Source organism: Streptomyces sp. NPDC057280, from assembly GCF_042668605.1.
Lineage (GTDB): Bacteria > Actinomycetota > Actinomycetes > Streptomycetales > Streptomycetaceae > Streptomyces.
In genome coordinates this window covers 170,991-256,870 of record NZ_JBHUYR010000008.1, presented here as the reverse complement: position 1 = coordinate 256,870, position 85,880 = coordinate 170,991, and the positions used below count along the sequence as shown (strand labels likewise).

Annotated in this window: 73 protein-coding genes, 5 tRNA genes and 1 pseudogene (1 of these 79 only partly in view); 48 read left to right on the top strand and 31 right to left on the bottom strand. The window is 70.9% G+C overall.

All coding sequences use genetic code 11. From position 1 onward, the window contains the following. Nucleotides 1–137: 137 nt before the first annotated feature. Complete coding sequence (locus ACFUO4_RS35795) at nt 138–1,658, bottom strand: MFS transporter (protein WP_383492727.1); 1,521 nt, start codon at nt 1,656–1,658, stop codon at nt 138–140. A gap of 76 nt (nt 1,659–1,734) precedes the next feature. Here ACFUO4_RS35795 and ACFUO4_RS35790 point away from each other — a divergent pair, with 76 nt between their 5' ends. Further along, entirely contained in the window at nt 1,735–2,316 is a 582-nt protein-coding gene (locus tag ACFUO4_RS35790; protein WP_383492724.1) for a TetR/AcrR family transcriptional regulator, read from the top strand. On the opposite strand, the gene ACFUO4_RS35785 is transcribed toward ACFUO4_RS35790, so the two are convergent. The 5 genes from ACFUO4_RS35785 to ACFUO4_RS35765 form a co-directional block, all read right to left on the bottom strand. Next, entirely contained in the window at nt 2,303–2,977 is a 675-nt protein-coding gene (locus tag ACFUO4_RS35785) for an ATP-binding cassette domain-containing protein (RefSeq protein WP_383492720.1), read from the bottom strand. The two genes, ACFUO4_RS35790 and ACFUO4_RS35785, sit on opposite strands and share 14 nt — an antisense overlap. Next, nucleotides 2,974–3,912, bottom strand: a complete 939-nt coding sequence (locus tag ACFUO4_RS35780; RefSeq protein WP_383492717.1) for an ABC transporter ATP-binding protein — start codon at nt 3,910–3,912, stop codon at nt 2,974–2,976. The genes ACFUO4_RS35785 and ACFUO4_RS35780 overlap by 4 nt, the downstream gene beginning before the upstream one ends. Further along, nucleotides 3,884–5,674 carry an ABC transporter permease subunit gene (locus tag ACFUO4_RS35775; protein ID WP_383492714.1) on the bottom strand — a complete coding sequence of 597 codons (1,791 nt, stop codon included), beginning with the start codon at nt 5,672–5,674 and terminating at the stop codon, nt 3,884–3,886. Before ACFUO4_RS35775 ends, ACFUO4_RS35780 begins: the two co-directional genes overlap by 29 nt. A 26-nt stretch (nt 5,675–5,700) precedes the next feature. Next, on the bottom strand, nt 5,701–7,191 hold the full coding sequence (locus ACFUO4_RS35770; protein ID WP_383492712.1) for an ABC transporter substrate-binding protein: 1,491 nt from the start codon (nt 7,189–7,191) through the stop codon (nt 5,701–5,703). Between the two features lie 99 nt (nt 7,192–7,290). Further along, on the bottom strand, nt 7,291–8,505 hold the full coding sequence (locus tag ACFUO4_RS35765) for a PucR family transcriptional regulator (protein WP_383492709.1): 1,215 nt from the start codon (nt 8,503–8,505) through the stop codon (nt 7,291–7,293). A gap of 142 nt (nt 8,506–8,647) precedes the next feature. Between ACFUO4_RS35765 and ACFUO4_RS35760 the strand changes: the two genes are divergently transcribed. Next, nucleotides 8,648–9,574, top strand: coding sequence for a proline dehydrogenase family protein (locus tag ACFUO4_RS35760; RefSeq protein ID WP_079310832.1), 927 nt, complete (start codon nt 8,648–8,650; stop codon nt 9,572–9,574). Nucleotides 9,575–9,613: 39 nt separating this feature from the next. Further along, nucleotides 9,614–11,245 (top strand): L-glutamate gamma-semialdehyde dehydrogenase, encoded by a 1,632-nt coding sequence (gene pruA, locus ACFUO4_RS35755; RefSeq protein ID WP_079310831.1) that lies wholly within the window; start codon nt 9,614–9,616, stop codon nt 11,243–11,245. A 49-nt stretch (nt 11,246–11,294) separates the two neighbouring features. Here the strand turns inward: pruA and ACFUO4_RS35750 are convergent, their stop codons facing one another. Continuing rightward, nucleotides 11,295–12,173, bottom strand: coding sequence for an alpha/beta fold hydrolase (locus ACFUO4_RS35750; protein WP_383492705.1), 879 nt, complete (start codon nt 12,171–12,173; stop codon nt 11,295–11,297). Between the two features lie 81 nt (nt 12,174–12,254). Then, the gene (locus tag ACFUO4_RS35745; RefSeq protein ID WP_383492702.1) at nt 12,255–13,247 is read right to left on the bottom strand and encodes an NADP-dependent oxidoreductase; all 993 of its coding nucleotides are present in this window, start codon (nt 13,245–13,247) and stop codon (nt 12,255–12,257) included. A gap of 109 nt (nt 13,248–13,356) precedes the next feature. Between ACFUO4_RS35745 and ACFUO4_RS35740 the strand changes: the two are divergent. Beyond that, nucleotides 13,357–14,243, top strand: a pseudogene (locus ACFUO4_RS35740) (LysR family transcriptional regulator). A gap of 228 nt (nt 14,244–14,471) precedes the next feature. After that, the gene (locus ACFUO4_RS35735; protein ID WP_077799388.1) at nt 14,472–14,603 is read left to right on the top strand and encodes a hypothetical protein; all 132 of its coding nucleotides are present in this window, start codon (nt 14,472–14,474) and stop codon (nt 14,601–14,603) included. Between the two features lie 92 nt (nt 14,604–14,695). Here the strand turns inward: ACFUO4_RS35735 and ACFUO4_RS35730 are convergent, their stop codons facing one another. After that, entirely contained in the window at nt 14,696–16,261 is a 1,566-nt protein-coding gene (locus tag ACFUO4_RS35730; protein ID WP_383492699.1) for a purple acid phosphatase family protein, read from the bottom strand. Between the two features lie 153 nt (nt 16,262–16,414). Here ACFUO4_RS35730 and ACFUO4_RS35725 point away from each other — a divergent pair, with 153 nt between their 5' ends. Both ACFUO4_RS35725 and ACFUO4_RS35720 read left to right on the top strand, forming a co-directional pair. After that, a complete protein-coding gene (locus ACFUO4_RS35725; RefSeq protein WP_079310828.1) occupies nt 16,415–17,458 on the top strand; it encodes a 3-isopropylmalate dehydrogenase in 1,044 nt (347 codons plus the stop codon). A gap of 259 nt (nt 17,459–17,717) precedes the next feature. Then, the gene (locus tag ACFUO4_RS35720; protein ID WP_383492695.1) at nt 17,718–18,806 is read left to right on the top strand and encodes a branched-chain amino acid aminotransferase; all 1,089 of its coding nucleotides are present in this window, start codon (nt 17,718–17,720) and stop codon (nt 18,804–18,806) included. 10 nt (nt 18,807–18,816) lie between these two features. Here ACFUO4_RS35720 and ACFUO4_RS35715 read toward each other — a convergent pair whose 3' ends face one another. Next, entirely contained in the window at nt 18,817–20,256 is a 1,440-nt protein-coding gene (locus ACFUO4_RS35715) for a cytosine permease (protein WP_383492692.1), read from the bottom strand. 125 nt (nt 20,257–20,381) lie between these two features. Here ACFUO4_RS35715 and ureA point away from each other — a divergent pair, with 125 nt between their 5' ends. From ureA to cimA, 8 genes are all read left to right on the top strand, one after another. Further along, a complete protein-coding gene (gene ureA / locus ACFUO4_RS35710) occupies nt 20,382–21,080 on the top strand; it encodes an urease subunit gamma (protein WP_383492689.1) in 699 nt (232 codons plus the stop codon). After that, nucleotides 21,077–22,789, top strand: a complete 1,713-nt coding sequence (locus ACFUO4_RS35705; RefSeq protein ID WP_383492686.1) for an urease subunit alpha — start codon at nt 21,077–21,079, stop codon at nt 22,787–22,789. Before ureA ends, ACFUO4_RS35705 begins: the two co-directional genes overlap by 4 nt. Nucleotides 22,790–22,797: 8 nt before the next feature. Beyond that, nucleotides 22,798–23,826, top strand: a complete 1,029-nt coding sequence (locus ACFUO4_RS35700; RefSeq protein ID WP_383492683.1) for an agmatine/peptidylarginine deiminase — start codon at nt 22,798–22,800, stop codon at nt 23,824–23,826. Nucleotides 23,827–23,835: 9 nt separating this feature from the next. Beyond that, nucleotides 23,836–24,333 carry a hypothetical protein gene (locus tag ACFUO4_RS35695; RefSeq protein WP_079310823.1) on the top strand — a complete coding sequence of 166 codons (498 nt, stop codon included), beginning with the start codon at nt 23,836–23,838 and terminating at the stop codon, nt 24,331–24,333. Next, nucleotides 24,330–24,932 (top strand): TetR/AcrR family transcriptional regulator, encoded by a 603-nt coding sequence (locus tag ACFUO4_RS35690; RefSeq protein WP_079310822.1) that lies wholly within the window; start codon nt 24,330–24,332, stop codon nt 24,930–24,932. The genes ACFUO4_RS35695 and ACFUO4_RS35690 overlap by 4 nt, the downstream gene beginning before the upstream one ends. A 134-nt stretch (nt 24,933–25,066) precedes the next feature. Further along, nucleotides 25,067–26,350, top strand: coding sequence for a TolB family protein (locus ACFUO4_RS35685; protein ID WP_383492680.1), 1,284 nt, complete (start codon nt 25,067–25,069; stop codon nt 26,348–26,350). A 49-nt stretch (nt 26,351–26,399) separates the two neighbouring features. Next, nucleotides 26,400–27,689 (top strand): TolB family protein, encoded by a 1,290-nt coding sequence (locus tag ACFUO4_RS35680; protein WP_383492677.1) that lies wholly within the window; start codon nt 26,400–26,402, stop codon nt 27,687–27,689. A 308-nt stretch (nt 27,690–27,997) separates the two neighbouring features. Beyond that, nucleotides 27,998–29,602, top strand: a complete 1,605-nt coding sequence (cimA, locus tag ACFUO4_RS35675) for a citramalate synthase (RefSeq protein ID WP_383492674.1) — start codon at nt 27,998–28,000, stop codon at nt 29,600–29,602. 34 nt (nt 29,603–29,636) lie between these two features. On the opposite strand, the gene ACFUO4_RS35670 is transcribed toward cimA, so the two are convergent. Beyond that, nucleotides 29,637–31,535: a ricin-type beta-trefoil lectin domain protein gene (locus tag ACFUO4_RS35670; protein ID WP_383492671.1), complete on the bottom strand. Its 1,899-nt coding sequence runs from the start codon at nt 31,533–31,535 to the stop codon at nt 29,637–29,639. 116 nt (nt 31,536–31,651) lie between these two features. Here ACFUO4_RS35670 and ACFUO4_RS35665 point away from each other — a divergent pair, with 116 nt between their 5' ends. After that, the gene (locus ACFUO4_RS35665; RefSeq protein ID WP_383492668.1) at nt 31,652–34,645 is read left to right on the top strand and encodes a glycoside hydrolase family 3 N-terminal domain-containing protein; all 2,994 of its coding nucleotides are present in this window, start codon (nt 31,652–31,654) and stop codon (nt 34,643–34,645) included. Nucleotides 34,646–34,691: 46 nt separating this feature from the next. Beyond that, a complete protein-coding gene (locus tag ACFUO4_RS35660; protein WP_383492666.1) occupies nt 34,692–36,074 on the top strand; it encodes a hypothetical protein in 1,383 nt (460 codons plus the stop codon). Between the two features lie 94 nt (nt 36,075–36,168). On the opposite strand, the gene ACFUO4_RS35655 is transcribed toward ACFUO4_RS35660, so the two are convergent. The 3 genes from ACFUO4_RS35655 to ACFUO4_RS35645 all read right to left on the bottom strand — a co-directional run bounded on the left by ACFUO4_RS35655 (nt 36,169) and on the right by ACFUO4_RS35645 (nt 39,233). Beyond that, complete coding sequence (locus ACFUO4_RS35655) at nt 36,169–36,954, bottom strand: S1 family peptidase (RefSeq protein ID WP_383492663.1); 786 nt, start codon at nt 36,952–36,954, stop codon at nt 36,169–36,171. A gap of 228 nt (nt 36,955–37,182) precedes the next feature. Then, nucleotides 37,183–38,358: a Cmx/CmrA family chloramphenicol efflux MFS transporter gene (locus ACFUO4_RS35650; protein ID WP_383492660.1), complete on the bottom strand. Its 1,176-nt coding sequence runs from the start codon at nt 38,356–38,358 to the stop codon at nt 37,183–37,185. 320 nt (nt 38,359–38,678) lie between these two features. Then, on the bottom strand, nt 38,679–39,233 hold the full coding sequence (locus tag ACFUO4_RS35645; RefSeq protein WP_383492657.1) for a YceI family protein: 555 nt from the start codon (nt 39,231–39,233) through the stop codon (nt 38,679–38,681). A gap of 159 nt (nt 39,234–39,392) precedes the next feature. On the opposite strand from ACFUO4_RS35645, the gene ACFUO4_RS35640 reads away from it, so the two are divergent. From ACFUO4_RS35640 to ACFUO4_RS35625, 4 genes are all read left to right on the top strand, one after another. Beyond that, a complete protein-coding gene (locus ACFUO4_RS35640; protein WP_383492654.1) occupies nt 39,393–41,708 on the top strand; it encodes a polysaccharide lyase 8 family protein in 2,316 nt (771 codons plus the stop codon). Nucleotides 41,709–41,862: 154 nt separating this feature from the next. Continuing rightward, nucleotides 41,863–43,446, top strand: a complete 1,584-nt coding sequence (locus ACFUO4_RS35635) for an acyl-CoA carboxylase subunit beta (protein WP_079310815.1) — start codon at nt 41,863–41,865, stop codon at nt 43,444–43,446. Between the two features lie 46 nt (nt 43,447–43,492). Next, on the top strand, nt 43,493–43,681 hold the full coding sequence (locus ACFUO4_RS35630) for an acyl-CoA carboxylase epsilon subunit (protein ID WP_079310814.1): 189 nt from the start codon (nt 43,493–43,495) through the stop codon (nt 43,679–43,681). Nucleotides 43,682–43,761: 80 nt separating this feature from the next. Then, nucleotides 43,762–44,286: a hypothetical protein gene (locus ACFUO4_RS35625; protein WP_383492649.1), complete on the top strand. Its 525-nt coding sequence runs from the start codon at nt 43,762–43,764 to the stop codon at nt 44,284–44,286. A gap of 68 nt (nt 44,287–44,354) precedes the next feature. Here ACFUO4_RS35625 and ACFUO4_RS35620 read toward each other — a convergent pair whose 3' ends face one another. The 8 genes from ACFUO4_RS35620 to ACFUO4_RS35585 all read right to left on the bottom strand — a co-directional run bounded on the left by ACFUO4_RS35620 (nt 44,355) and on the right by ACFUO4_RS35585 (nt 55,044). Then, entirely contained in the window at nt 44,355–44,936 is a 582-nt protein-coding gene (locus tag ACFUO4_RS35620) for an ATP/GTP-binding protein (RefSeq protein WP_026248371.1), read from the bottom strand. Continuing rightward, the gene (locus ACFUO4_RS35615; RefSeq protein WP_079310812.1) at nt 44,917–45,504 is read right to left on the bottom strand and encodes a DUF742 domain-containing protein; all 588 of its coding nucleotides are present in this window, start codon (nt 45,502–45,504) and stop codon (nt 44,917–44,919) included. The genes ACFUO4_RS35620 and ACFUO4_RS35615 overlap by 20 nt, the downstream gene beginning before the upstream one ends. Nucleotides 45,505–45,601: 97 nt before the next feature. Further along, nucleotides 45,602–46,015, bottom strand: coding sequence for a roadblock/LC7 domain-containing protein (locus ACFUO4_RS35610; protein ID WP_004983065.1), 414 nt, complete (start codon nt 46,013–46,015; stop codon nt 45,602–45,604). Between the two features lie 10 nt (nt 46,016–46,025). Continuing rightward, on the bottom strand, nt 46,026–49,340 hold the full coding sequence (locus ACFUO4_RS35605) for a nitrate- and nitrite sensing domain-containing protein (protein ID WP_383492645.1): 3,315 nt from the start codon (nt 49,338–49,340) through the stop codon (nt 46,026–46,028). A gap of 379 nt (nt 49,341–49,719) precedes the next feature. Next, on the bottom strand, nt 49,720–50,295 hold the full coding sequence (locus ACFUO4_RS35600; RefSeq protein ID WP_015657619.1) for an ATP/GTP-binding protein: 576 nt from the start codon (nt 50,293–50,295) through the stop codon (nt 49,720–49,722). Next, nucleotides 50,276–50,671, bottom strand: a complete 396-nt coding sequence (locus tag ACFUO4_RS35595; RefSeq protein WP_030611532.1) for a DUF742 domain-containing protein — start codon at nt 50,669–50,671, stop codon at nt 50,276–50,278. The genes ACFUO4_RS35600 and ACFUO4_RS35595 overlap by 20 nt, the downstream gene beginning before the upstream one ends. A gap of 113 nt (nt 50,672–50,784) precedes the next feature. Next, nucleotides 50,785–51,198: a roadblock/LC7 domain-containing protein gene (locus ACFUO4_RS35590; RefSeq protein ID WP_003973453.1), complete on the bottom strand. Its 414-nt coding sequence runs from the start codon at nt 51,196–51,198 to the stop codon at nt 50,785–50,787. A gap of 9 nt (nt 51,199–51,207) precedes the next feature. Beyond that, a complete protein-coding gene (locus ACFUO4_RS35585) occupies nt 51,208–55,044 on the bottom strand; it encodes a nitrate- and nitrite sensing domain-containing protein (protein ID WP_383492640.1) in 3,837 nt (1,278 codons plus the stop codon). A gap of 601 nt (nt 55,045–55,645) precedes the next feature. On the opposite strand from ACFUO4_RS35585, the gene ACFUO4_RS35580 reads away from it, so the two are divergent. The 9 genes from ACFUO4_RS35580 (at nt 55,646) to ACFUO4_RS35540 (ending at nt 59,590) form a co-directional block, all read left to right on the top strand. Then, nucleotides 55,646–55,831, top strand: coding sequence for a hypothetical protein (locus ACFUO4_RS35580; protein ID WP_079310421.1), 186 nt, complete (start codon nt 55,646–55,648; stop codon nt 55,829–55,831). Nucleotides 55,832–55,968: 137 nt separating this feature from the next. Continuing rightward, complete coding sequence (locus ACFUO4_RS35575) at nt 55,969–56,745, top strand: fumarylacetoacetate hydrolase family protein (RefSeq protein WP_383492637.1); 777 nt, start codon at nt 55,969–55,971, stop codon at nt 56,743–56,745. Continuing rightward, nucleotides 56,729–58,213 (top strand): glutamate--tRNA ligase, encoded by a 1,485-nt coding sequence (gene gltX / locus ACFUO4_RS35570; protein WP_383492634.1) that lies wholly within the window; start codon nt 56,729–56,731, stop codon nt 58,211–58,213. Before ACFUO4_RS35575 ends, gltX begins: the two co-directional genes overlap by 17 nt. A 60-nt stretch (nt 58,214–58,273) precedes the next feature. Next, nucleotides 58,274–59,005, top strand: coding sequence for an HAD family hydrolase (locus tag ACFUO4_RS35565; RefSeq protein ID WP_383492630.1), 732 nt, complete (start codon nt 58,274–58,276; stop codon nt 59,003–59,005). 91 nt (nt 59,006–59,096) lie between these two features. Continuing rightward, a tRNA-Gln gene (locus ACFUO4_RS35560) sits at nt 59,097–59,168 on the top strand. A 21-nt stretch (nt 59,169–59,189) separates the two neighbouring features. Next, a tRNA-Glu gene (locus tag ACFUO4_RS35555) sits at nt 59,190–59,262 on the top strand. A gap of 62 nt (nt 59,263–59,324) precedes the next feature. After that, a tRNA-Glu gene (locus tag ACFUO4_RS35550) sits at nt 59,325–59,397 on the top strand. 20 nt (nt 59,398–59,417) lie between these two features. Beyond that, a tRNA-Gln gene (locus ACFUO4_RS35545) sits at nt 59,418–59,489 on the top strand. A gap of 28 nt (nt 59,490–59,517) precedes the next feature. Beyond that, a tRNA-Glu gene (locus ACFUO4_RS35540) sits at nt 59,518–59,590 on the top strand. 66 nt (nt 59,591–59,656) lie between these two features. Here ACFUO4_RS35540 and ACFUO4_RS35535 read toward each other — a convergent pair. Then, complete coding sequence (locus tag ACFUO4_RS35535) at nt 59,657–60,301, bottom strand: MerR family transcriptional regulator (protein ID WP_383492627.1); 645 nt, start codon at nt 60,299–60,301, stop codon at nt 59,657–59,659. Between the two features lie 89 nt (nt 60,302–60,390). Between ACFUO4_RS35535 and ACFUO4_RS35530 the strand changes: the two genes are divergently transcribed. Continuing rightward, nucleotides 60,391–60,909, top strand: coding sequence for a DUF4188 domain-containing protein (locus ACFUO4_RS35530; protein ID WP_383492624.1), 519 nt, complete (start codon nt 60,391–60,393; stop codon nt 60,907–60,909). 76 nt (nt 60,910–60,985) lie between these two features. Here the strand turns inward: ACFUO4_RS35530 and ndgR are convergent, their stop codons facing one another. Then, nucleotides 60,986–61,702, bottom strand: coding sequence for an IclR family transcriptional regulator NdgR (ndgR, locus tag ACFUO4_RS35525; RefSeq protein WP_015036427.1), 717 nt, complete (start codon nt 61,700–61,702; stop codon nt 60,986–60,988). Between the two features lie 192 nt (nt 61,703–61,894). Here ndgR and leuC point away from each other — a divergent pair, with 192 nt between their 5' ends. From leuC to ACFUO4_RS35505, 4 genes are all read left to right on the top strand, one after another. Beyond that, complete coding sequence (gene leuC, locus ACFUO4_RS35520) at nt 61,895–63,319, top strand: 3-isopropylmalate dehydratase large subunit (RefSeq protein ID WP_383492621.1); 1,425 nt, start codon at nt 61,895–61,897, stop codon at nt 63,317–63,319. A gap of 6 nt (nt 63,320–63,325) precedes the next feature. Next, nucleotides 63,326–63,919, top strand: coding sequence for a 3-isopropylmalate dehydratase small subunit (gene leuD, locus ACFUO4_RS35515; RefSeq protein ID WP_383492619.1), 594 nt, complete (start codon nt 63,326–63,328; stop codon nt 63,917–63,919). A gap of 277 nt (nt 63,920–64,196) precedes the next feature. Continuing rightward, nucleotides 64,197–64,427 carry a hypothetical protein gene (locus ACFUO4_RS35510; protein ID WP_079310414.1) on the top strand — a complete coding sequence of 77 codons (231 nt, stop codon included), beginning with the start codon at nt 64,197–64,199 and terminating at the stop codon, nt 64,425–64,427. Nucleotides 64,428–64,564: 137 nt separating this feature from the next. After that, entirely contained in the window at nt 64,565–65,218 is a 654-nt protein-coding gene (locus ACFUO4_RS35505) for an HU family DNA-binding protein (protein WP_079310413.1), read from the top strand. Between the two features lie 61 nt (nt 65,219–65,279). Here ACFUO4_RS35505 and ACFUO4_RS35500 read toward each other — a convergent pair whose 3' ends face one another. Continuing rightward, nucleotides 65,280–65,471, bottom strand: coding sequence for a hypothetical protein (locus tag ACFUO4_RS35500; protein WP_383492615.1), 192 nt, complete (start codon nt 65,469–65,471; stop codon nt 65,280–65,282). A 69-nt stretch (nt 65,472–65,540) separates the two neighbouring features. After that, nucleotides 65,541–66,179 carry a 2-phospho-L-lactate guanylyltransferase gene (cofC, locus tag ACFUO4_RS35495; RefSeq protein ID WP_383492612.1) on the bottom strand — a complete coding sequence of 213 codons (639 nt, stop codon included), beginning with the start codon at nt 66,177–66,179 and terminating at the stop codon, nt 65,541–65,543. A 156-nt stretch (nt 66,180–66,335) separates the two neighbouring features. Between cofC and ACFUO4_RS35490 the strand changes: the two genes are divergently transcribed. The 3 genes from ACFUO4_RS35490 to ACFUO4_RS35480 all read left to right on the top strand — a co-directional run bounded on the left by ACFUO4_RS35490 (nt 66,336) and on the right by ACFUO4_RS35480 (nt 69,335). Then, nucleotides 66,336–67,100, top strand: a complete 765-nt coding sequence (locus tag ACFUO4_RS35490) for a 1-acyl-sn-glycerol-3-phosphate acyltransferase (RefSeq protein ID WP_079310412.1) — start codon at nt 66,336–66,338, stop codon at nt 67,098–67,100. Beyond that, nucleotides 67,097–68,107 (top strand): NAD(P)H-dependent glycerol-3-phosphate dehydrogenase, encoded by a 1,011-nt coding sequence (locus ACFUO4_RS35485; protein WP_079310411.1) that lies wholly within the window; start codon nt 67,097–67,099, stop codon nt 68,105–68,107. Before ACFUO4_RS35490 ends, ACFUO4_RS35485 begins: the two co-directional genes overlap by 4 nt. Before the next feature lie 70 nt (nt 68,108–68,177). Beyond that, nucleotides 68,178–69,335, top strand: a complete 1,158-nt coding sequence (locus tag ACFUO4_RS35480) for a D-alanine--D-alanine ligase family protein (RefSeq protein ID WP_383492608.1) — start codon at nt 68,178–68,180, stop codon at nt 69,333–69,335. 3 nt (nt 69,336–69,338) lie between these two features. Here the strand turns inward: ACFUO4_RS35480 and ACFUO4_RS35475 are convergent, their stop codons facing one another. Further along, nucleotides 69,339–69,833 carry a DUF3515 domain-containing protein gene (locus ACFUO4_RS35475; protein WP_079310410.1) on the bottom strand — a complete coding sequence of 165 codons (495 nt, stop codon included), beginning with the start codon at nt 69,831–69,833 and terminating at the stop codon, nt 69,339–69,341. A gap of 20 nt (nt 69,834–69,853) precedes the next feature. Next, complete coding sequence (locus tag ACFUO4_RS35470; protein ID WP_020121007.1) at nt 69,854–70,087, bottom strand: Lrp/AsnC family transcriptional regulator; 234 nt, start codon at nt 70,085–70,087, stop codon at nt 69,854–69,856. Between the two features lie 206 nt (nt 70,088–70,293). Here ACFUO4_RS35470 and ACFUO4_RS35465 point away from each other — a divergent pair, with 206 nt between their 5' ends. Both ACFUO4_RS35465 and thiD read left to right on the top strand, forming a co-directional pair. Next, entirely contained in the window at nt 70,294–71,259 is a 966-nt protein-coding gene (locus ACFUO4_RS35465; RefSeq protein WP_079310409.1) for a thiamine-phosphate kinase, read from the top strand. Next, a complete protein-coding gene (thiD, locus tag ACFUO4_RS35460) occupies nt 71,256–72,044 on the top strand; it encodes a bifunctional hydroxymethylpyrimidine kinase/phosphomethylpyrimidine kinase (protein WP_128112243.1) in 789 nt (262 codons plus the stop codon). The genes ACFUO4_RS35465 and thiD overlap by 4 nt, the downstream gene beginning before the upstream one ends. A gap of 80 nt (nt 72,045–72,124) precedes the next feature. On the opposite strand, the gene rpmB is transcribed toward thiD, so the two are convergent. Further along, the gene (gene rpmB, locus ACFUO4_RS35455; RefSeq protein ID WP_003993230.1) at nt 72,125–72,310 is read right to left on the bottom strand and encodes a 50S ribosomal protein L28; all 186 of its coding nucleotides are present in this window, start codon (nt 72,308–72,310) and stop codon (nt 72,125–72,127) included. A 256-nt stretch (nt 72,311–72,566) separates the two neighbouring features. Here rpmB and ACFUO4_RS35450 point away from each other — a divergent pair, with 256 nt between their 5' ends. Next, the gene (locus tag ACFUO4_RS35450) at nt 72,567–74,261 is read left to right on the top strand and encodes a DAK2 domain-containing protein (RefSeq protein ID WP_383492603.1); all 1,695 of its coding nucleotides are present in this window, start codon (nt 72,567–72,569) and stop codon (nt 74,259–74,261) included. A 22-nt stretch (nt 74,262–74,283) separates the two neighbouring features. On the opposite strand, the gene ACFUO4_RS35445 is transcribed toward ACFUO4_RS35450, so the two are convergent. Both ACFUO4_RS35445 and ACFUO4_RS35440 read right to left on the bottom strand, forming a co-directional pair. After that, nucleotides 74,284–77,232: a tetratricopeptide repeat protein gene (locus ACFUO4_RS35445; RefSeq protein ID WP_383492600.1), complete on the bottom strand. Its 2,949-nt coding sequence runs from the start codon at nt 77,230–77,232 to the stop codon at nt 74,284–74,286. Beyond that, a complete protein-coding gene (locus ACFUO4_RS35440) occupies nt 77,232–79,055 on the bottom strand; it encodes an HSP90 family protein (RefSeq protein ID WP_383492597.1) in 1,824 nt (607 codons plus the stop codon). Before ACFUO4_RS35440 ends, ACFUO4_RS35445 begins: the two co-directional genes overlap by 1 nt. Before the next feature lie 170 nt (nt 79,056–79,225). Between ACFUO4_RS35440 and ACFUO4_RS35435 the strand changes: the two genes are divergently transcribed. The 7 genes from ACFUO4_RS35435 to rnc all read left to right on the top strand — a co-directional run. Further along, complete coding sequence (locus ACFUO4_RS35435; RefSeq protein ID WP_383492594.1) at nt 79,226–82,441, top strand: helicase-related protein; 3,216 nt, start codon at nt 79,226–79,228, stop codon at nt 82,439–82,441. Between the two features lie 78 nt (nt 82,442–82,519). Continuing rightward, a complete protein-coding gene (gene rsmD, locus ACFUO4_RS35430) occupies nt 82,520–83,137 on the top strand; it encodes a 16S rRNA (guanine(966)-N(2))-methyltransferase RsmD (protein ID WP_383492894.1) in 618 nt (205 codons plus the stop codon). Nucleotides 83,138–83,163: 26 nt separating this feature from the next. After that, nucleotides 83,164–83,643 (top strand): pantetheine-phosphate adenylyltransferase, encoded by a 480-nt coding sequence (gene coaD, locus ACFUO4_RS35425; RefSeq protein ID WP_383492591.1) that lies wholly within the window; start codon nt 83,164–83,166, stop codon nt 83,641–83,643. Nucleotides 83,644–83,700: 57 nt separating this feature from the next. Continuing rightward, nucleotides 83,701–84,750 carry a DivIVA domain-containing protein gene (locus ACFUO4_RS35420; RefSeq protein WP_383492588.1) on the top strand — a complete coding sequence of 350 codons (1,050 nt, stop codon included), beginning with the start codon at nt 83,701–83,703 and terminating at the stop codon, nt 84,748–84,750. A 143-nt stretch (nt 84,751–84,893) separates the two neighbouring features. Beyond that, the gene (locus tag ACFUO4_RS35415; protein WP_059198056.1) at nt 84,894–85,544 is read left to right on the top strand and encodes a DUF177 domain-containing protein; all 651 of its coding nucleotides are present in this window, start codon (nt 84,894–84,896) and stop codon (nt 85,542–85,544) included. Between the two features lie 2 nt (nt 85,545–85,546). Further along, a complete protein-coding gene (gene rpmF / locus ACFUO4_RS35410; RefSeq protein WP_003951102.1) occupies nt 85,547–85,720 on the top strand; it encodes a 50S ribosomal protein L32 in 174 nt (57 codons plus the stop codon). Nucleotides 85,721–85,727: 7 nt separating this feature from the next. Further along, nucleotides 85,728–85,880, top strand: partial view of a ribonuclease III gene (rnc, locus tag ACFUO4_RS35405; protein ID WP_373559695.1) — the start only. 663 nt of this gene lie beyond the right edge of the window; the window shows 153 of its 816 coding nt (coding positions 1–153); its start codon is at nt 85,728–85,730; its stop codon lies off the right edge, out of view.

Genomic DNA, 85,880 nt, shown 5'->3' with positions numbered 1-85,880 from the left:
CCGGCGCGTGGCCACCCCGCGGGGCCCGCGGCCCCGCGCCCCCGGGCGCCGCGCGCGCGCCCCCCCGGCCGACGCACCCCGCCCCCGCCGGGGCGCGCTGAGGACCGGTCCTCAGCGCGCCCCGCCTTTTCGTTGCGTCAGGCGGACACCTTCTCCCGCTCAGCCTCCGCCGGCTCCGGCGTCCCCACGCCCCGCAGCGTCACCGCCGCCACCACCGCCGCCAGCGTCAGGAACACCGCCCCTCCGATCGCCGCTCCCTGCATCCCGCTGGTGAACGCCTCCCGGGCCACCCTCGCGAGGCCGGGGACCCGGTCGGCCACCGCCAGCGCCCCGCCCAGGGTCTCGCGGGCCGTGTCCGGCGCTGAAGCCGGCATCTCGTGGCGGTAGACGGCCGTACCGATGGAGCCGAGCAGCGCCATGCCCAGCGCGCCGCCGAACTCCGAGCCGGTCTCCATCAGCGAGGACGCGGTGCCCGCCCGCTCGGCCGGGGCCGTGCCCATGGCCAGGTCCATGATCTGGGACATCACCACGACACCGCCGACCGCCAGCACCGCGCACGCGGTCAGCACCAGCCACAGCGAGTCCGTACCGGCGAAGGCCAGGACCACGAACCCGGCCGCGGCGATCACGAAGCCGGCGGTGACGACGCGGGCGCGGGCCACGCCCTTCTGGACCAGGCTCGTCGCCACCGGCGCCGCCGCACCGATCGGCACCGACGGCAGCAGCGCCCACAGCGCCGCCTCCAGGGCGCTCTTGCCGAGCACCGACTGCAGGTACTGCGTGGTGAAGTACGCCGACCCCATGATCCCGAACGCCGAGACGAGGTTCAGGGCGACGGAGGGGGCGAAGCCGCGGTTGCGGAACAGGGCCGGGTCGATCATCGGGGAGGCCGTGGTGCGCTGGCGGTGCACGAACAGGGCCCCGAAGAGCAGACCGACGGTGATCGAGACGACGTAGCGGACGTTCCAGCCCTCGGAGGGGATCTCCTTCAGGCCGTAGATCACGGGGAGCACGGCCGCCATGGACAGGGGGACGCTCAGCCAGTCGAAGCGGCCGGCCCGCGGGTTGCGGGACTCCGGGAGCAGGAGCGGGCCGAGCACCAGCAGCAGCGCCATGGCGGGCAGGTTGACCAGGAAGACCGAGCCCCACCAGAAGTACTCGACCAGCACCCCGCTCATCACCGAGCCCAGCGCGATGCCGGCCGTCATCACGCCGGACCACAGGCCGATCGCCTTCGCGCGCTGGCCGGGGTCGGTGAACATCGTGCGCAGCAGCGCCATCGTCGACGGCATCAGGGTCGCGCCGCCGATGCCGAGGACCGCGCGGGCCGCGATCAGGGTCTCGGCGCTGTTCGCGTACGCCGCGAGCAGGGAGGCGGCGCCGAAGGCGGTGGCGCCGATCAGCAGCAGCCGGCGGTGGCCGATGCGGTCGCCCAGCGCGCCCATCGTCATCAGCAGACCGGCCAGCACGAACGCGTAGATGTCGAAGATCCACAGCTGCTGGGTGCCGGAGGGCTCCAGGTCCGCGCTGATCGACGGGATCGCGAAGTAGAGGACGGAGACGTCCATCGAGACCAGCAGCAGCGGGAGCATCAGCACGCCGAGTGCGGTCCATTCCCGGCGTCCGGCCAGGGAGTTGGTGCGCGTCGAGTTCGTCATGCCAGGGACTATACGCACGTCTTAAACGCTTGTCTATGACACTTGTATAAGTCGCTTGTCTAGATAGAGTGGGCGCATGGGACACCGTGAGGATCTGCTCGAAGGCGCCAAGCGCTGCCTGCTGGCCAAGGGCTTCGCGCGCACCACCGCGCGCGACATCGTCAAGGAGTCGGGGACCAACCTGGCCTCGATCGGCTACCACTACGGCTCGAAGGACGCGTTGCTCGCGGAGGCGTACCTGGCGCTGGTCGGGGACCTCTCCGAGGCCTTCGACGGCGACGCGGCGGGGATCGTGGCGTCGCCCGGTTCGATCGAGCGGTTCCGGGAGGTGTGGTCGAACATCATCGGCACCATGCGGGGGCCCGGTTCGATGTGGCGCCTCAGTGTGGAGATCGTGGCGATGGGGGATCAACTGCCCGCCGTGCGCGATCACTTGGCGCAGCAGCAGCGGGACGCCGAACGGGCTCTCGTCTCGCTGTTCATGGGTGTGCCGGAGGAGGACGTGCCGGACGGGACGCGCGACACCCTCGGCAGGTTCTACACGACCCTGATGACGGGGCTCATCACCCAGTGGATCTTCGATCCCGAGAACGCGCCCGACGCCGACGCGCTCACCGAGGGGCTCCGCCAGGTGATGGAGGGCATCACCGGGAAGTGATCCGTCCGTCCCGCATCCCGATCACCCGGTCCGCGAAGTGCCGTACGACCGCCCGGTCGTGGCAGATGAACAGGTAGGCCAGGCCCAGCTCGTCCCGGAGGTCGGCCAGCAGGTTCAGGATGCCGGCGCGGACCGAGGGGTCCAGTGCCGACACCGGCTCGTCCAGGACCAGCAGCCGTGGGTTCGAGGCCAACGCGCGGGCGATTCCGGCACGTTGGCACTGGCCGCCGGAGAGCTCGTGCGGACGCCGGTCGCCGTAGGACGGGTCCAGGCCGACGCGGTCGAGGAGTCCGGCGACCTGGGCGGCGGTGGGGCGCAGGCCCTGGAGACGCAGGGGTTCGGCCACCGCGTCCCGGATGCGATGGCGGGGGCTCAGCGAGCCGTACGGGTCCTGGAAGACGGGCTGCATACGGGGGCGGAGCGGGCGGAGTTCGCGTTCGTTGAGGCCGGTCAACTCCCGTCCCTCGAAGCGGACTTCGCCGCTGTCCGGGCGGCGCAGTTGCAGTACGGCCATGGCCGTCGACGACTTGCCGCAACCGGACGGGCCTTCGAGAGCGAGCGTCTCGCCCGTGTCGAGGGTGAAGGAGACGTGGTCGACGGCCGTCATCGTGCCGTAGCGGACGACGAGTTCACGGACGTCGAGCAGCGGGACGCTCGTCATACCTTCTCCCAGTGGTGACAGGCGACCAGTCGGCCGTCCACCCGCTCCGGCCGCGGCTCCTCGCGTCCGCACCGCTCCGAGGCGTGCGGGCACCGGGGCGCGAAGGCGCAGCCCGGCGGCAGTGCCTCCGGGCTCGGGGGCAGGCCGGGAAGGGTGGGGAGGCGGCGACCTCGCGAGCTGTGCGGGAGGCAGGCCAGCAGCCCCGCCGTGTAGGGGGCGAGAGGGCGCTCCAACACGTCCCGCACCGGGCCGAGTTCGGTCATCCGGCCGGCGTACATGACCAGCGCGCGGTCCGCGTGCCGTCGTACCGCCTCCAGGTCGTGCGTGACCAGCACGAGTGCCGCGCCGACGGCCTCGCGCTGCTCGGTGAGCAGCCGCAGCACCTGGTCGCGGCGCTCCTCGTCCAGCGCGGTGGTGGGTTCGTCGGCGACCAGGATGTCGGGTTCGTTGATCGTGGCCATCGCGACGACCGCGCGCTGCCGCATGCCGCCGGAGAACTCGTGCGGATACGACCGTGCCCGGCGCGCGGCGTCCGGGATGCCCACCCGGTCGAGCGCCGCCACCGCCCTGACGCGGGCCTCCGCACGGGAGACGCGGGCCACCGACCGTACGGCGGTGGCGAGTTGGTCGCCCACCGGGTGCACGGGGGAGAGGGCGGACAGGGCGTCCTGGGGGACGAGGGCGATACGGCGGCCGCGGGCGGCCGACAAGTCCGGCCGCACGGTGCCTGTTTGTACGGCATCGGACGGCAGCATCCCGAGCAGCGCCCTCGCCGTCAGGGACTTGCCCGCGCCCGACTCGCCGACCAGGGCGAGGACTTCACCGGCGTGGACGTCGAAGGAGAGTCCGCGGACCACCTCGACGCCGTCGAAGGCGATCCGCAGATCGCGGACGCAGAGCACGGGTTCAGACGCCGACGGGGTCAACGGGGTCAACGGGGGTCACCTTCCCTCTTGGGCTGGTACGCGGTGCGTGGCGCCCCTGTGCGGAGGCCGCCCCTGACACCGCGAGCCCCGCCAGCAGGGCCAGCGCCACCGCGGGGGCGAGGGCGGCCCAGGGGGCGCGTTCGACGTAGGCGCGGGACTCGTCGAGGAGCAGGCCCCACTCCGGGGCGGGCGGCTGGGCGCCCAGGCCCAGGAAGCCGAGCGAGGCCAGGGCGAGGGCGATGCCGGGCAGCCGGAGGAGGGCGTGCCGGGCGACGGGGGCGGCGACGGAGGGCAGGACGTGCCGGGTGAGGATCCACCACGGGGGTGCGCCGAGGGCCCGTTGGGCCAGCAGGAACGAGGACGCGCGTACCTCCTGGACCAGCGCCGCCGCGTGGGCGGCCAGCGGGGGCCAGGAGATCAGGGCGACCGCGAGGGCCGCGCCGCCGGTGCCGGGGCCCGCCGCCGCGGCCACCAGGATGCCGACGATGACCGGCGGGAGGGCGTTGGCGATGTCGGCCGCGCCGGCGGCGACGCCGGGGAGGAAGCCGAGCGCGAGGGCGGCCAGCAGGCTCAGCAGACAGACGGCGGCGGCCGTGCCCACGGTGGGGGCGGCGCCGTGACCGAGCCGGGCGAGGACGTCACGGCCGAGGCCGTCGGTGCCGAGGGGATGGGACCAGGAGGGCGCGGTGAGCCGGTCGGCGGTGTGGACGGCGTACGGGTCGCGCAGCAGCCCCCAGCCGATGACCACGACGAGGAGTGTGAACAGGGTCAACGGGATCGCGGGGTGTGTACGGACCGGGCGGGCGGGAGGCAGGGCGAGGGAGGCGTCACGCAGGGCGGGGCCGAGCAGGCCACGCCGTGTGAAGGCCGCCAGCGCGCCCACGGCCAAACCGAGCGTCAACAGCGCCAGCACCGCCCCCTGGAGCAGCGGCAGATCCTGCGACTTGGCCGCGCCGAGCGCCGTACGCCCGATACCGGGCACGGCGAACACGGTCTCCACGGCGACCGCGCCACCCGTCAGCCCCACGGCGACCATCCCGAACTGCGGTACCAGAGGCGGCAGGACGCGCTTCAGCGCGGCCCCCGCGATCAGCCTCCGACTCACCCCGGCGCCCCGCCACAGCTCCACCCACCGTTCGTCCAGCACCCCCGGCAGCGCATCCGCGACCAGCCGCCCCAGCAGCCCGCCCGCCGGCACCCCGAGCGCGAGCGCCGGCAGCACCATGTACCGAGGCCCCTGCCACCCCGACGTCGGCAGCCACCCCAGCCACACCCCGCACACCAGCAGCGCGACGGTGGCCAGCAGGAACTCCGGCACGGCCGCGAGCATCGCCGCGAACGCACCCGCCGACCGCCGTCCCCGCACCAGCACCGACGCGACCAGCGCACCGGCCAGCACCAGGGCCACCCCGAAGGCCGCCCCCATCAGCGCCAGCGACACCTGCAACCCGGACACGACCGACGGCAGCACCTCGGTCCCCGACACCCAGGACGTACCGAGGTCCCCGCGCACCAGCCCGGACGCCCACCTCCCCAGCAGCGACAGCGGACCGGCGTCCAGCCCGAGATCCCGCCGTACGGCGTCCAGCGCCTCCTTCGTCGGCTCCTGCTCGGCGGAGCGGGCGCGCAGGACGGTGAGGGCGGGGTCCTTGCCGGAGAGCCAGGGCAGGAGCCCCACGGCGGCGACCACCGCGAGCAGCCCGAGGGCGCGGGTCGCCCCGGCGGCGCTGGGCAACGCCCGCGTCCAGGCGCGCACTTGCCGCGGTCTCATGGGCCCGGGCCCGGCTTTCCCGGCTCTCACTTGACGTAGGTCTCCGTGGTGACCAGCTCCCGCTCGCGCGGGTCGTGCGCGGCGCCGACGACCCCGGCGGCGTCGCCCTGGATCACCCGCTCGTGGAGCATCGGGATCGCGGCGTCGGTGGCCAGTACGGCGGCCTCGGCGGCGATGACCGCCCTGCGCCGGGCCTCGCCGGTGCCGGTCCCGGCGGCCTTCCGCAGCGCCGCGTCCACCCGGGCGTCGGCGAGCTGGGAGATGTTGAAGGAGCCGTCGGAGGCGAAGTCGCTGTAGAGGTAGGCGGCCGGGTCGCCGGAGTCGAGGACGGTGGCGCGGGACAGGATGAACGCGTCGAACTCCCCGGCGAGCGCGTCGGTTTCGATGGTGGCGTACTCGCGGATCTCCAGCTTGACCTTGAACCCGGCCTTCTGGAGCTGCTGTTGCAGGGTGGCCGCGACCTCGGGCAGTTCGGCGCGGTCGGTGAAGGTGCCGATGGTGATGGACTGCCCGTCCGCCTTCGGGGCGACGGCCCGCTTCTCCTTCGACCGCAGCTGGGCCGCCCAGGGCAGCGCGGGCCCCAGCAGCCCCTCGGCGACATCGGCGCGCCCCTCGTACACGCCCCGCACGATCGAGCCGGCGTCCATCGCCTCCCGGGCGGCGGCGCGCAGGCCGGCGTCCCGGAAGGGGCCGTCGGAGGTGTTGAGGTAGAGGGTGTTGGTGCGCGGCATCGGCACCTCGGTGACGAGATCCTCGTCCAGCAGTGCCGCCTGCGAGACCGGGACGGCCTCGACGATGTCGGCCTCGCCGCTTCTGAGGGCGGCGGCGCGTGCGGTGCCGTCCGGGACGAACTTCACGTCGATCCCCGGGGACTTGGCCCGCTCGCCCCAGTAGCCGTCGTAGCGGTCGAGGGTGGCGGAGGAGGTGCCGTCGACCTGGGTGAGTTCGAAGGCGCCGGTGCCGGCGCCGACGGGGTTCACGGTCTTCCCGCGGTACGCCTTCGCCGCGAGGATCGACAGCTGCGGCGAGCTGAGCCGCTGCGGGACGAGGGGGTCGTCGTCGGCCGTGGTGACGCTGACCGTGTCGGAGTCCTGGGCCCGCACGGTCAGGTCGACGCCGTCGAGGATGCGGGGCTTGGGAGAGGCGGTGGCGGCGGCGGTGAGCGACCGTACGACCGCCTTCGCGTCGAGCGCGCTGCCGTCGTGGAAGGTGACGCCGTCGCGTATCTCGAAGGTCCAAGTGCGGCCGTTCTGCCGCCACTTGGTGGCGAGCGCGGGTTCGGCGTCTCCGTCGGCGTCCAGCTTCACCAGCGTCTCGGCCGTCGACCAGCGGGACAGCTTGAACGCGTCGTCCGACAACGGGGAGAGCCCCGAGCGCGGCGGCTGCATCATCGCGACGCGCACCCGCTTTCCGTCGCCGTCGGCGGCGGAGCCCGCCCCGGAGAAGCAGCCGGTGAGCAGTGCGGACGTCGCCGCGAGGGCGGTGACGGGGAGCAGACGGCGAGCGGGCAGGCGCACGGAACCCTCCGGGTAAAGGGGTGGTCAAGAGGCAGTGTGCGCCGACCGTAGCATGATGACAATCGTTTTCAATAATCCCCCTCGCCCCTCGCCCCCTGCCTACAGGCGCGCTCCCTTCAACGCCATGTGCAGCAGCAGCCGGTCCTCCCCGTCGTCCAGGTCGAGGCCGGTCAGCTGCTCGACCCGGGAGAGGCGGTAGTAGAGGGTCTGCCGGTGGATGCCCAGGGCCGCCGCCGTGCGGCCCGCCTGGCCCGCGCAGTCGAGGTACGTCTCGGCGGTGCGGGCGAGGTCGCGGTGGGCGGGGGAGAGGAGGGGGCGTACGGCGGGGTCGTGGGCCGTGTCCGCGGGGAGCGCGGTCAGCAGCCGGTAGGGGCCGATGGCGGACCAGTGCGCGATCGGGCCCAGCGCCGGTTCCGCCAGGGCCGCGCGGGCCGAGGCCGAGGCCTCCTGCCAGGCCGCCGGCAGGTCGGCCAGGTTCGTGCGGGGTTCGCCGACCCCGGCGGCACGCGCGACCCCGGCCTCGGTTTCTCCAAGGAGCCGCTGAGCCGCCGTCAGCGCGGGGGTCCGTGCCTCCGGCGACCGCAGTCTGACCAGGAGCGCGAGGCTGTGGGCCGTCGTGCCCCACGGCACCGTGCACAGTGCCGTCGTGTGCGGGACCGTACGGGCCGACGGGGCGTCGTCGGGGTCGGCGGACGGCCACGGGGCGACGCACACCACCGCGTGCGGGCCGTCGCCGCGCGGGCCGAGGGCCGTGCGCAGCGCCGCCACCGCCATGTCGCCCTGCCAGCCGCGTTCGGCGGTCAGCGCCGCCCGTAGCTCCCGGCTGAGATCCGCCCCGTGCTGCGCCTCGTCCGCGAGCAGCGCGCCGATGCGGACGGTCACCTCCATGGCGGCGGTGAGTTGGGTGTCGGTGGGCCCGGGGTCGGACTCCAGCAGCCAGACGTATCCGAGGACGACACCCCGATGGCGTACGGGCAGACAGATCCGTCCGCGGTAGACGCCCGCCTCCGGGGTCGGCGGGATGCGGACCGGGCCGGTCGCGCGGGTGATGCCGAAGCCCTCGAACCAGGTCCGGACGGCCGTCGTCGACCGCCGGGTCAGGATCGAGCGGGTGCGGACCGGGTCCAGGGCCGAGGGGTCGAGGTCGCCCTCACTGTCGTAGGCCCCGAAGGCGATCAGCTCGAAGTCGCGGTTCTCCAGGGTCGCCGGGACGCCGAGGAGCTCCGAGATCTCGTCGACCAGCTCCTGATAGTCACCTTTGTAATCCGCGGTCACTCCCGCATTCTCCCGCACGATCGCAGCCCCTTCATACATCTGTCTGAGATCTGCGGCACGGATGCGTGACAGCTGTCGATGGTCGACGATCGGAGGGATCCTTAGGTTTCACGGTGGTTCTCCGTGCCGTACCCGAGTTGCGGGACTGCGGCGTGTTCCTGCTGGTTTGTGGAGGTGCCCCGTGCTGGGTCCCGTGATTCTCGCCGCGTCGCGCAGCGACAGGATGCGACGTCTGATTTCGGCGATGCCGGTGACCAAGCAGGTCGTCGACCGCTTCATCCCCGGCGAGACCGTCGACGACGTCGTACCGATCATCGAGAGCCTCACCGACCAGGGCCTCGAGCTGACGATGGACGTCGTCGGCGAGGACATCACCACCCCCGAGCAGGCCTACGCGGCCCGCGACGCCTACCTCGCGCTGGTCGACCGGCTGCGCGACCTCGGGCTCGGCGAGCGGGTCGAGATGTCCGTGAAGCTGTCGATGTTCGGGCAGGCGCTGGACGGCGGGCACGAGCTGGCGCTCGCCAACGTCCGTCCCGTCGTCGAGGCCGCCGCCGCCATCGGGACGACCGTGACCCTCGACGCCGAGGACCACACCACCCTCGACTCGATGTTCGCCATCCACGAGGAGCTGCGGAAGGACTTCCCGCAGACCGGCTGCGTCATCCAGGCCTACCTCTTCCGCACCGAGGCCGACGCCCGCCGCCTCGCCGAGGCCGGCAGCCGCGTCCGGCTCGTGAAGGGCGCCTACAAGGAGCCCGCCGAGGTCGCTTACCAGCAGAAGCACGAGATCGACAAGGCGTACGTCCGCATCCTCAAGACCCTGATGGAGGGCGAGGGATACCCGATGATCGGCTCCCACGACCCGCGCCTGATCTCCATCGCCCAGGAACTCGCCCGCAAGGCCGGCCGCAAGCTCGACGAGTACGAGTTCCAGATGCTGTACGGCATCCGCGGCGACGAGCACCTGCGCCTCGCCGCCGAGGGCCACCGCATGCGCGTCTACACCGCGTACGGCACCGACTGGTACGGCTACTTCATGCGGAGGCTGGCGGAGAAGCCGGCGAACCTGCGCTTCTTCCTCCGTTCGATGGTCAGCAAGGGCTGAGCCCCACCACCCGCTCAAGTTCAAGGAGTTACGGATCTCATGGACGCTGTGACCCAGGTCCCCACCCCCGTCAACGAGCCGGTGCACGGCTACGCCCCCGGCTCGCCCGAGCGTGCCCGCCTGGAGGCCAAGCTCAAGGAGCTGGCCGAGAACCCCATCGACCTGCCGATGACCATCGGCGGCGAGAAGCGGATGGGCGGCGGTGAGCGCTTCGACGTCGTGCAGCCGCACAACCACAAGGCCCGCCTCGGCACCTACGCCAACGCCACCCAGCAGGACGCCCAGGACGCCATCGACGCGGCCCTCGCCGCCGCGCCCGCCTGGCGCGCGATGTCCTTCGACGACCGCGCCGCGATCATCCTGCGCGCGGCCGAGCTGCTGGCGGGCCCCTGGCGCGAGACGCTGGCCGCTTCGACGATGCTCGGTCAGTCCAAGACCGCCCAGCAGGCCGAGATCGACACCCCCTGTGAGCTGGTCGACTTCTGGCGCTTCAACGTCAAGTACGCCCGCGACCTGCTGGCCGAGCAGCCGCCGGCGAACTCCCCGGGCGTCTGGAACCGCCTCGACCACCGCCCGCTCGAAGGCTTCGTCTACGCGATCACGCCGTTCAACTTCACGGCCATCGCGGGCAACCTGCCCACCGCGCCCGCGCTGATGGGCAACGTGGTGGTCTGGAAGCCGTCCCCGACCCAGACCCACGCCGCCGTGCTGCTCATGCAGCTCCTGGAGGAGGCGGGCCTGCCCAAGGGCGTCATCAACCTGGTCACCGGCGACGGCATCGAGGTCTCCAAGGTCGCCCTGGAGCACCGGGACCTCGCCGGCATCCACTTCACCGGCTCCACCAAGACCTTCCAGTACCTGTGGAAGACGGTCGGCAACAACATCGAGAAGTACCGCTCCTACCCGCGGCTGGTCGGCGAGACCGGCGGCAAGGACTTCGTCGTCGCCCACCCGAGCGCCGACAAGGCGATCCTCAAGACCGCCCTGACCCGCGGTGCCTTCGAGTACCAAGGCCAGAAGTGCAGCGCCACCTCCCGCGCCTACATCCCGGCGTCGATCTGGAACTCCGGCTTCAAGGAGGAGTTCGCGGCCGAGGTCGACTACCTGACCATGGGTGACGTCACCGACCTGTCGAACTTCATCGGCGCGGTCATCGACGAGCGCGCGTTCGCCAAGAACAAGGCGGCCATCGACCGCGCCAAGTCCGACCCCACCTGCACGATCGTCGCGGGCGGTTCGTACGACGACTCCGTCGGCTACTTCGTCCGCCCGACCGTCGTCGAGTGCACCGACCCGGAGAACGAGGTCTTCACGACCGAGTACTTCGGCCCGTTCCTCGCCGTGTACGTCTACGAGGACGACCAGTACGACGAGATGCTGACCCAGATGGAGTCGGCGTCCGACTACGCCCTCACCGGCTCGGTGATCTCGTCCGACCGCGCGGCGGCGGCGTACACGATGGAGAAGCTGCGCTACGCGGCCGGCAACTTCTACATCAACGACAAGTCCACCGGCGCCGTCGTCGGCCAGCAGCCCTTCGGCGGCGGCCGCGCCTCCGGCACCAACGACAAGGCGGGCGCCCCGCAGAACCTGATGCGCTGGACCCTGACCCGCGCCATCAAGGAGACGCTGGTCCCGCCGACCGACTACACGTACCCGCACATGGGCTGACGTCAGGTCACATGACCGAAGGGGCCGGACCGTTGTCCGGCCCCTTCGGTCATCCTCCGGCCGGCAGGTGCCGGTCCAGGAAACCCCGCACGAGGTCCGCGATCTGGGCCGCGTGGGTCTCCAGGGCGAAGTGGCCCGTGGGGAGCAGGTGGATCTCGGCCTTCGGGAGATCGCGCTGGAAGGCCAGCGCCCCGGCCGGGACGAAGATCTCGTCGTGGGCGCCCCAGGTGGCGAGGAGCGGGACCTGGCTGGTGCGGAAGTACGCGTGGAAGGCCGGGTAGAGGGCGAAGTTGGAGCCGTAGTCGGCGATGAGGTCCAGCTGGATCTCCGGCTGGCCGGGGCGCGCCATCAACGCCGCGTCGTGCTCGTACGCCTCCGGTGCGACGAGTGCCCGGTACTCCTCCGGTACCCCGTGCAGGTACTGCCACTTGATGCCCTCCGGTGAGCTGATCTCGCGCACCGGCGCCTCCGTCTGCGGCGTCCGCTCCGCGATCAGCGCGAGCACCGGCGCCCAGGCCTCCTTCCCGAGCCCCTCCTCGTAGGCGTTGCCGTTCTGGGTGACGATCGCCGTGACGCGCTCGGGGTGGGCGAGGGCGAGCCGCAGGCCGATCGGGGCGCCGTAGTCCTGGATGTAGAGGGCGTACCGCTCGATGCCGAGCTGCTCGGTGAACTCGCCCGTGATGGCGGCGAGTTCGGCGAAGGTGTACGGGAATTCGCCGGCGTCCGGTGCCGCCGAGCGGCCGAAGCCGATGTGGTCGGGGGCGATGAGGCGGTACCGGTCGGCGAGGCGGGGGATCAGCTCGCGGAACATGTGCGAACTGGTGGGGAAGCCGTGGAGCAGCAGGAGGACCGGGGCGTCGGCGGGCCCGGCCTCGCGGTAGTGGATGTCGAGGCCGCGGACGGTGGTGGTGCGGTGGGCGGTGACCATGGCGTCTAACCTCTTAATTCATATTTGGTGGTTAGATCAGTCCATCATGGGTCGCCGTACCGGTCAAGCATCTTTGAGTGGTTAGGTCGCCCGCACCAGGATCTTCCCCGTGTTCCCGCCCCGCAGCATCAGCAGGAACGCCTCCACGATCCGTTCGAAGCCGTCGACCACCGTCTCGTCGAGGGCGAGCGTGCCGCGCTGGAGGTGCGGGACGGCGAACTCTTCCAACTCCTGTTGTACGTGACGGTAGTTGCTCACCAGGAAGCCCTCGATGCGCAGGCTCTTCTCGACCACGTCCGCGTGGTTGAAGTGGGCCTCGGTGCGGCCCGGGGTGTTGTACTGGCCGACCGTGCCGATCCGGACCACGCGGCCGTGTTCCCGGAGGGCGCCGATTCCCGCGGCCAGGTGATCGCCGCCCACGTTGTCCACGAAGACGTCGACGCCGTCCGGGGCTGCCTTCGCCAGCAGGTCCCGCACCGGGGCCGCGTGATAGTCGAACGCCGTGTCGTAGCCGACCTGTTCCGTCAGATGCCGGACCTTGGCGGGCGAGCCCGCGCTGCCGATCAGCCGGCCCGCGCCCAGGAGACGTGCGAAGCGGCCCGTCGCCGTGCCGACGCCGCCCGCTGCCGCCGAGACGAACACGTCGTCGCCCTCGCGGAGCCGGGCGACACGGGTCAGGCCGACGTACGCGGTGAGGCCGGTGCCGCCGAGGACACTCAAGTACGCGGAGAGAGGGACGCCTTCGTGGTGGGGCAGGCGTCTGACCTCCTCCGGGGTCACCAGCGCGTGCGTGCGCCAGCCCCGGCGGTGGAAGACGACCGCGCCCTCCGGCAGCTCGGGCGTGCGGGACGCGATCACACGGCCCAGCGTGCGGCCCTCCAACGGGGCGTTCAACTCGAAGTCCCCGTCCATCATTTCGCGGTGGTAGGGGTCGACCGACCAGTAGAGGTTCTCCACCAGTGCCGTGCCGGGGGTGGGCTCGGGCACCGGTGACTCCGCGAAGCGGAAGTGGTCCGGGGTCGGGAATCCCGTCGGGCGGGCGGTCTGGTGCACGGTGATCGTGGTGTCGGTCATGGGAGCCGACCGTAGGGAGGAATGCCGGCCGGGAGCAGAGGGTTGCGTTCATGGAACAGGCACTTCCATGAGCCGTGGCTCATAGCAGCAGGTGGGGGACCCCGTATCCATGAACGACACCGTCGATCTCGTGCCGCACGAACTCCGTACCCTGGTCGCCGTCGCCGAGGAGGGCGGGTTCTCGGCCGCCGCCCGCCGCCTCGGCACGACCAGTCCGCCGTCTCGCACGCCGTACGCGGAATCGAGCGCAAGCTGGGCGTGGTGCTGTTCGAGCGAGGGCGGTACGGGGCCCGGCCGACGGCCGCCGGGGCACGGGCCGTTGCCCACGCGCGCCGGATGCTGACCATGCTCGTCGGCGAGACCCGACGCGCCGAGAGCGACAGCGTCGGCGGCCCCCTCCGCATCGCCGCCTTCCGCAGCGCGGCCCTCCACCTCCTCCCGCCCGTCCTCGAACGCCTCACCGCCCGCCACCCCGAGATCGAGCCGACCGTCACCGTCGTACGCGAGGTCGGTGCGGGTACGGCCGGGGAGGTGGTCGAAGGGCGGGCCGACCTCGGGATCGCCACCTTCGGGACCAGTTCCCCCATCCCGCCGCAGCTCGTCGGCGACGTACTCCTCGAAGAGCCGTACTCCCTCGTGCACCCGGCCGGGCATCCCGACCCGCGTTCGCTCCCGCTCGTCGACTGGCTGGAGAACTGCTCCTCCTACACGCGCGCCTGGTGGGCGGCCCAGGACTGGATCCCCACCGCGACGGTCCACGCCGAGGACGACGGGGCGGTGCTGTCGATGGTGGGCAGCGGGTTCGGGATGGGGATCATGCCCGCGCTCTCCCTCGCCGATGTGCCGTCCGCCGTCGAGATCACCGATCTCGGTCCCGGCCGCCCCACCCGTCAGGTCGGGTATGTCACCACGCCCGAACTGGCCGTCTCCGCCGCCGTTCGGGCGCTGGTGCGGGAGTTGCGCGGTCAGGTGAAACCGCAGTTCAGCGGCGTGTGACCCAATCCACCGTCTCAGATAGTAGGAAGTCCGAGTAATTGTGGAGACAGACACGGCCGCCTCCCTTAGCTTTGTAGAAGCCGAACGTCTCGCTCGATCAAGCGAATGGCGGTCGTGAGCCGGGCCCGTGCAGGCAACCCCTGCGGCCCACCGCTCCCCGCCCCTTCCGGCGTCTCGCAACCCCCCGTTGCCTCCATGCATTCATGCATTCGAAGGAGTCGATTTCCCATGGCCGAGACGACCGTCCGCCGTCGAGTCCGTCACACGTCCCGCACGAGCGATTCCGACCGCAAGAACGCCGCGGCCGCCCTCCAGCGTGCCCTCGACCGCCGTGACAACGGCGGCTCGACCGGCCACTGAGCAGCCACGACGCACCTGTGGCAGCCCACTGGGCAGCCACAGCGCACCTGAAGAAGCCGGGAGCCGCACCCGCACCGGGGTGCGGCGCGGTCTCACCCGCCGCGCCGCACCTCGAAATGGTCGATCCGCTCCCCGTTCTGCGCGAGCGCCGACACCCTGAGCCGCGGCGTGCTGCCGCTCTCCGCCTCCACCTTGAGCAGCGAGAACCCCCGGTAGCGCACCCGCGACCACTCCACCGTCTCCGCCTTCGTGGCCCGTGACTTCGTCCACTGGAAGGTGTCCACGGAGTCGACGTCGCGCACATGGCCCTCGTAGCTCTCCTTCGCGCCCGCCGGGAAGCCGTACAGGTCCTTGCCGCCTCCGCCGGCGGTGACGTACACGATCCCGTCCCGCGTCGGATCGGTCGACGCGCCGATCGGTACCCGCCGGCCCACCTCGCCGCCCTTGATCGCGTCGGTCCGCTCGTAGACGTGGTTGTGCCCGTTGATCACCAGGTCCACCTGGTGCTTCGCGAACAGCGGCAGCCACTGCGCCCGCACCCCGCCGTCCGAGGCGTGCGACGAGGTCGAGTACGCGCAGTGGTGGAAGAAGACGACGACGAAGTCCACCGCCTTGCGCAGCTCCCCGAGCCGGTCGTCGAGCCAGGCCGTCTGCTTCCCGCCCGTGTGGCCGAGGTTGGCGGGGATCTCGTACGACACGTCGTTGGCGTCCAGCGCCACGAAGCCGACGTTGCCGTACACGAAGGAGTACGCGCCCGGGGCCGTGCGCGCGTCGAAGCCGCTGTCCGGGAGGGACCAGCGGGCGAGCTGGCCGCCGTAGCCCTCGGGGGAGTACCAGGCCTCCATGTCGTGGTTCCCGGTCGTCACCATCCACGGCACGGACCGCGCGACCTGCTCGTTCTGCTTCAGGAACAGGTCCCAGTACGCCGGGTCGTAGCCGTCCGCCCTGTCGCCGCGGCCGTTGACGTCGGCGTAGCAGATGTCGCCCGCGTGCAGATGGAAGGCCGGGTTCTGCTTCAGCAGGATGTCGTCGTTGGCGGCGGCGGCCTTGCTCACGCCCTGGTCGCCGAAGGCCGTGAACACGAACTTCTCCGGGCGGGTGGGCGCGGTGCGGAAGGAGGCGATCGTCGAGCGGTGTTCGGGGGCGGCCGGGTCGAGGCCGTCGTGGCCGACGCCGTAGTAGTACGTCGTGCCCGGGAGCAGGTCGTCCAGGGCCGCGTGCACGTAGTACTGGTCGAGGGTGGGGCGGACGCCGGTGACGCCGGGGGTGTGGAGGTCGCGGATCTCGGCCTCGATCCGCCGGCCGAGGTCGTCGGGGCGGGCGCCGATCCGGACGTACGGCTTGCGGACGGCGGCCGGGACCTGCCAGGAGATCCGCATCTGCGTCCTCGGGTCGGCGCCGAAGGCGAGATGGCGGCCGAAGGGGACGACGGCCGAGCCGGGCGCCCTGCCGGTCGCGGACGCGGGGGCGGAGGCTGCCGTACGGGCCGGTGAACCGTTTCCGTCCGTGGAGCAACCGGTCAGCAGGCCGCCCGCCACCGCGCCCGCCGTCACCAGCGTGCGCCGCCGGGTCAGCTTCGTGCGCAGGTACTCGTGCTGCTCCGCCATGCTCATCCGGCGGGCGAGCTGCGGCGGGATGCCTACGTCGGGAAGGTCCATGACGGTGAAGTTCCCAGCGCGGGCCAACGGCCGCCCTACGTACGGGTGAACGCCCGTCGAAGGGCTGACGCCCAGCAGAGCCCGGGGTGATCCGGGGTGTCCGCATCGCGGACATGTCGTGTCATCCCATGGGACGAGGAGTAAGGTGCCGACATGTCTCGCAGCATCAATCTCGCAGTGATTCCCGGTGACGGCATCGGCCAGGAGGTCGTGGCCGAAGGTCTGAAGGTCCTCTCCGCCGTCCTTCCGCAGGATGTGAAGCTGGAGACGAAGGAGTACGACTTCGGCGCCCGGCGCTACCACGCCACCGGTGAGACCCTCACCGACGCCGACGCGGAGGCGCTCAAGCAGCACGACGCGATCCTCCTCGGCGCCATCGGCGACCCGTCGGTCCCCTCCGGCGTCCTGGAGCGCGGCTTCCTGCTGAAGCTCCGCTTCCTGTTCGACCACCACGTCAACCTGCGTCCGTCGAAGCTCCTGCCGGGCGTCGAGACGCCCCTCAAGGGTGAGCCCGCGATCGACTTCGTGGTCGTCCGCGAGGGCACCGAGGGCCCGTACACCGGCAACGGCGGCACCATCCGCAAGGGCACCCCGCACGAGGTCGCCACCGAGGTCTCCGTGAACACGGCCTTCGGTGTCGAGCGCGTGGTCCGCGACGCCTTCGCCCGCGCCCAGGCCCGTCCGCGCAAGAAGCTCACGCTGGTCCACAAGAACAACGTGCTGTCCTTCGCGGGCCACCTGTGGACGAACATCTTCAACCAGGTGGCCGAGGAGTTCCCCGAGGTCACCACCGACTACATCCACGTCGACGCGGCCACCATCTACCTGGTCACCGACCCGGGCCGGTTCGACGTGATCGTCACCGACAACCTCTTCGGCGACATCATCACCGACCTCGCCGCGGCCGTCTCCGGCGGCATCGGCGTCGCGGCGAGCGGCAACATCAACCCCTCCCGCGAGTTCCCGTCGATGTTCGAGCCGGTCCACGGTTCCGCGCCCGACATCGCCGGCCAGGGCAAGGCCGACCCCACCGCCACGGTCCTGTCCGTCGCGCTGCTCCTGCGCCACCTCGGCTACGAGACTGAGGCCGCCCGCATCGAGGACGCCGTCTCGGCCGACCTCGGCGAGCGCGCCGGCAAGCCCGCCCGCTCCACCTCGGAGATCGGCGACGCGCTGGCCGTACGAGTAGCCGGCTGACCCGCGGCTGCCCAGCACCACCTCGAAGCCGCCGGGTCGCATCCGCACCCGGCGGCTTCCGTATGTCCCCCGCCGGGTGACACCATCAACCCCTGGGTCGCATTCACGCCGTTTTCGTCCACGGACCCCCGCGCGCGATAATCGAACGCGGAGCCGCGGAATGAGGGAATGCTCGGACGTCCTAGCACTGGTCACTGACAGTAAAAGGGCGTGAGCGGCGGCCCGTGTCACTACACACACCGGTGAAGGACAACCACTCATGACGACGCCCACGATCGAGCTCAAGCCCTCGGCCTCGCCACTTTCCGACGCGGAACGCGCCGCGATCCTGGCCAGCCCCGGGTTCGGCCGCCACTTCACCGACCACATGGTCGTCATCAAGTGGACCGAGGGCCGCGGCTGGCACGACGGCCAGCTCGTGCCGTACGCGCCGCTCTCCCTCGACCCCGCGACGATGGTCCTGCACTACGCGCAGGAGATCTTCGAGGGCCTGAAGGCCTACCGCCAGCCCGACGGCACCGTCGCGACCTTCCGCCCGGAGAAGAACGCCCTGCGCTTCCAGGCCTCCGCCCGCCGGCTCGGCATGCCGGAGCTGCCGGTCGAGACGTTCATCGAGGCGTGCGACGCGCTGGTGAAGCAGGACGAGGCGTGGGTCCCGGCGCACGGCGGCGAGGAGTCCCTCTACCTCCGCCCGTTCATGATCGCGACCGAGGTCGGCCTGGGCGTCAAGCCGGCCAACGAGTACCTGTTCCTCGTCATCGCCTCCCCGGCCGGCGCGTACTTCCCCGGCGGCGTCAAGCCGGTCTCGATCTGGGTCTCCGAGGACCACGTCCGCGCCGTCCCCGGCGGCATGGGCGACGCCAAGACCGGCGGCAACTACGCCGCCTCGCTCCTCGCCCAGGCCGAGGCCGCCGAGCAGGGCTGCGCCCAGGTCTGCTACCTCGACGCGGTCGAGCGCAAGTGGGTCGAGGAACTCGGCGGCATGAACCTGTACTTCGTGTACGGCAACAAGATCGTCACGCCGACCCTCACCGGCTCCATCCTGGAGGGCGTCACCCGCGACTCGCTCCTCGCCGTCGCCCGCGACCTCGGCTACGAGGCCGAGGAGGGCCGCGTCTCCGTCGACCAGTGGCAGACCGACTCCGCCAACGGCACCCTGACCGAGGTCTTCGCCTGCGGCACGGCCGCCGTGATCACCCCGGTCGGCACGGTCAAGCGCACCGGCGCCGAGTGGGCCCAGGGCGCGGGCGAGCCGGGCGAGGTCACGCTGAGGCTCCGCCAGGCACTGCTGGACATCCAGCGCGGCACGGCGGAGGACAAGCACGGCTGGATGCACAGGCTGGGCTAGGACGAAGCGCCTAGAGATCGCTGTTGGCCAGGGCCGTCGCGGAGGTCACCTCCGTGGCGGCCCTGCCGCTGTCCCGCCGGGGCGCCAGCAGCAGGTACGCGGCTCCGCCCACGAGCCCCGACAGCAGGAAGCTGCAGTCCACCCCGCCCGTCAGCGACAGCAGCGGCCCCTCGTACGACGGCAGCGACACTGCCAGCAGGCCGACCGCCGCGCCCAGGGCCCAGGACACCGTGGCCGGGATGTTCCAGCCGCCCCGGAACCAGTAGATGCCGCCGCGCGCACGGCGGTTGAAGACCTGGAGGGCGTCCGCGTCGTACACGCCGCGGGCGCGTACGAAGCCGATGAGGGTGATGACCGCCCACGGCGTGCCGATCGCCGTCAGCAGGAGGACGAAGGACGTCATCGCGTCCTGGGCGGACGAGGCGTAGTGGCCGACGAAGACGCAGACCGTCGCCACCACCGCGACCGTGTACGTGGCCCGGGCGCGGGAGGCGCGCGGCAGGATCGCGTCCAGGTCGAGGCCCATGGAGTACAGCATCAGCCCCGCGTTGCCCACCGAGCCCGCGGAGGCGGCCAGCAGGAGGGGGAGCAGGTACCAGGACGGGGAGGCGTCGACCAGGGGCCCGGCGTAGTCCAGCGCGGCGCGGGCGGCGTACGCCGTGAACGTGCCGAACAGCTGCGGCACCAGCAGGCCGAGCAGCAGCCCCAGCCATGTGGCGTGCAGGACCCGGCGGTCGGAGTGGCGGGCCGGGGAGATGTAGCGGGTGTAGTCGCCGAGGAGGGTGATGAAGGCGATCGGGCCGGACAGGCCCGCGGCCACGGCCGCGAGGAGCCAGGTCGGCCAGTAGCCGCCCAGCAGGTAGCCGCCCGCGTCGGGCAGCGCTTCCGTGGTGAAGTCGGGGGCGTAGGCCGCGATCCCGAGGGCCAGCAGGGCCGTCATGCCGATCGCCAGCACCCGCGACATGGTGAGCAGCACCCGGTAGCCGTACACCGCGCCCGCCACGGTCGCCGCGGCGAGCAGCGCGTAGATCACCCCGTACGACCATCCGCTCGCCGGCAGCCCGACCAGCCGGCCCAGCACGCCGACCATCACATCGCCGCCGATCCACACGGTCAGCGCGGTGTAGCCGAGGGCGAGGAGCAGGCCCACCACCGAGCCGACCAGCCGGCCGCGGACGCCGAACTGGGCGCCGGAGGAGGTGGAGAGGTTGGTCGCGGTGCGCAGCGAGATCAGCGCGAGCGGGGCCGTCAGCAGGGTGCCGACCACCGTGCCGGCCACGATCGAGCTCACCGAGCCCCACCAGTCGAGACCGAAGGACGGCGGCAGCCAGCCGAAGACGATCACGCCCAGACACAGGTTCGAGCCGAGCAGGATCGAGATGAGGTCGCGTGGCCCGCTGGTGCGTTCCTCGTCGGGGATGGTGTCGACCCCGCGCTGTTCCATCGGCATGCTGCGTCTCCCTCGGTCCCTCGGTTTGAGTGACGTTCAATGTGGGCCGCTCCTTGCTCCGCCGTCAAGCCTTGGTTTGTCGGAGTTCTGTGTTTAGAGTGATGCTCTAAAGCGAAGGGAACGACATGCGGCTCACCCCCACCGAACGCGACCGCCTGCTGCTCTTCGGCGCCGCCGAGCTGGCCCGGGCCCGCAGGGCCCGCGGGCTCCGGCTCAACGTGCCGGAGGCCACCGCGCTCATCGCGGACACCGTGTGCGAGGCCGCCCGGGACGGCGCCCGGCTCACCGAGGCCATCGAGCGCGCCCGGGCAGTCCTCGGCCCGGACGACGTGCTGCCCGGCGTCGCGGACGTCGTCACCGAGGTGCATGTCGAGGCCGTCTTCGACGACGGCTCACGGCTCGCGGTCGTCTCCGACCCCATCGGGGGCGGCGGCCTCGCCGAGCAGGCACCGGGCGCGCTGCTGCCGGGACCGGAGCACGCCGAGCCGGAAGCGGTCGTCCGGCTGACGGTCACCAACACCGCGACCGTCCCCGTCTCGGTCACCTCGCACTTCCACTTCTTCGAGGCCAACCCGCGGCTCGACTTCGACCGGGGCGCCGCCTACGGGCTGCGGCTCGCGGTGCCCGCCGGGTCCTCGGTGCGGTTCGGGCCGGGGGAGTCGCTGGAGGTCGGGCTGGTGCCGATCGGCGGGGCGCGGGTCGCGATCGGGTTCGCCGGGCTGGTGGACGGGGCGCTGGACGCGCCGGGCGCGAAGGAAGAGGCCCTGCGCCGGGCCGCCGCCTGCGGCTACCTCGGCGTACGTGATGAGGAGGTCGTTCGATGAGCCGCCCCGGAGGACACCCCGCCGAGGCCCGACGCCTCACCCCCCACGAGTACGCCGCCACCCACGGCCCCCGCGCCGGCGACCGTGTCCGCCTCGGTGACTCCGGGCTGACGATCCGGGTCGAGGCCGACTCCCAGCAGTACGGCGACGAATTCCTCGCCGGCTTCGGCAAGACCGCCCGCGACGGACTGCACCTCAAGGCCGCCGCCGTCCGCGAGACCTGTGACGTGGTCATCAGCAACGTCGTCGTGATCGACGCGATGCTCGGGATCCGCAAGGTGTCCATCGGCATCCGCGAGGGACGGATCTGCGCCATCGGACGGGCCGGCAACCCCGACACCCTCGACGGCGTCGACGTCGTGGTCGGCACCGGCACGTCCATCGTCTCCGGCGAGGGCCTCATCGCCACCGCCGGGGCCGTCGACACCCACGTCCACCTGCTGTCGCCGCGGATCATGGAGGCCTCGCTGGCCTCCGGCGTCACCACGATCATCGGGCAGGAGTTCGGCCCGGTGTGGGGCGTCGGCGTCAACTCGCCCTGGGCGCTGCGGCACGCGTTCAACGCCTTCGACGCCTGGCCGGTCAACATCGGCTTCCTGGGCCGGGGTTCGTCGTCCGACGAGGCACCTCTGATCGAGGCCCTCGCCGAGGGTGGCGCCAGCGGCTTCAAGGTGCACGAGGACATGGGCGCCCACACGCGGGCGCTGGACACGGCACTGCGCGTCGCCGAGGAGCACGACGTCCAAGTCGCCCTGCACAGCGACGGCTTGAACGAGTGCCTGTCGGTGGAGGACACCCTGCGGGTGCTGGAGGGCCGCACCATTCACGCCTTCCACATCGAGGGCTGCGGCGGCGGACATGTCCCGAACGTGCTGAAGATGGCCGGCGTGCCGAACGTCATCGGCTCCTCCACCAACCCCACCCTGCCCTTCGGCCGGGACGCGGTCGCCGAGCACTACGGCATGATCGTCTCCGTCCACGACCTCAAGACCGACCTGCCCGGCGACGCCGCCATGGCCCGCGACCGCATCCGCGCCGGGACCATGGGCGCCGAGGACGTGCTGCACGACCTGGGCGCGATCGGCATCACCTCCTCCGACGCGCAGGGCATGGGGCGCGCCGGTGAGACCGTCCGCCGCACCTTCGCGATGGCCGGCAAGATGAAGGCCGAGTTCGGCGCAGGGAACGAAGACCACGACAACGAGCGCGTCCTGCGCTACATGGCCAAGCTGACCATCAACCCGGCCATCGCCCACGGGCTCGCGCACGAGGTCGGGTCGATCGAGGTCGGCAAGCTGGCCGACATCGTGCTGTGGCGCCCGGAGTACTTCGGGGCCAAGCCGCAGCTGGTGCTGAAGTCCGGGTTCCCGGCCTACGGGGTCGTCGGCGACCCCAACGCGGCGACGGACACCTGCGAACCCCTCGTCCTGGGCCCGCAGTTCGGGTCGTACGGCGCCACCCCCGCCGACCTCTCGGTGGCCTTCGTCGCGCAGGCCGCCGTCGACCAGGGAGGCGACTCGATGCCGACCCGCCGCCGCAGGGTCGCCGTCCGCGGCACCCGCGGCATCGGACCGGCCGACCTGCGCCTCAACTCCCGTACCGGAGCGGTCGATGTCGACCAGCGCACGGGACTGGTGACGTTGGACGGCGAGCCGCTGCACTCGGAACCGGCCGATTCGGTCGCCCTCAACCGCCTCTACTTCCTCTAGGACCCCCCATGACCTTCCGCATGCCCGCCGAGTGGGAACCGCACGAGCGCACCTGGATGGCCTGGCCCAGCCCCAACCCGACGTTCACGAACGACGAGGAGCTGGCCGAGGCCCGGGCCGCCTGGGCGTCCGTGGCCCGCGCGGTGCGCCGGTTCGAGCCGGTGACCATGGTGCACGGGCCGGGGCAGGGCGCGTCCGCGCGCGAACTGCTCGGCCCGGACGTCGAGTTGGTGGAGCGTGAACTCGACGACGCGTGGATGCGGGACATCGGCCCGACCTTCGTGAAGGACAGGGCGGGGCAACTCGCCGCCGTGGACTGGACGTTCAACGGCTGGGGCGGGCAGGAGTGGGCCCGCTGGGAGCACGACGCGAAGATCGCCGCGCAGGTCGCCGACCTGACCGGGGTGGCGGTGCTGGGCAGCACCCTCGTCAACGAGGGCGGCGCGATCCACGTGGACGGCGAGGGCACGGTCCTGCTCACCGAGACCGTGCAGCTCGGCGCGGGCCGCAACCCCGGCTGGACCCGGGAGCGGGTCGAGGCGGAGATCCACGCCAAGCTCGGCACCACCAAGGCGATCTGGCTCCCGCACGGCCTGGCCGGCGACTACGGCACGTACGGCACCCAGGGCCACGTCGACATCGTCGCGGCCTTCGCGCGGCCGGGCGTCGTGGTCGTCCACAGCCAGCGCGACCCGGCCCACCCCGACCACGCCCGGTCGCTGGAGTACGTCGAGATCCTGCGCGGCGAGACCGACGCCCGGGGCCGCCGCCTGGAGGTCGTCGAGATCCCGGCGCCGACCGTCCTGAAGGACGAGGACGGGGACTGGGTCGACTACTCGTACATCAACCACTACCTCTGCAACGGAGGCGTGGTCCTCTGCGCCTTCGACGACCCGCACGACGAACTCGCCGCCGGCGTCTTCCGCCGCCTCTTCCCCGACCGGACGGTCACCCTCGTCGACGCCCGCACGATCTTCGCGGGCGGGGGCGGCATCCACTGCATCACCCAGCAGCAGCCCAGGGCGGGCGTCAGGTAGAACGTACGGGTGAATGTGCTGAACTGTGCCGCCTGTGGCGCCCGGCTGACCGAGCCACTGCGTCCGCTGCCCGAGGTACCCGCCCGCCCGGAGTACGACGGCAGCAAGGGCGCCGACGGCCTGCGCGGCGCCCCGGCGACGATGCCGCGCGGGACGTACGCCGTGGACCCGAAGGCGTGCGGGGCGCCGTACGTGCCGCACCCCGACCCGGAGTGGACCGGCGTCGCCCACCCGGGCAACTCCTGGATGGGGGACCCCGACGGCCCGGGGCTCCTGGTCTCCGCCGGGCCGCGCGACACCCTGGTCGTGCACCCCGAGGACACCCGTGGGTATCTCGCGCAGAACCCCGCTTTCGAGGAGATCGGCTGCTGCGGGCCGCCGGGCCGTGAGGGGCCCAACGAGGTGTGCGGCGCGTGCGGTGCGGTCGTGGCGACGCTCTTCGCCGACTGCACCGGCCCGTACGAGACGCACTTCCTGCCCGACGCGGTGCGGGTGACCGCCGTATGACCACGCCCCGCCGCACCCCCGCCCCGCCCCGCGAGCGCATCCTCACCGCCGCCATGGAGATGATCGCCGACCGCGGGCTGGAGAAGCTCACCATGGCCGCGCTCGGGCGTGAACTCGGCATGAGCAGCGGTCATCTCCTGTATTACTTCCGCACCAAGGACGAACTGCTGCTCCAGACCCTCGAGTGGAGCGAGGGCCGGCTGGGCGCCGAGCGGGGGAGGCTCCTCGCCCGCACGGGCACCGCGCGGGAACGGCTCGATGCGTACGTCGACCTGTACGTCCCCGACGGCCACCGCGACCCCCACTGGACCCTCTGGCTGGAGGTCTGGAACCGCTCGCAGAACGCCGACGACGATGCCCGCGACCGGCAGGCCGCCATCGAGGGCGCCTGGCACCGCGACCTGGTGGCGCTGCTGGCGGAAGGGGTGTCGCGGGGGGAGTTCCGGGCGGTCGACCCGGACCGCTTCGCGGCCCGGCTGCGGGCACTCCTCGACGGCTTCTCCATCCACGTCGCCATCGGCCTCCGTGGCACCGACCGAGCGCAGATTCTCGGCCACGTACGGGAGTTCCTGGACGAGGCTCTCCTCGCGGACGCCTGAGCCCGTGCCCGGGTTGTACTCAATTCGGGGGATTGCCCTGTGCCTTGTGATGCGCTTGCCTCGTAAAGAGTTCGGGGGACGCCCGCCGTCTGTGCCGAACTCCTTTGCCAGCACGGAAAATCGGGGGATTTTCTATGCGTCTCGCACGCCGTACGACCCTGAGCGCCGCCTTCGTCGCGACCGCGCTCGCCCTGGCCGCCTTACCGGCCCACGCCGGCCCGCACACCCCGCAGCGCACCGAACGGGTGAGCGTGGACTCCCACGGCCGGCAGGCCGACGGTGCCTCCGGACGGCCCGTGCTCAGTGCGAACGGCCGGTACGTCGCCTTCGTCTCGGCCGCCGCCGACCTCGTCCCGGGGGACACCAACGGGGTCGCCGACGCCTTCGTCCGCGATCTGCGCACCGGGCGTACCGAACGCGTGGGGGAGGGCCCGGCGACGGACGTGGCGCTCAGCGGCGACGGCCGCCGTGTCGTCGTCGCCACCACCGCCGCGCTCACCCGGGACGACGACAACGGCCTCGACGACATCTACCTCGTCGACCGCCGCACCCACCGCACCGAGCGGATCAGCCACGGCCACCCGGACGTGCCGCCGCGCTATCTGCTCAACCACTCGCCCGCCATCAGCGCCGACGGCCGTGTCGTCGCGTACACCACCTTGACCCCGGACGCCGCGCCCGGCGACACCAACGGGCGCGACGACGTGATCGTCCACGACCGCACGACAGGGCGGGACGAACTGGTCCAGTACCGCACCGACGGCACCCTCGGCGAGGCCGACTCGCTCGGGGCGGCGCTCAGCGCCGACGGCCGGTACGTGGCGTTCGAGTCGGCGGACCAGCTGGACCCGGCCCACGACTACACCCACGCCCGCAACGTCTATGTGCGCGACCGCGTGGAGCGGACGACGGAACAGATCAGCCGGCCCACCAAGTACGTCTACAAGGAAAGCTCGTTCGATTCGTCGCTCAGCGCCGACGCCCGCGTGTTCGCCTTCGCCTCCAACGTCCGCTCCCTGGTGCCCGACGACACCAACAAGGTCACCGACGTCTTCGCCTTCGACCGGGAGACGCGGATGACCGTGCGCGTCAGCACCGCCGCCGACGGCACCCAGGGCGACGGCGCGAGCTCCGGGGCGTACCTGAGCGCGGACGGGCGCCGGGTCGTCTTCGTGTCGGCCGCCACGAACCTCGTACCGGACGACACCAACGGGGTCGCCGACGTCTTCGTCAAGGACCTGCGGACCGGCGCGATCGAGCGGGTCAGCACGGCCGCCGACGGCACCCAGGCGGACGGCCCGGCGACCGGCGGCACGGCCCTGGGCGGCCACCGGGTCGCCTACACGTCGGACGCCACGAACCTCGTGCCGGGCGACACGAACGGGGTGACGGACGTCTTCGCCCGGCGCCTGCACTGACCGGAAGACCGCACACGCAGCACACCGAACCACACGGGGGGAACCGCTCTTGTACGCCAGCACGCGCACCGCACTCGCCACCGGCATCGTCGCCGCCCTGCTCACCCTCTCCGCCACCACGGCGTCCTCCGCCCCGGCCCCGGCCCGGGCCCCGCACACCGAGCGCCTCGGCACCTCACCCACGGGCGGGCAGGCCGACAGCTACACCTACGGCCCCGAGTTCAGCGCCGACGGCCGCTTTGCGGTCTTCACCTCGGAGGCCGGCAACCTGGTGCCGGGGGACACCAACGGACAAGCCGACGTCTTCGTCCGCGACCTGCGCAAGGGCACCGTCGAGCGGGTCAGCGTCAGCTCCGCCGGCGCCCAGGCCGACCACACGTCCAGCGCGTTCGACATCAGCCGCGACGGCCGGTACGTCCTGTTCACCTCCCAGGCCCGCAACCTCGTCCACTGGGACACCCCGCCGCCCGCCGACGAATGGGTCGACGACGTCTATCTGCACGACCGCCGCACGGGCCGGACCGAACGGCTCAGCTTCGGCCTCGACGGCCGCTCCGTCGACGTCGGCGGCGCCGCCATGTCGGCCGACGCCCGCTACGTCGCCTTCACCGCCCGCCCCAACCGGATGGAGGCCGACGACCCCAACGGGTACCGGATGCTCTACCTCCTCGACCGCCGGACGGGAAAGGTGAAGCGCGTCAGCGAGCGCACCCGCCCCGAGTGGACGTCGGTCGTCCACGACGTCAGCGACGACGGCAGCCGCATCGTCTACAACCAGTTCCAGTACCGCGGCCCGGGCTCGGCCCTGTGGGCGTACGACATCAAGAAGGGCACCCGGCAGCAGCTGAACGTCACCCCCGACGGCACCCCGACCACCGCGGCCCTCGACGCCTCGCTCACCGCGAACGGCCGGTACGTCGCCTTCAGCTCCAGCGCCCCCGACCTGGTCCCGGACGACACCAACGGCGACGCCGACGTCTTCGTACGCGACCTGAAGACCGGCAAGATCCGGCGGATCTCGCACAACGCGGAGACCGCCTTCGGCACCCAGAGCCCCGAGATCAGCCCCGACGGCCGGTACGTCGCCTATGAGGCCACCCCGCGCAACCGCGCCACGGGCTACTTCGGCGTCGGCAACGTCTACCTCCGCGACCTGCGCACCGGCAAGGTCCGCCTCGTCAGCCGGTCCGTCAGCGGCGGCACGGTCGAGGACGAGGCCGTCACCCTGTACTCCGTGACCCGCGGCGGCAAGGAGGTCGGCCTCTCCTCCGGCTCCGCGCAACTCGTGCCGGACGACACCAACGGGGTCACCGACGGCTTCGTCCGCCACCTGCGCTGACCAGCAGAGGGTTCGCATCCTGAGACGGACGGTGAGCGCGGGGGCGACTTGTGCCAGACTGCCCCCGTGCTCTCGTTCGCCATGATTATTGGCAGCAGGCGCGCCGGTCCGCAGTGACCGTCTCGTACGACCAGGTACGGACGGACACCGTCGTCCTCGACCCGCGCGCAGACCTCTCGCACCCGCGAGGGGTTTTTCGCTTTTCTGGCCCACCCGCAGCCGGAGGCGAGAGCGCGAGGGAATATGTGGGGGCGGTGGAGCCGGTCATTCCGGTACGACCGAGATCCAACCTCAGGAGCCTTGAGACCATGACCGAAACCAGCGAGCTCGACGATCAGTTCCACGTCTTCGACACCACCCTGCGCGACGGCGCCCAGCGGGAGGGCATCAACCTCACCGTCGCGGACAAACTGGCCATCGCGCGGCACCTGGACGACTTCGGCGTGGGCTTCATCGAGGGCGGCTGGCCCGGCGCCAACCCGCGGGACACCGAGTTCTTCGCCCGCGCCCAGGCGGAGATCGAGTTCAAGCACGCGCAGCTGGTCGCCTTCGGCGCGACCCGCCGGGCGGGCGCCAAGGCGTCCGAGGACCCCCAGGTCAAGGCACTGCTGGAGTCGGGCGCCCCGGTGATCACGCTGGTCGCCAAGTCCCACGACCGGCATGTGGAGCTCGCCCTGCGCACCACGCTGGACGAGAACCTGGAGATGGTCCGCGACACGGTGTCGTACCTGGTCGCGCAGGGCCGCCGGGTCTTCGTCGACTGCGAGCACTTCTTCGACGGCTACCGGGCCAACCCCGAGTACGCCAAGGCCGTCGTACGGGCCGCCTCGGAAGCGGGCGCCTCCGTCGTCATCCTCTGCGACACCAACGGCGGCATGCTGCCGGCGCAGGTACAGGCCGTGGTCTCCACGGTGCTGGCCGACACCGGCGCCCGCCTCGGCATCCACGCCCAGGACGACACCGGCTGCGCGGTCGCCAACACCCTCGCCGCCGTCGACGCGGGCGCGACCCACGTCCAGTGCACGGCCAACGGCTACGGCGAGCGGGTCGGCAACGCCAACCTCTTCCCCGTCGTCGCGGCCCTGGAGCTGAAGTACGGCAAGAAGGTGCTGCCCGAGGGCAAGCTGCGCGAGATGACGAGGATCTCGCACGCCATCGCCGAGGTCGTCAACCTCACCCCCTCCACCCACCAGCCCTACGTCGGCGTCTCGGCCTTCGCCCACAAGGCCGGCCTGCACGCCTCCGCGATCAAGGTCGACCCCGACCTGTACCAGCACATCGACCCCGAGCAGGTCGGCAACACCATGCGGATGCTGGTCTCCGACATGGCGGGCCGCGCCTCGGTCGAGCTGAAGGGCAAGGAGCTCGGCGTCGATCTCGGCGACGACCGCGAGCTGGTCGGCCGGGTCGTGGAGCGGGTCAAGGAGCGCGAGCTCAAGGGCTACACGTACGAGGCGGCCGACGCGAGCTTCGAACTCCTGCTGCGCGGCGAGGTCGAGGGCAAGCCGCTGAAGTACTTCGCCGTCGAGTCCTGGCGCGCGATCGTCGAGGACCGCCCCGACGGCAGCCACGCCAACGAGGCCACGGTCAAGCTCTTCGCCAAGGGCGAGCGGATCGTCGCCACCGCGGAGGGCAACGGCCCAGTCAACGCCCTCGACCGCGCCCTGCGCGTCGCGCTGGAGAAGATCTACCCCCAGCTGGCCAAGCTCGACCTCGTCGACTACAAGGTCCGCATCCTGGAAGGCGTCCACGGCACGCAGTCCACGACCCGCGTCCTGATCTCCACGTCGGACGGTTCCGGCGAGTGGTCCACGGTGGGTGTCGCGGACAACGTCATCGCCGCCTCCTGGCAGGCCCTGGAGGACGCCTACACGTACGGGCTGCTGCGGGCCGGGGTGGAGCCGGCGGAGTAGTCACCTCCCGCGGGCGCCGCCCCGGCAGGTGCCCCTACTGCAAGTGCCACTTCTGGTTGGCGGCGCCCGTGCAGCTCCATATCTGCGCGCGGGCGCCGTTCGCCGAGGAGTTGCCGGTGACGTCCAGGCACTTGTTCGCGGCGGTGTTCACGACATCACCGGTCGACGCGTTGTACGACCACTGCTGCGCGCCCGTGCCGTTGCAGTCGTACAGCTGGACCTTCGCGCCGTCGGCCACCGAGGCCGAGGTCACGTCCAGGCACTTGCCCAGCGCCCGGACCGACCCGTCGGACTGCACGGTCCACTGCTGCGCGGTCGAGCCGTTGCAGTCGTAGAGCTGGACGGCCGTGCCGTTGGTGGCCGAACCGCCCGCCACGTCCAGGCACTTGCCGGCGAGGCCGACGAAGGAACCGGAGGAGCTGCCGCTGCCGGACTGTGTGCCGGTCCAGGTGAAGGTCGCCGACGTCTTGCCCGGCAGGGAGTAAGTGGCGTGCTGGGAACCCCAGTTGATGGTCACCGTCTTCGCGGAGGAGGCGTCGTTGTAGGCGATCAGCGCCTTGGAGCCGTCCGGGTTGCGCCAGGCCACGTTCGGGACGGCGGACGACGCCGTCGAGGCGATGCGCTGGGCTCCCGGACGGACGAACTTCGTCAGGTGGCCCATCGTGTAGTACTCGACCGTGTAGTCGACCGTCCCGCTCGCCCCGTCCCCGTTGTGCACGGTGATCAGCCCGGTGCAGGTGCCGCAACCTCCGTTGTGCGGACCCATGTTCTGGTCCACGGCCAGCGACCACTTCGTCACCGACTTCGCCCAGTTGCGGGTGTAGTCGATGATGTTGTTCATGTCCTCGCGCTGCTGGTTGGCGATCCAGGTGCCGCCCGAGTGCTCGGTGCCGAAGGCGTCCAGGGTGGGGTACTGGTTGTGGACGGTGGTCTGCTTGGAGACGCCGCTGATGTCGCTGTAGCCGTGCCAGGCGATGCCGCCGAAGTTCGGGTTGGAGCGGACCGCCGCGTCGTCCACCGTCGCCGCCGCGTACGAGTCGTACACGTCCCAGTTCCAGTCGTGCGCCAGTACCTTCGTGGACAGCCCGGAGGCGTTGAGCTTCGGCAGCAGTTCGCTCTTGGTGAAGTAGGCGAGACCGGACGCGTTCCAGCTCATCGACGGATAGCCGGAGCAACAGGTCGGCTCGTTCTGGACGGTCACGTAGGAGACCGGAACGCCCTGGTCCTTGTACGCCTGAAGGTACTTGACGAAGTAGTTGGCGTACGCCCCGTAGTCCTCCGCCTTCAGCCAGCCGCCGTTGAGCGAGCCGCTGTCCTTCATCCAGGCCGGAGCCGTCCATGGCGAGGCCATGACAGTCAGAGAGGGGTTGAGCTGGAGCGCCTGCTTGGTCAGCGGCACCACGTCCGCGAGGTCGTGCGCGATGGAGAAGCTGTTCAGGTTGGGGTCCGTCTGCCCGGCCGGCACGTCGTCGTACGTGTAGCCGTACCGCGCCAGGTCGGAGGCGCCCATGGGATTGCGCAGGAACGACAGCCCGATCCCGTCCGTCGGCGAGAACAGCTTCCGCATGGTCGCGTCCCGGGTCGTCTGCGACAGCGCCCCGCTGCTGTTCATCAGCCAGGCCGCGGTGTCCGTGAAGGACGCGCCGCCGCCGGTGAAGGTCTGGTACCGGGTGTTCTCGTCGACGGTGATGTTCTCGCCGCCGCCCCCGGCCCCGGACTGGAAGGCGAACGGCGTCTGCGCCTGGAGGCCGCGCGTCACATGGCGTCCGGCGGAGTCGTCGGTGGTGGTGAGCCAGGCCGTGACCTGCTCACCGGCCGCGTGCGCGGGGGCCGTGGCCGCGGTGACGCCGGCCGCCGAGAGCACACCGGCCAGCAGCAGCCGGAGCGCGTGGGGGGCTCTTCTCGCGTGGGGGGTTCTTCTCATGGGGTGCATCGCTCCCTGACGAGTCGTCTTGACGGGTCTGCGGGGCCTTAGTTAACTCATGGCGTGATCTAAGTCATGAGTGAACTGCTCGAGCCAGAGTGAACCAGAGAGTCGAGGGAAGGTCTATGCCAAGAACCGCCCTGCTCGTCTCCGCGGCCCTGTCCGCCGCGCTGCTCTCGCCGACCGTGTCGCAGGCGGCCGACGACCCGCCGCCGGTCCCTGTCGACCGCTTCGAGGGCGAGGTCCCCTTCGCCACCCAGCCCGCGGAGGGCATCTTCACCTGGGGGAGCGACAGCGACGACCCACCCACGCTCCAGCTGGCCACCAGACCCGACGCCCCCGAGGGCGCCAAGGTCCTCGCCGGGACCTACGACATCAGCGGCTACGGCGGCTTCACCCACGACTTCGCCGCGAACGACCCGGCCCACGACTGGTCCGCCCACAAGGGCATCCGCTTCTGGTGGGACGGCCAGGACAACGGCAAGAAGATCGCCTTCGAGCTCAAGGACGGCGGCGCCAACGGCGAGGCCTCCGAGCTCTGGACGACGTCGTTCACCGACGACTTCAGTGGCTGGAAACAGATCGAGATCCCCTTCACCGACTTCGCGTACCGCACCGACTACCAGCCCGTCGGCGGCATCGACCACATCCTCGGACTGACCGAGACCTGGGGATACGCGGTCACCCTCCCGGTCGGCACGCCGGGCCAGTTCGCGATGGACGGCGTCGAGTTGTACGGCAGGGCCGACCAGTCCCGGCGCGCCTCCGTCCTCACCGACGCGCCGGTGTACCCGGTGCGGGAAGGCGGCACCGCCACCGTCAAGGTCACCCTGGCCACCACCGGCTCCGCGCCCGTCGACGAGCCCGTGACGGTCGCGTACGAGACGCCCGCCGACCCCGGCAAGGACTACGTCCCCGTCTCCGGCACCCTCACCTTCCCCGCCGGTTCCGCCTCCGGCGCCACTCGCACGATCCAGGTCCGCACTCTCAAGGACAAGGACGCGGAGAGCGCCGAGACCATCCCGCTGAAACTCACCGTCACCGGTGCCAAGGCCCCCGACGAGACCCCGCAAATCGTGATCGACGCCCACGGACTGCCGTATCTGAACACCAAGTTGCCCGTCAAGGCCCGCGTCGCCGATCTCCTCTCCCGGATGTCCCTCGCCGAGAAGGCCGGTCAGATGACCCAGGCGGAGCGGGGCGCGGTCGGGACCGGCGGCGACATCGCCGCGTACGCCCTCGGCTCGCTCCTCTCCGGCGGCGGCTCCACCCCCACGCCCAACACCCCCGAGGCCTGGGCGAAGATGATCGACTCCTTCCAACTCCGGGCCCAGGCAACCAGGTTCCAGATCCCCCTGATCTACGGCGTCGACGCCGTCCACGGCCACAACAACCTGGTCGGCGCCACGGTCATGCCCCACAACATCGGACTCGGCGCCACCCGCGACCCCCGACTCGCCCAGCGCACCGGCGCGGTGACCGCCGCCGAGGTCCGCGCCACCGGCGTGCCCTGGGACTTCGCGCCCTGCCTCTGCGTCACCCGCGACGAACGCTGGGGCCGCTCCTACGAGTCCTTCGGCGAGGACCCGGCCCTGGTCGACTCGATGGAGACGATCATCCAGGGCCTCCAAGGCGCCGCGAACGGGCGGGACTTGAAGGACGACGACAAGGTTCTCGCCACCGCCAAGCACTTCGTCGGCGACGGCGGCACCGCCTACGGCTCCTCCACCACCGGCACCTACACCATCGACCAGGGCGTCACCACCGTCACCCCGCAGCAGTTGGAAGCGATCCATCTCGCCCCGTACGAGACGGCCGTCGACCGCGGCGTCGGCACGGTCATGCCCTCCTACTCCTCCCTGGACGTCATCGGCGACGGCAAGGGCCCGGTCAAGATGCACGCCCGCGCCGACATGATCAACGGCGTGCTGAAGGGCCGGATGGGCTTCGACGGCTTCGTCATCAGCGACTGGGACGGCATCAACCAGATCCCCGGCGACTACACCTCCGACGTCCGCACCTCGGTCAACGCCGGCGTCGACATGGTCATGGCCCCCTACGCCTACCGGGACTTCCGCACCGCCCTCGTCGCCGAGACCGAGGCCGGGCGGGTGAGCGAGGCACGGATCGACGACGCCGTGTCGCGCATCCTCACGCAGAAGTTCAGGCTCGGCCTCTTCGAGAAGCCGTACGCCGACACGAGCGGCGCGGCGAAGATCGGTTCCGCCGGACACCGCGCGGTCGCCCGGCAGGCGGCGGCCGAGTCGCAGGTGCTGCTGAAGAACGCGGGCGGTGTGCTGCCGCTGAAGAAGTCCCAGAAGGTGTACGTCGCCGGCGCGAACGCCGACGACATCGGCAACCAGACCGGCGGCTGGACGGTCACCTGGCAGGGCTCGTCGGGCAACATCGTCCCCGGGACGACGATCCTGGAGGGCCTGCGCGACGCCGGGGGAGACGTGACGTACTCCAGGGACGCCTCGGCGCCCACCACCGGCTACGACGTCGGCGTGGTCGTCGTCGGGGAGACCCCGTACGCCGAGGGCGTCGGTGACGTCGGCAACGGCCACGACCTGGAGCTGTCCGCGGCCGACAAGGCGGCCGTCGACAAGGTGTGCGCGGCCATGAAGTGCGCGGTGCTGATCGTGTCGGGACGCCCGCAGCTCATCGGCGACCGGCTCGGCGCGATCGACGCCCTCGTGGCCTCCTGGCTGCCCGGCACCGAGGGCGCCGGAGTCGCCGACGTGCTCTACGGCAGGCGGCCCTTCACCGGCCAACTTCCCGTCACCTGGCCCAAGTCGGAGGCGCAGCTGCCGATCAACGTCGGGGACGCGACGTACGACCCGCAGTTCCCGTACGGCTGGGGCCTGACCACCCTGACCAGAGTCCCGGAGGGCGGGGCGACGACCCTGAAGGCCCTCGCCGTCGCGGCGGCCGCGGCCGAGAAGGCCGGGGCGGACGAGGTGGGGCGCGCCCTGGTGACCAAGGCGCGGCTGATCGTCCAGCAGCGGCCGGTGACGGCGGGCTCCGCGAAGCCCTTCGCGGAGGCGGACCACCTGCTCCTCACCGGACGGTACGGAAAGGCGGTGGAGCGCCTGCTGACGGCCTACCGGGCGACCTGACCAGGATCGATGTCCTGGTTTGGGAGGCTTCGGGTAGCGTCGGAGTATGAAGTCCGCCCTACGGACCCGAAGCCTCCCCCGGCTGTTGGCGGCCTTGGCGCTCGCCGCCCTGACCGTCCTGTGGCCGTCCCTCGCACCGCCCGCGTCCGCCGCCACGAGCGTCTCGGCGATCGCCGCAGCGCTCCGCGAGAGCCCCGTCTATGTGGACCCGGCGGCCTCCGGCGAACTGTCCCCCTCCGACGCCGCCACCCTGGCCGACCAGATCAAGAACGCGGACAAGCCGCTCTTCATCGCCGTCCTGCCGGCCGGCTACCCCACCCAGGACCTCTTCACCAAGCTGCGCACGGCGACCGGCGTCACCGGCTTGTACGCGATCCGCCTCGGCGACCGGTTCGACGCCCGCGCCGACTCCTCGGTCCTGCCGCGCGCGGCCGTGCACCACCTCGTCACCACCGTCGCGGGCGAGGACACCCGGGCCCAGCTGGGCGACTTCACCGACAGCGCGCTGACGAACATGGGCGGCTCGGCCCCGGCGAGCTGGGGCACCGGCTCCGACGACAACGGCGTCCCCACGGGCGCGCTGATCACGGTCGGTGCGGTGCTGGTGGCAGGCGGCGCGGGCACCTACGCCCTGGTCCGCCGCAACCGCCGCCGGCGCGCGGAGGAGCAGCGGGCGGCACTGGAGAAGCTCCGGGTGGTCGTGGACGAGGACATCACCGCGTTCGGCGAGGAACTGGACCGCCTCGACTTCCACCCCGCGGAGCAGGGCGCGGACGACGCGATGCGCGCGGACTACGAGCGCGCGCTGGACGCCTACGAGCAGGCGAAGACGCTGATGGCGGGGGTCGGCAAACCGGAAGAAGTACGAGCCGTGACGCAGGCCCTGGAGGAAGGCCGCTTCTCCCTCGCCCAACTCGCGGCCCGCCGCGAGGGCAGGCCCCTGCCGGAACGCCGGGCCCCCTGCTTCTTCGACCCCCGCCACGGCCCCTCCGTCACGGACGCCACCTGGACGCCCCCGTCCGGCGCCCCGCGCGAGGTCCCGGTCTGCGCCGCCGACGCCACCCGCCTGGCCGACGGCCGCGACCCCGTGATGCGCGAGGTCGACACGGACGCGGGCCGCCGCCCCTACTGGGACGCGGGCCCGGCGTACGGCCCCTGGGCAGGCGGCTACTTCGGCGGCGGCATCCTCCCCGGCCTGCTGGTCGGCACGGTCCTGGGCAGCATGATGGCGACCCCGTCCTACGCCGCCGACTACGGCACCGGTTACGGGGACTTCGGCGGCCCCGGAGGCTACGAGGGCGGCGACGTCTCGGGCGCGGACTTCGACTCGGACGACTTCAGCGGGGGGTTCGGGGGCGGGGACTTCGGAGGCGACGGGGGCGGCGGCGGGGATTTCGGCGGGGGCGGGGACTTCGGGGGCGGGTTCTGAGCGACGCGGGTGTGGGCCTCCCACAGCGACACGGGCCCGGCGCGTAGGTGCGCCGGGCCCGCGGAAGGTCGTACGAGAAGCAGGTGCCGTCAGATCAGAGAGTCGACGCCGCCGACGCTATCGCCGAGGCGAACGTGGACACCTCGGTGTAGACGCCGGGCGCGTTGGGCCGCGCGCAGCCCTCGCCCCAGCTGACGATCCCGACCTGGATCCAGGCCCCGGCGTTGTCCTTGCGGAACATGGGCCCACCGGAGTCACCCTGACAGGTGTCGACCCCACCCGCCGCGAATCCTGCGCAGATCTCCTCGCTGGCGACGAGATCGCTGTACGACCCGCCGGACGCCTTGCACGTGGCGTCACTGACGAACGGCACGGTCGCCTTGAGCAGGTACCGCTGCTGGGCCCCGCCCTCACGCGCCGCACCCCAGCCCGCGACGGTGAAGTCGCCGGTGTTGTACTGCGTGGTCGTGGCGATCTTCAGCGTGGGCAGGTTGATCGGCTGGGCGAGCTTGATGAGCGCCCAGTCCTTGCCGGTGCCGTTGTAGCCGGGCGCCTGCAGCACCCTGGTGGAACGGACCTGGACGCGCCCGCTGGTGGACTGGAGGTCGACGACCCCCGCGGTCGCGGTGATGCCGGTGTTGGCCCCGGAACCGCTCACGCAGTGCGCGGCGGTCAGCACGATCTGCTGGGTGTACAGCGCCCCGCCGCAGCCCATGGAGAGCCGGACCATGAACGGGAACTCGCCCTGCGCGGCCCGCGTGCCGCCGACGACGGGCGCGGGAGCGGCCTGGGCGGCCGAGACGGGCTGAAGACTGGCGATCGCGAGGGCGGCGGCACCGAGGGCCGCGCATCTCTTGAGGGCCGTGAGGAGTCTCTTCAACGTGATGCCTTCCGTGGGGGGTGGAAGTGCTGGGATCACAGAGGGGACGCGCAGATGCCAGGCGATACGGACGGGGCACAGCGGATCGGCACAGCAAAGAAGTGCCCATCGGATGGCATGAGCAAGTCAAATCTGTCGCTGGATTATGAGAACGCTGTGAGATCTGAGGCAAGGGGTGGAATCCGGCCACGTACCAAGGTCATTCCGGCCGATGCCGCGTTCACGTGGTCAGGCGCCGGGAAGCTCCGTCGTGGGACGCACCCTCGCCTGAATCCCGGCCCCGGTCACCAGGGCCAGCGCCACCAGCCCCGCACTCACCCACACCGGCGCCCGATACCCGTCCCCGCCCCCGATGCCCGCGTCGATGACCGCCCCGCCGGCCCAAGGCCCGCAAGCCGCCCCCACGTTGAAGGCCGCCGTGGCGAATCCGCCGGCCAGCGTCGGCGCGCCCGGGGCCGCGTAGAGCACCTGGGAGATCAGTGTGGACCCGACTCCGAAGGCGAGCGCGCCCTGCACGAGAACCAAGGTGAGCAGCACAGCAGGGTTCCCGGCGCCGAGCGCGAGGGCGGCCCAGCCGAGGCACAGGGCGAGCCCGCCGCCGCCCACGGTCACCCCGGGACGCCGGTCGGCCAGCAGCCCTCCGACCCGCACTCCGGTGAACGCCCCGGCCCCGAACAGCGCGAGCACGACCGGAACCCATGTGTCGCCCAGTCCGGCGACCTCGGTGACGAGGGGCGCGAGATACGTGAACGTGCAGAAGGTCGCCCCGTTCACGAGCGCGCCGAGCAGGAGGAGGGCGAGCAGCCCGGGCTCGCGCAACACCCTCAACTCACCGCTCAGCGCGGGGCCTTGAGGCGCGGCACCGCCGGGCACCGACCGGCCCACCGCCAGCACGGCCGGCACGGACAGCACCGCCACCGCCCAGAACGCGGCACGCCAGCCCCAGAGTTGCCCCAGCAGCGCCCCCGCGGGCACCCCCACGACACAGGCCAGCGTGACCCCGCCCAGCAGCATCGAGGTGGCCCGCCCCTTGGCGTCCGGCGGCACCATCCCGGCCGCGGCGACCAGCGCCACCGCCAGGAACCCGGCGTTGGCCAGCGCTCCCACGACCCGGGTGACGAGCAGTACGGCGAAACTTCCGGTCACCGCACCCACCACGTGCACGCAGAGGAAGACGACCAGAAACCCCAGCAGCGCACCGCGCCGCGACCAGCGCCGGGCGAGCCCGGCCATCAGGGGCGCCCCCACCACCATCCCGGCGGCGAAGGCAGTGGTGAGCGCACCGGCGTCCGCGACGGACACGTGCAGCTCACGGGCGATGTCCGGGAGCAGCCCGGACAGCATGAACTCGGACGTCCCCTGGGCGAACACGGCGACGCCCAGCAGGAACAACGCAAACGGCATGAAGGAACTCCGCAACCCGAAGCAGAAGAAGTCGAACACGGCACGAAGTACCGGCCGTCCGGGCAGCGCGGAGCGGGACCTGTCAGCCCGTCATCACGAACAGCCACCGGAGAGCCGGTGGCCGGAGTCTGGACGCCTCGGGGCTGGACACGCGGGCAGGCTACTCGGTCCGGGGCCGCCCGCGCAGGGATTAAAGAGCAGCGATCGAAGAAAACGATCGAAAGGAAGTGATCGCAAGGAAGCGATCGACAGGGAACGGTCGAAAGGCAGCGCGAAGCGCCGGTGCGTCACGTCGACTCACCGGCGCTCTCGCCGAGGCATCACGCGTTCTTGATCGCGGAGATGTCGAAGTGCAGCTTGATCTTGTCGGAGACCAGGACGCCGCCCGTCTCCAGGGCCGCGTTCCAGGTCAGGCCCCAGTCGGAGCGCTTGATCTCCGCCTTGCCCTCGAAGCCGACGCGCTCGTTGCCGAAGGGGTCCTTGGCCGCGCCGTTGAACTCCAGGTCGATGGTGATCGGGCGGGTCGTACCGAGAATCTCCAGGTCACCGGTGATGCGGTAGTCCTCGTCGCCCAGGGCCTCCGCCTTGGTGGAGCGGAAGGTCATGGTCGGGAACTCGTCGATCTTGAAGAAGTCCGCGCTCTTGAGGTGGCCGTCACGGTCGGCGGAGCCGGTGTCGATGCTCTCCATCTTGACGTCGACGGAGGCCGTCGACGCGGACGGGTCGGCGCCGTCGAGGTGCAGCGAGCCGGTGAAGTCGTTGAACTTGCCCTTGACGTTGGTGACCATGGCGTGCCGGACGGTGAAGCCGATGGTGGAGTGCGAGGCGTCGATCGTGTAGTCACCGGTCAGGGCGGTCAGGTCGGTGTTCGCCATGGTGTGCTCCTTCGGAGTGTGTAAGTTGAACGTTGAACTAACCAACACGGACGACCGTAGACCTATTCCATTCAAGTTTCAACGTCATCCGCAATGTGTTGGCGTGAATACGCTGAGGTGGTAGATGCCCAGGGCATGACCTCACGTCACGGTGACTCCATGAGACTCACCCGCAGGGCCCTCTTACTCGCGGCGACCCTCGTCGCCACCCGCACCTCGGTGAGCCGCGCCGCCGACCCCGGTCCCGGCCCCGACCCGTACGCCGACCTCCGCCACCGCTGGCTCGACATCGCCCTCGGCACCGGCTACGACCCCACCTCCGAGCCGTACGCCTCCCGCCTCGCCGAGACCGGCACCCTGGCCCGCGCCTTCCGCGCCGCCATGGCCCCCACCGCCCGTTCCCTGTGGCCCGACCGCCCCTACGACCCGCCCTCCGGCATCACCCAGAGCTACAGCCGCCTGTGGACGATGGCGCAGGCGTACGTCCAGCCCGGCACCGGCTCCACCGGCGACGACGCCCTCCTCTCGGACGTGATCCGCGGCCTGGACCACCTCTCCGCCACGATCTACAACCCCACCACCACCCGCTACGGCAACTGGTGGGAATGGCAGATCGGCAGCCCCCGCCTCCTCATGGACGTCACGGCCGCCCTCCACGACCACCTCACGGACGCGCAGCGGCAAGCGGCCTGCGCCGCCGTCGACCACTTCATCCCCGACGCGATGCTCACCGACTACTCCGGCACCTCCACCGGCGCCAACCGCGTCGACCTGTGCCGCTCGGTCGCCCTGCGCGGCATCCTCGGCCGCGCCCCCGACCGCATCGCCCTCGCCCGCGACGCCCTCTCGCCGGTCTTCCCCCACGTCACCCAGGGGGACGGCCTCTACGCCGACGGTTCCTTCGTGCAGCACACCTGGGTCGCCTACTCGGGGACGTACGGCCAGGTCCTCCTCGACGGCCTCGGACGTCTCCTCGCCCTTCTCGCGGGATCCGGGTGGGAGGTCACCGACCCCGCCCGGCAGATCGTCCTCGACAGCGTCGAGCAGGCCTACGCACCGCTGATCCATGACGGGTTGATGATGGACAGCGTCAACGGCCGTGCCATCAGCCGCGGTTACCTCAAGAGCGACGACCGGCACGTCATGCGCAGCGACCACTTCCACGGCCAGGGGGTCATCGCCGCGATCGCCCTCCTCGCGGACGGCGCGAGCCCCGCGGAGCGACAGCGCTGGTACGGCCGTATCAAGGACTGGATCGAACGGGACACCATCACACCGATCTTGACAGCGCGTCAGTTCGGGGTCGCGGACCTGGCCCGGCTCCGGGAGGTGGCCGAATCACCCGTCCCCGCCGTCCCGGCCCCCACCGGCCACCACCTCTTCGCCGCCATGGACCGCGCCGTCCACCGCCGCCCGCGCTTCGTCGCGAACATCGCCATGGCGAGCGACCGCATCGCCCACTACGAGTGCGGCAACGGCGAGAACCCGCGCGGCTGGCACACGGGAGCCGGAATGCTCTCGTGGTGGGCCGAGGGCAACGGGGACCAGTTCACCGACTGGTACTGGCCGACCGTCGACTGGTACCGCCTCCCCGGTACGACCGTGTCCACCCGCCGCCTCCCCGACAAGGCCGGCGGCGAGTGGGGCGAGCCCAAGCCCGACGTGCGCTGGGTGGGAGGGGCGACGGACGGTGAGTACGCGGCGGTCGGCCAGCACCTGAAAGGGCTCGGCTCCACCCTCCAGGCCCGCAAGTCGTGGTTCTGCGTCGACGACGCGGTGATCTGCCTGGGCGCCGGCATCACCTGCGCCGACGGCGTCCCGGTCGAGACGGTCGTCGACAACCGCAACCTCGGCGAGAACGGCACCCAGCCCTTCGTACGCGGCGACGGCTGGGCCCACCTCGAAGGCCACGGCGGCTACGTCCTGCCGTACGGCGCCCTCCGCGCCCTCCGTGAGGACCGCACCGGAGCCTGGTCCGACATCAACACCACCAGTACGACGGAACGGGCCACCCGGCGCTGGCAGACCCTCTGGCTCGACCACGGCACCGACCCCGTCGACGCCACGTACGTCTATGTCCTCCTGCCCGGCGCCGACCGCCACGAGACGGCCGCCCGGGCCGCCGACCGGCGCTGGCTGTCCGTCCTCGCCAACGACGGCACCCGGCAGGCGGTCCGGGTCCCCGCCCTGGGCCTGACGGCCGCCAACTTCTGGCAGGCCGGTACGGCAGGGCCGCTGACCGCCTCAGCGGGCGCGAGCGTGCTTCTCCGCCGCAGGGGCCGCACCGCTACCCTCTGCGTCAGCGAGCCGCCGCGCACCGGTGAGCCGCTGGAGATCGTCTGGGACCACCCCGTACGCGCGGTCCTCCGGGCCGACGACCCCGTCGAGATCCTCGGCGCAGGCCGCCGTCTGCGCGTCCGTGTCACCCCGGGGAGGGCATGTGCCACGCACGAATGTGAGGTGGCTCTCGGCTGACCACTTTGTGAGACCTCTACAAGCGGGAAGCCCCCTGGGCAGTCGGAAAGGCTGCATGCCGCTCAAGTTCTGTTCAGGGGTACCAGGAAAACGGGCCGGAGACTGTACGGAGTCGACGGCCCGCTTTCCTTGCCGCGCTTCGTAAGGTCGCTACATGACCGTTTTGGATGACGCGCCGGGTGAGCCGACGGACGCACGCGGACGAGTGGCCGAGCTGCACGAGATCCGTGCCCAGGCACTGGCCGGACCGAGCGAGAAGGCGACCGAGGCACAGCACGCCAAGGGCAAGCTGACCGCCCGGGAGCGCATCGAACTCCTTCTCGACCCCGGGTCCTTCCAGGAGGTCGAGCAGCTGCGCCGGCACCGCGCGGTCGGCTTCGGCCTGGAGGCCAAGAAGCCGTTCACCGACGGTGTCATCACCGGCTGGGGCACGGTCGAGGGCCGTACGGTCTTCGTCTACGCGCACGACTTCCGGATCTTCGGCGGCGCGCTGGGCGAGGCCCACGCCACCAAGATCCACAAGATCATGGACATGGCCATCGCGGCCGGTGCCCCGCTGGTCTCCCTCAACGACGGCGCCGGTGCCCGCATCCAGGAGGGTGTCTCCGCCCTCGCGGGGTACGGCGGCATCTTCCAGCGCAACACCAAGGCGTCCGGCGTCATCCCGCAGATCTCGGTGATGCTCGGCCCGTGCGCCGGCGGCGCGGCCTACAGCCCCGCCCTCACGGACTTCGTGTTCATGGTCCGCGAGACCTCGCAGATGTTCATCACCGGCCCGGACGTCGTCAAGGCCGTGACCGGCGAGGAGATCACGCAGAACGGCCTCGGCGGCGCCGACGTCCACGCCGAGACCTCGGGCGTCTGCCACTTCGCGTACGACGACGAGGAGACCTGCATCGCGGAGGTGCGCTACCTCCTCTCGCTGCTCCCGCAGAACAACCGCGAGAACCCGCCGCGCGTGGAGTCCAGCGACGCGCCGGACCGCCGCGGCGACGTCCTGCTGGACCTGGTCCCGGCCGACGGCAACCGGCCGTACGACATGGCCAAGGTCATCGAGGAGATCGTCGACGACGGCGACTACCTGGAGGTCCACGAGCGCTGGGCCCGCAACATCATCTGCGCCCTCGCCCGCCTCGACGGCCAGGTCGTCGGCATCGTGGCCAACCAGCCGCAGTCCCTCGCGGGCGTCCTGGACATCGAGGCATCGGAAAAAGCTGCGCGCTTTGTCCAGATGTGTGACGCTTTTAACATCCCGATCGTCACCTTCCTGGACGTCCCCGGGTTCCTCCCGGGCGTCGACCAGGAGCACGGCGGCATCATCCGCCACGGCGCGAAGCTCCTTTACGCCTACTGCAACGCGACCGTGCCGCGGATCTCGCTGATCCTGCGCAAGGCGTACGGCGGTGCCTACATCGTCATGGACAGCCAGTCCATCGGCGCTGACCTCACCTACGCGTGGCCGACGAACGAGATCGCCGTCATGGGCGCCGAGGGCGCGGCCAACGTGATCTTCCGCCGGCAGATCGCCGAGGCCGAGGACCCCGAGGCCATGCGGCAGAAGATGGTCAAGGAGTACAAGTCCGAGCTGATGCACCCGTATTACGCGGCGGAGCGCGGCCTGGTGGACGACGTGATCGACCCCGCCGAGACCCGCGAGGTCCTCATCAAGTCCCTGGCGATGCTGCAGACGAAGCACGCCGACCTGCCCTCCCGCAAGCACGGCAACCCCCCGCAGTAACCCACAGGTACCGCTGCGGAAACCTCTCTCACGGAGACTGTGACCTATGAGCACCCCTGACATCCGCGTCGAGAAGGGCCACGCCGAGCCCGAGGAAGTCGCCGCCATCACGGCCCTCCTCCTGGCCCGCGCGGCCGCCCGGCCCACCGAGACCCCGGCCCACCGCCGCCCCAAGGCCGGCTGGCGCCGCCTGGAGCGCGAGGGCGGCTTCCGCGCCCCGCACAGCTGGCACTGAGCCCTTCAGCGACACCGAGGGCCCCGACCGTCCATCATGGGCGGGCGGGGCCTTCTGTCGTCCCCGCGGAGGGGGAACCGATGGGCGTACCGGGCGAGTTGGCGGACGAGGTCGAGTTGATCGACGCCCTGCTGAAACCGATCGTGAACAGGCCGGTGGACTTCACCGATCCCGACGCGATGGCCCGCATGAGCGAAGGACCGCACCCCCTGGACGAGGCGAACGTCCGCGAGGAGGCCGAGCGGGCGCTGCGCGAGCTGCTGACGCTCTACGAGCGGGACGAGGAGGCCCGGATCGAGGTACGGGCACTGCTCGACCGCTGCGCCGCGTTCACCTGGGCCACGGACGTACCCCGCGGTCGCGCCCCGCAGGCCTTCCGGCGGCAGCTGCTCCTGCTGTCCGCGCGGGACCACGCCCGGGACACCCGGGACGAGATGGTCCTGCTGAACGGTATGTGCGAGGAGGCCCGTGAGGCAGGCGTCGACATGCGGCCCCTGCTGCTGGAGATCGCCGAACTCTCCAGCGACGAGGACAAGTACGGGATGGGTTCCGTCCGGCACATCCTGCTCAGGGCGGCCGGACGCGAACCCGTCGGGCTCTGGTGACTCCCGGTCAACACAACGGCCCCTGAGCCTCCTTGGAGGGGCTCAGGGGCCGTGTCGCGTCGCAGTCCCTACCGCAGGCGCGCCATCAGCGCGTGCTCCACCAGCGTGATCAGCGCCGACTTCGCGTCCGCGCGGTGGCGGGCGTCCGTCGTGATGATCGGGGTGTCCGGACCGATCTGGAGCGCCTCGCGGACCTCGTCCGGGTTGTACGGCTGATTGCCGTCGAAGCCGTTGAGGGCGATGACGAAGGGGAGACCCGAGTTCTCGAAGTAGTCGACCGCGGGGAAGCAGTCGGCGAGACGGCGGGTGTCCACGAGCACGATCGCGCCGATCGCGCCGCGCACCAGGTCGTCCCACATGAACCAGAAGCGGTCCTGGCCCGGCGTACCGAAGAGGTACAGGATCAGGTCCTGGTCGAGCGTGATACGGCCGAAGTCCATCGCGACCGTCGTGGTCGTCTTGTCTCCGGTGTGGGTGAGGTCGTCGATGCCCGCCGACGCGGATGTCATCACGGCCTCTGTGCGCAGCGGGTTGATCTCCGAAACGGCCCCGACGAACGTGGTCTTGCCCACGCCGAAGCCACCCGCCACCACGATCTTCGCCGAGGTGGTGGAGCGGGAAGGACCGCCGCTAGAGCTTGCGAAGTCCACTGAGCACCCTTTCGAGCAGTGTCACGTCTGGCTGGCCGCCGGCGTTCTCGTCGCCGCCGGGCTGATGGATCGCGACCAGTCCTGCCTCCGCCAAGTCGGCGACGAGGATCCTGGCCACGCCGAGAGGGATGGTCAGCAGCGCCGAGACCTCGGCGACCGACTTGATCTCCCGGCAGAGGTTGCAGATCCGCTGATGCTCGGGCAACTGGCCCTGCATCTGGTGCGGCTGCGCGGTGGTGTGCACCAGCGCCTCGATGGCGAGCTGGTAGCGGGGGCGCGTCCGGCCGCCGGTCATGGCGTACGGGCGCACCAAGGGGTTGTTCGACGACCCTGCGGGCGCCGGCTCAGGGGAGCGTCGCTGCGGCTGCACCGGCTGGATGCGCGGCGCGGGCGGCTGATCGTACGGCGACGGCCCGGGTCCCTGCGGGTGCTGGGGCGCGTACGGCTGCCGCTGGCTGGGTGCGGAGGGGAAGTTGTAACGGTTCGGGTTGTGGGCACCGTCGTTCTGGCCCTGTCCGGGGCCGTACGACCAATTGCCCGACGATGAACCGCCTGGGGGTGTTGCCACTTTCTCTCCTCCTCCGACTGTGCCGGGCACCGCATCACTGTGGAGCCGCGTCCCGAAACCTTACGGCCCCGGGACGCCAAAACGCACCGTCTGTCTGTTAGTTGAGCAGGCTCCCTTGGAGCTCCGCACGCAGATCGGGCGTCAGGACCGTGCCGGCACGGTCCACCAGAAGGGCCATCTCGTACCCGATGAGGCCGATGTCCGCCTCGGGGTGGGCCAGCACCGCGAGCGAGGAACCGTCGGAGATGGACATGATGAACAGGAATCCCCGCTCCATCTCCACAACCGTCTGGTTCACGCTGCCGCCCTCGAAGATGCGCGAGGCACCGGCGGTCAGCGAGGTCAGACCGGAGGCGACGGCCGCAAGCTGGTCGGCGCGGTCGCGCGGAAACCCTTCGGACATCGCCAGAAGGAGTCCGTCGGCGGAGACCACCACCGTGTGAGACACCCCGGGGGTGTTGTCCACGAAGTTGGTGATCAACCAGTTCAGGTTCTGTGCCGCCTGGCTCATCGGGCTCACACTAACGCTCCTGGTTGTAGGTGCTGTCAGGACCACCGTGCTGATTCCTGGTGGCCTGGCCGTTCGTTTCACTGCCTGCGTTGCGACCCCGCTGGACACCGCGGCGCAGGTTGCTCAGCCTGCCCCGGACGTCCTCCGGAGCACGGGAGACCTGTGGGCCCCCCTGGGGGGTGGTTTCGGCGGCACCCTCGACCAGGTTGGCCTTGGGGACCCGCCGCGGCAGACCGGAGGAGGTGACCCCGCCCGCCTTGGGCTTACGGAGCGCCGATGCCTGCTGCCAGCGCTCGTCGTTGGCCGAGCGCCAGTCGCCGTTGCCGGTGCCGTTGCTCTCCGGTGCGGAGGACGCAGGCTCCCGGCTCACGGACCGCGCGCCGAACAGGTCGGTCGTGCCGCTGCCCGTGCCGTTCGTACCGTTCGCGCTGCTCGTGCCGTTCGCTCCGCCACCGGTGGATCCGCGGCGGGGGAGGCCGGCGTCGGTCAGCTCGTGGACGGACGACGATGCAGGTCCCGGACGGTCGAAGCCTACGCGGTCACGCTCACCCGCGTCAGCGGCCTGCACGGATTCCGCTTCGGGAGCGTACTGGTCCTGGTAGCCGTTCTGGAAGGTGTCCTGCTGCGGCCAGTCGTCCTGGTAGCGCCGCTCCTCGAAGGCCGGGAAGGTCTCGGGGGCGGAGGCCTGGACGGGCGCGGACTCCTCCTGGACCGGCTCCGCATACGCGGGCTCGGGGTAGCCGCCACCGTTCGACGAGAAGGCGTCGTGCTGCGGCAGGCCGCCGTTCGGCGCGTAGTACTGCTCGTCGTACGACGGCTGCCGGGGCTCCTCGTACGCGGCGTGCTGCGGCTCGGTGTACGCCGCCTGCTGCTCCTCGTACGCGGGCTCCTGGTAGCCGCCCTGGCCGTTGTCGTAGCCGGCCGGGCGCGCGTCGAACTCGTCGCCGTACGACGGGGCCGCGGGCGCCTCCTGGCCGGGCTGCGGGGTGTGCGCCTGGGCCTCCAGGGCCGCGCGGCGCTCCTCGCGCATCAGGGAGCGGCCCACGGGGTCCAGCTCACGGATGTCGTCGGGGACCTCGGTGCTGTAGCGGCTGTCGTCGAAGCCGAGCTCGGCGGCCGTCCGCATCGGCAGGCCGTTGTTGAAGTCCTCGCCCTGGTACTGCTGCTCCGGGATGATCTGCGAGACGGTGAACTCGTCGACCGGCGCCTGCTGCTCGCCGCCGCCACCGTGGGTGATCGCGTCCGGCAGCATGACCAGCGACGTGGTGCCGGCCTGCTCGCCGGAGGGGCGGAGCTGGACGCGGATGCCGTGCCGGTCGGACAGCCGGCCGACCACGAACAGGCCCATGCGCTGCGAGATCGCGGCGTCCACGGTCGGCGGGTTGGCCAGCTTGTGGTTGATGTCCGCGAAGTCCTCGGCGGTGAGGCCGATGCCCTTGTCGTGGATCTCGATCATCACGCGGCCGTCGGGAAGACGGGTCGCGGTGACACGGACCTTGGTCTGCGGGGAGGAGAACGTGGTGGCGTTCTCCAGCAGCTCGGCGAGGAGGTGCACGAGGTCGGTCACGGCACGGCCGTGGATCTCGGCCTCCGGGACGCCGGAGAGCTCGATGCGCTCGTACTGCTCCACCTCGGAGGAGGCGGCGCGCAGCACGTCGACCAGCGGGACCGGCTGGTCCCAGCGGCGGCCCGGCTCCTCGCCGGCGAGGACCAGGAGGTTCTCGCCGTTGCGGCGCATACGGGTCGCGAGGTGGTCCAGGCGGAAGAGGTTCTCCAGCTGGTCCGGGTCGGCCTCGTTGTTCTCCAGGTCGGTGATCAGGGTCAGCTGGCCCTCGATCAGCGACTGGTTGCGGCGCGAGAGGTTGGTGAAGATCGCGTTGATGTTGCCCCGCAGCAGGGCCTGCTCGGCGGCGAGCCGGACGGCCTCGCGGTGGACCTGGTCGAAGGCGCGGGCGACCTCGCCGATCTCGTCGGTCGAGTTGATCGGGATCGGCGCGACCCGGGTGTCGACGCGGCCGGGGTCGGTGCGCGAGAGCTGGTCGACCAGCATCGGCAGGCGCTGCTCGGCGATGCCGAAGGCGGCGTTGCGCAGCTGGCGCATCGAGCGGGACATCTGGCGGGCCACCATGCCGGCCAGGATGAACGCGGCGAGCAGGGCGACCACGACGGCGGCACCGGTGATGAGGGCGTCACGCTTGGCGTCGTCGGCGATGCTCGCGGCCTCGTCCACCGCGGTGTCGCTCATGTCGGACTCGATGGTCCGGTAGGTCTTGTACTTGAGCGTGTTGAACGCCCACCAGTTCTCCGCGGTGACGCCCTTGGTGGCGAGCGCCGCCCGCTCCGACTTGTCGGTGGAGGTCAGCGAGCCCACGTACCTGACGAAGGTGGCCGTGTCGGTCGGCGGCGGCACGTAGGCGGGGTTCTTCTTCGCGGCCTGTTCGGCCATCGCCTTGCCGTCCGCCTGCGCCTGCTTCTGCAGGGTGTCGAGCTTCTGGGCGTCGGCCTCGGTGCCACCACCGATGTACTCCTCGATGGCGATGCCCTCGAGGTAGGCGTACGAGGTGAGCGCGGTGCGCTGGGCGGCCAGGCTCTCGGCCTTGGGGCCCGGGGCGATCAGCAGGTGCATGCCGATGGAGCGCTCGAGCGACAGCGAGGCCTTGGTCAGCGCGATGGCGTAGACGGTACGGCCGTAGCTGGTGATGTTTCCGGTGCCGAGACCGAGCTCGTTGGCGAACTCCATCAGGGGGTGCGCGACCTGGACGTAGCCCTCTTCGGTCTGCACACCGGAGAGAGCGTCCGTGTACGCGGCGGCGCGCAGCTTCGTGAGGTCGCCCTCGACCTCGCGGAACAGCTGGAGACGGCGCTCCAGGCCCGCGGTCTTCGGCATGTTCTGCGCGGCCTCGTCGAAGGCGTCGGCCGCGTCGTCGGTGGCCTTGCGGGCGGCGACGACCGTCTTGTCGTCCTTGCCCTTGCCCTCCAGAAGAGGGGCGGCGGTGGTGTCGCGCTCGTTGTAGAGGGCGTCGCCGTAGGTCAGGGCGGCACGGACCAGACGCGCGGTCTTCTCGGCGTCCTCGGCCTGCTGCCAGGTGTCGATCGAGCTCTTCACCTGGAAGCCGCCCATGACGAGGCCGACCAGCACGGGTATGAGCAGGATCGCGTTCAGCCTGGTAGGCACCCGCCAGTTGCGGGGGGACAGCCGGCCACCGCTCGGCGCCGGGGCAGCCGTTGGTTCGGATCCGGGCACAGGGGCGGGCGCCGCTCCGCGCGGCGGCGGGGTGAAGTTGCCCCGGGCCGACGGCTCGGGACCGTTCTTGCTTCGCCTCACTCGACCAACAACCTCTCGGAGGGGTCGGCACCTACGTTGTGCCGCAGTCTCTCAGAGCCCAGTTCGCCTTCGACTGATGAGTACGTCTTTGACTATTGGGCAGTTCAGGCATTCCAGCACGTGGTCCTGCGCTCGTCCAAACATGGGAGTGCAGGGATTCCGAGTGATGTAAGCCCCAGATAAAACGGTCATAAAGAGCGAGCCCCGTCAAAAGACGGGGCCTTTGTGCGCGCAGCGACACCGGTTGACCGCGACGCGTGGCCGTACCACCCGATTCCTCTGCCGAAACGTTATGAACACCGGGGCCGACCGTGTCAAAGGACACAGCCGGCTCCGGGGCATCTACGACAACTGCCGTATGGCGTTGTCGATTTGAGTGCTATCGCAGACGTGCCATGAGGGCGTGCTCGACCAGTGTGATCAGGGCACTCTTCGCATCCGAGCGATGCCGGGCGTCCGTCGTGATGATCGGGGTGTCCGGACCGATCTGGAGCGCCTCGCGCACCTCCTCGGGCGCGTAGGGCTGGTGTCCGTCGAAGCCGTTGAGGGCCACGACGAACGGCAGACCGCTGTTCTCGAAGTAGTCGACCGCGGGGAAGCAGTCGGCCAGGCGACGGGTGTCCACCAGGACCACCGCGCCGATCGCGCCGCGCACCAGGTCGTCCCACATGAACCAGAAACGGTCCTGACCGGGCGTACCGAACAGGTACAGGATCAGGTCCTGGTCCAGGGTGATACGGCCGAAGTCCATGGCCACCGTGGTGGTGGTCTTGTCCCCGGTGTGGGTGAGGTCGTCGATGCCCGCGGACGCGGACGTCATGACGGCCTCGGTGCGCAGCGGGTTGATCTCGGAGACGGCGCCGACGAACGTGGTCTTGCCGACGCCGAAGCCGCCGGCGACCACGATCTTCGCGGAGGTGGTCGCCCGGCCTCCGTCAGAGCTTGCGAAGTCCACTGAGCACCCTTTCGAGCAGTGTCACGTCCGGAGCGCCGGTGCTCTCGTCGCCGCCCGGCTGGTGAATGGCGACGAGCCCTGCCTCGGCGAGGTCCGCGACGAGGATGCGGGCCACGCCGAGCGGCATGGCCAGGAGCGCGGACACCTCCGCGACCGACTTCACCTCGCGGCACAGATGACAGATGCGCTGGTGCTCCGGGAGCAGGCCCATGAGCGCTGCCGGGTCGGCCGTGGTGCTGATCAGGGCCTCTATGGCCAGCTGGTAACGCGGCCGGGTCCGGCCGCCGGTCATCGCGTACGGACGTACCAGCGGCTGGTCGCCCTCATCCTCGTACGGCTCCGCGTACGGATCATGAGAGGCGGTGGGCGGGGTCATTGATCCTCCGGGCGGGACAGCAAACTTCCGGTCAGTCGTGCCGTCTTGGTGAGGCCGGTGGGGGGATTGTGTCGGCCGACGGTGATTTCGTGAGACGGGTGGATCGAGGCGGTTCAGTGAAGCAGACTGCCTTGCAGTTCCGCGCGGAGATCGGGCGTGAGCACCGCGCCCGCGCGATCGACGAGCAGGGCCATCTCGTAGCCGACGAGGCCGATGTCGCACTCGGGGTGCGCCAGCACGGCCAGCGACGAGCCGTCGGAGACGGACATCAGGAACAGGAATCCCCGTTCCATCTCGACGACCGTCTGTGCCACGTTGCCGCCCTCGAAGATCCGGGAGGCCCCGGCCGTCAGCGAGGTCAGACCCGACGCGACGGCCGCCAGCTGGTCGGCACGGTCACGCGGGAAACCCTCGGACATCGCCAGCAGAAGGCCGTCGGCGGACACGACGACGGTGTGGGACACCCCGGGGGTGTTGTCCACGAAGTTGGTGATCAACCAGTTGAGGTTCTGTGCCGCCTGGCTCATCGGGCTCAACTAACGCTCCTGCTGGTGAGTGGGGCTCGGGAAGCTGCCCGTCTGGCCGTTGCCGGCCTGACGACCTTGTGCGATACCCCGACGGAGATTGGTCAGACGGCCGCGTACGTCATCAGGCGCACGGGAGACCGCCGGACCGGCTTGGTGCTGTTGCTGCTGGGCCGTGCCCGGGACGAGGTTCGCCCGGGGCACCCGGCGCGGCAGACCGGAGGTGGTGACACCGCCCGCGGCCGGCTGCCGGACACGCTCGGCCTGCCGGACGAGGTCGTCGTTCGGCGAGCTGCGCCAGGCGGCCGAACCGGGCCGCTGCGGAGCAGCCGGAGCCTGCGGCTGCTGGGGAGCCTGGGCCGGGGGAGCGGCCGGAGCCGCGCCGTTGCCGTTCGCCGGCTGGCCCTGACCGCCCTGACCGTGGAACCAGTTGGTCTCCAGGGTGTCGTACAGCGGGGTACGTCCGTCGCCGGGGCCCGCCGCCGGCGGCAGCGCCTCGGGCTCCTGACGTACCGGCCGCTGCGGACGCTGCGGGGCCGGGGGCCGCGGGGCGCCGAAGTCGGCGGGTCCGCGTCCGGCGCCCTGTTGCGGCCGCTCGAACTGGCCGGTCTGCTGCGGGTTCACCGGTCCGGCGGGGGACGGGCGGCCCGGCAGCGCGTGCTGACCGGTGGAGCTGCTGTCGTGGTTCGGCGCCGGGAACTGGCCGGTGGAGCCGTTGTCGTAGCCCTGCGGCACCGGGAACTGGCCGGTCGCGGACGGGCCGTTCGGGGCCGGGGTGCCGAAGACGTCCGAGCGGACGAAGGAACCCGTGCCGTCCTGCTGGCTGTTGGCGCCCGGCTGGGCGAACTGCCCGGTGTTCTGCGGGGCGTCGTAGTCCGGCCGCGGGAACTGGCCCGTGCTCTGCGGCCCGCCGAAGTCCGCGGGCGCGAACTGCCCGGAGTCCTGGGAGCCGGGGACCGCGTTCGGCCGGGGGAACTGGCCGGTGTGCTGTGGGCCGCCGGTGCCCGGCATCGGGGCGTCGAAGTCCGGGCGGGGGAACTCGGACGTGGCGCCCGGGCCCTGCCGGTCGTCGATCCGCGGCATGCGCGAGGTCTGCGACGGGTCCTGCTCGTCATGGCCGCGCGGGGCGTCCAGCGAGGCGTGCGAGATCTGCGGCTGGGCGTTCTCGTCGCTCCAACTGGGCCGCGACTGCTGCGTGTTGCCCCCCGGCAGCTCGGCGCGCGGACCGCCGCGGCCCGGCAGCAGACGGCTGCGGCGGCCGCCCTGCTCGCCGGCGGAGGGGGCGGGCTGCTGCGGCGGCCGACCGCCGCCGAAGGCGTCCTGCGACCCACCGGTACCGGCGGCCTGCAGTCCCTGCGGAGCACCCGGAGCCTGACCGCCGAAGCCCGCGCCCGCACCGGCCGGAGCGGGCCGGCCCTGCGACGGAGCCGACGGCGACTGCGGCCCACGCGCGCCACCGGGCGCACCGGGACGGCCGGAGTTGCCGGTACCCGGCAGCGCGGCCCGCGGTCCCTGACCGCTACCGAGCCGGCCACCGGCCGGAGCACCGGCACCGAGGGCACCGCCGCCGGGCGCACCGGCGCCGAGCGAACCGCCGCCCGGCCGGCCGGAGCCGCCACGGGCCGCGGCCGCGCCGGCGGCCGCCTGCGCGGCGGACGGGGCGCCGCCACCGGCGCCCTGGCCGGGCTTGGGCTGCGGCTTCTTGCCGCCCTGGGCGACGTCGACGGGCAGCATGACCAGCGCGGTCGTACCACCGGAGTCGGACGGCCGGAGCTGGATGCGGATGCCGTGGCGCTGCGACAGCCGGCCGACCACGAACAGACCCATGCGGCGGGAGACCGAGACGTCCACGGTGGGCGGCGAGGCGAGCCGCTCGTTGATCGCGGCGAGGTCCTCGGGGGAGAGGCCGATGCCGGTGTCGTGGATCTCGATGAGCACCCGGCCGTCGGGCAGCGCGTGACCGGTGACCTTGACCTTGGTCTGCGGCGAGGAGAACGAGGTCGCGTTCTCGAGCAGCTCGGCGAGGAGGTGCACGAGGTCGTTGACGACCCGGCCGGCCACTTCGGTGGTCGGCACGGCGGCCAGCTCGATGCGCTCGTACTGCTCCACCTCGGAGGCGGCGGCACGGAGCACGTCGACCAGCGGGACCGGACGGGTCCAGCGGCGGCCGGGCTCTTCACCGGCGAGGACGAGGAGGTTCTCACCGTTACGGCGCATACGCGTCGCGAGGTGGTCGAGCTTGAACAGCGACGACAGCTGGTCCGGGTCGGCCTCACGCGACTCCAGCTCGGAGATGAGCGAGAGCTGGCGCTGGATAAGACCCTGGGAGCGGCGCGAGAGGTTGGTGAACATCGCGTTGACGTTGCCCCGCAGCAGGGCCTGCTCGGCGGCGAGGCGGACCGCCTCGCGGTGGACGTCGTCGAAGGCCGCGGCCACCTTGCCGATCTCGTCGCGCGAGTGCACACCGACCGACTCCACGGACGTGTCGACGTCCTGCGGGTCGGACTCGGACAGCTGCTTGACCAGCTCGGGCAGACGGTCGGTGGCGACCTTGGTGGCGGTCTCCTCCAGCCGGCGCAGCGAGCGGATCATGGAGCGGGCCACGACGAAGGCGCCGACGAGCGAGATACCGAGCACCAGCAGGATCAGCGCACCGGAGATGATCGCTTCGCTCTCCGACTCGTTGCGCAGCTCGCGGGCCTTCTGCTCCATCTGCTCGAGCAGGGTGCTCTCGATCTTGCCCATCTGGTCGATCTTGGTGGAGCTGTCGTCGAGCCAGTCCTTGTACGACCGCTTGTCCAGGTTCTCCAGACCGTTGGTGGAGTCCAGGGCGCGGCTGGCGTAGGTGTCGGCGGACTGGATCGTCGTGTTGTTGTCGCCGATGGGCTCCAGCAGCTCCACGGCGCTGGTCTTGCCGTAGATGGACTGGAAGCTCTTGAGCTCCGACTCCTCGCTCTCCAGGGCCGACTGGGCGTAGAGCCGGTCGTTCTCGGAGAGGTCGCCGAAGGACGTCTTGTTCGCGGGCAGGGCCGCGGCGAGGACGGCGCGCTGGATGGAGGCGTACTCCTTGGCGGCGGAGAAGGCCGCCAGGGAACGCGTCCGCTGGATCATGTCGGGGTTGCTGGTGGCCTGCGCCATGTCCTGCGAGAGGTCCAGCAGCTGCGTGATCAGCCGGTGGTAGGCCTCCACGGTCTGCGTGGAGTTGTCCTTGGCCTCGTAGGCGTTGTTGCGGACCTTCTCGATCTCGCGCAGGCTCGCCACCAGGAGCACCACGTTGTCGCGGATGCCCTGGAGGCTGCTGCCCTGGTTGCCGATCTCCTCGGAGGAGTCGACGAAGTCCTCGATGGCGCGGTCGCTCTTGTCCCGCAGCCCCTTGATCGTGTAGTCGCTCGCGCTGGAGCCGTGCGCCAGCGGGCCTGCCGACTGGTCACGCTCGTTCTGCAGCGCCTCGGCCAGGGCCGTGGCCTGCTTGGTCATGTCCGTGAGCAGCTTCATGTTCTCGAGCTGCTGGATGTCGTTGACGTTGTCGCTGATGCGCAGTGCGCCCAGCGAGGTGGCCGCGACGACGGGCAGCGCGAGCAGCGACACCAGGCGCGTGGAGATACGCCAGTTGCGCAGCGCTATTCGCGAGCCGGGGCCGGTCGGCCCCTTCGGCGGCTTGACCGTCGGAGCGGTGGGGTTCGGGGCCCCGGAGGGCGTCGCGCCGGAGCGCGCACCTCCGTCGCCGGACGCCACCTGGCCCGGGTTCTGGGCGTGCTGGGGCGAGGAGCTGCCATTGCTGGGGGCAGTCCCGCCGTGCGGCTCCGGCTCCGCCGAAGCACTGCCATCCCTCTTGAAACGTCCCTGCACTAGCGTCGCAACCTCTGGACCAGGCACCCCCCGCGTGAACGGACGGCACGGTGTCGGCGTACTGAGGGGCGTCCTGAATTACGCCCCCCGATGGTCGTGAGTGACCGGCGCTGGCTCCCCCTCTCGCCGCCACTCGGCGCTCGAGGCGCCCCCTGTGCGCCGGCTCGATCCTGCGGCGGTCCGTGAGATTCCAGCACAGTGCCGGATCTCCAACAAGGGCAGTGGGTCAGGCCGTGACCTACGTGACACCACGTGAGGGCGGAGTCACCGGTCGTAGAAAGTGATCCGGACGATACCGGACGTATGCCTACGGATCGTTGACGTGACGGGGGTGTCCCAGTCGCCATGATCAGGAGCGGAATGATGCCTTCAGGGGGTCAATGTCCGTTTCGTTGGGGTGAGTTGCGAGTCGGAATTGACCGCTTTGCCCCGGGGGTCGTGAGCAAACTCACACGCGGATCATGGGGTCTTCCGCGCTTCGGAGGGGAATTGCATGTTTAGCCTGACGCTTTACATGACGTAACACTTTGACAACCCGCGTCTGCGCGAGGGTCCTTCGGGACTCCGCCGACGCCCGAGGACGACAAGGTCCACTGCAACCGTGAAGACGACGATGATGTTCCGCAACATAGCCAACCCGCGGCGCACGACGCTGGCGCACCTCGAGGACGCCGACGACCTGCAGACCCCGGAGCTCCCGGAGCACTCCGTCGACCTCCCGGCCCAGACGGCCAACCCGCGCCGCACGGTCCTGATGGAGATCCCGGTCACCGCCGCCGCCGAGTAGATCACAGCCGTACGACCACCAGGGCGCCCACGCCGATGCGCGGGGCGCCCTCGGTAATGCGCGAGGCAGCGGCCCCTGACCGCGTTAGCCTGGAGCGTCAGACTCCAGCCAGCTCAGTTAAGGGGCGCAAGGATCCCGTGCGCATCGCCAGATTCTCCATCGACGGGAACGTCGCCTTCGGCGCGGTCGAGGGCGACAAGCCGGACGAGCTCGTCCTCGACATCATCAAGGGCATCCCGTTCGCCGACTTCGAGCTCTCCGGCACGAAGGTCCCGCTGAGCAAGGTCCGGCTGCTGCCGCCGGTGCTCCCCAACAAGGTCGTGGCCTACGGCCGCAACTACGCGGAGCACGCCCGCGAACTCGGCAACGACGTCCCGGACGTCCCGTTCGCCTTCTTCAAGCCGTCCACCTCGGTGATCGGCCCCGGCGACGAGATCCAGTACCCGTCCTTCTCCGAGGAACTCCACCACGAGGCCGAGCTGGCCGTGGTCATCGGCCGCATGTGCCGCGAGGTCCCGCGCGAGCGCGTCAAGGACGTCATCCTCGGCTACACCTGCGCCGTCGACGTCACCGCCCGTGACGTGCAGCGGCGCGAGAAGCAGTGGGCCAGGGCCAAGGGCTTCGACACCTCCTGCCCGCTCGGCCCCTGGGTGGAGACCGACCTCGACCCGAGCGACCTCACCATCCAGCTCACGGTCAACGGCCAGCAGCGCCAGCTCGGCCGCACCAGCGAGATGATCCACCCGATCGAGGATCTGATCGTCAACATCTCCGAGGCCATGACGCTGCTCCCCGGCGACGTGATCCTCACGGGCACCCCGGCAGGCGTCGGACCGCTCACCGTCGGCGACGAGGTCGCCGTCACCATCGAAGGCATCGGCACTCTCACCAACAAGGTTGTCAAGCGTGGCTAGCGCACCCGTCCGCGTACGTTTCTGCCCCTCGCCCACCGGTAACCCCCACGTGGGCCTGGTCCGCACCGCCCTGTTCAACTGGGCGTTCGCCCGGCACCACCAGGGCACCCTGGTCTTCCGCATCGAGGACACCGACGCGGCCCGCGACTCCGAGGAGTCGTACCAGCAGCTGCTCGACTCGATGCGCTGGCTCGGCTTCGACTGGGACGAGGGCCCCGAGATCGGCGGCCCGCACGCGCCCTACCGCCAGTCGCAGCGCATGGACCTCTACAAGGACGTCGCCGCCAAGCTCCTCGACGCCGGCCACGCCTACCACTGCTACTGCTCCCAGGCCGAGCTGGACGAGCGCCGCGAGGCCGCCCGCGCCGCCGGCAAGCCCTCCGGTTACGACGGCCACTGCCGCGACCTGAGCGCCGAGCAGGTCGAGGCCTACCGCGCCGAGGGCCGCGAGCCGATCGTCCGCTTCCGCATGCCCGACGAGACGATCACCTTCACGGACCTGGTCCGCGGCGAGCTGACCTTCACCCCGGAGAACGTCCCGGACTACGGCATCGTCCGCGCGAACGGCGCCCCGCTCTACACCCTCGTCAACCCGGTCGACGACGCCCTGATGGAGATCACCCACGTTCTGCGCGGCGAGGACCTGCTCTCCTCCACCCCCCGCCAGATCGCCCTCTACAAGGCGCTCATCGAGCTGGGCGTCGCCAAGGGCACCCCGCAGTTCGGCCACCTGCCGTACGTCATGGGCGAGGGCAACAAGAAGCTCTCCAAGCGCGACCCGCAGGCGTCCCTCAACCTCTACCGCGAGCGCGGCTTCCTCCCGGAGGGCCTGCTCAACTACCTGTCCCTGCTGGGCTGGTCCCTCTCCGCGGACAAGGACATCTTCAGCACCGACGAGCTGATCGCGGCCTTCGACATCGCGGACGTCAACCCCAACCCGGCACGCTTCGACCTGAAGAAGTGCGAGGCGATCAACGCCGACCACATCCGCCTGCTGGACGTGAAGGACTTCACCGAGCGCTGCGCCCCCTGGCTCCAGGCGCCCTTCGCGCCCTGGTCGCCGGAGGAGTTCGACGAGGCGAAGTGGCAGGCGATCGCCCCGCACGCCCAGACCCGTCTGAAGGTCCTGTCGGAGATCACCGACAACGTCGACTTCCTCTTCCTGGCGGAGCCGGTCTTCGACGAGCCGTCCTGGGCGAAGGCGATGAAGGAGGGCAGCGACGCGCTCCTGGCCACGGCCCGGGAGAAGCTCGACGCGGCCGACTGGACCTCCGCGGAGTCGCTGAAGGAGGCCGTCCTGGCCGCCGGCGAGGCCCACGGCCTCAAGCTCGGCAAGGCCCAGGCACCGGTCCGCGTCGCCGTCACCGGCCGCACCGTCGGCCTGCCGCTCTTCGAGTCCCTGGAGATCCTGGGCAAGGAGGCGACGCTGGCCCGCATCGACGCGGCCCTGGCGAAGCTGACGGCGTGACCCCCGTCGCGTGACCCCAATCGCCGGACGCGCCCGCGCGGCCCGGGTTACCGTCGGATCATGAGCATTCACGCCGTGATCTGGGACGTCGACGACACTCTCTTCGACTACACCACGGCGGACCGCGAGGGCATGCGCCTGCATCTGACGGCCGAGGGCCTGCTCACCGGAGACGAGACTCCGGAGCAGGCCCTCGTGCGTTGGCGGACGATCACCGACGCCCAGTGGGCGCGCTTCTCGGCCGGCGAGGTGTCCTTCGAGGACCAGCGCCGCGACCGCGTACGGGTGTTCCTGGGCGAGCGGCTGACCGACGCCGAGGCCGACGCCTGGTTCCGGCGTTACCTGGCTCACTACGAGACCGTCTGGGCCCTGTTCCCGGACGTCCTGCCGACCCTGGACGCCCTGGCCGCCAGCCACCGGCACGCGGTGCTGTCCAACTCCAGCATCCACGTCCAGGACCACAAGCTGCGCGTCCTCGGCGTCCACGACCGCTTCGAGGCGATCCTGTGCGCCGCCGAACTCGGCGTCTCCAAGCCGGAGGCCGCCGCCTTCCTCGCCGCCTGCGACGCCCTGGACCTCGCCCCGCACGAGGTGGCGTACGTCGGGGACCACCCGGAGATCGACGGCCGGGGCGCCGCCGACGCCGGGCTGCTCTCGGTGTGGATCAACCGCGACGGCGCGTACGCCGACGCCGCCCCACCCGTCGGCCCGCACCGGATCGCCACCCTCGCCGAACTCCCCGCGATCCTCGGCGCGGATACCCGTTTTGGAGCCCCGTCCACCTTCGGGTAATGTTCTTCCTGCGCCGAGGGGAGCGGGCCGAAAGGCCGGAAACCCACAGCGCGAAACTAGAACAAGATCCCCTTCGGGGCTTGCGTTCCAGTGGCCTATGGTGTAATTGGCAGCACGACTGATTCTGGTTCAGTTAGTCTTGGTTCGAGTCCAGGTAGGCCAGCTCGCAGAGCTCATCTGCAAAGCCCCCGTTGTGTAGCGGCCTAGCACGCTGCCCTCTCAAGGCAGTAGCGCCGGTTCGAATCCGGTCGGGGGTACAGATCCTTCCCGCGAAGGTGGCTCGGGTAGCTCCCACCACCATCGATGCAGGATCGCTAGGGCCCCCGTTGTGTAGCGGCCTAGCACGCCGCCCTCTCAAGGCGGTAGCGCCGGTTCGAATCCGGTCGGGGGTACTGACTGGTCTAAACCACATTGGTCTATGGTGTAATTGGCAGCACGACTGATTCTGGTTCAGTTAGTCTTGGTTCGAGTCCAGGTAGACCAGCTCGGACCTGCGGTAACGCAGGCTCCACGCCCCCGTTGTGTAGCGGCCTAGCACGCCGCCCTCTCAAGGCGGTAGCGCCGGTTCGAATCCGGTCGGGGGTACGTAGAGGAAGGCCCTCCACTTCGGTGGGGGGCCTTCGCCGTTCCCGGCGACCGGCTCCCGCCGCTCTACTCGAAGCCGTACCGCCGCGTCGACTCCTCCTCCTGTGCGAGCCGGTGCAGCGCCTGGAGCATCGGCTCGACGAGCACCACGCCCAGCACCGCCACCTCCGCCTTCTCCGCCTCCGAGACATGCGACTCCATGAACTCCATGTCCAGCTCGGCGACTTGGTGCATCAGCCGGGCGTACGGCACGAGCGTCTCGGGACTCCAGTCGTAGCCGAGCCGGCGCAGCGCGGCGGCCGCCACCACGAGGGAACGGAACGACGGCGAGATCGTCGTCATGGCCTGGGCGTTGGACCACCCCAGCGTCCTGAGCAGCTCCTCCATCGCGACCCGCGCGCCCTGTACGAACTCGTCGTCCGCGTCCGGCTCCGGCACCTGCGGCAGGGCCCACACCGCCGCGCCCAGGCGCATCGTGCGGGGCAGGGAGTCGTCGTCGACGTGCCCCAGTACCTCCTTGACCGTCGCCACCGGCACCCGGCCCACCTGGATCATCGCGCGGATCAGCCGCAGCCGGCGCAGATGCTCCTCGTCGTACTCGGCGGTGGTCGTGTTGATCTGGCGGCCCGGGGCCAACAGCCCTTCGCGCAGGTAGTACTTGATCGTCGCCGTGGACACCCCACTGCGCTCGCTCAGTTCGGCCAGCCGCATGTCTTGCGCCTTTCATTGGGGAGTGCCACTATCCAAGCATCGTTCAGAAGGATAGTGCCGCTATCCGACGAGGGAGTCGTGGGGGAGCCGTGTTCGCGAAGTCCGTGCTGGGCCGTACGACCGCCGATGCCGAGGGGGACGTGGTGGTCCTGCTCATCGGGATGCGCATCAACCACTTCTGGGCGGTGCACCAGTGGGGACTGGTGATGGTCTCGATGTTCCGCATGCTGGCGGAGCTCGCCAAGGACCCGGGCCGGGGGCTGCTGGGCAAGGTGATGCTGACGGCGTCGCCGCGGACGTACTACGTCGTCCAGTACTGGGAGTCCAAGGAGAAGCTCTACGCCTACGCCCACGCGCCGGAGATGCGCCACCACCCGGTCTGGGCGCTCCTCAACCGCAAGGAGCGGGAGGGCAAGGTCAAGGGCCACGTGGGGATCTGGCACGAGGCCTATGTGGTGCCCGAGGGGTCGTACGAGGCGATCTACGCGGACATGCCCGCGTTCGGCCTCGCCGGAGCGCACGGGCAGGTGCCGCTGGAGCGGCGGGGGCGGTACGCCAAGGACCGGTTCGCGCACCGGTCGGCGAAGACGGCCGGGAAGACCGGCTGACACGGGGGATCGGGGGAACGAAGGGGCCTGCCGCGGCGTTGGGGCAGGTCCCTTCGTCGATGTCCCCGGTCCGGGCTCAGCCCGTGCGGCGCAGGGCCTCGGAGAGGCGGGCCGCGGCGTCGATGACGGCCTGGGCGTGCATACGGCCCGGGTGGCGCGTCAGACGCTCGATGGGGCCGGAGACCGACACGGCGGCCACGACCCGGTTGGAAGGCCCGCGTACGGGCGCTGAGACGGACGCGACGCCCGGCTCGCGCTCACCGATCGACTGGGCCCAGCCGCGGCGCCTGACGCCCGACAGGGCCGTCGCCGTGAAGCGGGCACCCTGGAGGCCGCGGTGCAGGCGCTCCGGCTCCTCCCAGGCCATCAGGATCTGGGCCGAGGAGCCGGCCTTCATCGTGAGCGTCGAGCCGACCGGGACGGTGTCCCGCAGGCCGGACAGGCGCTCCGCCGCGGCGACGCAGATGCGCATGTCTCCCTGGCGGCGGTAGAGCTGGGCGCTCTCGCCCGTGACGTCACGCAGATGCGTCAGGACCGGGCCCGCCGTGGCGAGCAGGCGGTCCTCGCCGGCCGCCGCGGCCAGTTCCGCGAGGCGCGGGCCGAGAATGAAACGGCCCTGCATGTCGCGCGCCACCATACGGTGGTGTTCCAAAGCCACGGCCAGCCGGTGGGCCGTGGGTCTTGCCAGTCCGGTGGCCGCCACAAGCCCTGCGAGGGTGGCCGGACCGGACTCCAGGGCGCTGAGGACAAGGGCTGCCTTGTCCAGAACGCCGACGCCGCTACTGTTGTCCATGCAACGATACTCACGTCTCACTCTGTGAAACGCAAGTTCCTTTTTTCGTGAGACGCGCAACCCTTGGATGCACAGCGGCCCGCGGACCAAACGGGCCTGGCGGCGGCTGCCCGGGAATCCAGGGGTGCGGGCGCCGCTTCCGGAAGATCTCTAGTTGGGCCGGCGCACCTCTTGCCGGCCGGAGGGAAAGCGATGGGTAGGACACTCGCGGAGAAGGTCTGGGACGACCACGTCGTCCGGCGCGCCGAGGGCGAGCCCGACCTCCTCTTCATCGATCTGCATCTGCTGCACGAGGTGACCAGCCCGCAGGCCTTCGACGGCCTCCGCAAGAGCGGTCGCCAGGTGCGCCGCCTCGACCTCACCATCGCGACCGAGGACCACAACACCCCGACCCTCGACATCGACAAGCCCATCGCCGACCCGGTCTCCCGGGTCCAGCTGGAGACGCTGCGCAAGAACGCCGCCGAGTTCGGTGTGCGCCTGCACCCGCTGGGCGACGTCGAGCAGGGCGTCGTGCACGTCGTCGGCCCGCAGCTGGGCCTGACCCAGCCCGGCATGACGGTCGTCTGCGGCGACTCCCACACCTCCACGCACGGCGCCTTCGGCGGCCTGGCGTTCGGCATCGGCACCTCCCAGGTCGAGCACGTGCTGGCCACCCAGACGCTGCCACTGGTCCGCCCGAAGACCATGGCCATCACGGTCAACGGCGAACTGCCCGAGGGCGTCACCGCCAAGGACCTGATCCTGGCGATCATCGCCAGGATCGGCACCGGCGGCGGCCAGGGCTACGTCCTGGAGTACCGCGGCTCCGCCATCGAGAAACTCTCGATGGAGGCCCGCATGACCATCTGCAACATGTCGATCGAGGCCGGTGCCCGCGCGGGCATGATCGCCCCCGACCAGACCACGTTCGACTACCTGGAAGGCCGCCCGCACGCGCCCAAGGGCGAGGACTGGGACGCGGCCGTCGCGTACTGGAAGACCCTGAAGACGGACGAGGACGCCGAGTTCGACGCCGAGGTCGTCATCGAAGCCGCCGAACTGTCGCCGTTCGTCACCTGGGGAACCAACCCCGGTCAGGGCGCGCCGCTTTCGGCGGACGTCCCCGATCCTGCTTCGTACGAAGACGCTTCGGAGCGCCTCGCCGCCGAAAAGGCCCTGGAATACATGGGGTTGGAGGCCGGGCAGCCGCTGCGCTCCATCAAGGTGGACACCGTCTTCGTAGGTTCGTGCACCAACGGCCGTATCGAGGACCTGCGCGCCGCCGCGGAACTCCTCAAGGGCCGCAAAGTCGCCGACGGCGTACGGATGCTGGTCGTTCCCGGCTCCGCGCGGGTCGGCCTGCAGGCCGTCTCCGAGGGCCTGGACGTCGTCTTCAAGGACGCCGGCGCCGAATGGCGGCACGCGGGCTGCTCGATGTGTCTGGGCATGAACCCCGACCAGCTGGCCCCGGGTGAGCGCTCCGCGTCCACCTCCAACCGCAACTTCGAGGGACGGCAGGGCAAGGGCGGCCGTACGCACCTGGTCTCGCCGCAGGTCGCCGCGGCGACCGCCGTGCTGGGCCACCTGGCCTCGCCCGCCGACCTGTCCGACGCCCCTGTCGCCGCTGGAGTCTGATCAGTCATGGAAGCATTCACCAAGCACACCGGCCGGGCCGTCCCGCTGCGCCGCAGCAACGTCGACACCGACCAGATCATCCCTGCTCACTGGCTCAAGAAGGTCACCCGGGACGGGTTCGAGGACGGGCTGTTCGAGGCCTGGCGCAAGGACGAGACGTTCATCCTCAACCAGCCCGAGCGCAAGGGCGCGACCGTCCTGGTCGCCGGCCCCGACTTCGGCACCGGCTCCTCTCGTGAGCACGCCGTGTGGGCGCTGCAGAACTACGGCTTCAAGGCCGTCATCTCCTCCCGCTTCGCCGACATCTTCCGCGGCAACTCGCTCAAGAACGGCCTGCTCACGGTCGTTCTGGACCAGAAGATCGTGGAGGCGCTCCAGGAGCTGAGCGAGAAGGACCCCGAGGCCGAGATCACCGTCGACCTGGAGGCCCGCGAGGTGCGCGCCGAGGGCATCACGGCGAGCTTCGAGCTGGACGAGAACTCCCGCTGGCGGCTGCTGAACGGGCTGGACGACATCTCCATCACCCTCCAGAACGAGGCCGACATCGCCGCGTACGAGGCCAAGCGGCCCTCGTTCAAGCCGCGGACGCTCGAGGTCTGACCGCGCCCCTCGCGCGACCCAACTGAACAGGTCGAGTTTCGGCCACCGAACACCCCCCGCTGTACCCCCGATCAGCCCGATCGGGGGTACAGCCGTGTCTGCACCCGAACGGCCCTGCGCCCGCCCGAAACGCTTCTCAACTTCCCCCGTTAGAAGGGGTGTTGCAGGGGTACGCGAAAGTCGTGGCCGCGGCTTCGGCGCGCGCCCGGAAGGCCGTTTGAGGCGGCAGTTGCACCCTGAGCGGGCGACAACTCGCCCCAGATGGCACAATCTGTGCATGGAACACGACGGCCAACTCGAGCTCTATGCGGCGGTCGCGGACCAACTCAAGGAAGCGCACACAAGGGTGCGCGCACTGCAAGTCCCGGAGGGCGTACGGATGGCGCTGACCCGGAAGCTGCTGGTCATTACGGCCGCGGCCAAGCACGATCTCGCCGATGCGGCAAGGCGTCTGGAGGCCTTCACGGCGGACCTCGACGCGGGTCGATTCCCCGAAGAGGAACGCTGAACAAGTCCGAGACAGCCGAACCCGTTGCGGCACAAGGGTGATAAGCCCGTTTCGTGTTTGATTTGCGGTATATATCTGCCTAACGTGCGAAAAAGCCTGAACAGTTTCGTTCGGGCGATGTCTCCGAAGGGGAAGACGTGAACAAGGCGCAGCTCGTAGAAGCGATTGCCGACAAGGTCGGTGGCCGTCAGCAGGCCGCCGACGCGGTCGACGCGGTCCTGGACGCCATCGTCCGCGCGACCGTGGCGGGGGACCGGGTCTCGGTCACCGGCTTCGGTTCGTTCGAGAAGGTCGACCGCCCGGCCCGGTACGCCCGCAACCCCCAGACGGGCGAGCGGGTTCGGGTCAAGAAGACCTCCGTTCCGCGCTTCCGTGCGGGCCAGGGCTTCAAGGACCTGGTGAGCGGCACGAAGAAGCTCCCGAAGAACGACGTCGCGGTCAAGAAGGCCCCCAAGGGCAGCCTGACCGGTGGGGCTTCCGCCACGGTCAAGAAGGCGGCGGCGAAGAAGGCCGCCCCGACGAAGAAGGCGACCGCCGCCGCGAAGAAGACCACGGCGAAGAAGACGACCGCCAAGAAGACCACGGCGGCCGCCAAGAAGACGACGGCGAAGAAGACGACGGCCAAGAAGACCACGGGCGCCGCCAAGACCACCGCCGCGAAGAAGACCACCGCCAAGAAGGCGACGGCCAAGAAGGCCCCGGCGAAGAAGGCGACCGCCAAGAAGGCGCCCGCCGCGAAGTCGACGGCCCGCAAGACCACCGCCAAGAAGGCCACCGCCCGCAAGAGGTAAGCGCGAGCGGTACTCACGCGCCGGGCCGGACTCCGTTCTGGGAGTCCGGCCCGCGGCGCGTTCAGAACGTCTGGAGGGTTACGACGGTGACCTTGTCGCCGTCCAGTTCGATCCGTACCCGCTGCCCGGGCCGCAGCAGCCTCAGACCGCCCGCGTCGAACGCCGGGGCGTCGAAGGGGACCGGGGTGCCGTCGTCCAGCAGCACGCTGCCGGTGCGGGTCTCGGCGTCGTAGGTGTATGCGGTGGCCTGCATGGTGGTCAGGGTAGTGCGTCGTTGTCGGCTGCGGGTTCGTCGTGGCTGGTCGCGCAGTTCCCCGCGCCCCTAAAAGCCTCTGATCAGCAGCCCTGCTGAGAAGCTCGCCGTCCGCGGTCCCACCCCCAGTGCCAGCGCCGCTCGCAGGTCCTCGCCCGTGTCCACGTCCTGGCGTACGGAGTCCACCCCGGAGAGGCAGAGCTCCACCGCCCCTGACGCCCGATGGCGGGCCCGGGAATCCGTTCCGAAAGCCGGGCGCAATTCCTGGCCCTCGCGGACCGCCAGCAGTGTCGTGCCTATTGCCGCCGCGTCCGGGAGGAATGCGCGCGGGAATTCCGCCGCCGCGTCCAGGACCCGGGCCAATTCCAGGGGGCGCAGAGCCGGCAGATCGGCGTTGAGGGCCGCTACGGCACGTCGGGGGTGTGCGGCCCGTACGACACCCGCCCCGTACGCCAGCGCCGCGTTCAGGCCGCCCCGGGGCTCGTCGGGGACGATGCGGGCGCCCAGGGCGGACAGCTCGCGGCCGGCCAGCGGGTCGTCCGTGACTACTGCCACATCCCCGACCGCCCGGCAGGCCAGCGCCGCTGCCACCGTGTCCTGGGCGAAGGCGAGGGCGAGGCCCGGGCGCAGCCCGTCCCCGGCGGTGTCCGAGAGCCTGCTCTTGGCCCGCGCCAGGGGCTTCAGGGGTATGACCAAGGTCCACTGCACGAGCGTTCCGTCCCTCTCTTGTCGCGGCCATTGTCACTCAGCCGTCACCTGGGCCATCTGGCGGTCGTCGCGGCGAGGCGTACGGTGTTCTCGACAGACCGGCGGCCTGGGGCGACACTTGTGCGGCCCTGAAGGCCCCTAGAGGAAGGTGTCCGCGTGCCCCGCCGCAGAATCGGCTTCTGGTACCGCTTGGCAGCGGTGATCGCCAAACCGCCGCTGGTGGTTCTGATCAAGCGGGACTGGCGCGGAATGGAGAACATTCCGGCTGATGGCGGATTTATCACCGCGGTGAACCACAATTCGCACATCGATCCCTTCGCGTACGCGCACTTTCAGTACAACACCGGCCGCGTTCCGCGATTCCTCGCGAAGAGCGGACTTTTCAAGAAGGGATTCGTCGGTGCCTTCATGCGCGGCACCGGACAGATCCCCGTCTACCGCGAGACCACGGACGCGCTGAGCGCCTTCCGCGCCGCGATCGACGCCGTGGAGCGCGGCGAGTGCGTCGCGTTCTACCCCGAGGGCACCATCACCCGGGATCCCGCGCAGTGGCCGATGACCGGCAAGACCGGCGCCGCGCGGGTGGCCCTGCAGACCAAGTGCCCGGTGATCCCGGTCGCCCAGTGGGGCGCCAACGAGCTGCTGCCGCCGTACGCCAAGAAGCTCAACCTCCGCCCGCGCAAGACCTCGCGGGTCCTCGCGGGCCCCCCGGTGGACCTGACGCCGTTCTACGACAAGGAGATGACCCCGGACCTCCTGAAGGACGCCACCGAGGTCATCATGGCCGCCATCACCCGCCAGCTGGAGGAGATCCGCGGCGAGAAGGCGCCCGCCACGCCCTACGACCCGCGCAAGGAGCGGATCGAGCAGCGCCGGCGGAGCCAGGCCGAGGCCGGCCACGAGGAGGAGAGCGCCAAGTGAGCACGACCGTCAAGGCGGCTGTCTTCGGCACCGGATCGTGGGGCACCGCCTTCGGCATGGTCCTCGCCGACGCGGGCTGCGAGGTCACCCTGTGGGGCCGCCGCGCCGAACTCGCGGAAGCCGTCAACTCCACGCGTACGAACCCGGACTACCTTCCCGGCGTCGAACTCCCGGTGAACCTGCGGGCGACGACGGACGCCGCCGAGGCCGCGCGCGACGCAGACTTCACCGTTCTCGCCGTCCCCTCGCAGACGTTGCGCGGCAACCTCGCCGAATGGGTGCCGGTGCTCGCGCCCGACACCGTCCTCGTGTCGCTGATGAAGGGCGTCGAACTCGGCTCCGCCATGCGGATGAGCGAGGTCATCGAGGACGTCGCCAAGGTGGGGCAGGACCGCGTCGCCGTGGTCACCGGCCCCAACCTCGCGCGCGAGATCGCCGCCCGGATGCCGGCCGCCGCGGTGGTCGCGTGCACCGACGAGGCGGTCGCGCAGAAACTCCAGTCCGCCTGCCACACGCCGTACTTCAGGCCGTACACCGAGACGGACGTGGTCGGCTGTGAGCTCGGCGGCGCGGTGAAGAACGTCATCGGGCTCGCCGTCGGCATCGCGGACGGCATGGGGCTCGGCGACAACGCCAAGGGCTCGCTCATCACGCGCGGCCTCGCGGAGACCGCGCGGCTCGGTGTCGCGCTCGGCGCCGACCCGCTCACCTTCGCCGGACTCGCCGGTCTCGGTGACCTGGTGGCGACCTGCTCCTCGCCGCTCTCGCGCAACCACACCTTCGGCACCAACCTCGGCAAGGGCATGACCCTCCAGGAGACCATCGCGGTCACCAAGCAGACCGCCGAGGGCGTCAAGTCCTGTGAGTCCGTGCTGGATCTGGCCCGCAGGCACGGCGTCGACATGCCGATCACCGAGACGGTCGTCGCCATCGTGCACGAGGGCAAGCCTCCGGTGGTCGCCGTCAAGGAGCTGATGTCGCGCAGCGCGAAGCCCGAACGACGCTGAGCGACGCCGGGGCGACGCCACTCCGGCCACGCTGTATCGGGGCTCTACCAACGGGTACTCTCAACGCGATATGAGCACCGAGAACCTCCCCCAGAGCCCTGAGCAGCCGTCTCGCAAGCCGCGCGTGGCCGTCGTGTTCGGCGGGCGCAGCTCCGAACACGGGATCTCCGTGGTCACCGCCGGCGCCGTCCTGAAGGCCATCGACCGGACCAAGTACGACGTCCTGCCGATCGGCATCACCCAGGACGGCCGTTGGGCGCTCACCGCCGACGAGCCGGACCGTATGGCGATCACCGAGCGCCGTACGCCCAACGTCGACGAGCTGGCCGAGTCGCACGAGGGCGGCGTGGTGCTCCCCGTCGACCCCGCGAACCGCGAAGTCGTCTACAGCGAACCGGGATCGGTGCCCAAGGCGCTCGGCGAGGTCGACGTCGTCTTCCCCGTCCTGCACGGCCCCTACGGCGAGGACGGCACCCTCCAGGGTCTGCTGGAGCTCTCCGGTGTCCCGTACGTCGGCTCGGGCGTGCTCGCCTCGGCCGTCGGCCAGGACAAGGAGTACATGAAGCGGGTGTTCACCTCCTTCGGGCTCAAGGTCGGCCCGTACGTGGTGATCCGGCCCCGTGAGTGGGAGCAGGACGAGTCGGCCGCCCGCAAGAAGATCGTCGACTTCGCCGGCGAGCACGGCTGGCCGCTGTTCGTGAAGCCCGCGCGCGCGGGTTCGTCGATCGGCATCACCAAGGTCGACGACCTGTCCGGGCTCGACGAGGCGATCGCCGAGGCCCAGCGGCACGACCCGAAGATCCTCGTCGAGGCGGCCCTGCGCGGCCGTGAGATCGAGTGCGGCGTCCTGGAGTTCGAGGACGGCCCGCGTGCCTCGGTGCCCGCGGAGATCCCGCCGCCGGACGCCCACGCGTACTACGACTTCGAGGCCAAGTACATCGACTCCACCCCGGGCCTGGTGCCGGCGCCGCTGACGCCGCAGGAGACCGCCGAGGTGCAGCGGCTCGCGGTGGACGCCTTCGACGCGGCCTCCTGCGAGGGGCTGGTCCGCGCGGACTTCTTCCTCACCGAGGACGGCGAGTTCGTGATCAACGAGATCAACACGATGCCGGGCTTCACGCCGATCTCGATGTACCCGCAGATGTGGCAGGCGACCGGGATCGGCTACCCGGAGCTGGTGGACCGGCTGATCCAGGCGGCGCTGCGACGCTCCACGGGGCTGCGGTAGCGGTCACTTCCCGTAGGGGATCGCCTTCTTGATCGACGCGGCCATGTCGGTCAGCATCCCCGCGGTGTCCCGGCCCTTCGGGACCGTCACCTCGACGTACACCTTGCGATTGGCCGTGGTGAAGCGGGTCGAACCGTCGTCCTGCTTCTCCATGAGCCACTCCACACCGTTCACCTCACCGGCGATCGCGTCCGGGTCGCTCCCGGTGGCCACCTTGGGGTCGACCATCTTCGGCGGCCGGGTGACACCGCAGCGCAGTATGATCGCCGGGCTTCCCCAGCCCGCGGTCAGCGCGGACGCGGGCTCGGGATCGTGCCGGTCGAGACCGTCGACCTTGTCCGGCAGGACACTGTCCAGGTTCCGGCACAGCTTCGCGACCTCGGCCGTGGGGTTGGGAACCGTCACCGAGTCGCTGTCGTCTGCTGATGAGCAACCTGTGGTGATGATCAGCAGGGCGAGCGCGGGCAGGCCGATGAGCCGGTGACGGTAAGAGTTCACCGGCCAAGGGTAGACGGGGGCTACAGATGCACGACCGGGCAGGTCAGGGTGCGCGTGATGCCGTCCACTTGCTGGACCTTCGCGACCACCAGCCGACCGAGGTCGTCGACGGTGTCCGCCTGGGCCCGCACGATCACGTCATAAGGTCCTGTCACGTCCTCGGCCTGGATCACTCCAGGAATCTTGCTGATCGTCTCGGCGACGGTCGACGCCTTGCCGACCTCCGTCTGGATCAGGATGTACGCCTGTACCACGGAACCTCCAGGGCGGCCACGAGGATCATGTGGGGAAAAGGAACGCCACGGTATCGCGTCGCCGCTCGCCGCGGGGAGACCTGCGGGGGCGCGGACACCCGCGCCGGGGTGCAGACATGGCAGAAGTCGACGGTCACTTCGACCGTATCGAGGACACTGGTCACGCGCGACCGGGCACGGCAAGGGACAGAAGGGGCGAAAGGGCAATGAAGGGCACTGTTGGTGAGCTCGGGGAGTTCGGGCTCATCAGGGAGCTCACCTCCCGTCTCACCACCACCCCGGCGGTCCGGGTCGGCCCCGGCGACGACGCCGCGGTGGTGGCCGCTCCCGACCGCCGGGTCGTGGCCAGCACCGACATCCTCCTGGAGGGGCGGCACTTCCGCCGGGACTGGTCCACGGCCTACGACGTGGGCCGCAAGGCCGCCGCACAGAACCTCGCGGACATCGCCGCCATGGGCGCCGTGCCGACGGCCCTGCTGCTCGGCCTGGTCGTCCCGGCCGAACTCCCGGTGACCTGGCCGTCCGAGCTGATGGACGGCCTGCGCGACGAGTGCCAGGTCGCGGGCGCCTCGGTGGTCGGCGGAGACGTCGTACGCGGGGACATGATCATGGTGTCCATCACCGCGCTCGGCGATCTGCGCAACCAGGAGCCCGTCACGCGGGCCGGCGCTCAGCCCGGCGACCTCGTGGCCGTGACGGGCTGGCTGGGCTGGTCGGCCGCCGGGTACGCGGTGCTGTCGCGCGGTTTCCGCTCGCCGCGGGCCTTCGTGGAGGCGCACCGGCGTCCCGAGCCGCCGTATCACGCGGGACCGGCGGCGGCGGGCCTCGGCGCGACCGCCATGTGCGACGTGAGCGACGGGCTGATCGCCGACCTCGGGCACATCGCGGAGGCCAGCAAGGTCCGCATCGACATCCGCTCCGGCGCGATCGACATCCCGTCCCAGATGAACGACATCGGGCAGGCCGTCGGCGTCGACCCCATGCAGTGGGTGCTGACCGGGGGAGAGGACCACGCGATCGTGGCCACCTTCCCGCCGGACGTGAAGCTGCCCGCCCGCTGGAAGGTCATCGGCGAGGTCCTCAACCCCTCGGCGCTGCCCCAGGTGACCGTCGACGGGGCGCCGTGGACGAGCAAGGGCGGCTGGGACCACTTCGGGGACATCGAGTCGTGAAGCCCCCCTGCGTGCTGACGGTGGCGGGCTCCGACTCCGGCGGAGGAGCCGGAATCCAGGCCGACTTGAAGACGATGCTCGCGCTCGGCGTGCACGGCATGAGCGTCGTCACCGCCGTCACCGCGCAGAACTCCCTGGGCGTGCAAGGGGCTTGGCCGCTGCCCGTGGAGGTCGTGCGGGCCCAGTACCGCAGCGTCGTCGACGACATCGGCGTACAGGCCGTCAAGACCGGCATGCTGGCCTCGGCCGAACTCGTCGAGGCGGTGGCCGAGTTGCTCGCCGGAACCGACGCCCCGGCGGTCGTCGACCCGGTCGGGGTGTCGAAGCACGGCGACTCACTGCTGGCCGACTCGGCGCTGGAGTCGGTGCGCACCCGGCTGCTCCCGGCGGCGACCGTGGCGACCCCGAACCTCGACGAGGTGGCCCAGCTGACCGGGGTGCGTGTCGAGTCCGAGGGGGACCTGCGGCGGGCCGCCGGGGCCGTGCTCTCGTACGGCCCGAAGTGGGTGCTCATCAAGGGCGGTCACCTGACCGGGGACGCCGTCGATCTGCTGACCGACGGCTCAGAGGAGCACTGGCTGCGGGCACCGCGCCACGACAACCGGCACACCCATGGCACGGGCTGCACGCTGGCTTCGGCGATCGCGTCGGAGCTGGCGAAGGGGCGGTCCGTGCCGGAGGCGGTGGCGGCGGCCAAGGAGTACGTCACCGGGGCGATCAAGGGTGGGTTCGCGCTGGGCGCCGGCATCGGCCCCGTCGACCATGCGTGGCAGTTCACGGCGTAGGCACGGCAAAAAGCCGGCCCACCTCTCGGTGGACCGGCTCAGTGCAGCGAACCAGCAGTGGCCGCGCGCTTAGCTGTGCGTCAGCGCGAGACCTTGCCGGCCTTGATGCACGAGGTGCAAGCGTTCACGCGCTTCGGCGTCCCGCCGACCACGGTACGGACGCGCTGGATGTTCGGGTTCCAGCGACGGGACGTACGGCGGTGCGAGTGCGAGATGTTGTTGCCGAAGCCCGGCCCCTTGCCGCAGACGTCGCAGTTGGCAGCCACGGGTCACTCCAAAGACTTCAGATGCACTTACGGTTGGCTCCCGGCAAGCCGGGATCGAGATCGTAGGATCAGAGATCTGAGTGGCGCTGCCAGGGGAATGGCCCGATCGGATCGGGCAACCGGAGCAGCATACAACGACTGCGCCAGTAGAACGAAACTACCATGGCTGCTCAGGGCCCTGCTCCCGGCCCTCTTCCGGTGGACACCTTCCCGGGGTCTACGCTGCGTCCACGTCCAGCAGTCCAAGGAGGCGCAGGTGGCGCAGGTGCCGCAGACATTCTTCGATGCTCTCGCGGTGCGCACCTGGTGCGGTCTCGCGCTGGAGGCGCTCGGGCGGGCGCGCGAGGAGATCGACGCGATCAATGTCTATCCCGTGGCCGACGGCGACACCGGCACCAACCTGTATCTGACCGCGGAGTCCGCGGCGGCGGCCGTCGAGGCCGTCTTCACCGCCTACGACGAGAACGGCCGGCCCTCGCTGGCCGACGCGGCCCGCGCGATGGCGCACGGCGCCCTCGTAGGCGCCCGCGGGAACTCCGGGACGATCCTCGCCCAGCTGCTGCGCGGCATGGCCCAGGTCCTCGCCGGCGACAGTGAGGCGTCTCATACCGACGGGACCGGCCTCCGCCTCGCCCTGCGGCGCGCGGCCGACTCCGCGCGCGAGGCCGTGGCCCACCCGGTGGAGGGCACGGTCCTGTCCGTCGCCTCGGCCGCGGCCGACGCCGCCGAAGGGAGCGAGGGCGACTGCGGGGCGGTCGCGCGGGCCGCCTACGACGGGGCCCGGGCGGCGCTCGCGGCGACCCCGGGGCAGCTTGCCGTCCTGGAACGGGCCGGGGTGGTCGACGCGGGCGGCCGGGGGCTGGTGGCGGTGCTCGGGGCGCTGGTGGAGACGTTCACCGGGGAGGTGCCGCGCATGGTGGCGCCTGCTTCCCCTGGGCACGCGCGCGTGGATGCCGTTGCCGATTTTTCCGACACGGCGCCCATGGCGGCTGCCGACGAGTGCGCCGATGTGCCCGTGGAGGCCGATGGGCCCGCCTTCGAGGTGATCTACCTCCTGGAGGCCGAGGACGCCGCCGTGGCCCGGCTGCGGACCCGACTCGACGCCCTGGGGGACTCGCTCGTCGTCGTCGGGGGCGACGGGCTGTGGAACGTCCATGTGCATGTCGACGACGCGGGCGCGGCCGTGGAGGCGGGCGTCGAGGCGGGGCGGCCGTACCGGATCCGGATCACGCACTTCGCGCTCGGTGACGTCCACACGCGCGGGGGCGAGCGGCCGCCCCGGGAGCGGGTGCAGCGGGCGGTCGTCGCCGTCGTGCCGGGCGAAGGGCTGGCCGGGCTCTACACGGAGGCGGGCGCCACCACCGTGCTCGCGCGCCCCGGCGAGCCGCCCGCCAGCGGGGAGATCGTCGAGGCCGTACGACGGGCCCACGCGCGCGAGGTCGTGCTGCTGCCCAACGACGCCGACCTGCGCCACACCGCGGCCGCCGCGGCCGAGCAGGCCCGCGCCGAGGGCATCCGGGTCGCCCTGATCCCGACCCGCTCCGCGGTCCAGGGCATCGCCGCGCTCGCCGTGCACGAACCCGGACGCCGCTTCGACGAGGACGTCGTCTCGATGACCTCGGCCGCCGGCGCCACCCGCTACGCCGAGATCGCCGTCGCCGAACGCCAGTCCTGGACCCTGGCCGGCATCTGCGAGGCGGGCGACGTCCTCGGCCTCATCGACGGCGACGTGGCCGTGATCGGCTCCGACATCACCTCCGCCGCCGAGACCGTCCTGGACCGCATGCTGTCGGCGGGCGGCGAACTCGTGACCCTCGTCCTCGGCGACGACGCCCCCGACTCCATCGCCGACCACCTCGAAGCACGCGTGCGTGAGGCGTACCTCGCCGTCGACACCGTGGTGTACCGGGGCGGACGGCAGGGCGCGCTGCTGCTCATCGGGGTCGAGTAGCGCCCCGGTCGTTCAGCGACTGTCAGTCGTCCAGCACCTGGAGCATCTGCTGGGCCTCCGCGCAGCGCGCCTGTGCCGTCTCCTCGTCCTCGTCCTCGTCGTACGCCCCAGGGGCCTCGTACGGCTCGTAGTCCTCGTACGCCGCCAGCACCGCACGCGCGCGTGCCGCCGCGCGCTCGGGGCGGCTGAGGTCGGCCTCCAGCCAGCCCGCGGCGAGCTCGGCGCCGGTGCGGCTGTGCAGGGCGTCGTCGCCGAGGGACGCGAACACCACGATGGCCTCGGTCATCTGGGCGAGGGCGTCCTCCAGGGCGGCCTGGATCGTCTCGTCCTCGGCGTCCTCGGCGGCCGAACGGGCGAGCAGGTCGCCGTACTGCCGATGGGTGTGCCCGAGTTCGGCGACGAGCCGCTGGCGGGCCTCGTCGGCCACGGAGTCCGCGCCCAGCGCCTCCCCGCACTCCCGCACCGCCTCCGCCATCAGCTCCCGGGCCTCGTCCTGCCCGCCCTCCGCGCGCAGCGCCAGCCACGCGCGGGCGCGCAGCGAGCGGACCAGCCCGTGCACGTCACCGACCTCGCGCCACAGCTCGCCCGCGCGCGTGTACGCCCGGTCGGCCTCGTCGGGCAGCCCCGCCTCGCCGAGGGACTCGCCGGCGAGGTGGGCCAGCGTCGCGTGGTCCTGCTGTTCGGGCCACTCCCGGGCGAGCTCGGCGGCCCGGAGCCGGTGCTCGGCGGCCTCACGGTGCTCACCGAGCTCGCTCAGACAGTCGCCGAGCCACCACTGCGCCTGGACGACCGCGGCGTCGCCGTGCGTGTCGACGCTCAGGTCGGGCAGCGCCGACTCCAGCACCGCCGCCGCCTCGGCCCACCGGCCCTGCCGCAGCAGGAACCCGCCGAGCAGATGCCGCGCCCAGGCGCCGAGCGTGGGCCCGGCACCGGCCTCGTCGGCCCAGTGCGCCGCCTCCAGGGCCTGTTCGGCGGCCTCCTCCGGCTGCCCCGTGCCGCCGAGCACCTCGGCGAGCTGGAGGTGCAGCTGGGCCCGTCCGGTGGCCTCCAGATACGGTGCGCCGTGCGTCAGGGCCGCCCGCAGCGCCCACTCGGCCTGCCCGATGTCGCCGAGATGGTGGGCGAGCCCGGCCAGCCTCGCCTGGTACTCCACCGCGAACCACGGCAGCCCCGCCGCCACGAACCCCTCCGCGGCCCGCGCGAACAGCCCCGCGGCCCTCGGCAGGTCCCCGGCGTGCACCGCCAGCTCCGCGAGCATGGCCCGCGCCTCGGCGTCCCGCGAGCCGAGCCGCACGTCCTCGCCGGCCCGCCCGTCGACGAGCGCGAGCACCTCCCGGACGGCGGCCTCGGCCTCGGCCAGGACCGACGCCGGCACGGCACCCTCCTCCTCGGCCGCCTGCACCCGCCGCAGCAGGATCCGCGCCCGCCCCATCAGCACCGACGCCGTCTGCCGTACGCCGGTGCCGTCCTCGGCGTACAGGGCGAGGGCCTCGTCGTACGGCCCCGCGACCGCGGCCAGCGCGCCCTCCACATCACCGGCGAGGGCCCGCATGAACGCCCCACGCGTGCGTGCCGCGAGCGCCTCTCCCGGATCGCCCGCCGCCGCGTAGAGCTCGGCGGCGTCCTCGAACAGGTCCAGGCCCGCGGGGCCCAGGTCCATCGCCCGGTGGTCGACGATCTCCGCCCGGTCGCGCGGGTCGAGCTCGACGCCCTCCGCGGCCCGCGCGACCGCCGCCCACGCCTCCACGGCGTTCGGCTGGAGGCCGTCGGACAGGCGGCGCGCCTCGGCGATCAGAGCGGTGAGGTCGCTCTCCGGCGCGGCGGGCTGGGGCGGAGCGGTCGGTGCGGTGGCCTCGCGGGCGGCGCGCACGCCCAACGGCAGCCGCTCGACCAGCGGTTCCCGCGTCATGCGCGCGCGTGCCCGGTCGCTGACGTACGTCGTGCCGTTGCGCCGGTCGAACTGCCCGGCCAGGTCCAGGGCCTCCGTACGCGCGTGTGCCGCCAGTTCACGGGCGGTCCACGTCCGGCCGGCCGGTCCCGGCACCGGGTGGTCGCCCAGGTCGAGGCCGGTCAGCCGGTCCATGAGCAGCGTGACCACGCTCAGGAACTCCAGCTTGCCGCGCGGATGCCCGCTGTCCGTGAAGTACGCCGGGCGTTCCGCGAGCAGCTCCAGACCGCGGGCCTCGTTGCCGGTCAGCGCGCAGAACTCCACATGGTCGGCGTACGCGGAGCGCATGCTCTCCATGGCCCGCACCAGCCGAAAGCCCCGCAGATGGTTGGCCCGCGCCTCGTCCAGGCGGCCCAGCCGCAGCAGCGGGACCAAGGAGGAGGCCAGGACGGTGTGCGGTTCGTGCGCGCAGGTGAACTCGCCCTCCAGGACCGGCGCCCACAGCCGCAGCGCCTCCGCGTCCCGGCCCTGCTCCGCCCGCCACCAGCCCTGCCCGTTCAGCTCGCACGCGTGGCAGTCGGCCATGGCGTCCCGGTCGGCGGCCAGCCACGCGGCGAACGCCCGCTCCGCGCGCGCGGTGTCCCCGACATGCGCGGCCACCGTGAACTCGACGCTGCGCACCGCCCGCTCGGAGTGCCCGGCGAGCCGGTAGCGGTGCTCCATCTCGCCGAGCCACTTCTCTATGGAGGCCAGCGGGATGTGCGGCTGGTCGAGCATCCCGGACGACATCCACTTGAAGACCCAGTGCAGCGAATGGGCCTCGTACTCGTCGAAGTCCTCGGGCCGCTCGTCCCACATGCGCAGCAGACGCGCGAAGGGGACGAACATCTTGTCCTTCTCGGAGCTGTAGTTGTAGACCTTCAGCTGGTGCCCGAGCGCCTCGATCACGGCGAGCGGGATGTTCAGCTTCTCCGCCTCGGCCAGCAGCTGCTCCGCGCGCGCGTTGCGGGCCGGGCCCTCCGGCTGCTCGCCGTTCTCCGCCATCGCCCGGCGCAGCGCGTCGAAGTCCGCGATCTCCCCCATCAGTGCCCCTCCTCGCCGTTCGTCGCCCACTCCAGCAGTCCGATGAAGGCCCGGTTCAGCAGCGCCGAGTCGGCGGGCCGGAGCGGCCGCTGCGCCATCAGCAGCGCCTGCCCGTACAGGGACTCCGTGGCGGTGCCGATCAGTTCCGGCCCGCGCAGCGAACTGATCCGCCGGATCAGCGGGTTGAGGTGGTTGAGCACCAGACGCGCGCGGGGGGTGGTGCCGCGCAGCGAGCCGAGGATGCCCGCCCACAGGTCGTCGGCCTGCGCCTCGGCGTCGGCGCGGGCCTGCTCGTGGCGGGCGGCGCGGTCGTCCAGGTGCAGGGCGGGCACGGTGAGCGGGTGGAAGGCGCGCAGGACGACATCACAGCCCAGCGGGTCGAGCGTGGCCCGCGCCGCCGCCAGGAAGCCGGCCAGCGCCAGCTCCTCGGCCGGGTCGACGGCGTCCAGATGCGCGGTCACGGTGTCCGCGTCCAGCTCCGCCACCACCGTCCCCGGCCGCACCGACGGCAGCGCCTGGACCAGGTCGCTGTCGTACGTGTAACCGCCGTTCACCACCCCGATGCCCTGCGCCGACGCGATGGGCGCGACCTGCCGGAACTCCTCGACGGTCCGCGTGAAGTGCACGACCGGGTGGCGCCGCGCGAACTCCGCCAGGGACACAGGCCCGTCGGTCGTCTCGAAGGGCAGCCACGGCAGCATCGTGCGCAGCATCTCCGCGTCGTGCCGCGCCAGCGACTTCACGCCCAGGTGGTGCACCGACAAGAACGCCGCCAGCCGTTCCGGATCGCCCGCGGCGAGCCCCGTCAGCCAGGACCGAATCCTTTCCCCCAGCGCCTCCCGTACGGCGGCCAGCGTCTCGTCCTCGTACAGCGCCTCCCGCGACGCGGTGGGCCTCAGACTGTCCGTGTCGAGCACGCACCGCACGAAGAACGCCCAGTCCGGCAGGAGCTGTTCGGCCCGCTCGGTCAGCAGCATCCCCTTGAGGTGGACGCGATGTGTCGCCCGCTGCGCCGGACTGACCGCCGACGGCAGGACGTACGCCATCCCGCGGACCCCCGCGAGCGGCACGTTCAGCTCGATCGAGTCCAGTGGAGTGAACCCGAACAGGTCATGGCAGTGCCGCGCCAGGGCCACCCTGCGGGCGGCGGGGGAGGGGTGGGACCGGTCCCAGGGCGCCGGCAGATCGGTGACCGCCTCGCCGTCCACCCGCACGTCGTACGGCAGCAGCGCGCCGAAGTCCCGCGCCAGCGTCAGGACCCGCTCCGGCGCCAGCCACTCCCCGGCCCCCGCCCGGGCCGTCAGGTGCACGGTGGTGCCGGGCTCGGGCCGGGCCTCGGGCGCCAGCGTCCGCACGGTGTACGAACCGTCGTCGCTCGCCGTCCACTCCACCGGCGCCGCGTCCGGCGTACGGGCGCTGCGGCTGACCACCCGGATCCGCTCGGCCACCACGAAACAGGCGAGCAACCCGATGCCGAACTGCCCGAGGAACTCGGACCGCGCCTCCTGGATCCCCTCGGCCCGCTTCGAGCTGCGGCCGATGGTGGCCAGCAGTTCGTGCACGTCCGTCTCGGTGAGACCCACGCCGGAGTCCTCGACCCGCAGGGCGCCGCCGGTCGTGTACAGCCGTACCTGGGCCGGGGCGCCCGGCTGTTCGGCCCGCCGGGCGGTGATGGCGTCCACGGCGTTCTGCAGCAGCTCGCGCAGATAGACCTTCGGACTGGAGTAGAGGTGATGGGAGAGCAGGTCCACCAGACCACGCAGGTCGACCTGGAAGGTGTGGGACGGAGAAGCCTGGGATGCCTGTGAGGTCTGGGAGTCCATCGCAACGGCGCCGTGGGCGGGGGACGGTCTACGGCGCGGGGTCGGGCGGTCCCGGTGGGGCGGTGACCGCGGAGGGGATGGCCGGAGGCGCGCCATCCTAAAGCCGGAACAGCCCGCCTGACCAGGTGTTTCGCAAGACGTATACGGCAATGTCAGTGGGGTGGTGTGCAATGGATCTCGTGCCCGCGCTCGAAGAACCACTGAAAAAGGTGCTCGGCCCACCCACCGCGAAGGTGATGGCCGAGCATCTCGGCCTGCACACCGTCGGCGACCTCCTCCACCACTACCCGCGCAGATACGAGGAGCGGGGCCAGCTCACGCACCTCGCCGACCTCCCCATGGACGAGCACGTCACCGTGGTGGCGATGGTCGCCGACGCCCGCCTGCACACCTTCGCCTCCGCCAAGGCCCCGCGCGGCAAGGGCCAGCGCCTCGAAGTGACCATCACGGACGGCAACGGCCGCCTCCAGCTCGTCTTCTTCGGCAACGGCGTCCACAAGCCCCACAAGGAGCTCCTGCCGGGCACCCGCGCGATGTTCGCGGGCAAGGTCTCCGTCTTCAACCGCCGGCTCCAACTGGCGCATCCGGCGTACGAGTTGCTACACGGCGAAGCTGACGAGACGGTCGAGACCTGGGCCGGCGCCCTCATCCCGATCTACCCCGCCACGGCCAAGCTGGAGTCCTGGAAGATCGGCAAGGCCATCCAGACGGTCCTGCCCAGCGCCCAGGAGGCGGTCGATCCGCTCCCGGACTCCCTGCGCGAGGGCCGAGGGCTCCTGCCGCTGCCGGAGGCTCTCCTCAAGATCCACCGTCCGCATACCAAGGCCGACATCGACGACGCCCGCTCGCGCCTCAAGTGGGACGAGGCCTTCGTCCTCCAGGTCGCCCTCGCCCGCCGCCGCCACGCCGACGCGCAGCTCCCGGCGGTGGCCCGCAAACCCAAGCCGGACGGCCTCCTGGCCGCCTTCGACGACCGTCTCCCCTTCACCCTCACCGAGGGCCAGCAAAAGGTCTCCAAGGAGATCTTCGACGACCTGGCCACGGAGCATCCGATGCACCGGCTGCTTCAGGGAGAGGTCGGTTCGGGCAAAGCTCAGCCTCTTGACTCGCTGGTGCTCACGCCCGCCGGTTTTCGTCGCATGGGGGACTTGAGGGTCGGGGAGGAGATCGTCGTGCCGGACGGGGACATCGCGTTGATCGACGGTGTCTACCCGCAAGGCGAGCGAGAGGTCTGGCGCCTGATCCTGTCCGATGGGAGCTCCGTCGAGTGCGACGACGAGCATCTCTGGATCGTCGGTACGAGTTGTGGGTGGCACCGAGGCCAGGCTCCCAAGGTCATGACGACTCGGGAGATCCGGCTGGACACCTTTAAAGCCAACGGATCTTCGAAGTGGTACCTCCCAACAGCTGCCCCGGTTGATCTCGGAGACGATTCGGGGTTGCCCCTCGATCCGTACCTGTTCGGTCTCCTCCTGGGGAACGGATCATTCCGACACAACCTGCGTCTGGCGACTGTGGACGACGAGATCCGGGGCGCTGTCGCGGCAGCAGTGGCGCCTGACTGCCGTCTGGTTCCCGTGAAGGGATCCCGTTGCGACAACACGATCCAACTGACACATCGGGTGGATGGCGCGCGCAATCCTGTGATTCAGACTCTGCGTGATCTGAACCTGTGGGGCACGACGTCGCACGGGAAGTTCGTTCCCGACGAGTTCAAGAACACTTCGATCAAGAACCGTCTCGCACTGCTGCAAGGGCTTCTCGATACCGATGGCACCGTCGGCAAGGACGGCCTGAGTATCTCGCTCTGTTCAGCCTCGCGGAGGCTCGCTGAAGACGTTGCGTGGCTTGTCCGATCGCTCGGTGGTCGCGCACGAGTCCTTCCGAAGAAGGCCGCCTTCAACGTCTCGGTAGCTCTGCCTGACGAGTACGCACCCTTCAGGGTCACCCGCAAGGCCGAGCGAGTGCGTTCGCGCCCCAAGTACAACACCTTCCGGCGGGGTATCCGCGCGGTGGAGCACGTGGGGCGAAAGCCCGTCCAGTGCATCAGCGTCGCCCATCCGAGCCATGCCTACGTCACCGACAACTTCACCGTCACACACAACACGATGGTCGCCCTGCGCGCCATGCTCGCCACCGTCGACGCGGGCGGCCAGGCCGCCATGCTCGCGCCCACCGAGGTCCTCGCCCAGCAGCATCACCGCTCCATCGTCGAGATGATGGGCGAGCTGGCCGAGGGCGGAATGCTGGGCGGCGCCGAGCACGCCACCAAGGTGGTGCTGCTGACCGGCTCCATGGGAGCGGCCGCGCGGAAACAGGCCCTGCTCGACCTCGTCACCGGCGAGGCCGGCATCGTCATCGGCACGCACGCGCTGATCGAGGACAAGGTCCAGTTCCACGACCTCGGCCTGGTCGTCGTCGACGAACAGCACCGCTTCGGCGTGGAGCAGCGCGACGCCCTGCGCGGCAAGGGCAAACAGCCCCCGCACCTCCTCGTGATGACGGCCACGCCCATCCCGCGCACGGTCGCGATGACGGTCTTCGGCGACCTGGAGACCTCCGTCCTCGACCAGCTCCCGGCCGGCCGCTCCCCGATCGCCAGCCATGTCGTCCCGGCCGCCGACAAGCCCCACTTCCTGGCCCGCGCCTGGGAACGGGTGCGCGAGGAGGTGGAGAACGGCCATCAGGGATACGTCGTCTGCCCCCGGATCGGCGACGACGAGGATGATTCGAAGAAGGCCCGCAAGTCCGCCGAGGACGAGGCCGAGAAGCGCCCGCCGCTGGCCGTCCTGGACGTCGCCGACCAGCTCGCCAAGGGCCCGCTGACCGGCCTCAAGGTCGAGGTGCTGCACGGCCGTATGCATCCCGACGACAAGGACGCGGTCATGCGCCGCTTCGCCGCCGGCGAGACCCACGTCCTGGTCGCCACCACCGTCATCGAGGTCGGCGTCAACGTCCCCAACGCCACCGCCATGGTGATCATGGACGCCGACCGCTTCGGCGTCTCCCAGCTCCACCAGCTCCGCGGCCGGGTGGGCCGAGGCGCCGCGCCGGGCCTCTGCCTCCTGGTCACGGAGATGCCGGAGGCCAGCGCCGCCCGCCAGCGGCTGAACGCGGTGGCGTCGACGCTGGACGGCTTCGAGCTCTCCCGCATCGACCTGGAACAGCGCCGCGAGGGCGACGTCCTCGGTCAGGCCCAGTCCGGCGCCCGCACCTCCCTGAAGGTCCTCGCCGTCATCGAGGACGAGGAGGTCATCGCGGAGGCGCGGGAAGAAGCGATGGCGGTGGTGGAGGCGGATCCGGAGCTGAAGAACCTCCCGGGCCTGCGGACAGCGCTCGATGCTCTCTTGGACGAGGAGAGGGAGCAGTACCTGGAAAAGGGGTGAGGGAGACTCCCTCAGGGGCGCGGGGCTGTAATCCATATGCGGCTACCGCCGCGCGGGCGCGACCAGCCACACTGAAACCTGAAGCCGCCCACGAATCAAGGACCGAAGATGACCCGCGTGATCGCCGGCGCAGCCGGCGGACGTCGCCTCGCCGTGCCGCCCGGCAACGGAACCCGCCCCACCTCCGACCGCGCACGCGAAGGTCTCCTCTCCACCTGGCAGTCCCTCCTGGGCGGCCCCCTGGACGGCGAGCGCGTCCTCGACCTCTACGCCGGATCGGGCGCCGTCGGCCTCGAGGCCCTCTCCCGCGGCGCGAGCCACACCCTCCTCGTCGAGGCCGACGCCCGCGCCGCCCGCACCATCCGCGAGAACGTCAAGAGCCTCGGCCTCCCGGGCGCCGAGGTCCGGGCGGGCAAAGCGGAGCAGATCATCCAGCAGCCGGCACCGGCCGAGCCGTACGACATCGTCTTCCTCGACCCGCCGTACCGAGTCACGGATCACGATCTTCGGGAGATTCTCCTCACACTCCGTTCGGGGGGCTGGCTCGCGGCGGAGGCGCTCGTCACCGTGGAGCGCAGCACCAGAGGCGGTGAATTCGGGTGGCCGGAGGGTTTTGAAGCACTCCGGTCCCGTCGTTACGGCGAGGGAACGTTTTGGTACGGTCGCGCCGCCTCTACGTGCGAAGACGCACGATGACCGGACCGGAGAGCGAGGGATCTCAAGTGCGCCGCGCCGTCTGTCCCGGGTCGTTCGACCCCATCACCAACGGACACCTCGACATCATTTCCCGCGCCTCCCGTCTGTATGACGAGGTCTACGTCGCGGTCATGATCAACAAGTCCAAGAAGGGCCTGTTCGAGGTCGACGAGCGGATCGAGCTGATCCGCCAGGTCACCGCCGAGTACGGGAACGTGAAGGTCGAGTCCTTCCACGGCCTCCTCGTCGACTACTGCAAGCAGCGCGACATCCCCGCGATCGTCAAGGGCCTGCGCGCGGTCAGCGACTTCGACTACGAACTCCAGATGGCCCAGATGAACAACGGGCTGTCCGGGGTGGAGACCCTGTTCGTCCCCACCAACCCCACCTACAGCTTCCTGTCCTCCTCGCTCGTCAAGGAGGTCGCCACCTGGGGCGGCGACATCGCCCACCTGGTGCCGCCGGTCGTCCTGGAGGCCCTCAACGAGCGCCTGCGCAAGGACTGATGGGGCTACAGTCGTCCCGTCCGTCTCCAACACAGCTGTAGAGAGTGGCGAGCACAGGTGGACGTGCAGAAGAAGCTCGACGAGATCGTCGCCGCGGTCTCCGGCGCCCGGTCGATGCCCATGTCGGCCTCGTGCGTGGTCAACCGCGCCGAACTGCTCGCGATGCTGGAGGAGGTCCGGGCCGCGCTGCCCGACTCCCTCGCCCAGGCCCAGGAGCTGATCGGCGACCGCGAGTCGATGGTCGAGCAGGCCCGCCAGGAGGCCGAGCGGATCATCTCCGGCGCGCACGCCGAGCGCGGCTCGCTGATCTCCGACACCGAGGTCGCCCGCCGCTCCCAGGCCGAGGCCGACCGCATCCTCAGCGAGGCCCGCAGGGAGGCCGAGGAGGTCCGCGCCGAGGCCGACGACTACGTCGACTCCAAGCTGGCCAACTTCGAGGTCGTCCTCACCAAGACCCTCGGCTCGGTCGGCCGCGGCCGCGAGAAGCTCCTCGGCACCGGCCCGGGCCTCGACGAGCAGGGCTACGAGGACGAGGACGCCCCCGAGCGCAGCCACGACCCCGAGACCCTGCGCCGCGACGCCGACGCCTACGTCGACACCAAGCTCGGCGCCTTCGAGGCGGTCCTCGCCAAGACCCTGGAGGCCGTCGGCAAGGGCCGCGCCAAGCTGCACGGCCGGATCGCCACCGACGACCTCGGCGCCCTCGCCGACGACGACAGCACCGTCCAGCACTCCAGCGACGCCGACTACCTCGCCGACCTCGCGGCCCTGGCCGAACAGGACACCCCGGCCGCCGCGGCCGTACCGCACCAGCAGCAGTACGACCAGCAGCATGCCTACGGCTACCAGCAGCAGGACACCTACGGCGGCGGCTACCCGCAGCAGCCGGCCTACGCCCAGCAGCAGGACCCCTACGGCTACCAGCAGGCCGACCCGTACGCGTACCAGGGCTACGACGCTCAGCAGGCCGCCTACGACGCCGGACAGGCCCAGCAGCAGGCCCAGCACGCCCAGCAGTCGTACGCCCTCGACGAGACCAGCCTCTTCGACACCGGCATGATCACGCCGGAGCAGCTGAGGGCCTACGAGCAGGGCCGCGGCCAGTAGGAAACCAGTGCGGGACCACCGGATTGGGCCGTGAGCGAAAGGTCCAGTATCCTGGCTCTTCGGTCGCGCGTACGTCCGCGATCAACGCTGCCCGGGAACACCGAAGGGCGGCGTCCCTCTGAGCTCGAAGATCGAAAGCAGGAATGGCTCCCAACGCTCACCTCGACCACCGCAAGCCTCTCGTGTTCGACACGCACGAGCTGGGGCGGCGGCCCGGTGCGCTGCAGCGCCTGACCCGTGAGATCGACGCTCCCAAGGATCTGGGGATCGCGGGAGTCGTCGGAGTGCCGGAAGGCGCCCCGGTGGAGCTCGAACTCCGGCTCGAGTCGGTCATGGAAGGGGTGCTTGTCACAGGCACCGCCCGTGCACAGGCCGAGGGGGAGTGCGTAAGGTGTCTGGAGCCGCTTGAGCTGGAGCTCGAAGCGGACTTCCAGGAGATGTTCTCGTACCCTGACGCCGACGATCGGGGCCGCCCCAAGGCGGAGCCGACCGACGACGCCGAGGAAGACGAGGACAGGCTCTTCATCGAGGACGGCCTGTTCGACCTCGAACCAGTGCTGCGTGACGCGGTGGTGCTTGCCCTGCCGATGCAGCCGGTGTGCCAGGACGACTGCCCCGGCCTGTGCTCCGAGTGCGGAGCCCGGCTGGCGGACGACCCGGACCACCACCACGACGCCGTCGACATCCGTTGGGCGGCACTGCAGGGACTCGCCGGTTCACTCGAAGATGGCGAGAAGGACGAGATGAGCGGCGCCGAAGCGGAAGCGGGCGTCGACGAGAAGCAGGAGAAGTAGCCGTGGCTGTTCCGAAGCGGAAGATGTCGCGCAGCAACACGCGCCACCGCCGGTCGCAGTGGAAGGCTGCGGTCCCCACCCTGGTTGCGTGCGAGCGCTGCCACGAGCCCAAGCAGCAGCACATCGCGTGCCCGTCTTGCGGCACCTACAACAAGCGCCAGGTCCTCGAGGTCTGAGCGGCTGGTGAGAGGCACTGTGTCCACGCCGAAGAAGAACTCTGCGGAGAACACGGCCTCGTCCCACACGCTGTTGGAAGGGCGGCTCGGGTACAAGCTCGAGTCCGCCCTTCTGGTGCGTGCGCTGACCCACCGGTCCTACGCGTACGAGAACGGCGGT

Coding starts and splice junctions, on each gene's coding strand:
- ACFUO4_RS35795 (WP_383492727.1), bottom strand. CDS start 1,658: ATGACGAACTCGACGCGCACCAACTCCCTGGCCGGACGCCGGGAATGG.
- ACFUO4_RS35790 (WP_383492724.1), top strand. CDS start 1,735: ATGGGACACCGTGAGGATCTGCTCGAAGGCGCCAAGCGCTGCCTGCTG.
- ACFUO4_RS35785 (WP_383492720.1), bottom strand. CDS start 2,977: ATGACGAGCGTCCCGCTGCTCGACGTCCGTGAACTCGTCGTCCGCTAC.
- ACFUO4_RS35775 (WP_383492714.1), bottom strand. CDS start 5,674: ATGAGACCGCGGCAAGTGCGCGCCTGGACGCGGGCGTTGCCCAGCGCC.
- ACFUO4_RS35765 (WP_383492709.1), bottom strand. CDS start 8,505: ATGTATGAAGGGGCTGCGATCGTGCGGGAGAATGCGGGAGTGACCGCG.
- pruA (WP_079310831.1), top strand. CDS start 9,614: ATGGACGCTGTGACCCAGGTCCCCACCCCCGTCAACGAGCCGGTGCAC.
- ACFUO4_RS35750 (WP_383492705.1), bottom strand. CDS start 12,173: ATGGTCACCGCCCACCGCACCACCACCGTCCGCGGCCTCGACATCCAC.
- ACFUO4_RS35745 (WP_383492702.1), bottom strand. CDS start 13,247: ATGACCGACACCACGATCACCGTGCACCAGACCGCCCGCCCGACGGGA.
- ACFUO4_RS35735 (WP_077799388.1), top strand. CDS start 14,472: ATGGCCGAGACGACCGTCCGCCGTCGAGTCCGTCACACGTCCCGCACG.
- ACFUO4_RS35730 (WP_383492699.1), bottom strand. CDS start 16,261: ATGGACCTTCCCGACGTAGGCATCCCGCCGCAGCTCGCCCGCCGGATG.
- ACFUO4_RS35725 (WP_079310828.1), top strand. CDS start 16,415: ATGTCTCGCAGCATCAATCTCGCAGTGATTCCCGGTGACGGCATCGGC.
- ACFUO4_RS35720 (WP_383492695.1), top strand. CDS start 17,718: ATGACGACGCCCACGATCGAGCTCAAGCCCTCGGCCTCGCCACTTTCC.
- ACFUO4_RS35715 (WP_383492692.1), bottom strand. CDS start 20,256: ATGCCGATGGAACAGCGCGGGGTCGACACCATCCCCGACGAGGAACGC.
- ureA (WP_383492689.1), top strand. CDS start 20,382: ATGCGGCTCACCCCCACCGAACGCGACCGCCTGCTGCTCTTCGGCGCC.
- ACFUO4_RS35705 (WP_383492686.1), top strand. CDS start 21,077: ATGAGCCGCCCCGGAGGACACCCCGCCGAGGCCCGACGCCTCACCCCC.
- ACFUO4_RS35700 (WP_383492683.1), top strand. CDS start 22,798: ATGACCTTCCGCATGCCCGCCGAGTGGGAACCGCACGAGCGCACCTGG.
- ACFUO4_RS35690 (WP_079310822.1), top strand. CDS start 24,330: ATGACCACGCCCCGCCGCACCCCCGCCCCGCCCCGCGAGCGCATCCTC.
- ACFUO4_RS35685 (WP_383492680.1), top strand. CDS start 25,067: ATGCGTCTCGCACGCCGTACGACCCTGAGCGCCGCCTTCGTCGCGACC.
- cimA (WP_383492674.1), top strand. CDS start 27,998: ATGACCGAAACCAGCGAGCTCGACGATCAGTTCCACGTCTTCGACACC.
- ACFUO4_RS35670 (WP_383492671.1), bottom strand. CDS start 31,535: ATGCACCCCATGAGAAGAACCCCCCACGCGAGAAGAGCCCCCCACGCG.
- ACFUO4_RS35665 (WP_383492668.1), top strand. CDS start 31,652: ATGCCAAGAACCGCCCTGCTCGTCTCCGCGGCCCTGTCCGCCGCGCTG.
- ACFUO4_RS35660 (WP_383492666.1), top strand. CDS start 34,692: ATGAAGTCCGCCCTACGGACCCGAAGCCTCCCCCGGCTGTTGGCGGCC.
- ACFUO4_RS35650 (WP_383492660.1), bottom strand. CDS start 38,358: ATGCCGTTTGCGTTGTTCCTGCTGGGCGTCGCCGTGTTCGCCCAGGGG.
- ACFUO4_RS35645 (WP_383492657.1), bottom strand. CDS start 39,233: ATGGCGAACACCGACCTGACCGCCCTGACCGGTGACTACACGATCGAC.
- ACFUO4_RS35640 (WP_383492654.1), top strand. CDS start 39,393: ATGAGACTCACCCGCAGGGCCCTCTTACTCGCGGCGACCCTCGTCGCC.
- ACFUO4_RS35635 (WP_079310815.1), top strand. CDS start 41,863: ATGACCGTTTTGGATGACGCGCCGGGTGAGCCGACGGACGCACGCGGA.
- ACFUO4_RS35630 (WP_079310814.1), top strand. CDS start 43,493: ATGAGCACCCCTGACATCCGCGTCGAGAAGGGCCACGCCGAGCCCGAG.
- ACFUO4_RS35625 (WP_383492649.1), top strand. CDS start 43,762: ATGGGCGTACCGGGCGAGTTGGCGGACGAGGTCGAGTTGATCGACGCC.
- ACFUO4_RS35610 (WP_004983065.1), bottom strand. CDS start 46,015: ATGAGCCAGGCGGCACAGAACCTGAACTGGTTGATCACCAACTTCGTG.
- ACFUO4_RS35595 (WP_030611532.1), bottom strand. CDS start 50,671: ATGACCCCGCCCACCGCCTCTCATGATCCGTACGCGGAGCCGTACGAG.
- ACFUO4_RS35590 (WP_003973453.1), bottom strand. CDS start 51,198: ATGAGCCAGGCGGCACAGAACCTCAACTGGTTGATCACCAACTTCGTG.
- ACFUO4_RS35565 (WP_383492630.1), top strand. CDS start 58,274: ATGAGCATTCACGCCGTGATCTGGGACGTCGACGACACTCTCTTCGAC.
- ACFUO4_RS35535 (WP_383492627.1), bottom strand. CDS start 60,301: ATGCGGCTGGCCGAACTGAGCGAGCGCAGTGGGGTGTCCACGGCGACG.
- ndgR (WP_015036427.1), bottom strand. CDS start 61,702: ATGGACAACAGTAGCGGCGTCGGCGTTCTGGACAAGGCAGCCCTTGTC.
- leuC (WP_383492621.1), top strand. CDS start 61,895: ATGGGTAGGACACTCGCGGAGAAGGTCTGGGACGACCACGTCGTCCGG.
- leuD (WP_383492619.1), top strand. CDS start 63,326: ATGGAAGCATTCACCAAGCACACCGGCCGGGCCGTCCCGCTGCGCCGC.
- ACFUO4_RS35510 (WP_079310414.1), top strand. CDS start 64,197: ATGGAACACGACGGCCAACTCGAGCTCTATGCGGCGGTCGCGGACCAA.
- ACFUO4_RS35500 (WP_383492615.1), bottom strand. CDS start 65,471: ATGCAGGCCACCGCATACACCTACGACGCCGAGACCCGCACCGGCAGC.
- ACFUO4_RS35480 (WP_383492608.1), top strand. CDS start 68,178: ATGAGCACCGAGAACCTCCCCCAGAGCCCTGAGCAGCCGTCTCGCAAG.
- ACFUO4_RS35465 (WP_079310409.1), top strand. CDS start 70,294: ATGAAGGGCACTGTTGGTGAGCTCGGGGAGTTCGGGCTCATCAGGGAG.
- ACFUO4_RS35445 (WP_383492600.1), bottom strand. CDS start 77,232: ATGGGGGAGATCGCGGACTTCGACGCGCTGCGCCGGGCGATGGCGGAG.
- ACFUO4_RS35440 (WP_383492597.1), bottom strand. CDS start 79,055: ATGGACTCCCAGACCTCACAGGCATCCCAGGCTTCTCCGTCCCACACC.
- ACFUO4_RS35435 (WP_383492594.1), top strand. CDS start 79,226: ATGGATCTCGTGCCCGCGCTCGAAGAACCACTGAAAAAGGTGCTCGGC.
- ACFUO4_RS35415 (WP_059198056.1), top strand. CDS start 84,894: ATGGCTCCCAACGCTCACCTCGACCACCGCAAGCCTCTCGTGTTCGAC.